Origin of the sequence: Pseudoalteromonas sp. SR41-7 (assembly GCF_014163935.1) — a bacterium.
Taxonomy (GTDB): domain Bacteria; phylum Pseudomonadota; class Gammaproteobacteria; order Enterobacterales; family Alteromonadaceae; genus Pseudoalteromonas; species Pseudoalteromonas distincta.
Map to the genome: position 1 here is coordinate 1 of NZ_JACJEF010000010.1, position 115,343 is coordinate 115,343.

The window sequence follows — 115,343 nt, forward strand, 5'->3', positions numbered from 1 at the left end:
GCCTGGTGATAACATCAAGATGACAGTAACTCTAATCGCACCAATCGCGATGGATGAAGGTCTTCGTTTTGCTATCCGTGAAGGTGGTCGTACTGTAGGTGCTGGTGTTGTAGCAACTATCGTAGAGTAATAATTAACTTTTAAGTTAATTGTTAGAAAAAGGTCACTCAGGTGGCCTTTTTAATGCCTGAAGAAAAGTGTCATATGAAGGTGGTGCTCTTACCTTAGGCGTAGGTACTTTGTAGCAACAGTCAAAGAGTAATAATTAACTTTTAAGTTAATTGTTAGAAAAAGGTCACTCAGGTGGCCTTTTTTAATGCCTGAAGAAAAGTGATTTGCTCCTAGGTATAGAATTATTGCCGTAGCTTGGGTTGAGTTTTACGAAATCCGAGGGGAAAATAGTACCGAAGATAACTGTGCTGTTAAATATAAAAAAGCACGGCTAGGCCGCGCTTATATTGAGTTAGCTCTTGGTCTTTTAGCCAATTACTAATATATGATAAAAGCTTTAGTGTTTCTTCGCATACTCTTGCGCTTGTTTTAACACTCTTAATAAATTGCCACTTAAAATCTTTTTAATATCTTTGTCGCTGTAATCTCTATCCATTAAACCTTGGATAAGATTTGGGTAGCTAGATACATCTTTTAAGCCGATAGGTAATGAATCGCCAACTCCATCATAATCAGAGCCAATACCTACATAATCAATACCAATTAGCTCAACTACGTGATCAATATGGTCAAGTACTTGCTCAAGACTTGCAAATGGATACGGATTTTTAGCACGGTACGCAGCATCAAAATCTTTACTTAACTTAGTGCCTTCTTTTTTAGCTGACTCTTTTGTACTTTTTAATTGCTTGCCCCAACTACCTGCTTTAGCGGTAACAAAGCTTGATCCAAAGTTGATTTGAATAACGCCGCCATTTTCTTTAAGTGCTAATAACATATCGTCATTCATATTACGCTCAAAGCCAGGCGTGTATTTACGAAGTGATGAATGAGAGGCAATTACTGGCGTTTTAGAGAGCTCCATAACCTGATAAAACGCATCATCAGAAATATGCGATACGTCAATTAGCATGCCTATATTATTCATTTCAGTGACAAGCTTTTTACCAAATGGGCTTAAGCCTTTCCATTTACGGCGTATATCGTAAGACGAATCCGAAATATGGTTGCTTTGCGAGTGTGCTAGCGTGATGTAACGAATGCCACGGTCGTAAAAGTGCTGAAGGTTTTTCATATCACCTTCGATTGGAGAGCCATTTTCCATCCCCATGGCTATAGACAGCTTACCTTGTTTAAATTGCTCTTCAATATCAGAGCTTGAGCTCGCAATAGCAAACTTATCGGGTGCGCGCTGGACTATGGCTTCCATACTATCAATCATTTGATTGGCTAGCTGGTAGCTTTTTCCTTTACCCTCAAACTCTAAATGCGCAGGAATATAAATCGACATAAATGGGGCGTTTAAACCGCCTTTTACAGCGCGAGGATAGTCAAAATCGCCATCACTAGTTGCTTTGGTTACATCAACCCAGCTTTCGTGAATTCGATAAGGTACGTCAATATGGGTATCAATTAAAATGGTATCTTTAGCGAGTTTAATTGCCTTATCAGATGCTGTTATTGTTTGTTCTGCTTGGGCTTGGCTAGTTAAAGCTAGTGATATGGCTACCACTAGAGTGCTGAGTTTTATCATGTTTTGGCTCTTTGGGTAAAAAGCCATTGTGTACGTTCAATTCAAAAGTTACAAGTACTACGCCCTAATCAAACGACTGTGCTTGATGCTCTTCACTTTGCAGCGCTTTAAACTCACCTTTTGAAATTATAGTTACAGACTCGTGTAATTCTGAGAAAAACACCATCGCTTCGCCATTTTTAAGCTGCAGCTTTACTTGGCTTACTTTAGATTCGATGCTTGCTTCTACTTCACCATAATCGGTACCTTCGCGTAATACGTAGCTTTCGATTAAGTTATAAAGAGTGTCTTGATCGAGTTGTTCAAAAGGGATAATCATTACTACTTGTTACTCGCTTTATTTGATACGTGCTGGCTAAAATAATGAGGGACGGCTTTTTCTAACCAAAATATAGGTTTAAAGGGATTTTTACCGCTAATAAAACCAACATGCCCGCCCTTGTCAGAGATGCGCAGCGTAACATGCTCACTTACGTCTTGCCTACTCGGTACGGCTTTAATTGAGAGCATAGGGTCGTCTTTGGAATGAATAATAAGTGTGGGCACAGCGATATCTTTCAAGTACGGCATAGCACTGGCTTTACGGTAGTAATCGTGTGCGTTTTCAAAACCGTGTAGAGGGGCTGTTAACTGATTATCAAACTCTAATAAATCGTCAATTTTCATTAACTGTTTTGGGGTTAATGAAATTTGCTGCTTAATTTGTGGCAGCTTTCGCTGCATTGATTTTTTCATCCGATCGAGCAGATATTTTTGGTAAATTTTACCTAAGCTTTTACGAATAACATCGCTCGATGACGACAAATCATAAGGAGCAGATACCACCGCTGCTGCACTTAATGGGCATTTTTCGCGTTCTTCACCTAAGTATTTGGCAAGTACATTACCGCCCAATGAAAAACCAACAGCGACCATAGTGCGCTTAGGAAATTGCAGCTTTAAGTGATTTATAAAAAAAGCTAAATCGGCGGTGTCACCGCTGTGATAAGCACGTGGTAGGCGATTTACTTCGGTTGAGCAATTTCTAAAGTGCATAAGCACAACTGCATAACCTTGTTTTTTTAATGCCTTCATCATGCCTTTGGCATAAAAGCTATTTATATTGCCCTCAAGGCCATGTAAAACAACAGCAAGTGGTGCGGTTTCATTATGTGGAAGTGACCATGCAAGCTCAATAAAGTCACCATCAGGTGTATCAAGTTGCTCAAGTTCGTAGGACGTATTGTGAAATGGGCGGAAAAAACGCGGCATTATGGTCTGAACGTGACGATTGGTCATCCACCATGCTGGTTTGAACTGAGAGATCATGTTTGTACTACGCACTTTGTATTAAACGAAAAGCTAGTGTATCAAATTTTTCGCTTCAGAAAATAAAAAGCGCCTAACTAGTAAACTAATAAGGCGCTTTAGTGCGTCGTGCTTAATTTTGTTCGGGAATTTCTGCATCATGTATTTTTTTCAAAAAGAAAAAAGCAAAAAAGATACACAAAGAAACAACGATGGTTAAAAACCCAAAAGACATAAATAAAACTGGATCTGTAAAAAAGTCTCTAAAGAATACGTTCATGAGTTGCTCCCCTCGTTGTTGATGGGTTAATCATAAGCGGTGTTTGCAGGTCGCAACGTGATCGAGATCAAGTTATTTTTCTAAGCAGGTGTAGGAGTGAAGCTAAGTTGATTTAGATCATGTTTTAAGGGTTGGTAAGTTATTACCACTGAGAGCTAAGAGAGTTTTCTCTTAAAATAGTAAGCTGATCGTAACTCATTTTTTTTCACTTTATCTAAAAGCGTAGCGCTTTAAACTTTTTTGAGTAAGCCACTTAAAGATTTTTTGCACAAAGAGAAAAGAATGAGAAGTAAATGCGGGGAGATCAATGAACTACTTGAGCTGTACTAGCTCAGACTTGATCTGACAGTTACCCATTTTCACCTGGGTAATTTAGTTTGTTTTCCTCTAAAAGCGAAGCGCCTCTTAACCTCTTTGTGAATAAATCACTTAAAGGTTTTTTGCACAAAGAAAAGAGAATGAGCAGTGGAAGAGGGCACAAAAAGTAGCAGCCTAAGTGGCTTTCACATATAGCTCAATATTGTTTGGCTCTGTATGTTTGACTAATTCAAACTCATTTATTGCTGAAATCAACATATGTTGCTGTTGTTTTTCAAGCTTCAGCTCTGCGTTTAGCAACTCTTCGCGTATTGTGGCGTAATCACTTATTGTATTCTGATTAGCTTTTAAATAGCTGCGTGCGGCGCGCAGAGGCTGTAATGCGTGAGTATCAAAATCACTAGTTACATTTATTAACTCATTTAGCTGTTGGGTATTAATACTTAAATTTAATGAGTCTAAATAAAGCAGTAATAAGCATAAATTAACGTTTTTTCCTTGCTGGTTTTGTAGTGCCAGCAAGGTTGTTTGTTGATCAGGCTTTGCGTACAAAGTGCACGCAAATTGCCAAAAATGGTCGCTATTGAGCAAGTTCATCGGCGAATGCCTGCTCTTTTTCTTCCATTTCTTCAAGTGCCATAAGTAACTCTTCTTCAACGTCGTTAAGTTTAGGCGTAAGGGTTGCTTGCTTGGCTAATAACTCTTTAAGCTTGGCTTTGTTGTCGTCGTTGTAGAGTTCGTTATCACCTAAGGTCACTTCAACTTCACTTAACTCGGCGGTGAATTTATCGAGTTGCTTTTCAAGCTTTTCAATTTGCTTTTTAAGTGGTTGAGTGGCCTTTCTAAACTCAGCCTCTAGGCGTTTTTGCTCTTTACGGTTAACACCTGGATTTGCTTTAGGCTCGTCGCTTTGCTGCGCTTTAACCGCTTCTTTATTGGCATTGAGTAACCACTGGTAATACGCATCTAAGTCGTAACCAAACTGGGTTACTTTGCCGTCATCTACTAAGTAAAACTCATCGGCGGTATTTTTAAGCATGTGGCGGTCGTGTGATACGGTAACCATAGCGCCTTCAAAGCCTTGCAGTGCCATAACAAGTGCATGGCGCATTTCTAAATCAAGGTGGTTAGTTGGCTCATCGAGTAGTAATAAGTTTGGCTTTTGATATACCAACATGGCAAGTACTAAACGTGCTTTTTCGCCGCCCGAAAAAGGGGCTACAGGCTCAAGTGCTTTATCGCCAATAAAGGCGAAACCACCTAAAAAGTCACGTAGTGATTGCTCAGTGGCTTTTGGGTCGAGGCGTTGTAAGTGCATTATTGCACTGGCTTTTAAATCAAGAGATTCAAGTTGATGCTGCGCAAAGTAACCAATATTTAATCCGTGATGCTGAACAACTTCGCCCGCTTGCGGCTCTAAATCACCAGAAAGCAGTTTAATTAACGTTGATTTACCTGCGCCATTTCGACCAAGTAAAGCAATTCGGCTACCTGGTACAAGGTTTAGCTCTATATTATTTAAAATGGTGACGTCACCATAACCCGCTTTGGCTTTATCTATTGTCATTAGTGGGTTTGGTAATGCTTTTGGCTCTGCAAACTCAAAGTTAAATGGCGAGTCGGCATGTGCCGGCGCTAGTTTTTCCATGCGTTCAAGTGCTTTCACACGGCTTTGTGCTTGTTTAGCTTTACTGGCTTTTGCTTTAAAGCGCGTTATAAACTGCTCAAGGTGGGCAATTTGATCTTGTTGCTTATCAAACATTGCTTGTTGTTGTAGTAAGCGCTCTGCTTTTTGGCGCTCAAACTGCGAGTAGTTACCTTTGTACACGTTGATAAGTTGCTTATCTACATGCCAAATTTGATCAACCACCGCATCTAAAAACTCACGGTCATGCGATATAAGTACAAGGGTGCCGGTATAAGCACGCAAAAAGCGTTCAAGCCAATAAACGGCATCTAAATCAAGGTGGTTTGTTGGCTCATCGAGAAGTAGTAAATCGGCGTTGCGTATTAATGCTTGGGCAAGGTTTAAACGCATACGCCAACCACCCGAAAACGAGCTTACAGGATTTTCTATAAGGTTATTAGCAAAGCCTAAGCCGTGTAATAGCTCACCTGCGGTTGATTCAATGCTATAGCCTTTAATGTTTTCAAGCTGAATATGTACTTTAGCTTGTGTGTCGCCATCGTTGTTTTTCTCGGCCTCACGCAGTGCTATACGCATTGCGTAGTATTCTGGGTGGCCTTGAAGTACATAATCAATCGCGCTTATTTCAAGGGCAGGTGTCTCTTGCTTAACAGAGGCGATAGACCAATCTTTTGGAATGCTGCAGTTACCGGCATCTAGTTGTAGTTCTGATTTTAGTAAACCAAATAACGTTGATTTTCCACAGCCATTAGCGCCAACAAGGCCTACTTTGTGTTCTGGGAATAACGTAGCTGATGCGTTTTTTAATAAGGCTTTACCGCCACGAAGTAGTTCTATTTCTGAGATTTGGATCATGAATGCGTTACTTTGCTGTGCCCTTGTTAAGTTGGCGCTATCATAACATAGAACTTAATGCTCTTATCAAGCGTATCAACAAGTGAAGTTATACGATAAAATGACAACAGTTCAAACCACAGGAAAAATGTTGTGAGACAAAAGAAGCGATTTATTGCTGGAGCATCGTGCCCTGACTGCAAAGCCATGGATACTATGATGCTATACAGAGAACATGATGTTGAAAAAGTAGAGTGTGTTGAGTGTGGTCATAAAATGGCGCAACCTGATAACGCTGTTCAGGCGTCTACTCGCCAATTTGAACAAGTAATTGGTGTATTTAAACCGGGCGACTAACCCGGTTTTTTATTGCCTAATGTTTACCGGTTTTAGTAATGCGGTGGGGGCGGCTCAGGTACTTCAGACATCATAGACGATGATGACTGCGACTCTTTAATTTTCTCTGCTAGCAGCTCGGTTTGGCGTTTCATTTTTGCTAACAGCTGTTGGTGCACTTTTATTTCATCATTTAAGACTTCAATCGTTTCGTCTTGAAAAGCCACTTTGGCTTCAAGTTCCATTAAGCGATGTTCAATTGTGTTCATTATTCTCTCGTATAATAAATCGCTCTGCGATCCCGCTGGAGCTTTCGGTTAACAACGACTTACCGTTATCTGTAAATGTCACATCTAGCACCACCGCCGATTTAGGCTTACTGCCTTCGCGCGGGGTAACCTGCCAAGTTTGAATTTTTTCACCGCTTGGTATTTGCCACAAATCTACGCGCTTATTTGGCGAGCCGGTTGCAAGCAAAGTGCCTTGTTCGTTAAAACGCACAGCAGTAAAAATTTTCTGACGCGCAATATACTTCAGTTTACTCACAAGATCACCTGTAGTCAGCTTCCATACATTTGCTTGTGCCATACTATCGGCCGTAAACGCATAGCGACCTTGTGGATCGAGCGTCACTTGGGTAACACGCGTTGGGTGATTAAAACGATGAATTACTTGTCCGGTACGTGTATCCCAAAAGTAAGCAACATAATCGTTAGAACCACTTAAGGCAAAGCGTCCGTTAGGTGACAGGTCAACGGTGTTAACTTTATCTTGATGACCTAAAAACTCAATACGACGCCCAGTTTCTAGGTTTACAAATACGACAACGCCGTCGCTACGGCCGTATAAAACACTACGGCCTTGATTGCTAATAGCAATATCGCGAATACTGGCTTTTTGTATTTTGTAATAACCTTTATTTTTGCCTGTGGTTATATCCCACACAGCAAATGTGGTTTTTTCGGCGGTAACTGCCACGCTGTTATCAAAAGCAATGGCAACAGCGTACACTAGGCTGTCTTGTGACTGCTGCTGAAACCATTGGTATTTTAGCACTTGCTGTTGATTATCCCACAGGGCGACCCCATGGTTGATAGAGGAGATCAAACTGTATTTACCATCGTTTGAAACTGTTGATGAAAACGCACCTTGTGCAGCATGTTCGTAACTTGCAACAGCGTGTTGTTTTTTATCGGTACAGGCGATGGCTAAAAAACAGCTAAATACGATTAAAAAAGTACGAAATATCGACATATTACAGGTATTTCCCCTTAACTCTTAGTGACTGAGAGGTTAGACTAGGACGCGTTAAATGCCTAGGTTGTTTGTCTAATCACTGGATATGTTTTTAGTTTAGCTAACAATATGGAATTTAGTCATTAAACAAGCAGCCTATCATGTGGGCCGTTAATCTTTCACTAGTAATAATACATTAAAATGACAACTGCAAAGTGTGTCGGAGATTTAAAATGAAAAAGACGATTAGATTGTCATTGATTGCAGCGTCAGTTTTAGCGCTTACAGCTTGTAATCAAGAAGCAAAAAAAGAACAAGCTGAAGTTAAATTAGACACTGTAGAACAGCAACAAGCATATGGTATTGGTGCATCTGTAGGTAACTTTTTAAATAAAGACTTAGCAGACAAAACAGAAATTGGTATTGAACTAGACCAAGCACTTTTAATTCGTGGTTTTGAAGATGCGCTTGCTGGCAATGCAAAAATTGACGAAGAAAAAATTCGCGAAGTATTAACTGCACTAGATACATCAGTACGTACTAAGCAAGAAGAAAAAGCTAAAGTAGAGTCTGAAAAAAGTAAAGAAGCAGGCGCTAAATACCTAGCTGACAACGCTAAAAAAGAAGGCGTTACAGTAACTGAGTCGGGTCTACAGTACGAAGTACTTAGCGAAGGCGATGGCGAAAAGCCAGTGGCAACTGATGTAGTTAAAGTACACTACAAAGGGACTTTATTAGACGGTACTGAGTTTGATAGCTCATATGCGCGTAACGAACCGACAACTTTCCCTCTTAACCGCGTAATTGCGGGTTGGACTGAAGGTTTACAACTTATGTCAGTGGGTTCTAAGTACAAGTTCACTATTCCTTCAGAACTTGCTTACGGTGACCGTGACTTAGGTAAGATTCCAGCTAATTCAACACTTGTATTTGAAGTTGAATTACTTGAAATTCAAAATGAAGAAGCACCAGCACAATAATAAGCTTATTGTGTAAATGCAAAAAGGGACCTTAGGTCCCTTTTTTAATATGCGTAAATAACATATTAGTTTGCGTGATTAGAAAACAAGTTATCAATAAGCTCATCTTCAAGTGCAAAACGAGCTTCTAATGCCTCACCAATAACAGATAAGTCATTATCAAAATCTTTCAATAAGTCTTCTTTATCTACTTCTGCGTACTTATCATTAAAATCTAACGCCACATCGGTTGTGCTAGAAATACGCGGGTAAATAGAGTTTGCAAGCTCTTGGCTTTGTAAGCCCTTTTTTTCGCATGCTTTTGCTATATCGTCATATACTTCAAAATGGCCTGCAGATAGGTAATCCATTAAAAGCTGGCAAAATGATTCAATTAGTTTTGGCTCTGGCAATGCTTGATCTTGCTTTTCGTATGGCGTAAAGCCTGCAATTTTGCAGTAAAGTACAATAAGTTCTTGGCGTTCGTTTAGCCATTTATCAATTACTGTGTGGCTACCACCCCATTTCTGTTGAGCTTTTTCTACACGCGTCAGCATAACTGTTCTCCTAGCTGGGTTGGTTTTTAATTTAAAATATAATAAGTTTATGTACATCAAGATATATTTAATTTGCGCGTATATCAACAAGTAAAGTTGAGCTACTTTGAGGGTTGTACCTTTTTATATAAACCGAGGCGAGGGATTTTATTTTAGGCAAGAAAAAACCACCAGTTACGGTGGTCTAATTTCTTTCAGTGACTTGTTATAACAAGCTTTCTTATTTTTATGAGATGATTTTTATTGTTATTATTTTAAAACATTTATTTTTATTGTTTTAAGATTTTTATTATTGTTTTTGTTAACGCGGGACAAACAATAACAAGGTTTTTGTAATGTTGCAAACATATTAATAAAAAGTTTTAAATGTTATTTATTTTTGTTTATTTTATAGTCAAAATGGATTAAAAAACTCTATTCTATTGATCTACCTCTAGGTAAAGCTGTTTTCGTCCCTAAGCAATAGAGGGTCGGAGAATATGGTGGTACAATCTTGCACAATTTATACAAGTCTTAGGATCATTTACGCCATGAGCGAATTAAAAAACGACCGTTATTTACGTGCACTTGCAAAACAACCTGTTGATGTAACTCCGGTATGGATGATGCGCCAAGCAGGACGCTATTTACCAGAGTATCGCGCTACACGTGCACAAGCGGGCGATTTTATGAGCCTGTGCCGTAATGCTGAGCTTGCATGTGAAGTAACACTGCAGCCACTACGTCGCTACCCGTTAGATGCCGCTATATTATTTAGTGATATTTTAACGATTCCAGATGCGATGGGTTTAGGTCTTTACTTTGAAACTGGCGAAGGCCCTAAGTTCGAACGTCCTATTTCATCTCTTGCTGATGTTAAAAAAATTCCAAAGTTAGACCCTACAGACGAGCTTGGCTACGTAATGAACGCAGTAAGCACTATTCGTCGTGAACTTAAAGGTGAAGTACCACTTATTGGTTTTTCTGGTTCACCTTGGACACTAGCAACTTATATGGTTGAAGGCGGTAGCAGCAAAGTATTTGGTAAAATCAAAAAAATGGCGTTTGCAGAGCCCCAAACACTTCATTTATTACTAGATAAGCTAGCTGATTCAGTTATTGATTACTTAAATGCTCAAATTAAAGCAGGCGCGCAATCGCTAATGGTATTTGACTCATGGGGTGGTGTATTAAGCCCGCGCGATTACAATGAGTTTTCATTACAATACATGCATAAAATTGTAGATGGCTTAATTCGTGAGTACGACGGTCGTAAAGTACCGGTTACTTTGTTCACTAAAAATGGTGGTCAATGGATTGAAGCTATTGCAGCAACAGGCTGTGATGCAATCGGTCTTGATTGGACTATTAATATCAGCGACGCTAAGCGCCGCGTGGGTGATAAAGTTGCTCTACAAGGTAATATGGACCCATCTATGTTACACGGTACACCAGAGCGTATTCGCCAAGAAGTCGGCACTATTTTAGAAGACTTTGGTACAGGCAATGGCCACGTGTTTAACTTAGGCCACGGCATTACACCAGATGTAGACCCTGAAAATGCTGGCGTATTTATTAATGCAGTACATGAGCTAAGTGCTAAGTACCATAAGTAATAGTCACTTAAACGAGCTTTAAAACTGTTTAAAAGTAAAAAACCCGCTAAGTTGCGGGTTTTTTGTTACCTATTTATAAAGGCTTTTAAAACTACTTATTTAAATAAGCGATTTAAGCCATTTAATGCCGCAACACGGTAGGCTTCAGCCATGGTCGGGTAGTTAAATGTGGTATTTACAAAGTAGTCGATATTATTGCCACCATTTTTTTGTTCCATAATAGCTTGGCCAATGTGAACAATTTCAGAGGCACGTTCGCCAAAACAATGTACGCCAAGTACTTCTTTGGTTTCGGTGTGGAATAATATTTTTAAACTACCTACTTCAGTACCAGCAATTTGCGCGCGAGCCAAATGCTTAAACTGAGCACGGCCAACTTCATACGGTACTTTAGCGGCTGTAAGCTCTTGCTCGGTTTTACCTACTGAGCTCATTTCTGGAATGGTATAAATACCAGCCGGAATATCAACAATCAGCCTGTCATCGCAGTTACCACATGCAATTGCATCAGCAGCTATACGACCTTGGTCAAACGCAGCACTTGCAAGGCTTGGATAGCCAATTACATCACCTACAGCGTAAACGTTATCAATTTCTGTTTGGTATGTTTCGTTAACTTTTAATTGACCACGGCTATCGGCTTTTAAGCCAATGGCTTCAAGATTTAGTGTGTCAGTGTTACCAGTACGACCATTAGCAAATAAAATACAGTCAGCTTTTACGCGTTTACCTGATTTTAAATGCATTATAACGCAGTCGTCACGCGTCTCAATTCGGTCAAACTCTTCGTTATGGCGAATAACAATACCGCTATTCCAAAAGTGATAGCTAAGTGCGTCAGATATTTCTGCATCCATAAAAGCAAGTAGTCGATCGCGTGTATTAACCAAATCAACTTTAGCGCCTAAACCTTTAAATATTGACGCGTACTCACAACCAATTACACCTGCACCATAAATCAGTACACGATGAGGGTCATGCTCAAGGCCAAGTATTGTGTCACTTTCGTAAATACGAGAATGCGTAAAATCTACCTCTGGTGGGCGATAAGGGCGTGAACCCGTTGCAATAACAATCGTTTTAGCAGTCAGTCGCTCAGTTGAACCATCATTTCGTTTTACTTCAATTGTGTGCTTATCTACAAAGCTCGCATCACCTTGAAACATATGAATGCGGTTACGATCGTAAAAGCTACTACGTAAATTAGATTGCTTAGAAATAACAGAACTTGCGTGACGTAAAATATCAGGAAATGTTAAGCGGCTAGGGCGCTCACCAACATTAAATAACGGATTTGCTTTGTATTCAATATAGCGGCTAACAGAGTGGCGAAGCGCTTTTGAAGGAATTGTTCCCCAATGTACACAACCGCCACCAACTGATTCTTGGCGTTCAATAACAGCTACTTTTTTATCGTTTTTTGAAAGGTTCATGGCGGTACCTTCACCGCCAGGACCCGTGCCAATAATTATTGCATCATATTGGTATGTCACGGGTACTTTTTTTTGTTCTGGTTGTTTGGCCACAGCCACTCCTAAATTAATTAAAAGAGGCTTTTAATAACCTCGCATTAAGTGCTAGCCATGCCTGTTTTTGATTTTCCCAGGCGGCTTCCAACTCATGGTATTGTGCCATTAATGCTGAGCGTTCACACTGCTTTGCCATGTTATTTTTTTTAACTTCTAACACTTGTTTTTGTAGTGAACAATAATTTTGCAGTTTTTTCAGCAGTAAATCGTACTCTTGTTGTAATAATGTAATCTTATCTTGTGCTAAAGGCAATTTTGCAAGGCGCGTTTGCGTTTTGCTCATGAGCGTTTCGGCCTTCGCTTTTTCGATACGTTCAACAGGAGTACGCTTTAATTTATTGGCTAAACCTACAGCTGCTAAAGAGCGGATCATCCATTTTGTTGGGTCGTAATGAAACCATTTAATACCGTTACGGTAGTCGCTTGCAAAAATATGGTGGAAGTTATGGTACCCCTCACCGTATGTAAATAACGCTAAAAAGCCGTTATCACGTGCCGTATTTTTTTCGGTGTATGGGCGAGAGCCCCAAATATGTGCAACTGAGTTTATAAAAAAGGTAAAGTGTTGACTCAGTACTAAGCGTAGTAAACCTGCAAGAATTAACATCCCCCACACATCACCAACCAATAAACCAATTGCTAGAGGCAAGCCTACGTTCATAGCAATCACAAGCTTTAAGTAATGTTTGTGTTGCCACATAACTATTTTATTGCGCTGTAAATCACGACAATTACTATAATCACCGTAGCTATCGCCTTGGTAGTCACGTAACATCCATCCGATATGGCTATACCAAAAACCATTGGTCGCCGCGTAAGGGTCTTTTATTGGGTCGTCAACTTGACCGTGATGTATACGGTGATCGCTACTCCAATGCAATGCACTGTTTTGCAGCGCAAAAGCACCGCCAAGCGCAAAAATAAATTCAACTGCAGGGTGTGCGTTATAGGTTTTATGTGCCCATAATCGATGGTAGCCGGCAGTAATTGATAAGCCCGCATAAAACATGCAGGCTACAAAAGCAATCCAATGCGCGCTGGTAAATCCGTAGCTAATGGCGTACCAAGGTACAAGTGTGGCAGCCGCCAAAAAGGTTAGGCTAAAAAATAGGACGTTTGTCCAAATAATCGGTGGTTTATTCATAATTCTCAATCTCAGCGTACAACTGTAAGCTAAAATAGTATTTCAAACTCTCGTCGTCAAGTATTAGACTGTACAATTGAGCTAATATCACTAAATATTCATATAAAATAATTCAGGGAGCTGTTGATGTCGGGTGTTAGAGCACAACAGAAACAAAAAACACGACAGGCGTTAATTCAAGCGGCATTTAATCAGCTGAGTGCTGATCATAGTTTTTCGAATTTAAGTTTACGCGAAGTAGCACGAGAAGCTGGTATTGCCCCAACTTCTTTTTATCGTCATTTTAAAGACATGGATGAGCTAGGTTTAACCATGGTAGACGAAGCCGGTTTAACCCTTCGCCAACTAATGCGTCAAGCTCGTAGACGAATAGCGAACGATGGCGGCAGTGTTATAAATACCTCAGTGGTTACTTTTATGGAGTTTATTGATAACTCAAGTAACCAATTTAGATTATTACTACGAGAACGCTCCGGGACTTCTAAAGCATTTAGAGCCGCTGTAGCCCGCGAGGTAAAGCATTTTATTTTAGAGCTGGCTCATTATTTAGAAAGTGAAACTAAATGTAATGCTATGCATGCCTATATTCAGGCGGAATCTATGGTAACACTCGTATTTAATGCGGGTGCAGAAGCGCTCGATATAGAAGGATTGCAACGCGACGAATTGATTGAGCGCGTTATTTGGCAGCTGCGTTATATTACTCGTGGAGCCGGGCATTACGTAAGAGAAACGAGTAAAGAAGCATAGCTTAAAAAAATTGTAAAAAGTTAATATAAGCACGGTATATTGCAGTGCTTATTAATTTAAGCGTCACTAGTCATGTATTTGTTATTTTAATTCTTAATAGGTGCCTTGGTTGAATTAAAAAACCCAATTGAATCGTTTTTAAATCTGTTTTGTGGAATTTTTATGCTTGCTTCCGTCGCTTTGTAATGTTAAAAATAGGCTTCACTGAACACACACACAAGAAAACAAGATGCATATTATTCGTTTAATTACACTAAAACTTAACCTCTTACTGCTATGGTCAGTGAGCGGGGATTAGTGTGTTTGCATCGAGTTGAACACTAAAAACCCCGCAATTGCGGGGTTTTTTTTATCTCGCGGCTGGGATTAATTGAAATTTGGGTAACATAGGAATGAGGGGCAGTTATGCAAGAGCAAGATAAAGTATGGATTTTTGATACCACCTTACGTGATGGCGAACAGGCGCTTAAAGCAAGCCTTACTGAAGATGATAAAATTCAATTAGCGCATACAATTAGCCGCTTGAATGTGGATGTGATGGAAGTGGGTTTTCCAGTTTCGAGCCCTGCTGATTTTCGCTCGGTGCAACGTATTGCAACCGAAGTAAAAGGCCCGATTATTTGTGGTTTAGCACGCTCAGTTGCTAAAGACATTGAGGCCTGTGGCGAAGCACTTCGCACAGCACAACAAAGCCGTATTCATACTTTTATTGCTACAAGCCCTTTGCACCTTGAACATAAATTACGTATGAGCCTAGATGATGCAACGGCAATGGCTGTTAAATCAATTAAATTGGCGCGTAACTATACTGATGATGTTGAATTTTCGTGTGAAGATGCTGGTCGTACGCCGCATTGGGATTTATGTAAAATTGTTGAGCAGGCAATTAACGCCGGTGCCTCTACTATTAACTTGCCAGATACCGTTGGTTTTGTAACGCCAGATGAGTACGCCGCGATGATCCGCCATTTAATGAATAATGTGCCAAATATTGATAAAGCGCGCTTAAGTGTGCATTGCCACAACGATTTAGGTTTAGCAGTAGCAAACTCGGTGGCTGCAGTGCAAGCCGGCGCACGCCAAATTGAGTGTACTATTAATGGCATTGGTGAGCGGGCTGGTAACTGCTCGCTTGAAGAAGTGGCAATGATCATGAAAATGCGCAAAGACCACTTAAAAGTATACACAGATATTAAAAGTGAAGAAATTTACCGCGCATCTCGCCAAGTGGCTAAAATTTGTAATATGCCAGTACAACCAAATAAAGCGATTGTTGGCGAAAACGCCTTTGCGCATAGTTCTGGCATTCACCAAGACGGTGTATTAAAAGCGCAAAATACTTATGAGATTATGTCGCCAGAAAGCGTGGGTGTGCCAAGTAACCAATTAAATATGACTTCGCGTTCGGGTCGTCATGTTATTGAGCATCGCCTAGAAGAGTTAGGCTATCAAAAATCTGATTACGATATGGATGGCTTATATAAAAGCTTTATTGAGTTGGCTGACCAAAAAGGCACAGTATACGATTACGACCTTGAGGCGATGATTTACTTTAATCAAATTAACGACAAAGACGAAAAATACCAATTAGAATTTGTTAACTCAGCTTCTAACTCACAATCGGTAGCAAGCTCTACGATTGGAATGCGAATTGATGGCGAAGCTAAACAAGAAGCCGCGACAGGTAATGGCCCAGTTGAAGCTTCGTTTGCAGCCATTGAGCGCTTAACCGGTATGAGCGTTGAAATGATTGAATATAACTTAGAAGCGACAGGTCAAGGTGCAAGCTCATTAGGCCAAGTAAATATTATAGCTAAATACGATGGCCGACCTTACCACGGTGCGGGCATTGCAGCGGATGTGGTTGAAGCGTCGGTACGCGCCATGATCCGTGTTTATAACTTAATTTATCGTGCACAAAAAGTGTCTGATTTAAAACAACAAAGGAAAGCAGGATGAGTAAAACAAACTACAGCGTTGCCGTATTAGCTGGCGACGGTATTGGTCCAGAAGTGATGGCAGCAGCAGAACAAGTACTTGATGCTGTGAGCAATAAGTTTGGTTTTACCCTGAACCGTGAGCATTATGCAATTGGTGGCGCAGCAATTGATGAATTTGGTAAAGCATTACCAGAGAGCACACTTGCAGCGTGTGAAAACGCTGACGCTATTTTATTTGGTTCGGTAGGCGGTCCTAAATGGGAAAACCTACCACCAAACGAGCAGCCTGAGCGCGCATCGTTATTGCCGCTTCGTAAGCACTTTGGTTTGTTTTGTAACCTGCGCCCTGCACAGTTATTACCTGCATTAAGTGCAGCGTCACCACTTCGCGCTGATATTAGCGAAAAAGGTTTTGATATTTTATGTGTGCGCGAGCTAACCGGCGGCATTTATTTTGGCGAAAAAGGCCGTAGCGGCGAAGGCGCTGAAGAAGCTGCTTTTGATACGCAAACATACTCGCGTAAAGAAATTGAACGTATTGCTCGTTTTGCTTTTGAAGCTGCAAAACTACGTAGTAACCATGTTACCTCTGTTGATAAAGCAAACGTACTTGCATCAAGCGTATTATGGCGCGAAGTAGTCACCGAAGTAAGCAAAGACTACCCAGAAGTAAGCCTAGATTACATTTACGTAGATAACGCCGCTATGCAGTTAGTTAAACAGCCTAGCCAATTTGACGTACTACTTTGCGATAACTTATTTGGCGATATTTTGTCAGATGAGTGCGCGATGATCACAGGCTCAATGGGCTTATTACCTTCGGCAAGCTTGAATCAATCGGGTTTTGGATTGTACGAGCCAGCAGGCGGTTCAGCACCAGATATTGCAGGTAAAGGCGTTGCAAACCCAATAGCACAAATTTTAAGTGCCGCATTAATGCTACGTTACTCTCTAGGGCAAGACGAAGCTGCTCGCACGATTGAAAAAGCAGTAGCAGAAGCCGTAGAAGCAGGCGTTGGCACACCAGATATATATCCAAATGCAGGTTACAGCACAAGCGATGTGGCAGCCGCTATCGTTTCACGCATTTAATAACATATTAAAGTTGCAGCACCGTTATGCTGCAACTCAAACAGATTAGGGAATTAGCAAGTGGCCCAAACGTTATACGACAAAATTTGGCAAGCACATACCGTTGCCAGCATAAATGAGCAAACCGACTTACTTTATATTGACCGCCATTTAGTGCATGAAGTTACTTCTCCGCAGGCTTTTGCAGGTCTACGTGAAAAAAACCGTACTGTACGTTGCCCAGAAAAAACCTTTGCAACGATGGATCATAACGTATCGACTAAGAGCCGATCACTTGATGCCGCAAGCGAAGTATCTAAAAATCAATTAATGGCGCTTGATAAAAACTGTAAAGAGTTTGGTATTGTACTTTACGATTTAAACTCAATTAACCAAGGCATTGTGCACGTAATGGGCCCAGAGCAAGGTATTACTTTGCCAGGCACAACCATTGTATGTGGCGATAGCCATACTTCTACGCATGGTGCGTTTGGCGCATTAGCGCATGGTATTGGTACGTCTGAGGTTGAGCACGTATTAGCAACGCAAACGCTACAGCAAAAAAAGGCGAAATCGTTAAAAATTCAAATTAACGGTGTATTGCGCCCAACAGTTACGGCTAAAGATTTAATTATGGCGGTAATTGGCAAGTTAGGTACTGCTGGTGGCACAGGCTATGTAGCAGAGTTTTGTGGTGCAGGCATTGAAGCGCTTTCAATGGAAGCCCGTATGACGCTATGTAATATGAGCATAGAAATGGGTGCAAAAGCGGGTTTAATTGCATCTGACCAAATTACTTATGATTATTTAAAAGGTCGTCCGTTTGCACCTAAAGGCGCAGATTTTGATGCAGCCGTTGAATATTGGGAAACCTTAAAAACAGACGAAGGCGCACACTTTGATTTAGTTGTTGAGCTAAATGCTGACGACATTCAGCCACAAATTACCTGGGGCACAAGCCCAGAGCAAGTAATTGGTGTTGATGAGTGCATACCCGATCCAGATAAAGAGCCAGATTTAATTAAAGCCGATGCCATTCGCAGCGCACTTAAATACATGGGCTTAAAAGCGGGCGATAAATTATCAAGCGCAAAAGTAGACACGGTATTTATTGGCTCATGTACTAATAGCCGTATTGAAGACTTACGCGCAGCTGCAAAAATTGTTGAAGGCAAGCAAGTTGTAGCCGGCATAGAGGCGTTAATTGTACCGGGCTCTGGCTTAGTTAAAAAACAAGCTGAAGACGAAGGCTTAGCCGATATTTTTAAAGCCGCAGGCTTTGAATGGCGCGAACCAGGTTGTTCTATGTGTTTAGCGATGAACGATGACCGCCTAGAAGCAGGCAAGCGTTGTGCATCTACTTCTAATCGTAATTTTGAAGGTCGCCAAGGTCGTGGCGGGCGTACCCATTTAGTTAGTCCTGCAATGGCGGCAGCCGCTGCAATACATGGTCACTTTGTTGATATTAGAGGAGAAGCATAATGAGCGTATTTTTTAGTGGCTTAATGGCTCCACTTGATAAAAACAATGTAGATACTGACCAAATTATTCCTAAGCAGTTTTTAACATCAACTAGCCGCGAAGGTTTTGATGCTGCCTTGTTTTATGATTGGCGTTACCTAGATAACGGTGAGCCAAACCCTGACTTTATTTTAAATCGCCCATGCTACCAAGGCGCGCAAATATTATTAACGCGCGACAACTTTGGTTGTGGCTCATCTCGTGAGCATGCTCCTTGGGCGCTTAAACAATATGGTTTTGAAGTTATTTTAGCTGAAAGCTTTGCAGATATTTTCTTTAATAACTGTGGTAATAACCAAATGTTAGCCATTGCGTTACCTGCCGACACGCTTGAGCAATTGTTTGTACTTAGCGAGCAGCACGACGATATTAACATTGAAATCGACCTTGAAAATCAAACATTAACAAGCAGTAAGTTTGCGCCAATTAGTTTTGATATTCGTAAAGACGTAAAAGAGCGCCTATTAAGTGGCTTAGATTTTATTGGTGTAACCGAAACACTAAACCCACAGATTGATGCGTTTGAAAAACAACTAGCAGCTAAGCGCCCTTGGCAGTAATTGTTTAATCTGTATATAGTAAAATCACGTATTGAAAAGCACGGCAATTGCCGTGCTTTTTTGTGGGTAAATATTAGGTTCAGTACCTAAGGCTTAATGTCTAAAGTCAGCCATTAACGCAGGTATACCAGGTAACATGCCTACAATTGCCATTACAGTGGTAAGTAGCACAAACATAATAAGTGGAATCACCCAGCGGCTCATCTTAGTTAGCTCAGCGCTACGTTCTTTACAGCCAATAAGCCCTAAGTTATCAAGTAACATAGTAAGCGACCAACCAAAAGCCGGGTTAACCAAGGTTGAGGCAAACACCACAATAGCGGCTGATTGCGTTGTTTTGCCTTCGCGCGTCATTTCCATGCCAGCTTCAAGTAGCGGAATAAACACTCCTACAATAAGCGCTACACAAAGCACAGGTTGCCAAATGGCTAAATCCATTGGGTAACCCCATAAACCAGCAATAATACAAAATACGGCTGTTAAAATGGCGCCAGCCGGAATAGGGCGTTTAGCAATAGCAGCAGGTACAATGTAGGTTCCCCACGATGAGGTAAAGTTAGCACCACCGGCAAGTGAGCCAAATGTTTGTCTAACCGATGCGCTCAGCATGGTGTCGTCGATATTCATTTGTACTTTTTCAGTACGTTGCGGATAGCTTATTTTTTGAAATACTTGATGACCTAAAAAATCAGGTGACCACATAGCAACGGCGAGCACTGCAAATGGTAGTACAACCACAAAGCTTTCAAGTGTTGGCAGGCCAAGCATCCAGCCCGTGTTTTCACCCCACCAATAAGCTGGGTTCATATTTGGTAAACCCGGAGCAGTATGAAACTCAAACGGTGCACCTAAAGCAAAGGCAACCACGCCACCAATAAGGCAGCTTAACGGCACAGCTAACCAGCGCTTTTTAAAGTGCTCTAATAGCGCATACAATAAAATGGTGGCTAAAATAACAATAAACGCAATATGCGCCATATCAATGGCCTCAGCCCAGGCAAACAGCTTTTTAACCTGCGAAATAGTACCAATAAAGCCTAAATAAATGAGTAGCCCGCCACATACACCTTTACTGGTTAGGCGCGCGAGCATACTTCCTCCTTTGGTTATGGCCAAAATAAAACCAAAGGCACCAATGAGTAAGCCAAACGCCATAGGGTGACCGCCAGCAGCAACAACAATAGGAATTAACGGAATAAGCGGGCCATGAGTACCAGCCAAGTTAGCTGTTGGTAAAATAAAGCCTGAGAATAAGATGATAAAAATAGAAACAATGAGTAATTCGTAGCGCACGTTTTCTAAAACAAAGGCATCGCTTAATCCAAGAGGCGCTGCAAATGTTGCCGCAATAGCACCCACCATAACGACTTTACCAATAGTGCCCGCCATTGCTGGAATGGTGTCTTCAAATTCAAATCGGTAATCTCTAAATGGTAAATTAGGACGCCAGCGCTTAGGCTGCATAATTTGTAATTCATGTTCGAGATACTCGTCGCGAGTATTAAACTCTGAACTCGGCTTGTGAAGCTGCTCGTAGCTTTGAGCATCCTTGTGCGTGTTTGATGGGCCATCACCGGGTGGTGTAGTTTGCATGCGTTCTCCTGCAACATTGTTGCTTAATCAAATAAATACGGCTTTTGTTAAAGCAAATGAATATTGAACATGCAGGGTAAATCAGCTCTTAGGCTGGGATGTATAGGCAAAAGGTCGTGCATGGTTGTTTTTAATACAGTTAATCTGACAATCAGCTTTATGTTAAAAATTATAAAACTACACGAAATGATTTAAAATTACTATAAATCAATGGCTTGTTTTTATTTTTAAAGAATTTGATCACTGTTTATAGCGGGAAATAGTGTTAATGGCAGGTTATTATCCTTTAGTCTTAGTGGCTGTGAAAGCCGTTTTATTTCAAGCTATTTGCTTGCAGGAGCCGTTAATATTGTTTTATTTGTGGTGGAATAATACTTCCGTTACTTTCTGATTGTTAATAACAATAAAGAATAGACATGCAACTCAACCCCCCTAAATCAATTGGTATTTTACTTGGTACGCTTTACGGCATATTTATGCGGCTGTTTATAGAGCTACTTGATACTTATAATTTAAGTAGCCTAGTCTCTATATCATTTATGTTTTTAGTGCCCGTTGCAATTGGTTATATTCGTGTTCACTTTGAATTTAAGAGCTCAAAAACATTAACTAAAAGGCAAATGGTCACGATTGCTTGGCAGCCTATTTTTGTTTTTTTATTTGTAAGTGTAATTACTTTACTTGAAGGCAGTATTTGTGTGGCTATGGCTTTGCCTGCTTTTATGTTTTTTGCCAGCATTGGTGGATTACTTGCGGGTTTTGTTAGAAAGCGTGAAATAAAAAAAGCGAATAGTTCTTTATTATCAATCGCGTTGTTACCTATATTGCTCTCACCTATTGAAGTTAATTTTTTAAATTTATCAAAAACATACGAAGTAACAAATTCAATAACTATTAACGCGCCCATCAATGTTGTGTGGCAACAGTTAGCTAATGTGAGTGATATAAAACCACAGGAAGTGCCTTTTTCACTCACTCAATTAATTGGTGTACCAAAACCATTAAAGGCAAGTATGAATGCAAGCGGTATAGGCGCTGTTCGCACAAGTACTTGGCAAAAAGGGGTTATATTTAAAGAAGTTATTACGGACTGGCAACCAAATAAACAGATGCTTTATAGATTTGACATAGACCCAGATGCTATTCCCGATGACGCACTCGATAAACACGTAAAACTTGGCGGTGAATACTTTTCTCCACTTTACGGTGGTTATCAGCTAAGTGAAGATAAAAGCGGCAATACAATTTTAACTTTAAAAACGACCGTGCAAGACAATACAAATTTTGGTATTTATTCACGAATATGGGGAGAGGTGATATTTCAAGATTTTCATCATTCACTTTTAACGTTGATGAAAAACAGAGCTGAAAAGTCACTTATCGCAACTGTTTCTTATAATTAGCTTAAAGCATTGTGTTTATAAAAATATTACACACTAAAGGTTAAAAGCCCCTGCAATTGCAAAGGCTTATGTTTTAACTGCTAACTTTTACCAAATCATTTCTACAAATTCAGGATGGTCGATATACGGGTTACGATTACCTTGAAATTCAAAGGCTGCTTGGTTACGGTCAAGTTCCATTTGGCTTACAGGATCGCTGTTATGCCAGTTAAGCAGCATGGCTACAACCCAGTTCTCGAATACTTGGTTGCTTGAACCATTAAGCACAGCATTACTTGAGGTCGTTTTGGTTTGCCAAGTGCCTATTACATTTTCGTAGCGCGTTGCCATGTAAAAATAAGCGCGAGCAAAGTCACCTTTAAATTCGTCAATTGGCTCAAACACAGTACCAGAGTAATTTAATGAACTTGCGGCAGAACCTAATTTACTTCCGTTGGTTGATGTAAATGAAGCGCTTGCTACTTCACCAAATGGGAAATTACTACGTTTTGAGTTTACATAACCGTCGGTTGCGTAAATATGATGCACATCTGAGTTCATTGGCTCAATAGTGCCGCCAAACCAGCTTTTAGGGAATGAATGCTCACGGTTGTAACAGCCGCCTTCTCCACTATAGTTACCACATTGATCGCTCACAGCAGTATAATTGTAGCTATCTGAACCGTTTGGTTTTTCGCTATACATATCTAAAATGCTGTTATCGTTTTCAAAGTATTTATCACGTGCAGATGAGTCGTAAAAATTCCAAATAGCCGAGTAACCCTGTGCATTATGATCTTTAATAATATTATAAAGCTCAGTTTTTAGTGTATAACCTGATAACCCTTGAGCAGTAACATAGTAGCCTGTGGGTGTTGGATTAGTCCCGCCGCCATCACCAGAGCCACCGCCTAAAGTAAATGCTGTGCTGTCTGTATTATTAAAACTTGCACCGCTAGCAAGTGTGGTAGAGCCTTGCTTAAGCGCATAACTGCCACTACCTGTTGAACAACACATACCATCGCCGTAACTGTCGCTAATAACAAGTGTGTAAGTACCATCAGTTAGGCATATTTGCTCATCATACTGAGTGTTTGATGCGTAACCACTGCCGTTAGCAACAGCGCTACCTTGATTATTATTAACGGCCCAGCTAGTTTCGCTACCGTAATTATCGGTGTTAAGCGTTAAAGTAAGGCTATTGTCGGTGCAACTTGTTGATGCGTTGCCATCAGTATTTGGTAAAAAGTTATCTACGTATACGGTTTCGCTGCCATCAAATCCACTTACATCATAAAACCTAAGCCCTACGCTAATTGTTTTATCACTGCTTGCTGTATAGCTATGGCTAACTGTTTGCCATTGGTTAGTTTGTGCTTGATTTGAATAGCTTTGATAACCATCTACATACAAGCGAGCTTTAATTTTACCTTCGGTGTGGTAAACATCAGCCGAAAAGTTATAGGTTTTACCCGCTTCTACAGCAACTTGTTGTAGTAAATCAGTGTTACTTTGCGATCCTGTAGTTACATTGACAGCAGCAGAGCTACTACCGCTTTTAACTGTACTAGTTGAGCGCGTTAAGCTGATTCCGCTATCAATAGTGCTCCAAGAGCTAGGTGTATTACCTGACCATTGTTCAAATCCGCCATTAGCTACATTGGCCATTACAGGTAATGAGCCAAGTAACAAAGCGGTACTAAGTAGTTTATTTTTATATTTCCCGTGTAACATAGTTGTTCCTATTTTTATTTTGAATGAAGAATATACCCTACATTAGTTAGGTTACAAAATTGTTAATTTAAAGTGCAGTAAAAAGCAATAATAAGTCTTTAATCTGTTTTTGAAGGTATTTTTATAAATTAATAACTAAATGGAATATCAAAGCAGATTCTATTCTTTTTTTATCTATGCTTAGCCCGTTATCCTGCATACTTAGAAAACCTCAACAGATACACTCTGGATGAGGTAAAACTCATTTTTAACAATACACAAAGTGTGTTGTGTTTAATTTTCAGGGTTATGGGGAATCGATTCATGTTGTTAGGTCAACTAAATGCTGCGGCAAGCCCGCTATCGCAAGATCAAGTACAAAAGCTGCAAGGTTTAGTGGCTGAGCTTAATCCAATTCAACAAGCATGGGTAAGTGGTTACTTAGCCGCAAATGCTAACTCAGCTGCATTAGGTGCTCCTACTGCTGGCGTACCGGCTGCAGGAGATGCTGCAGCGCTAACTATTTTATATGGTTCGCAAACGGGTAACGCAAAAGGCGTAGCAAGCAAAATGAAAGAGCAGGCTGAGTCGCGCGGCTTAGCGGTTAAATTGGTTAGCATGTCAGATTACAAACCAACAGCCCTGAAAAAAGAAAAGTTTTTAACCATCGTTGTATCTACTTACGGTGAAGGTGAGCCACCAGAAGACGCAGAAACACTCTATGAATTTTTAGCAACTAAAAAAGCACCAAAACTAGACGATGTAAAAATAGCCGTTATTGGTTTAGGTGATTCTAGCTATGAGTTTTTCTGCCAAACAGCAAAAGACTTTGAAGAGCGTTTAAATAAACTAGGTGCACAGACCATATATCAACGTGCTGATTTAGATGTAGATTATGAAGAAGAAGCTGCAACATGGATTGCGGGCGCAATTGACGCATTCGAACCTGATTTAAAAGCGCAACAAGAGGCCGCTGGTGGTCAAGTTGTATCAATGCCATTTGGCGCTCCAACCTCTGCAGCAAGCCAATATACAAAACAAAATCCATTTGAAGCAGAGCTATTAACTGTTCAAAAAATTACCGGTCGCGACTCAACTAAAGATGTACGCCATGTTGAAATTTCGCTTGAAGGTTCTGACATTACTTACACGCCTGGTGATTCATTAGGTGTGTACTTTTTAAATGACGATGTATTAGTTGATGAAGTACTTACACTTACTCAAATTGATGCAACAAGCATTGTAAAAGTAGGTGATGAAGAGCTAAGCGTACGCGATGCACTTATTGAAAAACTAGAGCTGACTCAGTCATACCCTGGTTTTGTAGAAAAATATGCAACTGCTACGGGCACGCCAGAGCTACTTAAACTAGTTGAAGATAAAACTGCAATGCGCGCATACATTGAGCCTCGTCAAATATATGATGTGATTCGCCAAAATCCAGCAAAAATTGATGCGCAAACATTAGTAGATTGCCTACGTAAACTACAAGCTCGTTTGTACTCAATTGCATCTAGCCAAGCTGAGGTTGAAGACGAAGTACACTTAACACTAGGTCTAGTGCAGTTTGATGCATTTGATAGCGAGCATTTAGGTGGCTGTACTGGTTACTTAACTCGTCGTGCAGAAGAAGGTTGTAAAGTTAAAGTATTTAGCGAACACAACGACAATTTCCGCCTACCAACTAACGATGATACACCGGTGATTATGGTTGGTCCTGGTACGGGTATAGCGCCGTTCCGTGCATTTTTACAAGAGCGTGATTCGCGTGAAGCACAAGGCAAAAACTGGTTGTTCTTTGGTAACCCACATTTCACTCAAGACTTTTTATACCAAGTAGAAATACAGGGTTATTTAAAATCGGGTTTACTTAACAAAGTAGATGTTGCATTTAGCCGTGACCAAGCAGAAAAAGTATACGTACAAGACAAATTACGCAGTAACAGTAAAGACGTGTTTGAGTGGTTAGAAGCCGGCGCTCACTTTTATATTTGTGGCGATGCAAATCGTATGGCAAAAGATGTACACAACGCCTTGCTTGATATCGTTAAAGAAAACACAGGTAAGAGTAACGAAGACGCAGAGCAATACTTAAAAGATTTGCGTAGCGCAAACCGCTATCAGAAAGACGTGTATTAATCACGTTTCTTATTTTATTTAACAGCTAGCAGCCGTCACTGTAACAAATTTAGGATTTAAAATGAGCGAACAAGATAAAAACGTAAAACTTTCTGATAACGAACGTTTGAAAAGAGAAAGTAACTTTTTACGTGGCACCATAGAGCAAGATTTAAAAGACGAAATTACCGGTGGTTTTACTGCCGATAATTTTCAGTTAATACGTTTTCATGGCATGTACCAACAAGATGACCGCGATATACGTGGTGAGCGTGCTAAGCAAAAGCTAGAGCCGCTACATAATGTAATGTTACGTGCACGTATGCCTGGCGGTATTATTAAGCCAGAGCAGTGGTTAGCAATTGATAAGTTTGCTGATGAAAAAACAAGCTACGGCAGCATTCGTCTAACTACGCGTCAAACGTTTCAGTTTCATGGTGTATTAAAGCCGAATATTAAAGGCATGCACCAAATGCTTAACAGCGTAGGTATAGACTCTATTGCAACTGCGGGCGATGTTAACCGTAACGTGCTTTGTACTACTAACCCTGTTGAGTCTGAGTTACACCAAGAAGCTTACGACTGGGCTGCAAAAATTTCTGAACATTTATTACCAAAAACGAAAGCGTATGCTGAAATTTGGCTAAATGGCGAAAAGGCAGAAACCACAGAAGAGCCAATTTTAGGATCTAACTACTTACCGCGTAAATTTAAAACAACGGTAACCATTCCGCCTAATAACGAAGTTGATGTGCATGCGAATGACTTAAACTTTGTGGCAATTGCTGATAACGGAAAGCTTGTTGGCTTTAACGTACTTGTTGGTGGTGGCCTTGCCATGACTCACGGTGATACGGCTACGTATCCGCGTAAGGCTGATGACTTTGGCTTTATTACGCTCGAAGATACCTTAAAAATTGCAGAGCATGTTGTATCTGTGCAGCGCGATTGGGGTAATCGTTCAAACCGTAAAAATGCAAAAACTAAATACACACTAGACCGTGTAGGTGTTGATGTATTTAAAGCAGAAGTAGAAAAACGCTCAGGCGTTACGTTTGCACCAAGCCGTCCGTTTGAGTTTACTCATCGTGGCGACCGCATTGGTTGGGTTGAAGGCATTGATGGTAAGCACCACTTAACGCTATTTATTCAAAGTGGTCGTATTTTAGACTACCCAGGCAAGCCGCTTAAAACAGGTTGTCGTAAAATCGCAGAAGTTCACCAAGGTGACATGCGTATGACGGCAAACCAAAACTTAATTATTGCTGGCGTACCTGCAGATCAAAAAGCCGTGATTGAAGAAATTGCACGTAGCCATGGCCTGATTGACGACAAAGATTCGCAGCAGCGTAAAAATTCTATGGCGTGTGTTTCACTGCCAACGTGCCCACTTGCAATGGCCGAAGCAGAGCGTTACTTACCAAGCCTAGTAGAAAAAACTGAAGCATTACTTGCTAAGCACGGTATACCAGATGACAGCATTATTATGCGCGTTGTAGGTTGCCCTAACGGTTGTGGCCGCGCAATGCTTGCAGAAGCTGGTTTAGTGGGTAAAGGGCCAGGTAAGTACAACGTTTACCTAGGTGGTAATTTAGAAGGCACACGTATTCCTAAATTGTACCTTGAGAACGTAGGCGAAGACGTTTACCTAGAAGCATTCGATAAGCTCATTGGGCAATGGGCAAAAGAGCGTAACGAAGGTGAGTGTTTTGGTGACTTTGTTATACGCAAAGGCATAGTTGCTGAAGTAAAAGTATCAGTAACCGATTTTCACGCTTAATTAAATACCAGCGCCAAAGCGCTGGTGAGGTTTGGAATTTACCATGAGTGAATTTAAAAACATTTTACAGCTAGATAAACAAAGCCAAGCGGCTATGTTAGCTGATGCTAATGGTTTGCTAGCGAATATGAGCGCAGAACAGCGTGTTGCATGGGCGCTTGATAACTTGCCTAATACGGCTTTTTTATCATCTAGCTTTGGTATTCAAGCGGCAGTAATGCTGCATTTAATGACCTCACAACGTCCAGATATTCCCGTTGTATTAACCGATACAGGCTATCTATTTCCTGAAACGTATCAGTTTATTGAACAAATGAGTGAGCGTTTATCACTAAACTTAAAGGTGTATAGAGCGCAGCTAAGCCCAGCATGGCAAGAAGCTAAGTTTGGTAAGTTGTGGGAGCAAGGCGAGGACGGCATTAAGCAATATAACCAGCTTAATAAAGTTGAGCCGATGACCCGCGCACTTAAAGAGATAGAAGCGGGCACGTGGTTTAGTGGTTTGCGTCGCGATCAATCATCTACACGTGCTGATAAACAGTTTGTAGAAATAAGCCGTGGTACCGTTAAAGTGTACCCGATTATTGAATGGTCTAACCGCGACGTGTATCAGTACCTGACTAAGCATGATTTACCTTACCACCCATTATGGGAACAAGGTTATGTGTCGATGGGGGACGTACATACAACACGTAAGTTAGAACCAGGAATGACAGAGGAAGAAACTCGCTTTTTTGGTTTAAACCGAGAATGTGGACTACACATGGATGGTGACGGCATTTAACGTCACTACGATGTAGTTAAATCGCAAATAAAAACGCAGCTTCGGCTGCGTTTTTATTTTCTTTTATTCGGGTACAAAAAATTGCCTAATTAAGTATTTTTTATTAGACTCAAGACATTAAAGGATTAATTAAAGCAGGAACGCTATGAAATACTTTACCTACTTAGCTATATCAATCATGGCTATTGCAGTCATCTCTTTGTTTTATTTAAAAAAGCCCGATGGTCAAACATGGCTTTCTGCATCATCAATTAGCAGTGAATCTGGGCAAATTAAAGAAAGAATGGTCGCGCTATCTAGCAATACTTTGGACCAAGCAGTGCTGGGTGTTAAGCAAGCTGGCGATAAAATTGCGAGCAGTATTTCTGATGAACCAATTGCTACAAATGCTACCTCAAGTGGTAAAATTTTTAAGTGGCAAGACGAAACAGGCCAATGGCACTTTTCTGATACACCTAACCCACATGCAAAAAGTATTGAAGTAAAACTCGATCCTAAAGATATTACTGTTATTGCTGCAGAAGACACGTCTATTTTAAATACCTCTTCAACTCCAAACACAATGTCGGCTGCACCAGAGGGGATCAGTATTTTGAACCCAGATTCGGTTAAAAAGCTATTTAATGACGCCGAAAATGTAAAAGACAACCTAGAAAAACGTAATAAAGAAATTAATAATTTAAGTGCACTTTAATTATTTAGAGTGAGTGCTTTTATGGTTTTTTAAATAACGTTTTTCGGCTTCCATCAATAATACTGTTAAATATATTTTAGTGGGAAGCGACAGCAGCACGCCTACAGCAATGCATGCCGCCGCTATAATTATTCCTTTAATACCATGCTTGACAGTAAAGTAGTTCGATACAAGTAACGTATGGCCAGTCACGATAAGGCACAACCCAAGCAATATTGATGTTTTAAGCAGCCTAATTATCATTGTTTGCGACATAGTTACCTCAGTAGGCACGCTTTAAATGCTTAGCATTGATTTAAGACAACAAACAGCAAATATAAAAAAGCCCAGCTTATTACTAAACTGGGCTTTTAGATGTATTAACTACTGTCTTTGTTAGTCGAGCATATTACGCAGTACATATTGTAAAATGCCGCCGTGTTTGTAGTAATCCCACTCTTTAGGGGTATCAATACGTACATCAGCACTCAAGGTTACTTTTTTACCTTCGGCATTTGTGGCAATAACGGTAACTTCATCGGTTTTATCGTACAGGCCATCAATATCGAATTGTTCTTGCCCTGTTAACCCGTGTGACTCGTAGCTTTCACCTTCTTTAAATTGCAGCGGTAATACACCCATACCAATTAAGTTAGAGCGATGAATACGTTCGTAGCTTTGTGCTACAACGGCTTTAACGCCTAATAAAAGTGAGCCTTTAGCAGCCCAGTCACGAGATGAACCCGTGCCATATTCTTTGCCCGCTAAAATAATGAGTGGAGTATTATTTTTTTGATACTCCATTGCTGCATCATAAATGCTCTCTAGCGTATCGCTGGGTTGAGTACGTGTTACTCCGCCTTCAGTACCAGGAGCTAGTAAGTTTTTAAGACGCACATTAGCGAACGTTCCACGCATCATTACTTCGTGATTACCACGGCGTGAGCCGTACGAGTTAAATTGCGCTTTATCTACACCTTTCTCTTGCAAGTATAAACCTGCTGGCGCTTCTGCTTTAATAGCACCCGCTGGAGAAATATGGTCAGTGGTTACTGAATCTCCAAGTTTAGCTAAACAACGTGCACCTTCAATAGAAGGAATGCCCGGTGGTTCTACTTTCATACCATCAAAAAAGGGTGCTTTTTTAATGTAGGTAGATGCATCATCCCAATCGTAAAGTTTGCCATCCGGTATTTTAATTTGCTGCCAACGGCTATCGCCTTCGTAAACGTTAGCGTAGCTTTTTTCAAACATTTCTTTAGTTACGGTTTCTTTAACTAAGTCACTTACTTCTTTAACGCTTGGCCAAATGTTTTTAAGGTAAATATCGTTACCGTTAGCATCTTGAGCAAGGGGTTCGTTGTATACGTCAATATCGGTTCTACCTGCAATGGCATAAGCTACGACAAGCGGAGGAGAGGCTAAAAAGTTCATTTTAACATCTTGGTGAATACGCCCTTCAAAGTTACGGTTACCCGATAAAATAGAGCTCACTACTAATTTATGTTTTTGAATCGCGTCTGATATTTCAGTTGCAAGTGGCCCTGAATTACCAATACACGTAGTACAGCCGTAGCCAACTAAGTTAAAGCCTAGGCTTTCTAGGTCATCCATCAGGCCTGCTTTTTCTAGGTAGTCGGTAACTACTTTTGAGCCTGGAGCAAGTGATGTTTTAACCCAAGGTTTTACATTAATGCCTAACTGTTTCGCTTTTTTAGCAACCAAACCAGCAGCTAAAATAACACTTGGATTAGAGGTGTTAGTACAGCTGGTAATTGCGGCAATAACACAAGCGCCATCGTTTAGCTCAAACTCTTGGCCTTTAAATTTAACCTTAGCGGCACCCATAAACTGCGCTTCGTTAACTGGCTCATCTGGATTTGTTGTCGGCCCTTCACTCTCAATACGAGCTTGTTCTTCATTGCTTTTATCACGACGAGCCATACGTTCGTCTTGGAAGCCTTTTAAATGATCGCCAATAACTTTGCCAGCTTCGTTTAAGGCAATTCTATCTTGTGGGCGTTTAGGGCCTGCAAGGCTTGGTACAACGTCATCTAATTTAAGCTCAAGTGTATCGGTATAATTAGCTTCGTCGCCATCGTTACGCCATAAGCCTTGATGCTTAGCGTAATCTTCAATTACTTTTAAGTGTTTTTCGTCGCGGTTTGTTAAGCGAAGGTAGTTAATGGTCTCATCATCAATTGGGAAAATACCACACGTAGCGCCGTATTCTGGTGCCATATTGGCTATGGTTGCTCTATCGGCAAGTGGTAGGTCGGCAAGGCCGTCACCATAAAATTCTACAAATTTACCCACTACGCCATGATTACGCAGTATTTCGGTTACTGTTAACACTAAATCGGTTGCGGTAGTACCTTCAGGTAAACGTCCGCTTAGCTTCATACCTACTACTTGTGGAATGAGTAAGCTAATTGGCTGACCAAGCATGGCTGCTTCAGCTTCAATGCCGCCTACACCCCAACCAAGCACACCTAAGCCATTAATCATGGTGGTGTGAGAGTCAGTCCCTACAAGCGTATCTGGGTAAGCGAATTTTTTGCCGTCGCGCTCTTCATTAAAAACAACGCGCGCTAAGTATTCTAGGTTTACTTGGTGAACAATACCGGTTGCTGGAGGCACTACTTTTAAATTATCAAAAGCAGTTTGTCCCCAACGTAAAAATTCGTAACGTTCTTTATTTCGGTCGTACTCAAGTTTTGCATTTAAATCAAATGCACCATCATTTCCGTAGCCATCTACTTGTACCGAATGATCAATCACAAGTTCAGCAGGCGATAACGGGTTTATTTTTGCAGGATCTCCACCTAGCTTTTCCATTGCATCACGCATCGCGGCTAAATCTACAATAGCGGGTACGCCGGTAAAATCTTGCATAACAACACGGGCGGGAGTAAAGGCAACTTCAGATGCAGGCTTTGCTTGAGGATCCCAATTAAGAAGGGCTTGAATGTCTTGTTCTTTTATATTTACGCCATCTTCGTTACGAAGAAGGTTTTCAAGTAGTACTTTTAAGGAAAAGGGCAATCGTTTCGCTTTGTCGCCAAGTCCTTTTAGAGAATGAATATGATATTGCTCACCATTTATTGTGAGCTGATGTTGGGTATCGAAACTATTATTCATTATTTGCCCCTTTATGAATTATAAAAATGTTTTGAAGAGTGACCTCTGTAGTGTTCGAGTTGCAAAGTACATACCAGTGTAAAAAATCGCGTTTAGAGAACGAATTTTATACAGTTATTATAGTAGAGATGATGCTGAAAAATTTAATTTCAAGAGATGATTTAAAAGAAGAGATAGGGTCAAAAGTTATTTCGACCCTTATTAATTACTGTAACCAGCCTTGTTGCTTACCTTTAATGCTCAAACAAAGTAAAGCGATGGCAATAATGATTACAAAAATAGGCATAAATACCGCACTTGCGCCAAGTAGCTCAATACTATTTATGACCACAAAATTATAATATTGCTGAATTAAAATAGCGCCGAGCGATAGCGCAAAAGTAGGTGTTGCCAGCGCGTTTTTAGCAAGTAAAAACAGACAACCCAAAGTACTTCCAAATACAGCTACAGCAAATGCAATGGTTGACCAAAGAGGGATGTCAGAGTAGGCAGCTTGTTGATCTAACGGAAGTTTACCTATCATTTCGGGTGTCATCATCATGTGCATAGCAAATGCAATAACGCCAAGTAAGTTCCATACGAGTGCCGCCCATACCGCGGGTTTAAACCAGGTGGCTGGTGTGTTTTGTGACATATTATTACCTTGTTTTTATTATTATTAGCTAGGTAATTAAAGAGCAAAAAGGCCAACTATACAAGGTGGCCTTTTTATATAAAAAGAGGGTTTTTTAAATGCTTAACCAAATGAAATAGGACGACGACCTGTTTTATCGTCAACTTTAGGCTTTTTAGTGCGCTTGCGCTTAGTTTTAGCTGGCTGATTTGTTGGTTGTGGTGCAGCTTGCTTTGATTCTGCTTGAGGTTGTGCCGCAGGTTTTTCTGCAGGAACTGCATCTTCACTTAACGCAAGTTGAAAAAACTCACCATCGAATTCTAGTACATCGCCACTGTATAATTTTTTCCGCTTTATTGTACAAATTTCATGGTTAACACCCACATAGCCTTCAGTGATTAGGTTTTTAGCTTGGCCGCCACCTTCAACTAAGTTTAATACTTTTAATAATTTACAAAGCTCAATCGGCTCTTCTTCTAACTCTATTTCTATATATTCTTCGTTCATATTTGCTCTCGGTGGGGTAACGCACAGGCTTTAGTATAAAGGCTTACAGCGACTTTTGCACCAAAGCAAGTAACTTTAGATAGCTGTAATACACAATTAGTTATGAAAGTTTTTAGGTATTTTATCTGTCTTTAAAAAAACTGAAGCAATTAAAAGTTAAGCTTCGTTGCAATATTTTTTACGTATGGCTCGCTAATTGCTAAAACTCTGGCGGATTAATCAATGTGTAATGAATACATATAAAACGGAGTAGAAAATGGGCGTAAGATTAGCAATGAAAAAAGAGCTAATGGGCTTAGATAATTCAGATATGTTGACCGCAGATGATGTTAGGTCACACCTTACTAATCAAGTAAAAGAGCAAAAGGAAAATGCTGAACGTGGTTTTTCTGTGATTTCAAAATTTAACGATCACCATAGTCGCTTAGTGAGTGGCGATATGAAAAAAAAATCGGTACTTGAATTTCAACGCCATCGTTTATTTAAAGAAGTTTTATACACCCGTAAAAGTGTTGATGCGTGGTTAAATAGCCAAATTAGCTGATTTGCTATTTATCGAATTTCAATTAGACTACACTTGTAATCTAATTGGGGTTGATGATGAAAAATATACTCTTAGTGTGCTTGGCCTTTTTATTAGGTGCATGTCAGCAACCCACTGTGTATGTTTATACACAAGCATTGAGCGCAAATCAAAAGCAGCAGCTAGAAGCTAAACTGGCTGCTCAAACTCTACCTTATAAATACCAAAATATTGCAGTACCAAAAGCATATAAAAATGCGACGTTAATTGTCTCTTATAACGACTTTGATAGCGGGCAGTTAGAGCACTTAACACTAATAATGCAAAGCATGGGATTTGAACCTGACATTATTTACAGCAAAGCAGAGAATCATCACTACACTAATGGAAATATAGGTTTTTATTTACGTTCAGCTTTACAAAGCACCGAGCTAAGTATGCCAAATATTATGCTTACAACGGGTTGCTTAAACGATAAATATAACAATATGCGCGTTTCATTTGACGGAAAAAAGGCGCAATTTACATTACCAAGTGGTGCTAAAGTGATGTTGGATTGGGAGCTTATTGAACCGTACTTAGTTATTTATTATCAAAATACATCGCAATCGTACACGCATACTACGCCTAAAATAAGCACACCCTTTGGTCAAAAACCGTCAGATACTTTTATTTACAATGCACATTTAAATAAACCAGCTTGGCTTAACTGCTCATTACAAATTGTTTATATGGATTGAGTGATAAAATTAACCGTGAGTTTCTATATGCTCGCTGAGCTTTGCAATACGCAAGCTCATACCTTCTATAATTCGGTCTTTAATTTTTTCACGTATTACATTAGGTAAGCGGGTGAGTGCTTCAGGGGTAATGGCAAGTACTATGGTGTCGGTTTTAGCGCGAGCACTGGTACTGCGCTCTCGGTTATTTATAAAGGCACCTTCACCTATAAATTCACCGGGCTCTATAGTGCCAAGTTCTAGTAAATGGTTATGCTTAAATACTAATAATGCGCCGCTAAGTACAATGTACAAGCGCTTGTCGTTATCGTATTGCTTAAATAAAAATTGATGCTGACTTACTAAATATAACAGGCCGAACGACTCCAATAAGACTTGGCGCTCGCTGAGCGTAAATTCTTTAAAAAAGTGCAGCCTGTTTATAATTTCCATTTGTTTGAATAATGGAATATGTTCGATTAGCTTCATCAATAACCAAATGTGTTAAAAGCGTTTAATCAGCTAATATTGCGCTCTTTTAATTTTCGGGTCAACGTGTTGCGTCCCCAACCAATTTTTATAGCAGCATCTTGTTTATGACCAGAGCAATTAGCCAGGGCTGTTTTTATTAAGCGAGTTTCTAGTTGAGCTTGAATGTCAGGCCAAATATTTTCTTTGCCTTTTTTTAGCTCTTGATTAAGCCATTGTTGAAACGCATCTAACCAATCACCTTCTTCTTGGGTCGGTGAAGCATCCAGAATCTCCGGCGGTAAGTCTTGCTCGCTTACAAGCTCACCCGGTGCCATAACTGTTAGCCAGCGACACGTGTTTTCTAATTGGCGTACATTACCTGGCCAATTAAATAAACGTAGTTGCTCAGTCGCTTTAGGGCTCAGTACTTTACTTTCTACTTGTAGCTCTTTAGCGCTTTTATGTAAAAAGTGTTGCGATAAGCTTTCTATATCTTCAGTACGCTCTCGAAGAGCGGGTAAACGTAGGCGCACAACATTAAGACGATGAAATAAATCATCCCTAAACTTGCCTTGTTTAACTAAATCTTCAAGGTTTTGGTGCGTAGCTGCAATAATGCGTACGTCCACTTTTATACTTTGATGGCCACCAACGCGATAAAACTCACCATCGGCAAGAACGCGTAATAAACGTGTTTGCACATCAAGTGGCATATCACCAATTTCATCTAAAAATAGTGTACCGCCATTGGCTTGCTCAAAGCGGCCTTTACGTACGCTATCGGCGCCCGTAAACGCGCCTTTTTCGTGGCCAAATAACTCTGACTCAACAAGCTCTTTTGGAATGGCCGCCATGTTAAGTGCAATAAATTGATTTTCTTTACGTGGGCTATGGTTGTGCAGGGCGCTGGCGACAAGTTCTTTACCTGTGCCAGATTCACCATTTATTAATACGCTCATGCTTGAGGCCGATAGTTTACCTATCGCTCTAAACACTTCTTGCATAGCGGGTGCTTCACCAATAATGTGGGCACTTTTTGGTGGAGCTTGCTTTCGCTTAGTTTTTTTAGTGGAGTTTGCTCTGCATGCGCTCTCGACTAGCGCCACTGCTTCGTTTAAATCAAACGGCTTAGCTAGGTATTCAAAAGCACCTTTTTGAAATGCATTAACTGCAGAGTCCAAATCTGAGTGGGCAGTCATTATAATAACTGGCAGCCCAGGGTTTTGCTCTGCTATAAGCTCAAGCAACGCCATGCCATCCATACCAGGCATTCGTACGTCCGAAACTAAAACAGTAGGTTGACTAAACTTTAATGCGCTTAATACATCTTGCGCATTAGCAAAGCTTTCTGCGTTAAACCCTGCACGGGTTAGTGCTTTTTCAAGTACAAATCGAATAGAAGCATCATCATCTACAAGCCAAACTGTTTTCATGCAAACTCCAAACATTAATCTGCAAAGGGCAGATAGATATTAAATTCAGTATGTCCAGGCCAGCTATCACATTCTATATAGCCATCATGTTGATCTATCAGCGTTTGCGCTATTGAGAGTCCTAACCCTGAGCCATCTTCTTTATTGGTGATCATAGGGTAGAACAGTGTTTCACGTACACTGGGATCAATACCTGGTCCGTTATCAGATATTTGGATCAACAAGGCTTTTTTAGGTGCTTTACCTGGGCGACGATGCTGATGATTAATGCGGGTTTTTATTGTTATTTCACCGCCATCTACAAGCGCCTGCTGAGCATTTCGAACAATGTTTAATACTACTTGCTGAATTTTACCTTGATCAATGTATACATCAGGAATGCTTGGGTCGTAATCCTTAACCAAGCTAATGTTAGAACAATTATCTAACGTACTTAGTCGTGCAACTGATTCAAGTGATTGATGTATATTGCCATACGATTTTTGCGGAAGCTGATTTGGCCCTAAAAGCCTATCTACTAATTCGCGTAATCGGTCAGCTTGCTCAATGATAAGTTCAGCACATTGGTCTCTTTCTTGTTGATCAACCTCATACTGCAATAACTGCGCCGCTCCGCGAATTCCACCTAAAGGATTTTTAATTTCGTGAGCTAAGCCTCTTATTAGATTTCGGGCTGCTTGGTATTGATGCATTTGATTAGATGCTTGGTCGTGCTTAATTTCGTCATCGGTTTGGCGCCACTCAAATAAAATATAAAGTGAGCCATCAAACTTAATTTGTCGTGTACTTACGGCTACTTTTGCATGGCGAGAATCGCTAAAAACCACGTCAGCTCTGTGCTGCTGGCAATCTACACCTTCAACTAATGAGTATTGTTCTATACGCTGCAAATCGATTGAATGGTAATTAAAAAGACTATCGAAAGGCTGATCTAATAGGCGCTTGTTACCAAGGCCAAGCAGTTCGCTAGTACTGGTATTGGCATAGACAACGGTGAAGTTTTTATCAAGCAACATGATAGCGGTTGTTTGATTTTGCCAAATAGCATCGAGTAGCTCAGGGCTAAAGTTTTTATTATTAATCATATTTGCACCATTTTAGTGCGTAAATATTTACAAGCAAGTTATATAGTAAAATACACTGCTGCACGTTTAGTAATGCCCCAATTTAGTTACTTAGGTTTAGCCCTTTTCGGTGCATAAAAAATATGCAGGGCTCACTTATAGCAATAACTTGGTTTTTACTATTAAAAAGCTTTAATTGTAGTGTGTGCTCACCACGTTCTACATCTCTTATTGCAAAGGTTGAACTGTCACTGGCTGGGCCATGTGCTTTGCCATCAATAAAAAGTTGTATAGTAAAACCAGTTTCAAAGCGTGGTTTTATTCGGCTAGTAACATAAACAGTGCCGGTATTTTCACGAATAGTCTGGTTATGATCAGGTGAGGAAATGGCAATACTAAAGGCCGCTTGTTGGGGCTGGGGTTGCTCGTCAAAAATGTCAGTATTTGTTGCAGGCATATTAAGATCTTGGCTGGTAAGCTTTACCTCTTTAGCACCTTTATGAGGGGTGTCAGAGAACACTAATACGCCATTTTTATCTTTCCAAGCGTATATCTTTGTTTCACCAGCGTAACCATAATTGCTTAATCCTAAAGCAATTAATAGTAATAAAATCTTGTTGTTCACTCTGCAGCCCTGCATTTTTGTCGGTAACTTAACTTTAGTGGAGATTGATTAATTTTACCATTAAAAAAGCCCGCAAAGCGGGCTTGAGAACACACATATTTTATACAGCTAAATTAACAGCTGTAGTACATTTCAAACTCAACTGGGTGAGTTGTCATGTTAAGCTTTTCAACTTCTTTAGATTTAAGTTCGATGTAAGCATCGATTAAGTCGTCAGTGAATACACCACCTTGAGTTAAGAATTCACGGTCTGCGCTAAGTGCAGATAGTGCTTCGTCAAGTGATGCTGCAACAGTTGGAATTTCTGCTGCTTCTTCAGCTGGTAAGTCGTATAAATCTTTATCCATAGCATCGCCAGGGTGGATCTTGTTTTTGATACCATCAAGGCCAGCCATAAGCATTGCTGAGAAAGCAAGGTATGGGTTAGCTGTTGGATCCGGGAAGCGTACTTCAATACGACGACCTTTTTCAGATGGAACCACTGGGATACGGATTGATGCAGAGCGGTTACGTGCAGAGTATGCAAGCATAACTGGTGCTTCAAAACCTGGTACTAAACGTTTGTACGAGTTAGTAGATGCGTTTGCAAAAGCGTTAATTGCTTTAGCATGCTTAATGATACCGCCAATGTAGTAAAGTGCATCTTCAGAAAGACCGCCGTACTTATCGCCAGCAAAAAGGTTAACACCGTCTTTAGCTAAAGACTGGTGACAATGCATACCAGAACCGTTATCACCAACAACTGGCTTAGGCATAAACGTTGCTGTTTTACCATATAAGTGAGCCATGTTATGGATAACATATTTCATTTCTTGGATTTCATCCGCTTTTAATACCATTGTATTAAAGCGAGTAGCGATTTCGTTTTGACCTGCTGTTGCTACTTCGTGGTGATGTGCTTCTACTACTTGGCCCATTTCTTCTAGAACTAGACACGTAGCTGAACGCCAATCTTGGAAGTCATCAACAGGAGCAACTGGGAAGTAACCGCCTTTAACACCTGGACGGTGACCAGTGTTGCCATCTGCATATTCTTTATCTGAGTTCCAAGCAGCTTGCTTAGAATCAATTTTATACATAGAACCAGACATATCTGATTTGTATTTAACATCGTCAAATACGAAGAACTCTGGCTCAGGGCCAAATAAAACAGTGTCTGCAATACCTGTAGAGCGCATGTAATCTTCAGCGCGCTTAGCAACAGAACGCGGGTCGCGCTCATAACCTTGTAATGTAGAAGGCTCTACTACGTCACAACGTAAAATTAATGTAGCTTCTTCAGTGAAAGGGTCTAGTTTGATTGACTCAGGAACTGGCATTAATACCATGTCTGATTCGTTTATGCCTTTCCAGCCTGCAATTGAAGAGCCGTCGAACATTTTACCGTCTTCAAAAAAGTCTTCATCAACTTGGTGATGAGGAATAGAAACATGCTGTTCTTTACCCTTAGTGTCAGTAAAGCGTAAATCAATGAACTTAACGTCATTTTCTTTAATAAAATCTAAAACCGATTGTGACATGTGTCCTCCAACTATTGGGTTTTGTTATTGCTGCATAATTGCTTTGGGATTTACTAAGCTGATTTTGTGCCATTTTTATAACTAGCTGTTTATAAATTAAAAAAATATCGTTGCATCAAAATGGAATGTACAAACGCACTATGTTGGTGCGTAAATTTTCCTTTTTGGTGCAAAATTTACAGGGCACAATTTGCTGCTAATTTAATCGCTCGGAAATAGCATAACCTAAATGCAAAAGAGTACCAAAAAGATCAGCAAAATAGCCAAAAAGGCTGTTTTTCAAAAAAAAATTGAAATTTAATTCATATAATTGTCATATATAAAACAGATACTTAGTAAAAGTATTGAGAAAGTTTTGAAATTTATATTGGATAAACTTTCATCCATGTCATTAATGAGGGATAATATGCGCCCTTTTAAATCCTATGCTGGGACATCTCGCGAAAGCGTGGATGAGTGCGTAGATCTTGCAGGATCAATGAGAATTTAATTTCTCTGAGTAAATATATGAGCATCGAACAGTTAAGAAATATAGCGATTATCGCGCACGTTGACCATGGTAAAACAACACTGGTTGACAAACTACTTGAGCAATCAGGTACATTAGAAACACGCGGCGGTAACGAAGAGCGCGTGATGGACTCAAACGACATTGAGAAAGAACGTGGTATTACCATTTTGGCTAAAAACACAGCCATTTCTTGGAATGACTACCATATCAATATCGTAGATACCCCGGGACACGCCGATTTCGGTGGTGAAGTTGAACGCGTACTTTCGATGGCTGACTCAGTATTATTACTTGTTGATGCTCAAGAAGGTCCAATGCCGCAAACGCGTTTCGTTACGCAAAAAGCATTCGCGCAAGGCTTAAAGCCAATCGTCGTTATCAATAAAATTGATAAGCCAGGCGCTCGTCCAGATTGGGTTATGGATCAAATCTTTGATTTATTCGACAACCTTGGCGCGACTGACGAACAGTTAGACTTTAAAGTAATCTACGCTTCAGCAATCAACGGTTGGGCAACACTAGATTTAGACGAACCATCAGACAACATGGAACCTATGTTCAAGATGATCGTTGAAGAAGTATCACCACCGGATGCAGATCCTGAAGGTGACTTCCAAATGCAAATTTCTCAACTAGATTACAACTCTTATGTTGGTGTAGTTGGTATTGGTCGTATTAAACGTGGTTCTGTTGCTCCTAACCAACAAGTTACTATTATCAGTGCTGATGGCACTACACGTAATGGTAAAATTGGTGCAGTACAAAGCTACCTAGGTCTTGAGCGTATCGAAACTGATAGAGCTTACGCTGGTAACATCGTAACTGTAACAGGTATTGGTGAGCTTAAGATTTCTGATACAGTTTGTTTCCCAGGAAACGTTGAAGCATTACCACCACTAAGTGTTGATGAGCCAACTGTAACAATGACATTCTCTGTAAATAACTCACCTTTCTGTGGTAAAGAAGGTAAGTTTGTAACGTCACGTAATATCCGTGAGCGTTTAGACAAAGAATTAGTACACAACGTAGCACTTCGCGTTGAAGATACTGCAAGCCCAGATAGCTTCCGTGTTTCTGGTCGTGGTGAATTACACCTAGGTATCTTAATCGAAAACATGCGTCGTGAAGGTTACGAGCTTTCAGTTTCTCGTCCAGAAGTTATCTTACGTACTGTAGATGGCGTTCTAGAAGAACCGTTTGAAACAGTGACTATTGACTGTCAAGAAGAGCATCAAGGTTCTGTTATGGAACAAGTTGGCCTACGTAAAGGTGAACTTACTAACATGACTCCAGATGGCAAAGGCCGTATGCGTTTAGACTTCATGATCCCAAGCCGTGGTTTAATTGGTTTCCAAACTGATTTCATGACGCTTACTTCGGGTTCTGGTCTTATGTACCATACGTTCGATCATTATGGTCCTCATAAAGGTGGCGCTATCGGCGTTCGTAAGAACGGCGTAATGATTGCAAACGCAACTGGTAAAGCACTTACTAACGCATTATTTAACTTACAAGAGCGCGGCCGTTTATTTATCGGTCACGGTGTTGAAGTATACGAAGGTATGGTTATCGGTATTCATAACCGTGATAACGACCTTACAGTTAACGCCCTTAAAGGTAAGCAGTTAACTAACGTACGTGCATCTGGTACTGATGAAGCGCAAACACTTTCTCCGCACCTTAACTACTCACTTGAGCAAGCGCTTGAGTTCATCGATGATGACGAGCTAGTTGAAGTTACTCCACTAAACATTCGTATCCGTAAGAAACACCTTACAGAAAACGAACGTAAACGTGCGGGTCGTGCACCTAAGTCATAATCTATTAATTTAGAATAATGATTTTAAAAGCCGCTGTATTGAAAAACACAGCGGCTTTTTTGTGAATAATAGTTAGCGAGAAAAGAGCTGTAAGCTCTCAGGTTAGAAGAACATCGCGGTTGGTTCGATACCGTTAAACAGTTTTTAATATTGAACCTAAAAAAGGTATTAAGTTATTATCAAAGCTATATTTAATATGTGCGAGTAAGCTAGTGTGAATACCGAAAATGAAATGAAGGCAAAACTAGAGATAGAACATATTGCTGAACTGCAAAAATATAAAGATGAATTTGAAACGTTAGGAAAAAATGATTGGGGCTTGAAAGATCTCATATCAATTTTTTTACCGTTTGTTTTGTTATCAATTGCTAATAGCTTCTATGATATTGAAACTGAATTATTTCAAATAATATGTTTTATTTTTCTTGCTTCAGCTATGGTGCAGGGAATGATTAGGGAGCAAACCAAAAAAACAAATCGCAGAATTGATTTGCTTCTTAAAATTATTAAACATGAGCAAAAGGGTGGCTGAAATTAGCTTTATATTAGGGCGCAGCGCTCTTTGTCTAAGCAAAAACGTGCTTGAGAATTAAATAATCGATATTGCAAAGTCTATGTTTTTGTTGGTAGGATATTTTTCGTTGGGTTTCGCTTCGCTCAACCCAACCTACTTATTGGTGTTGGGGGCTTACTTTTTAGGGAGTAGGGTTATTTTGCCAAATACGTCGGCATCTATAAAACCACGATTTCTGTCGCCATTTACCGGCTGTACTTCGTGTGAGCCCATAAAATGCTCGCGCACCTCACTGCCATCGTTATCGCAATACGCTAACATAAAGCCGATTACTTGCTTTTCGCTAAGTGTAAGTGGGGTGTTTTTAGCACCTTCTTTATAATCATTAGGGTAGATCTTTATCGCTACTTCCCAGGTGATGTTAAAAGGCGCGGTGGTATTGCGCTTCCAGTTACTAACTAGGTGGTCGGTATACAAATGGGCTTTTTTATCAGGTCCGTAATCGGCAGCTTGGTTATCAAGGCCAATATGGTACGCCAATGCGGTGTGATTAAACTGATGATTACCGCCCGATGCATCGCTATCAATAAATACTTCAAGCGCATCGTCATCCCAATATTTATAGGTTGGATCTGCGTGTGTATCTATTAGAACATCATCCACAATATCGGCTTGTAGGTATAAATAGTTTTGATCCCACAATAAACGATAACGCCCTTTAAAGTCGGCATCGTTTGATGGCAGTGTGCCATCCATTAGATAAGGCATGTCGTGCCAAGCGGCTTTATCCCATACGCTTTCTGATACGCCATCAATAGTAATTGGAGTTGATGTATGTTCAACATCAATAGCCATTGATGGCGTGCTTAATAAAAAGCTTAAGGCGAGTGCTAATTTCTTCATTAATCTCTCAATTTTATTGTCGATTCGTCTTAATGTAATAACAATCTTAAAACAGCTAAGTAAATAGTTACAGTGAAATACTTTCGCCTTCGTTTAAAATATACAGCGGTACTTTTGAATCCATTTTATTGTACATATGCAATAAGCGCAGCAGGGCTGAATGACTGCTGTGGTCGCCCATTTTCCAACTTGAGTTACCGTATCCCCACGGTATCATTACTTTGCAGTTAAGCTCTTGTGCTGCGTTGAGCGCGTCTTCTGGTGTGGTGTGAACGTAACGATAAAATTTACCACTTTCTTTACTGTAGTAAGAAGCGATTGGGATTAAGCATACATCTATATCGCCATATTTTTGCTGTATGTCTTTAAAATGTTTTGAGTAGCCTGTATCGCCTGCAAAAAATAAGGTGCTACCGTTTTGTTCAAGCAGCCAGCCATTCCATAAGTCTTTATTGTTATCTTCGTAAATAAAGGGCACTAATACGCGAGCGCTAAAATGATGAGCTGGCACGGCGTTAATAACTAAGTCGTCAATGTTGGTTGTTGAGTACCACGGCATTTCGCTAATGTTAAAACCGCCGGTAGGGAAGTTGTCGGCCATACCGAGTGGTGTTAAATAGCGAGGTTTATTGCCAATGCTTTGTATGTCGGCTTTATTAAAATGATCGTAATGAATATGCGAATACATTACCGCATCAATATTTTCGAGTTCTTGCTCACTAGGCCAAGCGCCTGCTTTACGATAAGTGCCACCGCTGAGTTTAAAGCCAAGTGCGACTGGAGAATCAAACTGATTTTTTACCGGATCAAACAGCACACTTTGACCATTTGGTGTGTTAATTACAAAACTAGCGTGGCCAAGCCAGCGCACAGTATAGCCAGTGCTAAGTTGTGGTTTAGTTTGCTGGCCTTGGTACTGGCAGTTTTCGCTGCCGGTTTTGCATAGTAAGTCTGGGTGAGCTGGGTAGCAGTTTTCAGTACAGGTAGTGGGATATGTTTTTTCACCTGTGTATAAATTTTTATAACGGCCGTTCTTATCATTAATAACAACAACTGAGTCAGAGCTGGTAATACGATTAATATTATTAGGTGCACCGCAGGCCGTTAATATACATAAGAGAATTGTTGCGATTAAAAAGCGTTTCATTGTAAATCCCTTTTAGTATTCCCTTTAACATAAAAAAGCCTGCAGCTAAGCAGGCTTTTTAAAGTAACAAATGATTAGCCAGCGCTATTCATTTGTTCAATAAATTTATTTGAATCGGCAATCGATTTGTTCATGTCGTTCATCAACAATTGAATATCGCGCTTAAGGTTAGTGAATTCACCTTTAATAGCCGATACCGCTTGTGCATTTAAGTTATGCTTTAAGTATAAAACGTTATCATGAAGCGAGGTTAATACTGGCTCCATTTTACTCTCTGCGCTGCGCATTGAGCGTAATAGCTGATCAAATTGACGCTTAGTCGCGGTTAGCTTTTTGCTGCTTTCACGCTTAAGTGACGCGCTTTTGTATTGCTCTAACTCATCGCTCCACTCATCAAACAGAGCTTCTGCCACGTCTTCTACTTTGTTGATGTTAGTTGATACTTCGTTAGCGGCATTTAAGCTCGACTCGTAATCGTCGTTTAATTGATTGTAAGTGTCTTGTAGTTCGCCACCATTAAAATCGATTAGAGTAGTTAAGCGCTCTAGTGCCGATTTAAATTCTTCTTGTGACTCTTGTTGCGAGTCTTTGGTTTCTTCTACGCGGTCAATAAGAATATCGCGTTTGTGAACACCCACTTTTTCCATCGCAGAATAATAAGCTGATTGGCAGCCAGTTAAAGTAAGTGCTACGACAAGCATTGAAACACTGAGTAATGTTTGTTTTTTCATTTGAATTCCTGTTTACGAGCGTTAGTGCTGTAAATTATGGCGCTGATTGTTATTATAATCAAAACTATATAAGCACAAGTCAATTGTATGAATGATAAGCTCTCACATTACAAACAGCAAGTTAAGTCCTTTATACGCCAGCAGCCTGGTTGGTGGATGCAGTATTTTAATCGGTGTATAGACGATCAAATAACGGTTAATGCAGGTTACCTTGCTTACGTAACCCTTCTTTCTTTAGTGCCTTTAATTGCGGTGGGTGTTGCTATATTTTCAGCTTTTCCGGGCTTTGAATCTACTCGCATGGAAATTGAGAGCTTTTTGTTTACCAACTTTGTCCCTACCTCTACCGATGTTATTAGAGAGCACATTAGCTCCTTTGCCGGTAACGCTAATCAAATGACGGCGGTAGGTATTGGCTTTTTAGCTGCAATAGCCTTGCTGTTAATACGTAATGTAGATGCCACACTAAATCGAATTTGGCGAATTAAGAAAAAACGCCCAATGATGATCTCATTTGCTGTGTACTGGATGGTTTTGAGCTTAGGGCCTGTATTACTCGGAGCGAGTATTGGTGTTACCTCTTATATTGTATCTTTGGTATCGTTTGCTGATCAGGGTATTCCTGGGTTTAGCGGGTTTTTGTTAAAGTTATTGCCGTATGGGATTTCGATGGTGGGCTTTATTATGCTCTACACCTTAGTGCCTAATACGCGTGTATCGTTCAGAGCGGCAATACCTGGCGCTTTTTTTGCGGCACTTTTATTTGAGCTGACTAAAAAAGGGTTTGCACTTTATATTAGCCATTTTCCTTCGTACGAAGTTATTTACGGCGCAGTAGCAACCATTCCTATTTTGTTTGTATGGGTGTATTTATCGTGGGTCGTTGTTTTGCTTGGCGCTGAATTTACTGCGTGTATTAGCCCAAATGATATTCCAGAAACACCAGAACTTGAACTAGAAGATGATGAACCAGCAGTAAAGGACACAGTTTAAATGCAAGGTTTAATACAGCGCGTAAAGCATGCCAAAGTAGAAATTAACAACCAAGTAGTAGGCGAAATTAGCCAAGGTATATTGTTGTTGCTGGGCGTTGAAAAGCACGACGATACGCAAACAGCCGATAAGCTTTTACACAAGGTAAGTAATTATCGTATTTTTACTGACGAAAACGACAAAATGAACTTAAGCCTTAAAGATATTAAAGGTGAGTTACTGGTGGTTTCGCAATTTACGCTAGCGGCTGATACTAAAAAGGGTATGCGCCCTAGCTTTTCATCTGCGGCAACGCCAAGCCAAGCTAATGAGCTTTACGAGTACTTTGTTGCTCAAGCTAAAGAGTTGGGGCTTACAATAGCCACAGGTGAGTTTGGTGCCGATATGCAAGTAAGCTTGTGTAACGATGGGCCCGTTACGTTTAACTTATCTGTTTAAGTTTTTCGTTACCACGACAATATGATTTACATAGCCCGTAATTTTTTGCGGGCTAACATTACAACCAAATACATCGAGTAATAGCTGCTGAAGTTGCTTTAATTGCGACTCATGCTGCGATAAAAAGTTAATAAATAGCACACCATTGTTATTTAAAGCCGAGTAAATTTTTTTATAAAATGCCTCTTCAAATAAAAATCGAGGTGCATCTATCTGGCTAAACAAATCTAAAATAATCCAATCAATATTTTGCGCACTTTTTAAAATCTGTTGCGCATCGGCGCAAAGCAGTTGCTCATTTTTATTTGACGAAAAAAATTGGGTATAGCAATCAATAATATCGGCGTTTTTTTCAACCGATGTTATTTGTGCTTTAGGGTATTTGTGTTGTAAATAATTACGAATTGCTCCGCCGCCGAGGCCGAGTTCTAACACTTTTTGTGGCGGCTTAAGAGCCTGCCAATGCTTACCTAGGCATAATAAATGTGGAAAAAGTAATAAATCCGGGTTATTTAAATCAATAACAGACTGAAGAGTGTCGTTAATCAGTAACCAGCGTAACTGCTCGTGCTCACGTACTTGAATGTGATCGCCACTGCATTTATGCCAATATATTAACTGACCAACGCTGTGGCTATTTTCAATAAATTGATCGTCCAGCAAACCCGTCAGTGAATTTATATAATTGATTTTTTCCATCATATTCTCAGCATAAACTAGCAACGTTAAAGCGCAATGGCCTTTGCCATTATTTTTTACGTTATTTTACAGCCATCACCAAAGTCGTATTTGCAGTTTTTTTAAGTTGGAGTATGGTATTTGCCATAAATAATACCAACGGACTTAATTATTTAAGCTTTTTAGTTTGGTAGATAATCAATACTATTAGTATAGCGCCGTAGCCTTTTTGACTTTTATTTACGGCTTATATAACAACAGGAGTATGTATGTTTCAGGTAAGCACCCCACAAAGTAGCGAAGATTGGCAAGCCTATTACCAGTTGCGTTGGCAGGTATTACGCGCGCCTTGGGGCGAGCCACGTGGCTCTGAACAAGACGATATGGAACAAGACTCTGAGCACCGCTTTATAAAAAATAAAGAAGGCGAAGTGCTAGGTGTAGCACGTTTGCACTTTAACAATCATGAGCAAGCACAAGTGCGCTATATGGCGGTTGCAGAGGGTAATCGTAACCAGCATATTGGTAGTCGCTTACTGCACGAGCTTGAAAAAATTGCATGGGTTCAAAACGCAGGCGAGCTTGTATTGTTTGCACGCGAACGAGCGCTTGAATTTTATAAACGCCACGGTTACGAATTAAAAGAAAAAGCGCACTTAGCGTATGGCGATGTTCAACACTTTAAAATGGTAAAGCAAAAACCGTCTGAGCCAGGTTGGTTTCGTCACCCTAATTGGACGCAAGTACTACAAAATACGTGGCGTGAGTCTATTCCAATTAGTGACGCGATGGGTATTAAGGTAGAAAGCTATACCGATTGGCAATTTACAACCAGCGCCGACCTAGACGCTAACTTAAACCTACATAACACTATGTTTGCAGGTTCTATTTATAGCTTGGCCACGCTAACAGGTTGGGGCGCTACGTACTTAGCACTTAAAGAAGCTGGGCTTGAAGGTAATATTGTATTAGCCGATGCTAACATTAAGTACTTAAAACCACTTACTACCGACCCACGTGGTTGTGTTGATATACAAACCTGTAAGGGCAAGTTAAGCGATTTAGAAACCGATGGTAAAGCATGTTACGTAGTGCCAGTAACTATTTACGATGGTGATAACGTGGTTGCAGAATTTGAAGGGCAGTTTGTAGTAAAAAAATAACTGTTTAGCTGTTCAAAACACAAAAAAGCCAAGCAATACTTGGCTTTTTTGTGCGTAAAACTTAGGGAAGTATTACAGCAAATCGGTTAATAATATACCGACACCAATACGTTCTACATCCGCATTGTAATCAATTAAGCTTTCGCCATAACCGTTAAAGTATTGTGCATAACCACGAACGCGACCCCATAACGGAAATGACCAGTCGAGCTGAATTGCACCACGATTATCTGAATTTAAATTGTTACGCGTCATAAAGCTAAATTCATGGTCATGAAAACGATACGCGCCGCTAAATTCAAAGTAACCCATGTATTTGTATATGTCTGGGTTGTCGTCGCCATTGGCTTCTAAAATATCTTCTTTTTCGTCCTCAGCTATTCGGTACCAAGGTTTAAAGCTAAAAACAAAGCCTCTATTTTCCCAAATAAAGTCTGCATAAATACGGTTCCACGAACGTGAGTTTGGTTGGCTTCGACCATTTGACTGATGCGAGATACCTAATGCGATTGCCATTTCGTCGCCCCATAATACGTTTTCTGGGTCGAGGTAATTAATCCAAAATATCTCTGGTTCGTAGTTTGTTTCACGAAATGGAGACGAAATTTCTGAGTTATAAATCTGCCAATATGATTGCAGTGTAAAGCCAAAAAATATGGCTTGGTCTTTATCCGAAAAATCATCGTAAAGAGGCACTTTTATCGATAGCTGATATTTTGCTTCTAGGTTGTCGAGCGGTTCGCCGTCGCTATCATCTGTTAGTGCATCAAAACCATCAAAAGGGCGATCGTTTGGGTGTGATATGTACGAAAGCGGTAAAATATAGTTACGCTTATGTGGCGTAATTACATTTCTATTTTTTTTACCTACTTCTTCACGGGCTTGGCGTTTATCAAGCGCGGTAAGTTGTTTATTTTCTTCAAGAGCTGAACACTTTTTACGAAGATCGTCTAATGTCTGTTTACCATCTCCGCCAATTACCTCATTTAAAATACACTGTTTTACAAGCTCAATGTCGTTATCTTGCTCGTTTGTAGCAACTTCTTCTTGTGCGAAGGTAGCGGTACTAATTAAAGCAGAAAGAGTTATCCAGTGGCGCCAGCTCATTGTAATTCCTTGTGAGTTTGGGTTGTTGTATGCGTTAATTTAATTATAACGTCTTTTTACATATGTAACGGTGAACTTTTACTGAATTTGCATTTATAACAGGGTCTATACGTATACAAAGTAAGTATAGATCAAAAGAAAAGCGGCCTAAGCCGCTTTTCTAATGCAAATTAACTATTTTAGTTAATTTATACCAATTTTATTAAAAACATGATCATTCTAGCGTATTAAATAACTCACTAACTACGTTAAAAATTATTTATGTAGAACAACTATGTACCATAATTTTAGCCTTGTTATTAAGCTATTTCCTTATCGCTATAATAGATCACTAATTTAATGCAATTGGTATTACTCTCACGCAATGAGAAGGGTGAGCTAAAGCTCAAATATGTTAGTAAAAAACTTATAAAGCTCGGTACCTTGATTAACACTCGCTGAGGCAAAGTGCAAAATAGCAATTGCATCGCAATCAAGAGTAAGTGTTTGCAATGGTTGCTCACTTAAGTAGCGCTCCATGCGTAAAATATTGGCAATAGGCTCACCAGCTTTAATGTGCCCGCCAAGTGGGGCTAAGTATTCAACCATGCCGCCAATAGGGGCGTAATAAGCAAAGTAGTCATCTAAATTACATGCATAACGAGTCATATTAACTGGCGTATGCGGTGCGTTTTGTAATACGCCTTTGTGATTTAAGTAACTTAAAATGCTGTTTGCATCGTTTAATGCTTCTTTTAAGTCTATTTTTTCTTGGCTGCCTAGCTCTACAGTAAATGCTTCTACAGCTATTGATAATTCGCGACCTTGTCCGCTAAGCGCATCACTTAAATGCCACCATGGGCAAAAGTTAGCTTCATCCATAGCGCCGTCAAAATCACTAGGAATAAGCAATACATGTTCAATATTAAAGTAACGTGCGCTGTCGGTTGCATAGGTTGGGCAGTACAGATGCTTGCTTGAAATAGGGCCTGTGTGTAAATCGAGTACTATATCAGCCTGATGAGCGAGCTTTTGTAAGTTAAGCGCAATGCGTTTACCCGTATTGAGTAAATAAGCAGGGCCGTAAAGTTTGCTATCTACTTCGTCAATAAGTGCCTGTTTGAAGTTACTTTTTAATGTAGCGTCGTCATACTGAGTATGATTTTGTGCAAACTGTGCCACTAAATTTTTATTGTAGTGATACATGCGATTCCAATTAGTGCCCGTAATCGGATCGAACCTGCCAAGGGTAAACTCGCCAGATTTTTGATTACAGCCAATCGGATTTGCATAAGGTACAAGGGTAATATCGCCATTAAGGTTAAGGTGTTTTAATTGCTCAAGCAGCTGAAAAATAACTGCGTTACCTTGCACTTCAGCGCCATGCATATTGGCCTGAATGTAAACACTTGGCCCTGTGCCATCACCTTTTAAACGATACACAGGAATTGTAAGTGGTAAGCCGTTTGCAACTTCCCCTACTACAATGTTCTCTTGGCTAATGTGTGTTGTATTACTCATACTTGTTACCTTAAATAATGGCTGGCATTTTCGGCTTGGCGAACACAGGTAAGTGTACCGTTTTGCAATGTGTACTCAGCAGCTAGCTCATGGCATAAAAAATACGGCATACTTTCGGTAAAACCGTAAGCACCGCATTGGCTAAACACTAGCCAGTCGTGCTCATTTAAATCGCTTGGTAAGTTATGTTCACCCAAGCAATCAAGCGCTGTACAAAGTGGGCCATATAAAGTGACCGCTTGAGTTTTAGCATTGGATTCACGCAGTAATGCAGCAGGAAAGTCCTGGCTGGTAACAGCAGGGCGTAATAAGTGATTTATACCGCCGCTTAAAATTACTTGTTCTTGATTGTAGTTTTGTTTGCGCTCTACTACTGGGTTTGCGTAATGACCGCATTCGCCAACGGCATAGCGACCAAGTTCCATCCATAGCTCTTCTACACCCGCATCATTTTTAATTTTAGCGAGCGCAGCAATCAAGTCATCCCAATCAAGTGTTGCTTCGTTTTGTGTATAAGGAATACCTAAACCGCCACCTAAATCTAAAATTTTAAGGCTAATATTTAAATCGCTGGCAAGTTGGCTAAGAGGTGCAATCATTTGTGACCACAAGTCGCTTAGTTTTTGCGTGCTAAGCATGTTGCCCCACTGAAAGATATGCAAGCCGTCAAATTTAAGCGCAGGGTAGTCAGCTACATTGAGTGCTTGCCATTCATTACAACCCAAACCAAACGGCGTAAGGCTGTCGCCGCCCAGTGGGTTTTTTTCACCTTCAGGCCAACGTAATTGTACACGCAGTAATACTTGTAACTGCGTGTTTTGTAGTTGCGCTTGTTGGTTTAACCAACGTACTTGATTGAGGCTTTCTGCTACGAATATACGCATGCCGCGCTCAATAAAGTGTTTTATTTGTTTAGGGCTTTTTGCAGGCCCTGTGTTGAGCACGCGCTGCGAGCTAATACCTTGTGCTAGTACTTGCTCAAGCTCACCTTTACTTGCTACGTCAAAATTAAAGCCAGCACTGTCTAAGCTTTGAATAATTTTAGACAGTGGGTTTGCTTTTACCGCGTACCACAGTTTTACATCGGTTTGCGCAACTAAACGCGCAAGATGCGTGTTTAGTTGATCTAGGTCGTAAACAAAAAAAGGTGTATCAAGTTGTTGTGTAATCGTATTTACAGCGGTTTTGATAGGCGTGCTCAAAAAGCTCATTATCGTAAAACCTCTTCAAGCAATAACGATGCATCGCTTTTCTCGTCGCGGTATTTAACTATTAACGCACACGACATGCTTAGGCCTTGCTCGCGCGCCCATTCGTTTGATGCAGGGCGAGAGCCCGGTATTACAATCGCGTACTCTGGGATTGGCTCGCCTTTATCTAGTTGGCGCTCGTTTACGCAGTCGTATACTGGAATAGTTGCTGATAAACGCACGCCAGGGGCAAGTACTGCGCCTTTTTTAATGACTACGCCTTCAACAATAATACAGCCTGCACCAATAAATGCGTCATCTTCAACCACTACTGGGCTTGCACCAATTGGCTCAAGTACACCACCAAGCTGAACTGCAGCACTTAAATGTACGTTTTTACCTACTTGTGCACAAGAACCCACCAATGCGTGGCTATCTACCATTGTGCCTTCGTCGATATATGCGCCAATGTTTACATACGCTGGTGGCATAATAATCGTGCCTTTAGCAACATAAGCACCACGGCGAACACTTGAGCCACCTGGTACCATACGGACGCCATCATCAGTACTAAATTCTTGCGGAGCTAGGTTATGTTTATCAACAAAGCCGCCTGCAAATTCAGTATTAGTGCCATTTTTAAAGGCTTCTAAAATGCCTTGCTTTACTTCTACGTTAGCTTGCCATTGGCCGCTTTCGTTTTGTGATGCAGCGCGTACTGCGCCCGATTCTAAATTATTTAATAGTTCTAACCAGCTCATTATAAAAACCTGTATTTAATGCCAAGATAAAATGGTGTTGTTTGCAGTTGTAATGCAATCGGTTTGAGTTAACTCAAGATGTGTTAAAGGTGGACGAAGTTGCGGGCTGCTTAAGCGGCCTTGCAAATGCATCAGTACCTTTACGGGAATAGGGTTTGCGACAGCAAATAGGCTATTAATAGCGCTTGACCACTGGGCAAATAAATTAGGGTGTTGACCACTTAAACTGCGCTTAACAAACTCGTGAGTTTGTTCAGGCCATGCGTTTGCAGCTACCGACACCAAACCTCTTGCGCCAGCTTGAGAAAAATAAGGCATTAGCGCATCGTCGCCACTAAAAATAGCTAAATTAGGCGCCGCTTGGCGGTAAGCTTCAAACTGAGCAATACTACCGCTCGCTTCTTTTAACGCCCATAAGTTTTTATTGTTTTGTAAGTTTTGAATTGTTGCCGCTGGGATGCTAACAGCGCTTCGACCTGGTACGTTATAAAGCATACATGGGTGAGCGCTTGCATTTAGTAGGCTTTCAAACCAATGAGTTTGACCTACAGCGCCAGGCTTTGCATAAAGCGGTGAGCCAAGTAAAAAGCTATGAATTGGGAGTGTATTACAGTAGTTAACCCACTCAATTTGTTGCTTTAAGTTACTACCGCCCACAGCTACCATGAGTGGTACTGTTGGTTTTAGCTGGCATACGTGCTCAACAATGGCTTGTTGCTCTTTTAGCGTTAGTGCTAAACCTTCGCCCGTACTGCCAAGTAGCAAAATACCGTTATGTGCCGCTTCTTGATCGCTAACCAGCTTAGTTAACGTGTTGTAGTCAACATCGCCGTGTTGATCAAATGGCGTAACGAGCGCGGTCCACAGTGAGTAGTCGTTTAAATTGAAGTTGTTGATCATCTCTCACGAACTTATAATTTGTACCAATTTTATTAAAAACGTGATCATTTTAGCGATAACTAATTTAATGTAATTGGTATTATTCGAAGAGTTAAAAAGCTTTATGGAAGGAGCCGCATTAACGTCGTTCGAACTAATAATTCGAAGAGCGAATGGGCTTAAAATAATAGGGCGCACGGCCTTAATATTTAAGACCAGAAGCTCTCCACCAAACTAACAAGCTGCTTTTTATAAACAGCTATTGGTGACAGTCGCTAGGGTTCAACCTAGTCGCCCGAAATAAACACCTCGCAAAAGTGGTTACTTCTCGGCGTTAATTCCCCTCACGTATGCTTACTGGAGTTTGCGCTCCTAACATACGCTACCTGAATAACGCACCTCTTCTAGCCCTTTGCACCTGTTTATAGAGTAAAACTTACAAACCTGTGCAATTTAAATAGGGTAATTACGGCGATTAAAGCATTTTAGCCGTCTAGGTGTCAAGCGACTAAATACAGATTAATTCATCGAAAAGAGGGGTGGTTACGTATTAGGTGCTTTTCTCGTACACTAGCAATATAAGTAGTGAGGTATTTAATTAGTATGGAAAAATTTAGCGATATTTATAAGCGAGCGGTAGAGCGAAAAGGCTCTGAAAAAATGCTTAAGTTATTACTTGCAAAACCGCTATCTAAAAAACAACTAAGCACGTTAAGTGACGACGATTGGCTTGAAGAATTTACTCGAAAAGTATTTCAAAGCGGCTTTTATTGGTCAGTCATAAATAATAAGTGGGCAGGCTTTAGAGAGGTTTTTTGGGATTTTAGCGTTGATAAGTTATTAATGATGCCACCCGATATGCTGGAGCAAAAAGCAACGGATGAGCGCATTGTTCGTAACTATAAAAAAGTAAAAACAATTACCGAAAATGCTTACATGATCCACGAAATAGCAGGGGAACATGGCAGTTTTAGTCAGTTTATCGCTAATTGGCCAACAGACGATATTATTGGTTTGTGGGCGTATTTAAAAAAACATGGTTCGCGTTTAGGCGGAAATACAGGGCCTTACGCGTTGCGAGCACTTGGTAAAGATACATTTTTACTATCACGCGATGTAGAGAATTATTTGCGTGCCCATAAAATTATAGACGGCGGCTTACAAACTAAAAAGTCACTAAATGCAGCCCAAGCTTTTTTTAACGAAATGCAAAAGCAAAGCGGCTTAAGTATGCAAGAGTTAAGCTTAATTGTTGCTTATGGCGTAGGTGACAACCGTGTTGGTATAAGTCAGCAACAATAGGAATTACCATGAAATTAGTGCCAAGATACACAGATGTTGCAGAAAACTTCGCGATAGAAGATTTCCCTGCAAGTGTCGCCTCTCCTCAGTTATTGCTGTGGAACGAGAGTTTAGCAAAAGAGTTTAATATTAACGTTGCGGCTGGTTTGCGTGCCAGCACTTTTAGCGGTAACGAAAAACAGGCGATTCCTGCAGTAGCACTTGGTTACTCTGGGCACCAATTTGGACATTTTTCACCACGCTTAGGCGATGGACGAGCGCACTTACTGGGCGCTATTAGTGATGATGAAAACCAGTTATGGGATATTCAATTAAAAGGCTCTGGTGCTACTCCTTACTCAAGAGGTGGGGATGGACGTTGTGCTCTTGGTCCTGCTATTCGTGAATACGTAATGAGCGAAGCAATGCATACACTGGGAGTTAAAACCACACGCTGCTTAGCGGTTGTTGGTAGTGGTGAAACGGTTTATCGTAATCCGCCACAAGCAGGGGCTATCGTTACGCGTGTAGCAACGAGTCATATTCGTGTTGGCTCGTTTCAATATTTAGCGACGCAAGGCGATGTTGAAGGGCTTAAAAATTTAGCCGATTTAGCTATAGAGCGGCACTACCCAGAAATAACCGATACAGGTTCGCAGCGATACTTAGCATTTTTAGGCGCTGTGATTAAAAACCAAGTTAAGCTAGTTGTGAGCTGGATGCGTGTTGGCTTTATTCACGGAGTAATGAATACAGATAATACGCTAGTTAGCGGAGAGACTATTGATTACGGCCCGTGTGCCATGATGAATAGCTTTGATTTTGATACCGTATTTAGCTCTATAGACAAACAAGGCCGCTATGCATTCGGTAATCAACCTAATATAGCTAACTGGAACTGCGCACGCTTAGCTGAGAGTTTAATACCGCTTATTAGCGATGATGACGAGCAAGCAGTTTTATTAATGACGCCATTTATTAATAGTTTTGCTGAGCAGTTTAATGCTGAGTTTACGGCTATGTGGGCACAAAAACTGGGTTTAACTGAATCTAGCGATAGTAGTGGCGAGTTAATAGCAGAGCTGTTAACGCTATTAAAAGATAATCAGCTCGACTACACCAATACCTTTGATGCGCTTACTGAATCCTTAAAAGGAGAAAAAAGCGTACCTGAGTCGCTAATTGAATGGAGAGCTAAGTGGGTAAGTTTAACTGACGATAATAGTTATGAAGTAATGAGAGCTGCAAATCCTCGTGTAATACCGCGTAATCATGTGATCGAAGAAATAATTGCACAATATAACGCTACAGGGTCTAGTGAGTTGCTACATCGCTTTATAAAAATAGCCAGCAATCCATATTCTAACAGTGAAGAGTTATCAGAGTTTTGCTCTCCACCGACGAATGATAATGACTACCAGACTTTTTGTGGTACTTAATACTTAACTTTAAATATAACCACATGATTAAAAAGAGTCATTTTTTAATCAAACATGCGCATATACCTAGGGGAATGCTAATTCTGGTGGTATTATGCGCACAATTAAAACCAAGCAATATTTCTTTGCATTTATAAGTGCATTTAATTTAATTGCTCTTACATTCCTTGCTAAGTACTAATTTACAAAAAACTACTATATTTATTTTTCAATAAAGTTTTAATTTCGCCTATAGTAAGTGGATGTGTGTTGCGACAAGGCATAGAAAAAAGTAATAAACTTTATTTTTCGTTAAGTATTGATTAACAAAGGCTCAGTTAGTCTATATAAAACTGATTGAGCTAGTATCGATTAGCTACAATTTAAAATTGTTCAAATGGGAAGAAAACAATGAAATTAAAATCACTTACAATTGCAATCGCGTTGGCTGCAACTAGCGCATCTACATTCGCTGCTGATAAAGAAGAAGGTTTCTACATTGGCGCATTTGGCGACTACTATGACGCATCTTGGAAAAACATGCGTGACCAAGCCGGTCTTGACGTAAACGAATCAACTGGCTGGGGTGTTGAAGCTGGTTACCGTTTCAGTGATTACTGGAGCGCACGTCTTGAATATGCAGACATGGATTTTAATGCTTTTGATAAAGTTGCTGGCAACCGTAACAATATTGATGGCGAGCGTTACGGTATTGATGCTCTTTACCATTTAGACGGCGGTCCTTTCTATGGTCTTTTCGGTATTAAAGAAATTGACGTAGTTGATGACAACACATTCTTAAATGCAGGTGTTGGTTACCAACATTTCATTACAGATGGCTTATTTGTAAATGCTGAAACAGCTGTATACCAAGGTCTTGACCGTGGTTACACAGATGTTGGTGCTAAAATTGGTATTAACTACTTATTTGGCCAAAACTCTGCTCCTGTAGAGCCAGTAAAACCAGCTCCAGAGCCTAAAGTAGTTGAAGTAGCTGTAGCTCCTGTAGACAGCGATAACGATAACATTCCTGATGCAGATGATAAGTGTGCTAACACACCTATGACTGATGCTGTGGATGGTACGGGTTGTACTTTATATGAAGATAAAGAAGTAACAGTAAGCTTATTAGTGACTTTCCCTAACAATGCTTCTGCAGTATCTACTCAATACTTAAATGATATTGAAAAAGTATCTGCATTCTTAAAAGAGTACCCAGATACAACAGTACTATTAGAAGGTCACACTTCTGCTGTAGGTAAAGCAACTTACAACAAATGGTTATCTAAAAAACGTGCTGATGCTGTAGCTAAGCAACTTGTTGCTGATGGTATTGCTGAAGACCGTATTACTACAGTTGGTTTAGGTGAAGAGCGTCTTAAAAATGATGCAAACACTAAAGCTGCAAACGCAGAAAACCGTCGTGTAGAAGCGCATATCAAAACTATCAAAAACGTTAAAGTTTTACGTTAATTAAGTAGTTTGTAATAAAAACCCAGCCAAGTGCTGGGTTTTTTTATGCCTGTAATAAATTAATATTAGTTAATGGTAATGATTCTTACTTAATAAGTATTCATGAAAATAGTTTTTACCACAACCACTATTCATAGTATTTATAATCGGTATAATCAGTTGCGCAACTGGATGGATTTTCATCTATCCATAAAAGCTTTATAATTACGCGTTAGAATACTATAAGTATTGGGTAACTTATTTGCGCCCAAAGCGCTACCGGATACTTTCACGTCACCAAGAGGGCAATATTGTGCTACAAGAATATCGTAAACACGTAGAAGAACGTGCCGCGTTAGGTATCGTACCAGCGCCATTAGATGCTCAGCAAACTGCTGATCTTATTGAATTAATAAAAAACCCACCTGCAGGTGAAGAAGAATTCATTTTAGATTTGTTCATTCAGCGTATACCAGCTGGTGTTGATGATGCTGCCTATATTAAAGCGGGATTTTTAGCAGCTGTAGCTAAAGGTGAAGCTAATTCTCCACTTGTTTCTAAAGAAAAAGCGGCAGAATTATTAGGTACAATGCTGGGCGGTTACAATATCGCGCCAATGATTGACCTACTTGATGACGAAACACTTGCACCAATCGTAGTTAAAGGCCTTTCAAATACATTACTTATGTTTGATGCGTTCTACGATGTTGAAGAAAAAGCAAAAGCGGGTAATACATTCGCTAAGCAAATTATTGAGTCTTGGGCAAATGCAGAATGGTTTACTAATAAGCCAGCTGTTGCTGAAAAGATCTCAGTTACTGTATTTAAAGTAACTGGCGAGACTAATACTGATGACTTATCACCAGCACCAGATGCATGGTCTCGTCCAGATATCCCACTTCATGCTTTAGCAATGCTAAAAATTGAACGTGATGGAATTACACCAGACAAGCCAGGCGAAGTAGGTCCAATCTCTCAGCTTGAAGAATTAAAAACTAAAGGCTTACCACTTGCATATGTAGGTGATGTTGTTGGTACTGGTTCTTCTCGTAAGTCTGCAACTAACTCTGTACTTTGGTTCATGGGCGATGATATCCCATTCGTACCAAACAAGCGTGTTGGCGGTGTATGTCTAGGTAATAAAATTGCTCCAATCTTCTTCAATACAATGGAAGATTCAGGCGCACTACCAATCGAATTAAATGTTGATGAGCTTAACATGGGTGAGCAAATCGATATTTACCCGTACGAAGGTGTTGTTAAGAGCCACGGTACTGACAAAGTAATCTCAACTTTTGAACTTAAATCTGATGTAATTTTAGATGAAGTTCGTGCTGGTGGTCGTATACCACTTATCATTGGTCGTGGTTTAACTGATAAAGCACGTACATCACTTGGCCTAGGTCCAACTGATGTATTTAAAGTACCAACAGTGACAGAAGTGTCTGAAAAAGGCTTCACACTAGCGCAAAAAATGGTTGGTAAAGCGTGTAACGTTCCAGGTATTCGCCCAGGCCAATACTGTGAACCTAAAATGACAACTGTTGGCTCGCAAGATACAACAGGTCCTATGACACGTGACGAACTTAAAGACTTAGCATGTTTAGGTTTTTCTGCAGATTTAACAATGCAGTCTTTCTGTCATACGTCGGCTTACCCTAAACCAATCGATGTAAACACTCACCATACGCTTCCTGATTTCATCATGAACCGTGGCGGTGTGTCACTTCGCCCAGGTGATGGTGTAATTCACTCATGGTTAAACCGTATGTTATTACCAGATACTGTAGGTACTGGTGGTGATTCACATACACGTTTCCCATTAGGTATTTCATTCCCAGCAGGTTCGGGTGCAGTAGCATTCGCAGCAGCTACAGGTGTTATGCCTCTTGATATGCCTGAGTCAATTTTGGTTCGCTTTAAAGGTGAAATGCAACCAGGTATCACTTTACGTGACCTTGTACATGCAATCCCTTACTTCGGTATTAAAGAAGGTTTATTAACAGTTGAGAAAAAAGGTAAAATTAACGAATTCTCTGGTCGTGTACTAGAAATTGAAGGCGTTGAACACCTAACTGTTGAGCAAGCGTTTGAACTATCAGATGCATCTGCAGAGCGTTCTGCAGCAGGTTGTGCGGTTAAACTTTCTAAAGAGTCTATCGCAGAATACCTAGAATCAAACATTGTTATGCTTAAATGGATGATCTCTGAAGGTTACGGCGATGTACGTACTATTGAGCGTCGTATTACTGCAATGCAAGATTGGTTAGCTAACCCAGAACTAATGGAAGCTGACGCTGATGCAGAGTACAAACATGTACTTGAAATCGATTTAGCAGATATTAAAGAGCCAATCCTTTGTGCTCCAAATGACCCAGATGATGCACGTTTATTATCTGATGTTACTGGCGAGAAAATCGACGAAGTATTCATCGGTTCTTGTATGACTAACATCGGTCACTTCCGCGCAGCAGGTAAGTTACTAGATGGCTTTAAAGGTCGTATCCCAACTCAGCTTTGGGTTGCCCCGCCAACTAAGATGGATAAAGATCAGCTTACAGACGAAGGTTACTACGGTATCTTTGGTCGTGTAGGTGCACGTATCGAAACTCCAGGTTGTTCACTATGTATGGGTAACCAAGCACGTGTTGCAGACAAAGCAACGGTTGTGTCTACCTCTACACGTAACTTCCCTAACCGTTTAGGTAATGGCGCGAACGTATTCTTAGCTTCAGCAGAACTTGCTGCAGTAGCGGCTATTTTAGGTAAACTACCTACTCCAGCTGAGTACCAAGAATACGCAGCGAAGATTAATGCAACGGCTGCAGATACTTACCGTTACTTAAACTTCCACCGTATGCCTGCTTACACTAAAAAAGCAGACAACGTGATTATTCAACAAGCTGTATAACTTTTAGAGTTTGTTTAAAAACCCGCTTCGGCGGGTTTTTTATTGGCTAAAACAAATATTAGATAGTTCATGCTTCTTTTTTTATATTATTGTATTAACTCTAGTCTTAAATTGCTTTTAAAGTAATTAATCGCGCAAAAATTCCTATCAAAATGCATTAAAATCCTTATCAATATTCTCATTATTTTAGGCGAGATTTTATGACAGCATTAAACAACCAGAATTTATTGCAACTACGTTTTGTTAACCAAGGAAATATTGATTTGGTTAAACCTTCTTTTGATAACCTTCCTGCAAACCTTTATGCAGATGGTGCCTTTCGTAAACGTCGTTATTCAGTAGTAAAAATGCAAAATGGTGAAATAAAGCTACAGCAAGCCAAAGCATTTGTTCAAGATGATTCAATTAATACTTTTCAAGGCAATGTAGAGCGTACTTACGAAAATTTAGAGCAAAGTTTACTTGAGTCAGAGGGCATGAAAAGCATTGTAAATGAGTTTCGCCAACTTACCGGTATTGATGAGCAGCGTGATATTGAAATTCATCAGTTCCGCATGCTTGCCATTGATAGCGATACACCTGCAGCGCCAGAAGGCGTGCATCAAGATGGTTTTGACCATGTATGTATATGCGGTGTTTCTCACGAGAACTTAGAAGGTGGCGAACTGCTTGTATACGAAAACAAGCAAGCTGAGCCTTGTTTTAAAATGGAAATAAAAGACGGCATGTTTGCATTAATAAACGACCGTCAAGTGTGGCATAACGCAACACCTATGAACAAAATTGATGCTAGCAAACCAGGTTACCTGGATTGTTTTGTATTAACGTCTTAAGGAAGTTAGGCATGAACATAACGCAATTACGTGAGCAGTTTCCAGCATTAATGCAGAACGTTGATGGTAAATCGCCAATATTTTTAGACGGACCAGGTGGCTCGCAGGTACCAACATCGGTGCTTACTGCGATGACAGCTTATTTAGGTCATTATAATTCGAACTTAGGTGGCGCGTTTTTTTCAAGTGATAAAACGGTTGAGTTGATGGCGAATGCGCGCCAAGCCGCCGCTGACTTACTTAATGCACCTAGCTCACAACAAATTGTGTTTGGTCCAAACATGACCAGCCTTACGTTTAGTTTTAGCCGTGCAATTTCACGCGACTGGCAGGCTGGCGATGAAATAGTTGTAACCAATGCCGATCACTTCTCGAATGTATCGTCGTGGCAACAAGCTGCAGAAGATAAAGACGTTAAAGTTAATACGGCTTTAATTAACGAAGCTGATTGCAGCTTAGATATGGCGCAATTTGAAAGCTTATTAAACAGCAACACTAAGCTTGTAGCGGTCACTTACGCTTCAAATACCACAGGTTCAATTAATAATATTAAACGTATTGTTGAGCTTGCTCACGCTGTAGGTGCACTTGTTTATGTTGATGCCGTACATTATGCACCGCACGAACTTGTTGACGTGCAAGCACTTGATTGCGACTTCTTAGCGTGCTCTGCGTATAAGTTTTTTGGTCCGCATTTAGGTATGGTTTACGGTAAAAAAGAACATTTAGACGGGTTTACGCCTTACAAGGTTGAGCCAGCTAAAGACGTAGCACCAGGTCGCTGGGAAACCGGCACGCAAAGCTTTGAAGCAATGGCTGGTTTTATCGCAGCTGTTGATTACATTGCGGCGATTAGCGAACTTGACGATAGCCATTCACGCCGCGAAAAGTTAAGCGTTGCTTTTGCTAAAACTAAGCAGCACGAAATGGCGCTTAGCGAACACTTTTTAACGCGCTTAGTTAATTATCCACGTATTAAGTTATTTGGTATTGATGATTTTGATCGCCTTAATGAGCGTACACCTACTTTTGCTTTAATTTTTGAAGGGCTTGAGCCACGCGCCGTTTCAGAATTTCTAGGTAAGCAGCATATTTGCGTGTGGGATGGTAATTTTTACGCGCAAGGGTTGTGCAAGCAATTAGATGTGCTTGATAAAGGCGGCGTAGTGCGCATTGGTTGTATGCACTACAACACCATTGAAGAGCTAGATCAGTTGTTTAATTTATTTGATGAACTGCTTGGTTAAATAATACTGATTTTGGTGCGCTAACTCTTAGGCGCACCATATATTTGTTCTGCACGGTTAAACAGTACCCACGAGGTTAAAATATACTTATCGTTTGATACTGGCTTATTGCCTCTATGAGTATGTGTAAAGTAGCCAGGTGCTATTACCATAGTGCCTTTTTGAGGGGCTATTTTACGGTTTTGATAATAAAACTCTGTTTCACCACCTTCCTCTACATCGTTTAAGTAAAACATAAATAACAACACGCGATGCAAAGCTTCATTGTGTTGTAGCTGCGGATAAACTTCACTGTGCCAGTAAGGGTAGCCACCTTTGTTTACTTCGTATTTTTGCGCTTGAATGTTACCGAGTCTAAAAATTTGCTGAACTAAAACGGGTAACTGCGGTTTACCCACTTCTTCAAAATTCTCTTGGGTTAAATCGACTACTTCACCTGTTTTTGGATGGTAAACCTTTAAGCCAAATGCCCCAATCATCATAAAAATATGCTCTTCAACATACTTAAAAACATGCTGTGCAGTCGTTTGTTGTATATGTTTTAATTGTTGTGCATATTCGGGGTGATTATTTAAGTGCAGGTCGTGGCTGTCTTTTTTCTTTAAGTCGATACCGCCCGATGTTACCCCTTGTCTTACATGCGGGCTTTGCGCGAATGTGGAAATAAATTCATCGCAAAACTCATCGCTTAATGCGTTATCAATAACGCGTATAAAGTCCGTCATGGTTTACCTTTGTATAATTATTATTGGATTTTTATGTTTATTGAAAAAGTGATGCCGCGCTTTAGCGAAACAGATGCACTCGGACACATTAACAATACCGTACTCCCTGTATGGTTTGAAGTCGCACGTGGACCTATTTTTAAGTTTTTTACACCGGACTTAAATCCACATGATTGGAAATTGATTATCGCCAAAGTTGAAGTGTCGTTTGTAGGCGAGTTATTTTATGGCCACGAAGTGACAGTAAAAACCTCTGTAGAGCATATAGGGACTAGTTCTTTTACGCTGAGGCAAGAAGCATGGCAACACGATAAATGCTGCGCAATAGGCAAAGCTGTGATGGTGAGGTACGATTTTATTGCTAAATCAAAGCAAGCGCTTAGCATTGACGAAAAAGCAGCGCTTAACGAGCATATTTACCAAGGCAGTTAACCTTACAAAGCTTATATTTTATATAAGCTCATGCTGAGCTGGATTAGTGTAAATAAATAATGGCAGCTGTAATACCTATCCTCAATAATACTTAATCAATTTGAGGGATTAAATCTGACGATAACTGCGTTAAAAATTTCTGATATAGAACAACTAAATAACGAAATTTTTGCCTTGTTATCAACACGATTTTCTTACCTCAAAATAGATCACTTAATTAAGTGAAGAGGTATAAATTTTTGTCGAGAAATTTTAACGTATTTAGATTGAGTTGCAGGCTTCAATTATATACTATTTATATTATATATTGTTGCGCCGTTATAACAGGAAATGTTAATTCGGTAATTTGATTGGAGTATGCGTGTGACATCTATTGCCAGTAACCAGCCTTTACAAGTTATTCAGCTCAGTGATGGTGAGAATTTAGCAGCTGAAATTTTGCCGTTTGGCGCAATAATAAAAAGCATTAAATTTAAAAAACAAGAAATGACGCTTAGCGTCGATGACCCTCAATACTATCTTGAAAACCCATTTTACTTAGGCGCTACAGTAGGTCGATACGCTAATCGTATTGCGAAGGGGCGTTTTAACTTATCTGGTACGCAGTATCAACTAGAGGCAAATAACGGTCCTAATAGCCTACATGGCGGTGTTAAAGGTTTTAATAAAGTACTTTGGCAAGTAACTAAACAAACTGAAAGTGAAGTTGAGCTTTATTATTGCTCGCCCGACGGCGAACAAGGTTTCCCCGGTGAGTTGCAGGTTTGGCAAACTATTAGCGCTAAAAACGGCGAGCTTACTCTGCACTTTAAAGCGATAACGAATAAAGAAACGCTCGTTAACTTTACCAACCATTGCTATTTTAATCTTGATGGCAGTGAGTCAATTAATGAGCATCTTGTTCAAATTAATACCGATCGTTACCTTCCTATTGATACAACTAGTATTCCACTTAATGAAGCCGCTTTAGTTTGCGGTACCTGCTTTGACTTTACTAAGCCAGCTCAAGTTGGTGAGGCCTTAAGCGCCGTTCATCCTCAGCTAGAAGCTGGAAATGGCTTTGATCACTGCTATATTTTTAATGATGACAGCAGTTTAAAGACGATGGCTACATTAACTTCGCCACACACGAACGTTAGTTTAACCCTTAAAAGTACGCAGCCAGGCATGCAGCTTTATACCGCAAACTTTGTTGGTTCGCCTTTTAAAGCACGGCAAGCTTTGTGTTTTGAAGCGCAAAATTGGCCAGATGCGCCAAATCGTGAAAATTTTCCAAAGGCTAATTTATTGCCAGCAGAGAAATACGAACAGGTTATTATTTACGCTTTTTCTGAGTGAATACAGTTCTTTAATGTTAATTAAAAGAAAATCAAAAGAAAATATACGGTAATTGAATGCTATCCATAATTAAGGAAAAGGTTGCACTTTTTGCCGGTTTAAAGTATTTATAATATAAATAGTATTTGAAACTATACGCACTACCACAACGACACAACGACTACACACAATCAGGAGTTTTTAAAAAATGGTAATTAACAATAAGTTATCGTTCAACAAGAAAACCGCGCTCAGTATTGCTATCACTGGTATATTGGCAAGCGGAAGCGTTGCAGCTCAAGGCGCTGAAGGCAATACGCCTACAGTAGTAAATGAAGATGTTGAAGTTATCGCAGTAACGGGTATCCGCAGCAGCTTACGTTCATCAATGTTAGATAAAAAAGCATCTAATGTTGTTACAGACGGGATTAAAGCAGAAGATCTTGGTAAATTTCCTGATTTAAACGTAGCAGAGTCTCTGCAACGTATTACAGGTGTAGCAATTGACCGTAGTGGTGGTGAAGGCCAAGCGGTAACTATTCGTGGTTTTGGTCCACAATTTAATACTGTACTTGTTAATGGTCGTCAAATTGCGACAGACAGTGCAGGTCGTGAATTTAATTTTGATGTATTAGCAGCAGATCAAATCACCGGTGCTGATATTTATAAAAGTAATACTGCAACGCTTCAAGAAGGCGGCATTGGTGGTACGGTTAACGTAACTACAGCACGCCCTTTTGATTTTGGTGGTTTACATATTTTAGGTTCAGTTAAAGGTATGTACGAAAGCCTTTCTGAAGAAGTATCTCCATCAACATCATTCTTAATAAGTAATACGTTTAACGATGACAAGCTAGGTGTGCTTTTTGCCATCACTAATCAACAACGTAAACTTCAAAATAACCAAATTTTAACGGCAGGTTGGCGCGGTGGCCAAACAATATCTAACCCAACTGATGGTGTATTGTTTGAAAATGCCTACATTCCACGTAACTGGGACCAAGTAGTTGATGAGCAAGACCGTGAACGTACAAACGCAAGTTTAGTACTTCAATATGCACCATCTGACGATGTTACGATTACGGTTGATGGAATGATTTCAAAATTTGAAGTTGATTCGTCAGTGCGTGATTTAGCATCTTGGTTCGAACCAGACCGTGTAGGCAGCGCAACAATTGATGCTGAAACGGGTACGCTTTTAACTTTCTCTCAAGAAGTTGGCTTAGGCGCGCCAAGTGGCGACCCTGCAAGTGACTTTGTATCACATACACGTAACTCACGTGATGTAACTAATAAAGCATTTGGTATTAATGTTGACTGGCAAGTAAACGAGTCACTAAAAGCAAAATTTGATGTATCTCGCTCAACAGCTGAAAACGACCGTGCAGGTAATGATCGTTTTAACGTAGTGGGTATTATTAACAGCTATACTTTTGATGGTACAGGCAGCATTCCTACCGTACAGCATGATGGCTTTGAAAATGGTTCATTGCCAGATCCAAGCCTAGCGCGTCTTCACTACAACGAAATTGGTAACCAATTTACTGATGAAGATGAAATCACTGAAGTAAAAGCCGATTTTGAATACGTGCCAGATAAAGGCCCAGTAGAGCGTATTAACTTTGGTGCTTATCGCCAAGAGCGTGAAAAATCTAGCTTCCAAATTTTTGGTAGCCAATGTCAATTTTGTGGTTACGGTACACAAGCACCGCTTGATGAAATTGATTTTGAAGCATACACAGCGAGTAATTACTTCCCTGGTTTAATCGATACATTTTATAGCTACGATGGCGATAAAATGCTTGATTACTTAGCCGATCAAGGTTTTCCAGTAGAGCCAACGCTACAAAATAACCGTTACACAATTAACGAAGACATCACTAGTTTATACATGGACTTTACGCTTGGTTTTGATTTAGCTGATATGCCGGTAACCGTTAATATGGGTGCTCGTTACTCTGAAACCGATATTGAAGTTGCTGCTATACAAAGCTTTATTAGCGATGTAGTTCCAACGTCAGATGCGACATTGTTTGCTAACGTATTTGGTCCTGCGACTAATATTGAACAAGGTACTAGCTACTCAAACTTACTACCGTCTTTCAACGTTAAGCTTGAGCTACAAGATAATATGATTTTACGTTTTGCCGCGTACGATAGTATTACTCGTCCAACTATGTCTCAGTTATCTCCTGCGACAAACTTTAACGAACCACGTCGTCAAAACTTAACGGCAAGTGGTGGCAATCCAGCACTTAAACCATTCCAATCAGAAAACTGGGATATCTCTTACGAGTGGTACTACAACGATGCTAACTTATTTAGCTTTGCAGTATTTAGTAAAGAAGTTGACGACTTTATTGTTACGTTAACGGGTGCAGAAACATACGAAATGTCTGACCGTTCAGGTCCTGATTTTGCGTGTACTACATGTACAGACCAAACAGATGACGAACTTATTGGTAGCTCAGAAGTTTACACTGTAAGCCGTCCTCAAAATGGTGAGTCTGCAACCGTAACAGGCTTCGAAGTGGGTGTTACTCACATGTTTGAAAATGGCTTTGGCTTTATTGCCAATGCGACTGTTGTGAATAGCGACATTAGTGTAGGTGATGATACAACTCAAACATTTGCACTTGAAGGTTTGGGCGATTCACAAAACTTAGTATTGTTTTATGAGCAAGACAACTGGCAAGCACGTGTTGCATTTAACAACCGTGAAGGCTTTTTACGCTTAGTTGATAACGGCTTCAATGGTGAACCAGTGAACGTAGAAACGTACGGCCAGTGGGATATTAGTGCAAGCTACGATATTAATGAAAACTTCACTATTTTTGCTGAAGGCATCAATATCACTGAAGAAGAGTTAGTACAAACAGGTCGTTTTGCTAACCAAATTTATTCAGTGGAAGATAATGGCTCACGTTACGCGTTTGGTATTCGCGGATCGTTTTAATTAATGTTTGAGGCGAACTTCTCGCCTCTTGTTTCATTGCAGCACATTAGTGCTAATACCAATTAGGTTAATTTAACAGTAATGTATATTAGTTAACCTAATTGGCTAAAATGAAGCCACATTAAATCCAAATGCCCTACCGGGCATTTGTTGTATAAAACGTTATCAAAGATACTCAAAGAGTAGTCCATTATGAATAAAACAATAAAAACAATCGCAGTAATTGGTGGCGGCACAGCAGGATGGTTGAGCGCTGCAATTATAGCTTCGTATCACCAAGGTAAAAATGGTGATGGCTTAAAAGTGATGTTGGTTGAATCGTCAGATATTCCAACAATTGGTGTAGGTGAAGGTACCTGGCCCACGATGAAAAACACACTTCAGCAAATAGGTTTGCGTGAAGTTGATGTATTTAAAGCCTGTAACGCTACCTTTAAGCAAGGTGGTAAATTTGTAAATTGGACGCACGGCAACAACGACTTTTACTACCATCCATTTACTGTACCGCTAGGCTACGGCCGCATAGATTTAGCCCCTTATTTAGATAATGTTGAAGACTTTGCACAGCAAACTAATTTTCAACATGATATTTGCGAAGCAAGCTTAGCCCCAAGAGGTATAGCGCAGGGTGAATATCAAGGTAATTGTAATTATGCTTATCACTTAGATGCCGGCGCTTTTGCAGAAATGCTTAAACAGCATTGTAAAAGTAAGCTTGATGTAGAGCATATTATTGGTACTGTTGATCAGGTAAAGCTTGATGACGATGGTGCAATAAATGAGCTTACTCTAAAAGATCAACCCCGCACTATAAACGCCGATTTATTTATAGACTGTACTGGTTTTTCATCATTGTTATTAGGCCAAGCGCTCAACGTACCGTTTAAAAAAATGGACCACGTGCTATTTAACGACAGCGCACTGGCTATGCAAGTCCCTTACGATGAAAACGATGACTCCTTAGCCAGCCATACCATAGCAACAGCGCAAAACGCTGGATGGATTTGGGATATAGGTTTAACGCACCGCCGAGGTGTAGGGCATGTTTATTCAAGCAAGTTTTTATCAGACGATGAAGCAGAGCAAAACCTAAGAAACTATTTAGGCGATGCAGCAAACGGTTTAACTGCCCGTAAAATTAGCTTTGAATCAGGATACCGTGAGAAGTTTTGGCATAAAAACTGTGTTGCAGTGGGTATGTCAGCAGGGTTTGTAGAGCCGCTTGAAGCAACCGCTATTATGCTTGTTGAAATTTCAGCACGCTTTGTAGCAGAGCATATGCCAGCAGATACACAAGTAATGCCTATTGTAGCTAAACGCTTTAACGAGCAAATGGACTACCGCTGGCAGCGTATTATCGACTTTTTAAAGCTCCATTACATGCTAACCAAGCGTCCAGAACCTTACTGGCAAGCGCATGTACAGCCCAATACTATTCCACAAACCCTGCAAGAAGATTTACTGCTTTGGGGAAGCCGTGGCCCGCTTATTCAAGATTTTCATGGCGCATTAGAGTTATTCCCTGCTGCCAGTTATCAGTATGTTTTGTACGGTATGGGCTTTAAGCCTGACTTTACTAAACAAGCATATTTGTATTCACAACATGTGCAAGCCAAACAAATAATTGAACGTAACAGCCAGCTTACACAGCAGATGTTGCAAACTTTGCCGCCTCACCGTGCTTTTATAGAGCAGTGGTTAGCAGCTAACCCAGTTTAAGGATGTGTAACTATGGCTATTAGTGAACTAGTAAACACCAAGCACCAAACATTAAAAATTAACCCCAATGCAGCCGTTGAATATGCAAAAACGCAGCATTTAGTTAATTTAAGAGCAAATGAAATAGCAAAAGCAGCCTGCGACTTACCTATTTTTTTAGCACGTAATACACAAAATGGTAGTTATACCGTATCAGCGTTAACCAGCTTTAGTGCAGGTCAAAGTTTATTGGTTAATAACAACCAATGGCAGGCACTTTACACACCGGTATGTATGCAAACCCAGCCTCTTTATTTAATGACCCGAGAAGCAAATAGTAGCGATTATTTTATCGCGATTGATGATCAAAGCTCAGCCGTAAACACGCAGCAAGGTGAGGCACTATTTGATGCTAAAGGTAACCCGAGTTTATTTTTAAGTGCACAGCAAAAACTGTTAGAAAGCGACTTAAAAAATGACTATCAAACGTATCAATTTACCCAAGAAGTTGCGCGGTTAGGACTCATTAAAAACATAGATATTGTATTGCAGTTTGAACAAGGCGAAACCCAAACTATTCAAGGTTTGAGCACCGTTGATGAAGACAAACTGCAAATATTAAATAGCGATACCGTTGCAAACTTACACAAGCAAGGTTACTTGAGTGTGCTTAACAGCATGCTTATTTCACTGTTTCAGTTAAATGCATTGGTAAAGCTGCATAACCAACGTCCCGAACTTATGCCTTTAAAGCAGATTAAGTTAGAACTAAGTCGAGATGCGCACGCGCTGTAGCGTGCACTTTTTTATTACACAGACATTGCGCATAACGCGCAGGAGACACACACATGTCAGATAACATTATACAGCTGGTGGTTTTTGTTTTTGTCACCGCTTTAATTGGTGGCCTTACTTATTGGAAATGCCGAGGCCAAAATCGCAATAACGGACAAAGCCAAACCAAAGAGTATTTTTTAGCGGGCGGTGGCCTTACTTGGATGTTTGTTGCAGGTTCAATCACATTAACTAATTTAAGTACTGATCAGCTTGTAGGTATGAATGGTAACCAAATGGCTTTACTGGTTTGGTGGGAGCTTGCAGCAATTATAGGTTTGATTATTTTAGCCAAAGTGTTCATTCCTGTTTATTACAAATACAACTGTACAACTACCACAGAGCTTTTAGAAAAGCGCTATAACAACAAACATATTCGCGCTGTTATTGGTGGTTTATTCTTCTTAGGTAATGCACTTATTTATATGCCAGCGGTTATTTATTCTGGCGCGCTATTTATGCAAACCATGTTTAAGGTTGATATTCCGCTAATGTATATTGCCACCGCATTTGCCATTATTGGTGCTATTTATGCGTTTTTTGGTGGTCTACGTGCAGTTGCAGTGTCTGATACTTACAACGGTTTACTGGTACTGGGTATGGCTGTTTTAGTGGTATTTTTAGCACTTAATGCGATTAATTATGACTTTACGGGTATTCCTGAGGAGCGCTTAACACTCATAGGCGATGCTGACTCACCTATTCCGTGGCCAACACTTTTAACCGGTATGATCTTTATTCAAATGTATTACTGGGGTACTAACCAAACAATTACGCAACGAGCCATGGCTGCTCCTAATGTTAAAGAAGCGCAAAAAGGTATATTTGCCGCAGCGGGTATTCGCTTTTTAATCGTCCCTGCAATTGTGGTATTACCGGGTATTATTTCGTTTAAACTTTATGGTGATATTGGCGACGCTGCTTATGGTCGAATTGTGGGTGATGTAATGCCAGTATGGTTAACCGGTGTGTTCGCAGCGGCAATGGCAGCAGCAGTACTCTCTACTTACAACAGCTTATTAAATTCAGCTACAGCACTATACGTGTGTGACATTCACGAAGCTTACTTTAATAAAGAGCCAAGTGTTGTAAAGCTAAGCGGTTACGTAACATTGCTACTAACAAGCTTAACACTGGTACTTGTACCAATTTACCAGCAAGCAGACAGTATTATTAACTTGCTACAGCAATTAAACGGCTTATTAAGTATGCCTATATTCTCAATTTTTGTAGTGGGCTTATTATTTAAAAATGTTGATGCACGTGCAGGTATTGCAGCAGTAATTTTAGGTGTTGTAATGTACGGCATGCTTACGTTTGCAAACTCACCACTACATACTGACATTCATTACATTCATTTAATGCCAATTACACTGATTGTATGTGTAGCTTTTGCATTGATAGTAAATAAAGTGGTATTTGGTTTGAATGCGCAGTGGGCAGGTAAAACACCGGCACTTGATGACGCAGGACAAGTACAAGTACAAAAATAGATTGTAAATAGTTTAAGCTGACAAAATCGGTCATGGGGCAACTCTGGCCGATTTTTTATATATATTAAAAGCAATAACAGAGCTTTAAAGTAAAGGTTAGTTTAATAACTTTTATTACAGTGGTACTTCCAGTGAGTTTATCTGACTATTTGCGATGTAAAGACTATCAAAACCTAATTTGTATGATATATACTATTATTATTGAGTGTCACCATCTGATAGATTGTGGCTCAAGCAAAGAGATACATTTAGTAAATAGTGTAGCTTACTAATTTTCGTTATATTTATAACTCACACAATGAACAAGAGGATAGGAAAATCATGGCCGACACTAAATCATTTTATCGATTAGACAGTGTAAACAGCACCGTTATTTTCGACTGCCAGAGCAAAACACCGGCGTTACTGTACTTTGGTAAACGCCTATCTGAGCAAACAACAGAAACAATGCTAACTCAGCTTGCTACGCGTCAAGAAGTAAAATGTGCCGTGGTTGAAGAAGCGCCTATTTCTCTATCTCCACTACTCGGTGAGGGCTTTACTGGTGCGCCAGGGCTTGAGCTAGTAAACGACTCAATCGCATGGTCAGTAGGGCCAGAGCTTCAAGAAGTGCGTCAGCCTTCAGCCGCAACACTTGAATTTGTAAGCGTAGATAAGCTTCGTGGTATTGAAGTCGTGCACAGCATTACGCTTGACAACAACAGTGACGTACTAAGCGCACATACTGTATTAACTAATTTAGGCGACTTACCGCTAAGCGTGAACTTTTGCGCAGCACCAACATTTCAGCTACCAGATAGCGTAAGCAAAATAGTGAGCTTTGAAGGTCGTTGGTCAAATGAATTTCAACGTCAATCTGTTGATTTAGTGCTTGGGAGTTTTGTACGCGAAAACCGTAAAGGCAAAACATCACACGATGTATTTCCTGGTTTATTAGTGCATAACGAAAATGCAGGCGAGCAACACGGCGAATGTTACGGCTTTCATTTAGGTTGGAGTGGTAACAATAAACTACGCGCAGAGCTTTTAGCTGAAGGTCGTCGTTATGTACAAATGGGTGAGCTATTACTTCCTGGTGAGCTTATGCTTGCTAAAGGTCAAACATATCAAAGCCCGAGCATTTATGGCTCGTTTTCGAGTGAAGGTTTTAGTGCGCTTTCTCGTAATTTTCATCGTTTTGTTAAAGCTAATTTACTTAGCCAAGCACAGCGTGAAAAAACACGTCCTGTGCATTACAACACATGGGAAGGCATATACTTTGATCACGACGTAGACACGCTTAAGCAGCTAGCCGACAAAGTAGCGCCGTTAGGTATTGAGCGTTTTGTACTTGATGATGGTTGGTTTAAAGGCCGCCGTGCCGATAACGCTGGTTTAGGTGATTGGACAGTAGATTACAAAATTTACCCCGATGGTTTATCACCCGTTATAGATCATGTGAATAGCTTAGGTATGGAGTTTGGTATTTGGTTTGAACCAGAAATGGTTAACCCAGATAGTGATTTATACCGCGCGCATCCTGATTGGGTTTTAGGCTCAGAAAATAACGAGCAGTTAAGCTTTAGAAATCAGCTAGTACTTGATTTAACGCGCTCTGAGGTTGTTGAGTACCTATACAAAGCGATTGACGATATTTTAGTTGAATACCCAACTATTAAGTACATTAAATGGGATATGAACCGCGATATTAACCATGCGGGTAATTTTGATGGCAAGCCTGCTGTGCATCAGCAAACATTGGCACTTTATCGTTTAATTGACCGTATTAAAGCGGCGCACCCTGGTCTTGAAATAGAAAGCTGTTCGTCAGGTGGTGCACGTGTAGATTACGGCGTACTTGCACACACAGATCGTGTATGGACGTCAGATTCAAACGATGCGCTAGATCGCCTTGAAATACAGCGTGGATGTTCTTTCTTTTTCCCATCGTCGGTTATGGGTGCACACGTAGGCCCACGCGATTGTCATATCACAGGGCGTAATGTAAGTATTGAAATGCGTGCTGCGGTATCAATGTTTGGCCACATGGGAATCGAAATGGACCCACGTGAACTGACCGATCACGAATACAATGCACTTAAAGCGGCAATAGCACTACACAAAGAGCATCGTGAGTTTATTCATGCTGCCGATTTATACCGCCTAGATAGCGACGATTTATCAATTAACTTTGGTTTAATTGATGCGCAAAAAACAAAAGCGTTATTTGCCTATAACAGCGTTCGCGAAACACCGCGTACAGCGCCTAATAAGCTTCGTTTTGTTGGCCTAGATGCCGATGCGCAGTACACACTTAATTTAGTGTGGCCGGTAAAATTTGAAGAGTATCGCCCATCTTCTATTGCTGCGGTAAATGGTCAAACATTTACAGGTGAAGCGCTAATGCAGTTTGGTTTACAAATGCCAATTTCATTCCCGCAAACATCGCTTATATTTGAGCTTAATAAAGCTTAAATTTAACTAAGAGCAGTAAAGGGCGAAAATCGCTTTTATGCTGCTCTATTGAGATATCAGAAGTCAGCTCTATATTGTTTAGAGCTGACTTTTTTATATCCTTAGTAAGCTAATTTAGTAAATTAACTTAGTAAACTCAAAAATATAGAAAATAGAGTGGTTACGCTTGCGCGTAATTTTGCTTATTACCCAACCAACGTTGAATTAGCGGGTCAACAACCTCTGGGTGTTGCTTAAGCATTTGTTGTGCAATCGGTCTAACTTGGTTGAGGATGTGCTTATCGCGGGTAAGATCGGCAATTTTAAACTCGGCTAACCCTGTTTGTTTTGTACCGAGTACTTCACCAGGGCCACGAATTTCTAAATCGCGCTCTGCTATCACAAAGCCATCGTTACTATCGCGTAGTACACCTAATCGCTTTTGAGCGGTATGAGACAGTGGTGCGTGGTATAAAAGCACGCAATGCGATGCAGTAGCGCCACGGCCAACTCGCCCACGTAACTGATGCAGCTGTGCTAAGCCTAAGCGCTCAGGGTTTTCTATAATGATTAAGCTCGCATTAGGGACATCTACACCAACTTCAATAACCGTCGTGGCAACTAAAACATGTATATTACCTGCCTTAAACTCGCTCATAATGGCTTGTTTTTCAGCTGATTTCATTCGCCCATGTACTAAGCCTACGTTTAGCTCTGGTAATGCTTCTTTTAACTGTAGTGCACTGTCTTCGGCGGCTTGGCATTGCAGTACTTCAGATTCATCAATAAGTGTACACACCCAATAAACTTGGCGGCCTTGCTCGTTACACGCTAATTTAACGCGGGCAATAATATCGTCTCTGCGAGTATCAGGAAGTGCCACTGTTGTGATTGGCGTACGCCCAGGTGGCAGCTCGTCAATCACAGAGGTTTCTAAGTCGGCATAGGCGGTCATGGCGAGTGTACGTGGAATGGGTGTTGCGGTCATGACTAGTTGATGAGGGTAACAATCACCAAACTTACCTTTTTCACGCAGTGATAAACGCTGGTGGACACCAAAGCGGTGTTGTTCATCAATAACGATAAGCACTAAGTTATTAAACTTAACTTCATCTTGAAATAAAGCGTGAGTACCTACAATCATTTGCGCTTCACCAGAGGCTATTTTTTCAAGTGTTGCTACGCGCTCTTTGCCTTTTGTTTTACCGCCAAGCCAAGCAACTGTTATACCTAGTTGATTAAACCACGTTGTAAAATTAACACCATGTTGCTCTGATAAAATTTCAGTAGGAGCCATTAAAGCGACTTGAAAGCCCTGCGCAATGGCTGTTAGTGCACTAAGTGCTGCTACTAGGGTTTTACCAGAGCCTACATCGCCTTGTACTAAACGCATCATGGGATACGCGTGTTGCATGTCACCTTTAATCTCAGCAACTACGCGGCTTTGCGCATTTGTGGGTGCAAAAGGAAGTTGCTCTAAAAATTGGCTTTCTAATGTGTTTACCGGATTTAATGCCACGGCTTTTACTTGTTGCCCTTGCTCTCGCACTTTTAATAAGCTGAGGTTTTGAGCAAGTAACTCCTCAAATACAAGGCGCTGTTGAGCAGGGTGAGTACCTTGCTCTAATGCAGCTACATCAACATTATTTGGTGGGCGGTGCAGTAATAATAAGGCGTCACTTAGCGGCATATTTGATGGCTGCCACTGTGAAGGCAGTAGTTCTTCTACTGAGTATTTATTTAGTAAATCAATAGCCTGTTCGCTTAAAGCTCTAATCGATAGTTGCTTTAAGCCTTCGGTTGTTGAATAAACGGGCGTTAATGTTGTCGCTACCGGCTGCTCGTTAGAGGTATCGCTGATGCTGTATTCAGGATGACTCATTTCAAAGCCAACACGGCCACGGCGCACTTCACCAAAACAACGTATTATTTTACCAGCGCTAAATGCGTTTTTTTGTGCAGCGGTAAAATTAAAAAATCGTAGTGTTAGCCTGCCAGTACCATCATTGATTTGGCAAACAAGCATGCGCCTTTTTCCAAACGTGATTTGGCTTGTTTCAATTGTTGCTTCAACACTCACGTGGCTATGTAGTGACAACTCATTAATCGCGTATAAGCGAGTGCGATCTTCATAGCGAAGTGGCAAATGAAAAAGCATATCTTGCACAGTTAAAATACCTAGCTTTAACAAACGCTCAGCCATTTTTGGGCCGACCCCTTTGAGCTCTGTAATTGGGTATTGATTTAAGCTAGGTTTAGACAAATTATATCAATCTTATTATTTGTGAATAAGTTAAGTGTACTTACAGAGCTTTAGTCCATCAAGTATGTTTTAAAGCTTGCCAAAATTGCTCGTCAGCGACTATTTCACCGTTTTCATCAAGTGCAGGATAAGGTAATTTTTTTTGTTTACACTGCCTTGCGATAATAGGGTGGCAGCCTTCAAAGTAAAGTGGATGTTTAACTTCGGCGCTCAACATATCTCTATTATATAAACCAGCCAGCTCGCGTTGGCGCTGTGCTTCAAACAATATTAGCGCAGCAGCAACTGAAACATTTAGTGATTGCACCATGCCTTGCATTGGAATAATAATATTTTGATCGGCATATTCTAGGGCTTTTTCTGATATCCCTGTTTTTTCTTGTCCAACAATAATAGCCGTTGGCTTGGTGTAATCTACTTCTCTAAAATCAACGGCATCTTCTGATAAGTGAGTCGCTAATATTTGTATTTCTGGATTGCGTTCACGCATTGCAGTAACTGCATCATCAATATTTCTATGTAAGTGCGTCTCTAGCCAGTTTTTACTGCCACCTGAGGTATTATTTGTTAGCCATTTTTGCTTTTCAGGCCATACAGCATGTACGTGATGACAACCAACCGCATCAGCACTTCGTACTATTGCAGATAAGTTATGGTGTTTGTGCACGTCTTCTAAGCACACGGTTAAGTCTGTTTGACGGCGCGAAAGTACGTCTTCGATTCTTTGATAGCGAGTTTGCTGCATGGTTATCCTCTTTTTTCGGCAATTATACGAGATTTTTGCAGTTAAGGCATTACCGTACGGCTAATTGGATTTTGTAGAGAAATCAGTGTTTCTGTTGATTGAATGGCTTCTATTGCCTGTATTTTATTAATCAGCACATCTTGTAAGTGAACAATAGATTTTGTCATTACCTTTATAAATATACTGTAGTTACCTGTTGTGTAATAAGCCTCTACCACTTCCTCCAATGCTTCTAGCTTTATAAGTGTTTGTGGGTAATCACGTGCGTTATTTAAATTAATACCTATAAAGCAACACACATCGTAGCCTAGCTGTTTAGTATTAATCGTTAATTGGGTGCCTGTAATGATCCCTGCTTGCTTCATTTTTTCAATTCTTACGTGAATTGTCCCAGCGCTTACATTAAATCTTTTTGCTAATTCGGCGTACGCAGTACGGGCATTTTCCATTAATGCATGAAGTATCTGTTTATCGAGATTATCGATTAAATAATTTTCCATTATATTTTTCTCATAAAATTATCGAATATATGATTTTTATACCACTTAATTGATGGTTTTAATATGTTAAAGCTATTTTTATTATGGGATATTGAATTAATTCATCAAATCGTTACATTAACCTCATTAAAGGCGCTCATTAGGGCGCTTTTTATCAATTAAGCAAGTAACAATAACTGGGAATGAGGCCAATTATTATGAGTTCACACTATGTGCAGCAACAGCAGCAAATAAGTAAAGTTAAGCAATTTTTTTCACAGCAACTAGAAACCCAACTTGGGCTGGTTGAGGTTCAAGCCCCTATTTTGGCTAAAGTAGGTGACGGCACGCAAGATAACTTAAGCGGCCATGAAAACGCAGTTGCTGTAAATGTAAAAGCGATTACAGATAGCCGCTACGAAGTGGTGCATTCATTGGCTAAGTGGAAACGTAAAACACTGGCAACTTATGGCTTTGGTGTTGGTGAGGGTATTTATACTCAAATGAAAGCTTTGCGCCCAGATGAAGATTCATTAAGTCCTATTCATTCTGTATATGTTGATCAATGGGATTGGGAAAAAGTAATTAACGAAACCACAGAGCGTTCGCTGGCAACACTAAAGCAAACTGTTCAATCTATTTATAAAGGGATAAAAGAGACGGAAGCTTTTGTAAGTGAATCTTATGGTTTGACGCCTTTTTTACCGGACGACATTAAGCTTGTGCACAGTGAAGAGCTACGTAAAATGTACCCTGACTTTAGCGCTAAACAGCGCGAAAAAGCCATTGCACAAGAATATGGTGCTGTATTTTTAATTGGTATTGGTGGCGCGCTTGGTGATGGCAAAATCCATGATGTAAGAGCCCCAGATTACGATGATTGGTCTACGCCAACGTGCGATCAATATATGGGTTTAAATGGTGATATTTTAGTATGGAACCCAGTACTTGAAGACGCATTTGAAATTTCATCAATGGGTATACGTGTAAGTCCTGAGGTTTTAAAAGCGCAGTTAAGTACAACTGGAGATGAAGACCGCTTAGAGCTTGATTGGCATAAAGCGCTACTACAAAGTAAATTTCCGCAAACAATTGGCGGTGGAATAGGGCAGTCGCGCTTAGCTATGCTCTTGCTACAAAAACAGCATATTGGTCAAGTACAAGTGGGTGTATGGCCGCAGCAAACACATGCTGAGGTAAGCGGTTTACTTTAAACGTGAATTAATTTGAGTGCTCAATAGAGCACTCAGTTATTAGCTTGTTTTGAACTCTATTTCAATTTTGTTATTCAAAAGTTTAACGTTGCACGGAGGGTAGTTGCGGATTGTTTTGAGTACTTTATCAAAAATATGAATCTCTACACCTGAATGCAAAACAGAATTTACCGCTAAATTAGCATCGTTAAGTAAATCGTGTAAGTCGTGATCTAAGTTTGAAAGACGTTTTTCTAATTGCTCTGCCTGCTCACAATAATGCTTTTGAGTAGCACCAATTTTAGTAATTAATAGTTTTTTCTTTTCGGCATCCTTCACTAAATCAGTTTTTTCTAATGCTGCTTGCAACGTGTCTAGCTGTGCATCTGTTTTAGCTAAGTCTTTAAAGCAATTATCAGTATCTGCTGTTATTTCGGCGCCAGAAGCCGCTAGGTTAATAATCATTTTAGCGCCTGATTCATTCCCTATTTCGCCAGCAATGAGGGTTGTTGCATCAAGTATTTCGCCACCAAATATTTTACCCTTAGGTAAGTCGGATTGACCAACTTGCAGTAAGCGTTTAGCTTTCATTACACAGTGGCTTGTTTGGCGATCAATAAAAATATTATTTGCTTCTAGGTAGCAATACTGTGAATGGGATACGTGAATATCACCTCGTGCAATAAGCTTACAAGACAGGGATTGTTCGTCGGCTTTTTGATGGCCAATAATGCCTTGTTTAACGGTGATGTTTCCGCCTGCGGTAAGCTCTCCTGATTCAACCGTGCCAAATATAGTAATATCGCCTTTGGCTGTTACTTTCATTCCAGGGTCTATATTGCGGGTAACAATAACACTGCCTTGAAAGTCAATGTGGCCGCTTTTTACGTTTACATCTGAAATGGTAAAAATATCGTCGACACGCATACCATTATTAATTTCAACCGGAACACCTGCAATAGTAGAGACTAGTTCAAGCGGATTCAGCTTTGATATTTCGGTGCCTTCGCCTGCCACTAATTGTTTATTTTCTCCGGGTTTTGCGGGCAGTATGTCACCTATTACGGTGAAGCCTTCTTTACCAGGGGTTGCAGGTTGTTGGCGAATAAGCACAGAGCCTGGCTCTACGCTTGCAAGCTTGCCAAAGTCGCGCATATCCACGCTGCCATCTTCTTTGAGCTTGGGAGTTTTTAAACGGTCTTTTAAAGTCTCTACGGTTGTTATTAGTTTAGTAGCCAAACCATCACTTGGTAGTCTGCCTTTAGCTAATACTCCCTTAACGACAGAACCCGCTGTATGTTCAAACTGTTTTTGCAGTAGCAACTCTAAAAATGCTTGCTTATAGCCACGCACAATTCCTGCTTTAACGAGTTGTTTTTTTGCATCTTCTAAACTTAATAATTTTCCGCCTTGGGCAAGGGTTAGCTCGCCAATGGCCAACATTTTATCGTCGCTAATTGTTACATTTAAAGTGGCATTGTGTTTTGTTGCTACAACCAGAGTGTGTTGTGTGTTTTCGTTTTTAAAAAAATCATTAATAGCGTCATGATCTATTTTGCAGTCGCAAAAAGCTGACTTTTCGAGAGCCTCTAAAATAAATGCAGCGCTGGGAGGAATATGTTCTTTTACATCAAGTAAAACATTTCCATTGTTGGCAAGCTTAAACACGAGTTAATCCTTTTTTACTACTTAAGTTAAGTTTGTTTTTTAAAACACAACTACAGATTGCTAGAAATTTACATTTGAGTCAAGAAGTCACAGAGAACGAAGTGCTAAGAGGGAAAAAAAGGCTATAGAGAGGCTCTATAGCCTGTAATACTTAATTGGTAGAAGGAAGTTCCATTATTCCATCTATTTCAACTTGTGCACCTTTTGGAAGTGCACGAACACCTAATGCAGCTCTCGCTGGGTAAGGTTGCTTAAAGTATTGGCTCATCACTTCATTTACAGTAGCGAAGTTAGATAAATCAGTTAGATAAATATTTATTTTCACTAAATCTTGAATTTGCCCGCCAGCTTCTTCACATACCGCAGTGATATTTTTAAATACCTGATGCGTTTGCTCACTAAAGTCTTCTGAAATCATTTCCATCGTTTCTGGCACTAATGGAATTTGACCAGATAAATAAACAGCGGTGCCTACTTTAACTGCTTGGCTGTAAGTGCCAATGGCAGCAGGTGCTTTGTCGGTAGAGATAAATGCTTTATTCATGTGTTTCCTATTTTACTTTTTACGATAGACTTTTTGTACATCAGGCATAACGCGAATGCGGCGCATAATGTTAGCCACGTGGATACGGTTTTTAACGGTAACCCCTAAATCTATCACGTATAAATTACTTTCTTTTTCATCGGTGGTTATTTCTACAATATTGGCTTGGGTTGTAGTAACAACATTGGTTAATTTAGCCAGAGCCCCCTGATGATTAATAATTTCAACTCTCAGAGCTGCAATATATTCTTTCTCTGGGTTATCGTCCCATTTTACAACTAAGTATTTAGAGCGCTCATTTTCCCAGCCACGGATGTTTTTACATTCTTGGCGGTGAACGGTCAGGCCCTTACCTTGGCTTACATGAGCTGTAATAGCATCGCCAGGTACAGGTCGGCAACACTTGGAGTAATTAACTAGCATGCCCTCAGTACCAATAATGGTCGCTTTGGCTTGGCTGGTAATATCAGTTAAGTCGTCACTGTCATTTTGTAATAGGCGTTTGGCAATTAACATGCTCATTAGGTTACCAGAGCCAATTTCTACAAGTAATTCAAGAAGCGTTGTTAGTTCGTGCTCCTCAAGTACTCTCGCTATATTTTCATCAGCAATGCTATCTAGTTTGTTTTCACCTAATGCTGAATCAAGTAAGCGGCGCCCTAAAAGCATAGCTTCTTCATGATGCTGGCTTCTAAGGTAATTACGAACGCCCAAACGCGCTTTACCAGTAACAATAAAGTTTAGCCATGTTGCATTAGGGTGAGCGCCTGAGCTTGTTATTATTTCTATAGTTTGCCCTGTATCTAAGGGCCTACTTAAAGGGTGCGGCTTGCGATTAACGCGAGCGCCTACGCAGGTGTTGCCTACATCTGTATGCACGGCATAAGCAAAATCGACTGCGGTAGCACCCATTGGTAGCTCAACAATACGCCCATCTGGTGTAAATACGTAAATTTCTTCTGGGAATAGCTCAGTTTTTACATTTTCAATAAATTCAAATGATGAACCCGCACTTTGCTGAAGCTCTAATAAGCTCTGCATCCACTGGCGAGCACGTTGCTGCGAAGTATTACCTGCGCCATCACCTGCTTTTTTATACATCCAATGCGCCGCTACACCTTTGTCGGCCATATGATCCATATCATGAGTACGAATTTGAATTTCAACAGGTATACCGTGAGGACCAACTAATGAAGTATGAAGCGATTGGTAACCATTTGTTTTTGGTACTGCAATATAATCTTTAAAGCGTGTTTCAATAGGTTTATAAAGACTATGAGCTACACCTAATACACGATAACACGTATCCATAGAGTCAACTGCAATTCTAAACGCGTAAATATCCATAACTTCGTTAAATAGCAGTTCTTTATTAAGCATTTTTTTATAAATACTATATAAATGTTTTTCACGGCCTGACACAGTTGCTTTAATGCCTGATTCTTCAAGACGTGCTTCTATTTCATGCTGGATATTAGTAATAACTTCTTTGCGATTACCGCGTGCTTTAGCAACTTCCGATTTAAGTGCGCGATGACGCATAGGATATAAAGCTTGAAAACCTAAGTCTTCAAGTTCATTTTTAATATCGTGAATACCTAAGCGGTTTGCAATTGGTGCGTAAATTTCTAGTGTTTCACGCGCTATTCTGCGGCGCTTATCTGGGCGCAATGCGCCTAAAGTACGCATATTGTGTGTTCTATCAGCAAGCTTGATTAAAATGACTCGAATATCCTGAGTCATTGCCATAATCATTTTGCGGTAGTTTTCAGCTTGGAATTCTTTTTTATCTTTAAAGCTAAGCTTATCGAGCTTACTCACACCTTCAACTAGCTCTGCAACAGTTTCGCCAAATATCTCGGCTAAATCTTGTTGACTAAAATCAGTATCTTCAATTACATCATGCATTAGCGCGGCCATGAGCGTTTCATGGTCAAGATGCATGCCTGCAAGAATTTGGGTTACTTCTACTGGGTGCGTTATGTAAGGTTCGCCACTCGAGCGAGTTTGTCCTTCATGGGCCTCTCGGGCTACCACGTAAGATTTTTGAACCAGCTCTACATCAGCAGCGGGCAAGTATTCTGAGATTTTCTTTTTAAGACCTTCAAAAAGATACATTCACACTCCAATGTTCTAGGGCCTGTTGACCTTTCAGGATTAAAATTTGTTCAATCTAGGGGCGATTTAATTGTGGCGCGAGGTTTTTAGCCTAGCGGGCTAAGTAAAAATCGAGCAACAAAGAGTAAAGTGCCCCTAGGCAGAACCCTTTAGGCAGCGCATGTTTTGCATTTATGCTGCGTTATCGCCTATTTATGGGGAATAACCACACTACATAGGCTCTGCCTTGCCTAAATACCAAACATACTACTGCAAATTTAACCTCGAAAGATAAACAGCCCTAGTGAAGCAAATTAGGTAAGCTACGAATATACGATGAAAAGAGAGGATTGCCAACGGCTATAGTAGAAATACTGCGCCGTTGGCTAAATCAGACCGGGAGGTCGATTATTGGTTGCCACCAACAATAGCGGCAACAGCAGCTAATTCAGCTGCTTCTTGGTGTTGTTGTTCTTCACGGTCAATTAAGTCCATTGAAGAGCTATCAACTAAACCTAGTTCAATTTCACGTAAAGCAACTACCGTTGGCTTATCGTTTTCAGGGTCTACTAGTGGAGTTTTACCACCAACAGCAATTTGGCGGGCACGACGAGCCGCAACTAAAATTAAGTCAAAACGATTACCAACTGCATCTACTGCATCTTCAACTGTTACGCGGGCCATCACAGCACTCCAAAAATAATTTAAATCAAAGACGTAGTTTACTGCAAGCAGCCACTTTCGCCAATAGCCAGTGTTCAATTTTTATCAGTTTTACTTGTCTAAGCCTGATTTAAATAGACTTAAATTATTTAAGCAGGCTATTTAGTAAAACTTGATGGCGTTCTTCTTGCGCTTTTAGGGTTAAGCGCTGAGCCATTACAATCATTTCTATGTCGCCAAGCGCGCTCTCAAAGTCATCATTAACAATTACATAGTCGTATTCGTTATAATGTGATGTCTCAGATTGTGCTTTTGCCATACGAGAGGCAATAACCTCAGCCGAATCTTGGCCACGATTATTTAAGCGTTGCTCTAACTCTTCTTTTGAAGGAGGTAGTATAAAAATAGTTTTCACGCTTGGCATTATTTCGCGCACTTGTTGCGCGCCTTGCCAATCAATATCTAAAAACACATCAATACCCGCATCAAGTTGCGACTCAATAGCTTGCTTTGATGTGCCGTAGTAATTATCGAATACTTGAGCCCATTCAAAAAAGTCATCTTTGGCAATAAGCGCTTTAAATTCGTCTGTAGATACAAAGTGATAATGCACGCCATTTTCTTCACCTGGGCGAGGGGCGCGAGTTGTATGTGATACAGATACTTTCATGTCAGCGTGTTTTTTTAATAACGCATTGATTAAGCTTGATTTACCAGCACCTGAAGGGGCTGATAAAATAAATAAGTTACCGCGAGTTTGTGCCATGCTTTTCTCTACCTAAAAATAAACAGGCTTGGATTACAAGTAAACCAAGCCTTTAATTAACTGCATTGTACTTTAATTAGCTCACCTTGCTCAAGTTAGACGTGCTCAAGTGATCCATGCTCAAATTGAAGTGGGAGTGTTAGACTTTAAATAAAATTGCAATTTAAAATTGCCAACAGAACTAGCCGCTAGATATAAGTATTTGATAAGGTGAAGTATCACCTATTCAAGGAGCCTTTATGCTTAATAAAACCTTATTTACCGCACAACAAGTAAGAGATAATGAAGCTTTAGCGGCTAAAAATAGTCATTGCGATTTATTTACCCTAATGCAGCGAGCAGGCGAGGCTGTATATAAGCAATGGCAGTTATTTGATGCGCAGCATACATTAGTCATTGTTGGCCATGGTAACAACGCTGGAGACGGTTACGTTGTAGCTAGGCTTATTATGCAATCAGGTAAAAAGGTAACAGTATGCGCTGCTGAACCCGAAAAAGCATTAAAAGGTGATGCTGCAAAAGCTCAGCAGCTATGGATAGTAGCGGGTGGGGTGGTTTCTCATTTTACAAAAGATGCTCTTAATGAGTGCGATATCGTTATTGATGCGCTCCTTGGTACTGGGCTTAAAAGCGCAGTGCGTGATCATTTTGCGAATATAATTAACGCTGTAAATAACAGTGGTAAGCCCGTAATAAGCATTGATATTCCATCAGGCATTGAAGCAAATACAGGACAGCCTTTAGGATGCGCAGTACAAGCAACTTCAACCGTTACTTTTGTGGGTATTAAGCAAGGGCTCACAACGACAGCAGGTAAACAATATAGCGGTAAGTTAGTATTTGATGATTTAGCAATTGGCGATGCATTTACTTGTATAGCGCAATCATCAGGAACCTTGATAAATATTAATAGCTTTAAAGGAATTGCCACGCGGGCAATTAATAGTCACAAAGGAAGCCATGGCAAGCTTTTATGTGTTGGTGGCAATCAAGGTACTGCAGGTGCAATTAGGTTAAGTAGTGAAGCAGCTCTTAGAACGGGTGCTGGCATGGTAAGGGTGTATACACACGAAAGCTCAATAACGCCTATTAGTATTGGCAGACCAGAGCTTATGGTAAGCAGTAATAACTTACATCAAGCGCTAGAGTGGGCAAGCTGCGTTGTTATTGGCCCAGGGCTTGGGCAAGACGAGTGGGCACAACAAACATTCGATGAAGTAATGCAATATTGCCAAAACAATAAAATGCCATTGGTTATAGATGCAGACGCCCTTAATTTACTCGCTAAGCAAGCCTCATCGTATGTGTTAGAGCAATGCGTACTTACGCCACATCCAGGCGAAGCTTCGCGACTGCTAAGTGTTAGTACCAGCGATATAGAATCAGACCGCTTTAATTATGTCCGCCTTTGCGCCAAGCGCTATAACGCGACTTGTGTATTAAAAGGCGCTGGAACATTAATAGATAATGCCCAGCACACGTGGGTGTGTGAAGATGGCAACCCAGCACTGGCAGTTGGCGGCAGTGGCGACGTACTCACTGGTATTATTGGGGCATTACTTGCTCAAGGTTTAACTATTGATGAAGCAGCACGCTATGGTGTAACACTGCACGCTAAAGCCGGTGATATCGCAAGTGAGCGAGATGGACAAAGGGGAATGCTACCCAGTGATTTATTCCCAGTTGTAAGAGAGTTAGTTAATAAAGTGACGTGAGTTTAAGCGTCACTTTATCTCACTGATTATTAAGCTGTAATAAATCCCATTTTGTACCATATAGGTCTTCAAAAACCACTACGGTGCCATAGGGTTCTACTCGAGGTTCTTCGTTAAATGTAACGCCTTTAGAAAGCATTAAATTATAATCTCGCCAGAAATCATTAGTATGCAAAAATAAAAACACGCGACCACCCGTTTGATTACCAATAGCGCTAATTTGTTCGGGCGTTGTGGCTTTAGCAAGCAGTAGATTAGTTCTGCTCGAATTAGCTCCGTTTGAATTTGGAGGTGAAATTAATACCCAACGTTTACTATCACCTAAATCAGTATCCTCTACTAACTCAAAGTTGAGCTTTTGAGTATAAAACTCAATGGCATCGTCGTAGTCCTTAACAACTAATGCAATGCTGCCTATATGCTGTTGAACGTTAGTCATGTTTGGCTTACTCCGTACTATTAAATAAATGTGCTTTTTATCATATTAGTAAACGATTACGCAGGTATTTGCCTGTAGAGTGTAACTTTAACTAACTTGTAAGTTCGTCCTCATCATCATCGAGTGGATCGCCTGAGTCTCCTTTACGTTTACGCAGTTCTTGTTTTGCTTTTTGTACATTTTCGTATGTAGGTGGTGGGATAGGAATAATAGAAATAAGCGGAAAGAATGCTAAAAATAAATAAGCCCCCTTAGACATACTTTTACCCCACGTGACCATTTTGAGCATAGCCCAAACTACGAATGAAAATAACCCAGTCACAAGAGCAACAAAAACAAAGAAGATGAATATTTCGTTATTATTTAATAAATCCATTTAATATAAATCTTAGTTATACGCAACTTAGGTATGGGTATAAATTAAACAATATCAATGATTTTTATTCTAAAAAGCAAAAAACCAGCCGAAGCTGGTTTTTTATATAAGCGAGGTGCTTAAACGGTGATGTTTATCACATCATTCCGCCCATACCACCCATTCCGCCCATGCCACCCATATCAGGTGCACCAGCAGATTCGTCTTTAGGGATTTCAGCTACCATTGCTTCAGTAGTGATCATTAGACCCGCAATAGACCCTGCAAACTGTAGCGCAGAGCGTGTTACTTTAGTTGGATCTAGGATACCCATTTCAATCATGTCGTTGTATTCGCCAGTTGCTGCGTTGTAACCGTAGTTACCATCGCCGCCTTTAACTGCGTTAATTACAACTGATGCTTCGTCGCCTGCGTTAGTTACGATTTGACGAAGTGGTGCTTCCATCGCACGAAGTGCAACTTTAATACCGTGGTTTTGATCTTCGTTGTCGCCAACTAAATCAACTAGCTTGCTAGCAGCACGTACAAGTGCAACACCGCCGCCAGGTACTACGCCTTCTTCAACCGCTGCACGAGTTGCATTTAATGCATCTTCAACGCGGTCTTTTTTCTCTTTCATTTCGATTTCAGTAGCAGCACCTACTTTGATTACTGCAACACCGCCAGCTAATTTAGCCATGCGCTCTTGTAGTTTCTCTTTATCGTAGTCAGATGTAGCTTCTTCAATTTGTGCTTTAATTTGAGAAACACGACCAGTGATACCCGCTTCTTCGCCAGCACCATCAATGATAGTTGTATCATCTTTAGTGATAATTACGCGTTTAGCTGTACCTAGGTCTTCAACTGTTGCTTTTTCAAGCTCTAAGCCGATTTCTTCAGAAATAACAGTACCGCCAGTTAATACAGCAATATCTTGTAGCATTGCTTTACGACGATCGCCAAAGCCAGGTGCTTTAACAGCTGATACTTTAACAATACCGCGCATGTTATTAACTACTAATGTAGCTAGTGCTTCGCCTTCAAGGTCTTCTGCAATGATTAGTAGTGGTTTACTTGCTTTAGCAACCGCTTCTAATGTTGGTAATAATTCACGGATGTTAGATATTTTTTTATCTACAAGTAGAATAAATGGGTTATCTAGTTCAACAGTGCCTTTTTCTGGGCTGTTGATAAAGTAAGGAGATAAGTAACCACGGTCAAACTGCATGCCTTCAACAACATCTAGTTCGTTTTCAAGTGATTGACCTTCTTCTACAGTAATAACACCACTGTTGCGGCCTACTTTTTCCATTGCTTGAGCAATGATATTACCAATCTCTTGATCAGAGTTAGCTGAAATAGTACCTACTTGTGCAATTGCTTTAGTATCAGAACAAGGAACAGATAACGCTTTAAGCTCTGCAACAGCAGCAATAACTGCTTTGTCGATGCCGCGCTTAAGATCCATTGGATTCATGCCTGCTGCAACAGCTTTAAGGCCTTCATTAACAATAGACTGTGCAAGTACTGTAGCGGTAGTTGTACCATCGCCGGCTGCATCATTTGCTTTAGATGCAACTTCTTTAACCATTTGTGCGCCCATGTTTTCAAACTTGTCTTCAAGTTCGATTTCTTTTGCTACAGATACACCATCTTTAGTGATAACTGGAGAGCCAAATGATTTGTCTAGTACAACGTTACGGCCTTTAGGACCTAATGTAACTTTTACTGCGTTTGCCAGGATGTTTACGCCAGTTAGCATTTTAGCGCGTGCGTCACCTGCAAAAAGTACTTCTTTTGCTGCCATGTTTTAAATTCCTCTAAATTCTTAAATGTTTATAAACGAAAAGTAGGTTTAGCCTACAATGCCTAAAATATTATCTTCACGCATGATCAGGTACTCTTGACCTTCGATCTTTTCAACTTTTTCAACATATGAGCCAAATAACACAGTGTCACCGGCTTTAACTTCTAACGCTCTCACGTCACCGTTATCTAAAACGCGACCATTACCTACGGCTACAACTTCTCCGCGAGTTGATTTTTCAGCTGCAGAGCCAGTTAATACAATACCGCCAGCAGATTTTGTTTCTTCTTCTAGACGTTTAACGATTACGCGATCTTGTAAAGGACGAATGTTCATGTTTTTTAGTTCTCCTAACAGTTTCTGAACAGTACAGAAAAAAGCTTTTCTAATTTGCATTCATTAATGGGGGTAGAGTGTAAAATTCCAAGAGAAAAAATGATAAATTTTTAATCTTTTCGCTCATATTCGCCATCAATAGTCGTTGGTCGTTCCATTTGCCCTTGCTCTCGTTCAGCATGTTGCTGCCCAGCAAACGGCGATGGCCCTTGTTGCCTACCTGCGCTCATTCTAACAGTTGCTTGGCTAGCAAGGCCTGCGGCCAGTTTGTTACGAATTGCAGGCGTTAATAATAGTAACCCAAACACGTCGGTCATAATGCCAGGAGTAAGTAATAATACCCCTGCAATTACAACGCATATTCCGGTAAATAATTCTTTGGCTGGCATTTGCCCTTGCGCCATTTGCGCTTGTACGTTTTGCAGCGCACCCATACCTTGTGTTTTAACCATTTTGGCACCTAAAATCGCGGTAATAACAACAAGTGCAATTGTTGCAAATCCGCCAATCACATCGCTTACTTGAATCAGCAAAGCGATTTCGATAATAGGGATGATGATAAACAACACAAATAAAAATCTAAACATAGCGCTCTCTAAATAATGACACTCAAAAGAGTTGATGAAATATAAATGAGGGTGACTAGGTCTCTTTTCAAGGTTAGGGCATAGGTATAGTCATTTTACTGATATTTAAGCGTCTACACATTGTATCGGCTATCAGATACTATGAAGCTAGACACTGTCCAATAAGAATAGGTTCACAATGACTACGCATTTTAAAATGATTTTTACGACTTGCAAAGACGAAGCAGAAGCACGCAGCCTAGCAAGGGCGTTGGTAGAAAAAAAGCTAGCAGCTTGTGTAAATATTTTACCTAACATGGGCTCTATTTATATGTGGGAGGGCGAAGTAGCAGAAGCAACTGAAGCCAAGCTACTTATAAAAACAAAAGCAGATAAAATGAACGATGTGTTTTTAACAATAAAAGAGCTACATAGCTACGAAGTGCCGGAGATTCAGGTTGTAGAAGTTTCAACCGGTAATTTGGCGTATTTTAATTGGATGGACGAGGTACTGAATTAATGCGTTTTTTCTTTTTATTGTTGGTTACATTATTAACTGTACCCGTAAAGGCTGCGACTAATAATGTGCTTGGTGATCTACTTGGGCCTCCGCAACAGACTTTTTTACCTGTAGACCAAGCGTTTGTTTTTGATTTTGACCAGCAAGGCAGTACCTTGTTTGTAGGTTGGGATATAGCGCCAGACTATTATTTATATAAAAAGAAAATAGAAATTATCGCCAAAGGTGCAAACATTCAAGTAGGCGATTCTGGCCGTGGCGAAATTATTGAAGATGAATTTTTTGGTAAAACAGAGGTTTTTTTTAATTCCGCGAGTGTTATTAGTAAGCTAAGTAATGTAACCGAAGGCGCTGTGGTTAAAGTTCGTTACCAAGGCTGTGCAAAAGCAGGGCTTTGCTATCCACCAGAAGTAATCAGCATCCCACTTAGTGTTATTAGTGGTGCACAGGTTAAAAATGTAGACCAAAATAACACTACAGATGAAGCAGCAACTGCGCAAAGCACATTTGCAGCACTCAACGAGCCAGCTACTGAACCTACAACAAATTCGGATGATACCGAAAAAGAACTTACTTTTACTGAACAGTTAGCAAGTCAGGGCTTAATAACTAATTTACTTATATTTTTTGTTGTTGGTGTAGGCCTTGCTTTTACGCCTTGCGTATTTCCAATGTTTCCTATTTTGTCGAGCTTAATTGCGGGTCAGCAAAACCTTTCAACTAAAAAAGCGTTTGCGTTGTCGTTTGTATATATACAAGGCATGGCAGTTACCTATGCAGCGCTTGGTTTAGTTGTTGCGGCGCTTGGTGGGCAAGTGCAGGGGTATTTACAGCATCCATTTGTATTAGTTAGCTTTAGTTTACTATTTGTATTATTGGCTATGTCGATGTTTGGTTGGTACGAAATAAAACTGCCAAGCAGTATGATGAGCAAGCTAACTCAGGTAAGTAACAATCAAAAAGGCGGCAACTACGTTGGCGTATTTTTAATGGGCGTACTGTCGGGGCTAATTGCATCACCATGTACTACAGCGCCACTGTCGGCGGCACTCTTATTTGTTGCGCAAAGTGGTGATTACTTAGTAGGTGGTTTAACACTATACGTGCTTAGTTTAGGTATGGGGTTACCACTTTTATTACTTGGTACATCTGGCGGTAAATTGCTGCCTAAAGCAGGTGGTTGGATGGAGCAAGTTAAAACCTTGTTTGGTTTTGTGATGCTCGTTGTGCCGCTTATATTACTTGAACGCCTAATCAGCGCCGACATTATATTATTAATGGCAGGTGTGCTTGCATTAGCAACGGCACTTTACCTACATCACTGGCAAAGTAGCCAAACACAAAGCAAGTTAAAAACTGCATTATGGTTTGCTGCAACGCTATTAGTTATGACAGGGTTTACGTTAACTAAAAACTACTTTTGGCCAGTACAAGCTGTGCAAGTAAGCACACAAAGTAATGAGTTTAAAAAGGTGGCGGATTTAGCTGAGCTAAAAGAGGCCGTAGCGCAAGCGAGTAATGAAGGTCGAATGGTTATGGTCGACTTATATGCTGACTGGTGTGTGGCGTGTAAAGAGTTTGAGCATTACACGTTTCCAGATGCCAAAGTGCAAAGTGAATTTAGCCATTATCAGCTAATTCAAGTTGATTTAACTAACAGTGACAATAAAACAATTGAGTTAATGGAAGAGTACACCGTGTTTGGTTTACCTAGTATTTTGTTTTTTAACACCCAAGGTAAAGAGCTAACTACACAACGTGTAACCGGCTTTTTAAACGCAGAAGATTTTGCTAAACACCTTGCTACAGTGCGCGCCAGCGCACAATAATAGTGCAATAGAGCCACTTGGATATACCAAGTGGCTTACGACTCCCTCCTAGTTATTCGTTCCCAAAATAGAGATTGGACCAGTATTTTGCTGCTATTTACATCGAAATCACTATAATAGTTGGTTAACGTGAGAATTTGTTGCTACATTACTTTTTTCTGCTTACTTAAAAGCGAAAAACTACTTAGCAACCGCTTAACTCATTACTTATAGGATATATCGCGTATTATGGCTGCAAAATTTAACCTTTTAGTTATAAATGGTCCAAATTTGAACATGCTTGGCAAACGTGAACCGGATAAATACGGTTTTCAAACGCTAAGTGAAATTATGAGCGAACTAACCAGTGCCGCTGATAGTCTAGATGTTGAGTTAGCACATTTTCAAAGTAATAGTGAGCAAGCCCTCATTGAGCGAATACACAGTGCTTGGCAAGCGGTTGATTACATAATAATTAACCCTGCTGCATTTACGCATACAAGCGTTGCATTACGTGATGCATTGCTAAGTGTTGATATTCCGTTTTTTGAAGTGCACTTAAGTAATGTGCACGCACGTGAAGCCTTTCGTCATCATTCGTATTTTTCTGATGTGGCACAAGGCGTGATATGTGGATTAGGTGCAATGGGTTACCACGCAGCATTAAATGCCGCTGTGAGCCGGTTGAAAAACTCGATTTAATTTTAAATTAACACACAAACAAACAGGCGGGTCGTGTAATGGATATTCGCAAGATAAAGAAGCTTATCGAATTAGTAGAAGAATCAGGTATTGCTGAGCTAGAAATCACTGAAGGTGAAGAATCAGTACGTATTAACCGTAACAACATGAGCGCAGGCCCTGGTTACCCGCAATTTGCTCCACAGCAATATGCACCGGCGCCAGCAGCCCCTGCTCCAGTTGCAGCAGCTCCTGTAGCAGTTGAAGCAGCAGCTCCAGCAGAACCTACTGGCCATCAAGTTAAATCACCAATGGTTGGATCTTTCTATGCAGCAGCGTCTCCTGAAGCTCCAGCGTATGTAGAAGTTGGTCAGCAAGTTAAAGTTGGCGATACGCTTTGTATTATCGAAGCTATGAAAATGATGAACCAAATTGAGTCAGATAAAGCCGGTACAGTAAGAGCTATCTTAGCTGAAAATGGCGAGCCAATAGAATTTGATCAACCTCTATTCATCATTGAATAATAGCGTAACCTAAAAGGCCAACTCTAATGTTAGATAAAGTAGTCATTGCAAACCGAGGTGAAATTGCACTTCGTATATTGCGCGCCTGCAAAGAGCTTGGGATCAAAACGGTTGCTGTGCATTCAACGGCGGATCGCGATCTTAAGCATGTATTGCTTGCAGATGAAACCATCTGTATTGGTAGACCATCAGCAACTGAAAGTTATTTAGATATCCCGCGCATTATTGCTGCGGCTGAAATAACTGACGCTGTAGCGATTCATCCAGGTTACGGTTTCCTTGCAGAAAACGCTGATTTTGCCGACCAAGTTGAGCAAAGTGGTTTTGTATTTATTGGTCCAAAAGGTGACACTATTCGCCTTATGGGTGATAAAGTTTCTGCTATTTCAGCAATGCGTAAAGCAGGCGTTCCATGTGTACCAGGGTCTGATGGTCCGGTATCAGATGATAAAGAACGTAACATGCAAATCGCTAAACGAATCGGTTACCCGGTAATCATCAAAGCCGCTGGTGGCGGTGGTGGTCGTGGTATGCGTGTTGTTCGTAGCGAATCTGAACTTATTGATTCAATTGCATTAACACAGCAAGAAGCTAAGCAGTTCTTTGGTAATAGCATGGTTTACATGGAGAAATTCCTTGAAAACCCACGCCATATCGAAGTTCAAGTATTAGCAGATGGCCAAGGTAATGCAGTACATTTAGGTGAACGTGATTGTTCTATGCAACGTCGTCACCAAAAAGTAGTTGAAGAAGCACCAGCGCCAGGTATTACTGCAGAAACACGTAAATTTATTGGTGAACGCTGTACACGTGCATGTATCGAAATCGGTTACCGCGGTGCAGGTACGTTTGAGTTTTTATACGAAAACGGCGAGTTTTACTTCATCGAAATGAATACACGTATTCAGGTTGAACACCCTGTAACTGAAATGGTTACTGGTATTGATTTAATCAAAGAGCAGTTAAAAATTGCTGCGGGTCAACCATTATCATTCACGCAAGACGACGTTGTTATTCGTGGTCATGCTATTGAGTGTCGTATTAATGCTGAAGACCCTGAAACGTTTATCCCTTCACCGGGTAAAATTACACGTTTCCATCCTGCTGGTGGCTTAGGTATTCGTTGGGACAGCCATATTTACGCTGACTATACGGTTCCACCACATTACGATTCAATGATTGGTAAGTTAATCACTTACGGTGAAAACCGTGACGTAGCTATTGCCCGCGCGCGCAATGCACTTAACGAGCTAGTAATTGACGGAATTAAAACTAATACTCCTTTGCATAAGAGAATTCTTGCAGATGAAAACTTCCAAAATGGTGGTACTAACATCCACTATCTTGAGAAGAAATTAGGATTGTAATTCTAGCCTGTAAAAAGGCGTTTTATCTTAGTTAATAACCCGAGTTATTAAGCTGATTTAAATAATTGAAAATCCGATATCAGGAGACTGATATCGGATTTTTTAATGCCTGTAATTTAAGTTTTATAGGCAATAAAAAAGTCCATAAAATATACTGCAAAGAGTAAATTCGATGGACTCAATATTTATATAATATGCTGAACTAACATTACACTAATTTAGATTCAATTAACTGTAGTGCTTCTTCTAAAATTGTTTCTACTGCTTTTTTAGCGCGCTCAGGATCGCGTGACTTTATAGTCTCTAAAATATCAGCGTGCTTAGCAACATCTGCGCCCGGTACACCTTTAATGTGGTTTGTATAACGAATACTTACTCTAAGAGCTGTACTAATAAACTCAGTTAACTGCACAAAAAAGCGATTGTTACTGGCCACTAATATGCTGGTATGAAAAGCAATGTCGGCTTCTAATGGGTCGTCTAAGCCTTCGTCTGCTTCAGCCATACGGGCTAAGGCACTATCTATATCAGCGAGTTGTTCAGCAGTTGCATTTAGTGCTGCAAGAGCGGCCGCTTGTGGTTCAAGGGCTACGCGTACTTGAGTAAACTCTTTTAATAACGACAGTGATGGCTTACTGCTTAAAATCCAACGTAGTACGTCGGTATCAAACATGTTCCAGCTACTTTCAGGTAATACACGAATACCTTGCTTAGGACGCGATGAAATTAACCCTTTAGCAGAGAGCATTTTTACCGCTTCGCGGGTAGCGCTGCGACTTACATCATACTTTATACATAAATCGGCTTCAGAAGGCAGGCCTTCGCTTACAGGGTAAACACCACGCACAATAGCAAAACCCAAATCGTGGGTTAATTGTTGTGTTAAATTTTGACGGGGTTGGCTTTTCATTGCGCAGGATTCCGAGTTGATATATTGCTTTATTATATATCATATATCATATTAATGTACTTAAGGATATGATATAAACTTTTAATTAGTTAAATATTTTAGCACAGCAATAACAACTTAGTTTGGCTCTTTATACTGTAAATGTAAGTTTATAAAGGGTTTAATTAAAATTGAAAATGCGCTGTATGGAGAGTTGAATTTGAACACCCTAGCTCAATATCATAGTCTTTCTGGTAAAGTTATTTTTATTACAGGCGGTGCATCAGGCATTGGTAGAGCAATGGTTAAATCTTTTGTAAATCAAAATGCAAAAGTAGCATTTATAGATATTGATGATAAGGCAGCGCAATCGCTTATTCGTGATTTACCCAATGCAAAACTATGGTATAGGCAAGTTGATGTAACTGACTCTCGTGCACTTCAGCAATCACTTGTGGATGCATGCGCCGCTTTTGGTGCCATTAATGTACTAGTTAATAATGTAGCGAACGATCGCCGTCAAGCAAGCGAAGACGTTACAGTGCAAGACTGGGATCAGTGCTTACAAATAAACTTAAACCCTGCATTTTTTGCCTCTCAAGTTGCTATGTCTTTTATGAAGGGCGATGGAGCGGGCAGTATCATTAACTTTAGTTCTATTAACGCTATTATGGGGCAACCTCAAATGGCAGGCTATGTAACCGCAAAAGCAGGCCTAATTGGTATGACTAAGGCACTGGCTCGCGATTACGGCGAGTTTGGTATTCGCGTTAACGCTATTTTACCAGGGTGGGTGGCTACCGACCGTCAACTAGCAAGCTGGTTTACCGAAGAAGAGCAAGTTAAGTGGATGGAAGCCATGGCGCTTAAAAAATTAGTAACTCCTGAAGATGTTGCTAATTTGGCACTCTTTTTAGCCGCCGATGAAAGCAGTATGATCACCGGGCAAAGTATTAAAATTGACGGTGGGAGGCTTTAAAGCTTGGCTACTTCATCTCTTTTTATTGCTGTTGACTGGGGCACGAGCCATTTACGCGCTTATTTGTGCGAAGTACGAGCGCAATCAACACTTAAATTATTAGCACAACGTGATGGCCCAGGTGTTGTTAAAGCAAATCAAAATTTTGAGCAAACCCTAATCGACACCATTGAGGTGTGGAAGCAAGAATATGGCAGCTTACCTATATATATTGCAGGACAAATCACCTCAAGCATCGGCTGGCACGAAACACCTTATTTAGAATGCCCAATTAATCCCGAAGGGTTACTTAATGCTGCTGTTAGCTTTGATTGCGATGGACATATTATTAAAGCGTTACCTGGCACAAAGTGTACGCTGCAAAATGGCTTGTTTGATGTAATGCGCGGTGAAGAGCTGCAAATTTTAGGGTTTTTAAAGCAAAACCCAGAATATCAACAAGGTAAAATATTACTCTGTTTGCCTGGCACACATACCAAATGGGTGCTTATAAACAATGGCGAAATCATTTGCTTTAAAACAGCCATGACCGGTGAGTTATATGATTTGTTATGTCATCAAAGTGTTTTAATTCCTAACGACTGTGCAGAAGGTGAGTTTGACTTTAAAGCATTTGAGCAAGGCTGTGAGCTAACTTTAGGTAGTGATAGCGGTAACTTGGCACATGGTATTTTTAGTGTGCGTACCCGCCAGCTTTCAAAGGAGTTAACGCCAGTACAAGCTAAAGCCTATTTGTCGGGTGTATTAATTGGCAGCGATGTACGAGCAGCTCGCCACGCTAGTGAATGGCAATTATTAAGTGATACACAAGTTGTGGTGATTGGCACAAAGCAGCTGAATAAGTGTTTTACTACGGCGCTTAACCAAATAGGTGTGAAGTGTGTTGAGTTTGATATTAAAACAGCGACGCTTAGTGGCTTTAATTATTTATTTAATTTAGAGTCAAAAAAATAAACCCCTTTATAACGGTTAAATTATAAAGGGGTTAACAGGAAGCTATTATAACTGAATAATTAAGCGTTTTTAGCTGCTTGGTTATGCTCAATATAATCATTAAGCGCAGCAACTTGCGCCTCATTAAAACGTAGTCCTAATTTACTGCGGCGCCATAAAATATTGTATGCGTTTTCTGCCCACTCTTCATTTAGCAAGTAATCTACTTCTGCTGCAAATAAACCATGGCCAAAATCTTGGCCTAAATCACTCAGCCCAGTTGCACTACCTAAAATATGTTTAGCACGAGTACCATAAGTGCGTACAAAGCGTTTAAGTGTTATTTCAGGTAGCCATTCGTATTTTGCTTTTAGCTCTGATTTAAGTGCTTCTACAGAGCTAAAATCACCACCAGGGAGCGGACTATGTTTGGTCCACGCATTGCTCATTTGCGGATAAAAATCTTCAAGCTTATTAACCGCAGCTTCGGCAAGTTTGCGATAAGTTGTAATTTTTCCGCCAAACACACTCAGTAGAGGTGTTTGCTTAGCATCACTCGAAAGCTCTAATTTATAATCGCGAGTAACGGCTTGTGCATTAACTGATTCGTCATCAAGTAATGGGCGTACACCAGAAAAGGTATGTACTATGTCTTCGCGTTTAATCGGTTGTTTAAAGTAGGTATTAGTAATATCAATTAAGTAATCAATTTCTTCATCACTAATTTTAACGTCTTGTGCTTCACCTTTGTGTTCTACATCGGTTGTGCCAATAAGTGAGAAGTCATCTTCAAACGGAATAACAAACACAATACGCTGATCTTTATTTTGTAAAATATAAGCTTGTTTTTCATCGTGAATGCGAGGCACTACAATGTGGCTACCTTTTACAAGGCGAATATTTTGTGGTGATTTTTCTGTTAGTGCTTCGTCAAATAATTTAGCTACCCAAGGACCCGCAGCATTAACAATGCCTTTGGCAGAAATGGTGTATTTAGCTTTGCTCTTTTGCTGCTCAAGGGTTACCTGCCATTTACCTTGCTCACGTTTAGCATGTACACACTTAGTTTGCGTGGTAATAACAGCACCTTTTTGCTGCGCTGCTAGGGCGTTTAAAACGACTAGGCGAGAGTCATCAACCCAGCCATCTGAGTATTCAAAACCTTTAGTAATAGAGGGTTCTAAAACGCTATTTTCACCAAATTTAATGCTTCGAGAACCCGCTAGTGTTTCGCGTTTTGCTAGGTTGTCATACATAAACAAGCCAATACGAATCATCCACGCAGGGCGCAGGTGTTTTTGATGCGGCAATCTAAAGGTTAGCGGCCACATAATATGAGGTGCGTTTTTAAGTAGCACTTCACGCTCTGCTAGCGCTTCTTTTACTAATCTAAATTCGTAATGCTCAAGGTAGCGCAGACCGCCGTGGATCAGCTTAGAACTGTTTGAAGATGTTGCACAGGCAAGGTCTGATTGTTCGCACAATAGAACTTTTAACCCTCTGCCAGCTGCATCAGCTGCTATTCCAGTGCCGTTTACACCGCCACCGATGACTAGTAAGTCATATTCGTTATCTGCTAATTCCACCGAGCTAACCTTTTTATTTGTAATATAAATAAGACATAATCATCATAAAGCTGCTGTTTTCATTTGACAATAGAAAACCCAGATTTTTATTCGTTAATTTTGACGCCAATCCATTTTCAATTTAGAGCAGTAAAGCATGCCTTTTAAATCTAGCATTTAGCTAAGTTAAAAAGCAAAGTGGCTAAAGTACTGGCCTTAGCCACTTAGTATTTACTGCGGGCAGTTTTTATTCGTTAAGCAGACTTGAGCTACGCAGTGCTGCCATTTTGCGTATAGATCGTTACGCTCGTCGGCACTCATGGTGGGCTCAAAGCGACGGTCGCATGTCCACATTTTAGATAACTGTTCAGTTGACTCGTACACACCTGCTTGCAAGCCTGCTAAATAAGCGACCCCTAAAGAGGTGGTTTCGGTCACTGTTGGTCGCTCAACTGTTGCACCTAAAATATTTGATAAAAAGGTCATAACCCAATTATTTTTTACCATACCGCCATCTACACGAAGCACACTTGGGCGAAGGCCATCACGCTCCATCGCTTTTTGTAAATCTTTGGTCTGGTAACCAACTGATTGCAAAGCAGCCGCAACAATAGTGCTAATACCAGAGTCGCGTGTTAGCCCTAAAATAGCGCCACGCGCATTAGGGTCCCAGTAAGGAGCGCCTAAACCAGTAAACGAAGGCACTAAAAAAACACCATGATCGAGCGGTACATCTTTAACCATCGACTCACTTTCGCCAGCATGGCTAAGTAGCTTTAAGCCTTCAACAATCCACTGCATAGTTGCGCCAGCCATAAATATACTGCCTTCAATGGCGTAAGTTGGCTTGCCGTTTAATCTGTAGGCAACAGTGGTCAATAAGCGGTTTTCTGAGGTCAGTGCTTTTTCGCCAGTGTTAAGCATTAAAAAACAGCCAGTACCGTAAGTACTTTTAGCCATGCCTTGTTCAAAACATGCATGTCCTACAAGCGCAGCTTGTTGATCGCCTGCAATACCACATACGCGAATTGGCGCGCCAAAAATATCAGCGCTGGTTGAACCAAACTCGTCAGCAGAATCCATTACTTCTGGCAGCATAGATTCTGGAATATCGAATAACTCTAAAAGCTCTTGATCCCACTGCTGGGTGTGAATATTAAATAACATGGTGCGCGATGCATTGGTTGCATCGGTGCGGTGCTCTTTACCGCCAGTTAGCTGCCAAAGTAGGTAAGTGTCAACCGTACCGAAGGCGAGCTCACCTGCAAGGGCTTGTTCGCGTGCGCCTTCAACGTTATCTAAAATCCAACGAACTTTAGTGGCCGAAAAATAAGGGTCGAGCAGTAAGCCTGTTTTATCGCTTATTGTTTGGCAAAGCTCATCAGTTGTTAGGCTTTCGCAATAGTCACTGGTGCGACGGTCTTGCCATACAATAGCGTTATAAATTGTTTTGCCTGTTTTTTTGTTCCATACCAAAGTGGTTTCGCGCTGATTGGTGATACCAATGGCAATAATTTCTTCAGGCTTTACATCGTTTTTAGTTAACACTTCGCGACTAGTGCTAAGCACTGTTTGCCAAATATCGTTAGGGTCGTGTTCTACCCAACCATTTTGTGGAAAATGCTGCGAAAATTCTTGTTGTGCTGTACCAAAAACGTCTGCATCTTTTGTAAACAAGATGGCCCGAGAGCTTGTGGTTCCTTGATCAATTGAGAGTATGTATTTGGACATGATATTTGTGTTATTTATCTTATCTTATATATGACTAGATTGCCTTTAACCGAAGTTAATGGCAATGGTTTTTTCTTAAAATAGCAGATTAAAAAATAAACACGCTAATATTTGCTGGTAACTCTTTTATATAAAAGGCGTTTTATTTTTGCATTATTTTAAGGGCGTATGCGGCTATTGATTAAAACAACCGCTTAAAGCTTATTATTACTTGGTGTGAGGTTTAGCTTGTTGCCAATTCATACCGGTAGAAAAGCGATTATCAAACCCGCGCCACTGTGGCAGCGGCTTACCATCAACAACAGCTTGGTCGCCGTTTTGTGGTAAATCTAAGTATTTACACTCGCTGGCTATGCCTTTTACGTGGCAATCCATCATGGCAAGTACAAAGTGTTTGTTGGTCTCGTTTAGTGTGCGCATAGACCACGAAGGCTCGTAGTAATGGCCTATATCTAGCTCACTGCTGCTTTGTGCAATAGCAGGGGCTGGGTGTGGTGCAATATTATGGCGTGCATTTTTGTAAGTAAGCATGTACTTATCTTTGCTGCCTGTTTGTTCATAAAGACTTTTAATGCCTTCATAGCCTGAAATGTCATCTAAGTTACCGGCTACATAAAGCGAAGGTACTTTAATATTTTTCATTGCTTTGGCATCAAATATAGCGTGCTGTCCGCCCCACGGTGCAAAGGCCACCATGGCTTTTATACGAGGGTCTACTTTTGGGTTCTGGTATTGTCCACCAGCGCAGCTGTTTAGTAATTGCTGTACTTGTTTAATTTGAGCTAGGTCTTTCATACCCGTAAACATAGCCGTAGTTTGCTCATTAAAAGCGTAACAACCACCTATCGTATTTACCGCGCCATAGCCACCCATTGAGTAACCAATTACACCTGCGCTTTTGTTATCTACCTGCTTGCTGGCAAAGTTGTTTTGCTCATTAAAGTAATTAATTACAAACTGCTGATCGCGTGAGCGATTTATAAGCGTGCTAAAAAAGCCAGAGAACGGCGCATTTTTAAAATCAACATCGGCATTGGTTGAGTCAGTATGGTCAATAGCTACCACAATGTAACCGTGCGACGCTAAATGCTCGCCGAGGTAGTACATAATTGTACGGTAACCGGTATAACCGTGCGAAAGCACTATCACAGGGTAGTGCTCTTTATTATTAATGGCGACATCACGCATTGCATCGGCTTGCAAAGTAAACTCTTTACCTGAGCGAGTTTCATCTGTGTAGCTGCTAAGTGGCGCTTTTGCTGTATTTGCAGCCGGATACCACACCTCTACTTTTAAAGGACGATCTTTTTGACCTTGTGTAGCGGGGTCAAATTGCGCAGGGTTAACTAAATCAAGTGTTTGCACACCTACATTGTAGCTACCTTTAGCTGCAAGCTCTGGCAGTACTTCGCTAGTGATTGGCGGGTATAGCTGCTCTGGTTTATTAGATTCAGCAACAGCTACACTGGCAGATAAACTGCACGTTGCAAGTAATATGGCTTTTGAAAGCGCCTTGAGTGTGTGTGTCATTGTGTGTCCTTGTTGTGTATTTTTATTTTTTAATTAGTCAGTTCAGCCGACTCGACGGCATTGCTGTATTGCAGCTGCCACTGTGCTCGCAAGGTATCCATTATGTTCATAACTCGTAAGCTAGTACTGAGGGGCAACACGCTGCTTTGAGTTTGTTTTTGTAATATACACTGCGTGACATGTGCAATTTCAAACTTAAAGTTTTCATCGTCACTAAAGTTGTATTCAAAGTACTGAGGGTCTTGGTCTTTTATGTGTAGCTCTAGCGTTTGTGCACCTACAAACTGAGGTATTCGAATATAGCCAAGCTCACCATTAATACATGCTTCTGTTGGGCCATTTTGCTGCAGTGCGCTGGCAAGAGATGCAAATTGCCCGTTACCGTAATCAACTATAGCAGTGCTTCGCTCATCAACGCCGGTTGTGCTTTTATGTACAAAGGAGTTGATGTGTTCAGGGGCTTTATTAAATACCACATCAGCAATCGAAATAGGATAAATACCTAAATCGAGCAGGGCGCCACCCGCTGTTACAGGGTTCATTAATCGGTGAGTGTCGGCAAAGCTGCCAGGTAAACTAAAGTTGGCATTAACACTGTGCACATTACCAATAATACCTTCACTTAGGAGCTGTTGTAATTTTACTATGGCTGGTAAAAACCGCATCCAAACGCCTTCCATTAAAAAGCAGTTTTGTTGCTTGGCAAGCTCAGTGAGACTTTGCAACTGCTTAGCATTAACGGTGATTGGTTTTTCGCTTAGCACGTGCTTATTGTGTTTTAAGCATTGGGCTATCGTTTTAAAGTGTTGATCGTGGGTATTGGCAATATAAATAGCATCTATATTTGGGCATTGCATAAGAGCTTGATAGCTTTCATAGCCTTGAATATTGTACGGTGTGGCAAATTCTTTAGTGCGCTGTATACTCGTTGATGCCGCGCCAATAAGCTGTGCATCACTGCAATGCGCAATGCTTGTAGCAAAGGTGTGAGCTATATTGCCACACCCAATAATTCCCCAATTAACCTTTGCCATGCTTATTCCTTAAGTTTATTTAAAAAGACGTAATTTGTAATCCTGAACCCGCTGAACATACATAAATATCAGCATTTAAATTAAAGCGTTCAAAGTAATGCATTTCTACCGCTGCTTTAATTAGTGGTACTTCCGCATCGCGACATAAACATACAATTGCGCCACCAAAACCACCCCCTGTCATACGTACTGCGCCACGCTCGCCCATCGCTTCTTTACAAATTTCTACTAAGCCATCGGTTGCAAGTACGGTTACTTCAAAGTCGTGTTTAAGTGATTGATGCGATGCTGCCATTAGCGTGCGAAGTGCATCCATATCGTTATTTTGTAGTGCAGTAGTTGCTGCAATTACACGGTCGTTTTCGCTAATTACGTGGTGTGCACGTTTATATTCGTTTTCGCTTAATGTCGCTTTTACTGCTTGCAGGCCAGCCATGGTGGCTTGGCGAAGTGTTTCTACACCCATTTTTACAGCAGCTTGTTCGCAGTCAATACGGCGCTGGTTGTATTCGCTATCAACTAACTTACGCGGGTAGTTTGAATTAACAATAACAATATTTAAATCATCAGGAACTTTAACTGATTTGGTTGCGAGGTTTTCACAGTCGATTAATAGTGCATGACCGTTCTCGCCTTTAGCTGAAATAAGCTGATCCATAATGCCGCATTGGCAATGCATAAAGTCGTTTTCGGCTTCTTGACCAAATAGCGCAATTTGCTCTGGCGGTAAACCAAGCTGTGCAATATGGTTAAACATACCGCCTACAGCAACTTCTAGTGCGGCCGATGACGACAAGCCACTACCTTGCGGTAAGTTACTGTCAATTAGTAGGTCGGCGCCACGCAGTGTGTAGCCCGCTCTTTTAAGAACATAAGTAACAGCACGAATGTAGTTACCCCATTGCGACTGGCCTTCAGTAATTTCTTCATCAACGCTAAAGCTGTCTTTTTCGCCAGGGTAATTTAAAGAATGCACAGTAATAATATTGTCGTCGCGCTCTTTAAACATTACTTGGGTACGAAACTCTAACGAACACGGTAAAACAAAACCGTCGTTGTAGTCGGTAAATTCGCCAATGAGGTTTACACGCCCCGGTGCTGCTGCAATACCTTGAGCAGGCGCGCCATACAGTGACAAAAATTGTTGTTGGAATTCGTTAAGCTTCATCTGTGTGTCCTGCTGTATCTTTATAGTGTGTTGTACTGGCTGCTTTTAAAATAGAAGCAGCGGTTTCTGCGCTTAAATCGCGTTGGCTTTCGCCTAGCATTTCGTAGCCTACCATGTGTTTTTTAACAGTAGCAGAGCGAAGTAGCGGCGGATAAAAATGGGCATGCAAACGCCAATGTTGCTCATCAGAGCCTCTGTTAGCCGGTGCATTGTGCCATCCCATTGAGTATGGGAAGCTGCAATTAAATACGTTGTCGTACTTAGTGGTTAATACTTTAAGTGCCTGAGCCAAAGAGTCGGTTTGCGCATCGTTTAGCTGGCTAAAGTTTTGAATGTTATCTTTAGTTACTAGCATTGTTTCAAACGGCCACGCTGCCCAAAATGGCACAACAACAAGCCAATGTTCGTTTTCAAATACAACACGTGTTTGATCTGCTTGCTCTTTTTGCGCGTAATCGGCAAGCATGGCTGTGCCATGCTTTTTATAATAGTTAAGCTGCTGGTTATCTTCGGCTTCTATTTCGGTTGATAAATGCGAGTGAGCCCAAACTTGGCCGTGAGGATGAGGTTGCGAACAACCCATGATCTCGCCTTTATTTTCAAAAACTTGTACACATTCGTACTGCTGTGCAAGCTCTGTGTAATTTTCTTTCCAGATTTTTACTACTTCGTGCAATGCATCGTGCTCAAGCTCTGGAAGTGTTTTATTATGCTCTGGAGAAAAACAAATTACGCGGCATTCGCCACTGGCTTCGTCTGCAATAAATAAATCGCTGTCTGACTCTAAGCTTTGTAATTGCTCGCTGGCATTAGGTGTTAATGCGCCAAAGTCATTTCTAAATACGTGTGTGTATTTATAATCAGGGTTACTGTCGCCATTTGCACGGGTATTACTTGGGCAAAGTGGGCAGTTTTCATCGTGTTTTGGTAATACGTTTTCGTTAACGGCTTCTGTTGCGCCTAACCATGGACGGTTATTACGATGTGGTGACACTAATACCCAACGACCCGTTAGCGGATTTTTACGTCTGTGAGTACTTTCTAATAAAGCCATGTTAACTCTCCAACCCACTTGGGTAATTAGTTTGCCAGCGCCATGTGTCGTTTGTCATGTCGCTAAGTGTTAGTTCTGCGTGCCAGTTAAGTGTGTTTTGCGCTTTTGTGGCATCGGCGTAGTTACAGGCAATATCACCTGCTCGGCGCGGTGCAATCTTATACGGAATATCTCTATTGGCTGATGCGCTAAATGCGTTGATCATATCAAGCACAGAATAACCTTGCCCTGTGCCTAAGTTGTAAGCATGAAATGCGGTATCTGTTTTATGCTGCATAAATGCCGCAACATGACCTTTAGCTAAATCTAAAACATGAATATAGTCGCGCACACCTGTGCCATCTTCGGTGTCGTAGTCGTCACCAAAAATATTAACCACGTCACGTTTACCTACTGCAGTTTGGGCAATAAATGGCATTAAGTTATTAGGAATACCATTAGGGCTTTCACCTAATAAACCACTAGGGTGTGCACCTACTGGGTTAAAGTAACGAAGCGCAATACCCATAAATTGACTGTTGGCATTACATACGTCTTGCATGGCTTGTTCAACCATGACTTTAGTCCAACCATAAGGGTTCGTTGCGCGTATAGGGTGCTTTTCGTCAATAGGGAGGTAGTCTGGCTCGCCGTATACTGTAGCCGATGAGCTAAATATAATATGGTTAACGCCTTCATCTTGCATGTTTTGTAGCATGCTTAATGTGCCCGACACGTTATTTTGATAATAACGCAGCGGTTGCTCGGTAGATTCGCCAACGGCTTTTAAAGCTGCAAAGTGAAAAACAGCTTCGGCTTTAGTGTGTTTTAGAGCGAGCTTAAACTGTTGCTCGTCTTGAATGTCGCCCAAAATAAACTCAAACCGAGTACCCGTAATCTTTTCGAGTTGGTCAAGTACCCGCGCACTTGCATTAGACAAGTTATCATAAATAACAGGCGTAATACCTGCTTCATGCAATGCAATACATGTGTGGCTACCTATGTAACCCATGCCGCCAGTAACTAAAACTTTCATGTTATTTCTCGAAAAGTGTATTTATATGATAAATACTACTATTAAGGTGGTTTAAAAACAATAGTTATGATTGCTGAGTAATTCAAATAAAAGCATAAAAAATATTCAGCTTAAACACTCATCTGCCTTTTAAAGGAATGCTTTTATATTAACTAACATAGGCTTAGCTTTATCAATTAATTCTATAAACTGATTCAACTATTGGCCTAATTATCAGCAGTAAGTCGGGGTGCTAATATAGCGAAAATAAAGTAAGGAGAGATCAACATGAACAAAACAATTTTACTTACCGGCGCAACCGATGGCATTGGGCTAGAAACTGCAAAGATGTTATTAGCACAAGGTCATACCGTATTATTACATGGCCGCAGCCAAGCAAAGCTCAATGCGCTACAAGTAGCTTTAACCGAGCAATACCCAAATGCAAGTACACATACTTATATTGCTGATTTAAGCGATATGAGCCAAGTTCAAACTTTGGCAAAAAATGTATTAGCCGATATGGCCGAAAATAATAACCAGCTCGACGTACTTATTAATAATGCAGGCGTTTATCAATTAGTTGATGCTACAACAATTGACGGCCTTGATGCTCGCTTTGTTGTAAACACGATTGCGCCATATCTTCTTACAAAACTATTATTACCTGTCCTTGGTCATGATTCGCGAGTGGTTAATGTGTCATCAGCTGCGCAATCAAGCGTTAACTTAAATGCACTTATGGGTAACACTGAACTTTCTGATAGTGCGGCTTATGCACAAAGTAAATTGGCTATTACTATGTGGTCACGTCATTTAGGGCTTGAGCTTAAAGATACTGGGCCATTAGTTGTATCGGTAAACCCTAAATCTTTACTGGGAAGCAAAATGGTAAAAGACGCTTACGGTATAGATGGTGGGGATTTAAAAATTGGCGCAGATATTTTTTGTCGCGCAGCGCTTAGTGATGAATTTAAAGATGCCGCAGGCCTGTATTTTGATAACGATACAGGACGCTTCGCGCCTCCTCATGTTGATGCACTTGATAATGCTAAAAATCAACAACTAGTAGATACGTTAGACAGTATTTTAGCACAGCTTAAATTAGGTAAAGCATAGTGAAAAATCATGTTACCTGGACAGTACAAGGCCAAATTAAAGAAGGTAAATACGATGAGTTTTTACTGGTAATGGCACAATTAGTTACTTTGACTAAAAGTGAAGCGGGCACTTTAATGTATGAGTGGACAGTAAGTGAAGACAAGCGCAATGTACATATTTACGAGCGTTACCAAGATGAAGATGCTGCTAAAGCGCATCTTGCTGGTTGGGGCGAAAGTGGCCCACTATTTTTAAGCGTAGTTGATATGGATAAAGTAATGGTATTTAGTCAATTATCAGAAGAGTTTGCACAAGCCTTTGCAGGCCCAAGCAGTGTATTTATGAAACCTGTGGGTGGCTTTGTAAAGTTTTAGAGAAAATACCCATTGTTGATCTAAAGAGCTCACCTCATCAGTGAGCTCTTTTTTTAGTGGCATTACTGCTCTTGCTGCAAGCGCTCGTATAACCAATCTTTTAATTCTGTACGTTCGTGTTTTAATAGATGCATTTGTTCATCGCTTATGGGCGCATCTTTGAGCTCTAACACTCTAATCTCTTTATCTAGCTTGTCGTACTTATCTGCTTTTTTTGCAAATTCAGTATCGCTTTCATTTAACTCGGCAATGGTCTTTAAGTATTCTGGAAAGTCATTTGTTAATGAGTGGTCTTCGCCTAACATATTCGCTCCTTAGTCGGATATAAATGAGCTCACAAGTAAGTGAGTTGTATAAGTGAATTACTGCCTTTCATATAATACACTGGGGCTTACATAGATATAATTCAACCATCGAGCCGCTAATTTGATGTAGCACAAACAATCTGTTTATTTTGCTCAGTAAGGCATTTCACCAAAGTATTTAATAGTGCGATCAATAAATGCACGTACTTTAGAGGTCAATAATTTATTGTTGGGGTATACAGCCTACGTAGGTGTATTAACTAATCGTAAAAAGCTTAGGGTTCGATATTATTGCTCAAGGTGCAAGGAATCTCTGGCTAGAGAAAATAAATTTAAATATCATCATGATTCAATACGTTAGTAAATCTCTTAACCAGAGTTAAAGTTAAGTAAACCAATGCCCGCTAAAGGCTTTTAAGCATTTTAGCTAAAAGAGTTAATTTTTAACGCTTTTTGCTAATTTATGTTGGTTAATTAATAGTGTTAGAATGCAGCGCTTAGTACCACTTGTGTAAAGTAGTGGTCAATAATTTATAAGGTCTGTTGTGTAATGCTGTTGATGATCGACAACTACGATTCGTTTACTTACAACTTAGTGCAATATTTTCAGCGTTTAGATCAAGACGTTTTAGTAAAACGTAATGATGAGCTAAGTATTGCACAAATAAAACAGTTAAACCCGCAGCACATCGTGTTATCGCCAGGGCCATGCACCCCTAACGAAGCGGGTATTTCACTAAATGTTGTTGAGCAACTAAAAGGGCAATATCCTATTTTAGGGATTTGCTTGGGGCATCAAACTATCGCACAAGCTTTAGGTGGAGATGTAATACGTGCTAAAAAAGTAATGCACGGTAAAACATCACCCATAGTTCATACTAATAAAGGGGTGTTTAAAGGCTTAGCTAATCCGTTAACGGTATGTCGTTATCATTCTTTAGTGGTTAAAGCGCAAACTCTGCCTAAAGAGCTTGAAGTAACCGCATGGACTCAAACTGAGCAAGGCGAGTTTGACGAAATTATGGGGTTGTTACACAATGAACTTGCTATCGAAGGTGTGCAGTTTCATCCCGAAGCTATTTTAACTGCTCAAGGCTTAGAACTGCTTGATAACTTTTTAACTCGCTTCTAATGTTATAATACACATAGCATTTTATACTTTATTAATGGATGTCATGACTGAACTTGTAGCCCAGCAGCGTACTGCCAAAATACTAAGCCAACGAGCTCATGACTTATTGCTTGGGCATAGCTTTGCGCATCAGCAAATTGGTTTCATTCATACATTAGATATAGATTACGGCGAACCCATGAAGCAGCGTACCTTGCTTCAGGTTGAAGTGGCCGCACAGAATAAACGCCAGCAAAGCAGTACTGCACATCATAAGTACCGCGCTCAAGCCAGTGAGCAACTGCACAAAACAATTGAAACAGCTATATATAAGCAGCTCGAAGATATAGATGGCGTAATTCATAGCACCATAGGTATTGAAGATGGCATTGCCAATATACTCGATATATTAGCGGTAAAGTCAGCGTCGGTAGGGCGTTTAGAGCCATTGGTTAATGATATAAGCTGGTTGGGTAGGGAGTTAGTAACGCTCGTTAATTTACCTTACTATCGTAATCAACGTAGTAAAAACACGTCTGTAAAAGTAGATAAGCCATCGCTCGCCCTTCGTTATATTGGCCTTGATAACTTACAGCTAGTTATTCCTACATTTGCTGCCCGCCATTGGATGCCACATAGCACCGAACCATTTTCGTTATTAAAACGCCGGCTACGCGACAGCGCGATGGCAAACGCGATTGCAGCGCAAAAAATTGCACAAATTAATAATGTAAATGACGTTCATGCATTTACCCTTGGTATGCTTTTAGATGTAGGGCGAATTGCATTAGTGCGCTTGTACTTAAAAACGTTTGAGCAAATATGGCAACGTAAAGTACAGCTAGCCCGAAATGAAAACCAAAAAGATTTACACACCGCATTATTAGAGCTTCAGCCCGACCCGCTATTTTTAACTACTCTACTTAGCAATAAATCGATAGAAGTAAGCGCTAAGGTAATAGACAAAATGGCTTTTAAATATTTACCGTTTAAAGGGGTAATGCAGCAGCTAGTAAATGGGGTAGATAAGGGCGATACATTACTGCCATTAACAGAAGTAATGCTAAAGGCACGGTGCTATTCTCAATATCTTAATTTAAAAGAACATCAACTTATTGAACCTGATGAAGCTCTAAGCTGGTTTTCGCACTTTAAGTTCACTAAAACGGAACTAAAAACCCTCCAATCGAGTAATTTTACCAATTTAGCTATTCAAATTGACTAAAAATCTGAATTTTTTGTTAATTTTTTTGCGACTAACCATTCATTCTCATCTTATTGTTATATTACATATTTGCCGATTAAAGCGTGTGCGCCTCTGTACTCATGCGGTTAGTTGCCTAAAAATAAGCATAAATAGCTATGCAAATAGTTATTCACTATCTATGAAATAATATCTTTAGCCCTTTATTTTCAAGGGATACATGAAAGTTTTTAACGAGACAGATATAAGTAATTCTGAAATAATGTGCGTCTGAAAATTGAACCACAAAGCAATTTTGCGCAATTATCAGGTTACTGATCTTGCCTATAAAGTTGGTTACAAATATTAACCAAACACCTATTTTGATGTTTTGTGTTGCTCACAATTAAGAGGAAATAAAATGACAGTCAATCGCGAATTATTTGATCACGTAATGGTTCCTAACTACGCACCTTCAAGCGTAATTCCTGTTCGAGGCGAAGGCTCTCGCGTATGGGATCAACAAGGTCGAGAGTTTATCGACTTTGCTGGTGGTATTGCAGTTAACTGTCTTGGCCATTGCCACCCTGCATTAGTAGGCGCATTAAAAGAGCAAGGCGAAAAAATCTGGCATCTATCTAACGTAATGACCAATGAGCCGGCACTTCGCCTAGCTAAAAAAATGGTTGATGCGACATTTGCTGAAAAAGTTTACTTTGCCAACTCTGGCGCAGAAGCAAACGAAGCCGCGCTTAAATTAGCGCGTCGTTTTGCACTTGATAAGTTTGGCGCAGAAAAATCACAAATCATCGCGTTCAACAAAGGTTTCCACGGTCGTACATTCTTTACCGTAACTGTTGGCGGCCAAGCTGCATATTCAGATGGTTTTGGCCCTAAGCCTGGCGACATTATACATTGCGATTACAACGACCTAGCTGCTTTTGAAGCGCTTATCAGCGACAAAACATGTGCCGTAATGATGGAACCTCTACAAGGTGAAGGCGGTATTGTTTCACCAACTGATGAGTTTGCTCAAGGCGTTCGCGATTTATGTACTAAACATAACGCACTGCTTATTTTTGATGAAGTTCAAACAGGTGTTGGTCGTACTGGCGATTTATATGCATACCAAGGCTTAAACGTAGTACCTGATATTTTAACTTCGGCTAAAGCACTTGGCGGCGGTTTTCCTATTGGCGCTATGATCACAACAACTGAAATTGCACAGCACCTTAAAGTAGGCACACATGGTTCTACTTATGGCGGTAACCCGCTTGCCTGTGCTGTTGCAGAAGCGGCATTTGATACAGTAAATACCCCAGACGTACTGGCTGGCGTAAAAGAAAAAGCAGCATTATTTAATGAACTACTTAGCGCGGTTAACGAAAAATACAACGTATTTAGCGAAATCCGTGGCCAAGGTTTATTAATTGGTGCAGTAGTGAACGAGCAATACAAAGGTCGTGCAAAAGAGTTTTTAGTGGCAGGTACTGAGCAAGGCCTTATGTCACTAGTTGCCGGTGCAGACGTAGTACGTTTCACTCCATCTTTAGTAATTCCTGAAGCGGACATTCGCGAAGGTATGGCACGCTTTGAAAAAGCAGTAGCAAGCGTAGTAAACGCATAAGCGACTTAAGCCAACCAATTAAGGGCAAGCACCGCTTGCCCTGCAATTCCTATTTACCGTTATTTATAAGGGAGCAAGCGGACTCATGATGATCCTTCGCCCAATCCAGCAAAATGATTACTCAGCATTACTGAAAATTGCCCACGAATCTGGGCATGGTTTTACGTCTTTGCCATTAAACGAAGAACTATTGCAAAAGAAAATAGACCATTCTGTAAGTTCATTTGCTAAGCAAACGTCACAACCCGGTGACGAAGGCTACCTGTTTGTTCTTGAAGATAGCGAAACCGGTGATGTTGTAGGTACGTCTGCAATTGAAGCTGCGGTAGGGCTTGATGATGCATTTTATCATTATCACTTAAGTAAAGTGATTCACTCTTCGCGCACATTAGACGTATACAAAGCGGTTGATATTTTAACGCTATGTAACGACTACACAGGGGCTACAGAGCTTTGCACATTGTTTTTAAAAGATGGCTATCGTAAAAATTGTAACGGTAAGCTACTTTCAAAAGCGCGCTTTATGTTTATAAAGCAGCATCAAGAGCGTTTTGCACAAACAGTGATTGCAGAAATGCGCGGTGTGTCTGACGAAAACGGCAGTAGCCCTTTTTGGCAGTGGCTAGAAGAGCACTTTTTCTCAATGGATTTTCCAACAGCTGACTACCTAACAGGTATTGGCCAAAAGGTTTTCATTGCTGAATTAATGCCTAAATACCCAATTTATGTAAATTTGCTAAGTAAAGATGCGCAAGCCGTAATAGGTAAAGTACACGACAACACACGCCCAGCAATCGAGTTATTAAAAAGCGAAGGCTTTACGTTTAATGGCTACGTAGACATTTTTGACGGCGGCCCAACGGTTGAAGCAAAAGTAGATAACATTGCGACGATTCGTAATGCAAATAACTTTAACGTTGAAATTGGCGAAATGACTGGCGACACCATGGTTTTACTAGCTAACGAAAAGCTTGAAGATTTTAGAGCAACCGTTGCACCAATGACATTTGACGAGCGCGCAAAAAGCCTTATTTTATCGCAAGAAGTAGCAGATGCATTGCATTTGCAAACTGGCGATATTGTTAGTGCAACCACGATTTAATTTAGGAGAAAGTATATGACTCATCCTGCACAATTTATTAATGGTCAATGGTCACAAGGCCAAGGCACAGAATTTAATTCAGTAAATCCTGCAAATAACGACGTTATTTGGCAGGCATCATCAGCAACTGCGGCGCAAGTAGACACCGCAGTAAATGCAGCGCGCGAAGCGTTTTATGCATGGGCTGATAAAAGCTTTACTGAGCGTTTAGAAATAATTAAAGCATTCGCAGCGCAATTAAAAGAAAACAGCGAAGAGCTCGCTATTACTATCGCACAAGAAACAGGTAAGCCACTGTGGGAAACGCGCACAGAAGCGGGTGCTATGGTTGGTAAAATTGCCATTTCTGAAAAAGCATTTTTAGAGCGCACTGGCGACGTAGAAAACGCAATGCCACTTGGCCGCGCGATGATTCGTCATAAGCCACATGGGGTTGTAGCCGTATTTGGTCCGTATAACTTTCCGGGTCACTTACCTAATGGCCACATTGTGCCAGCGCTTTTAGCAGGTAACACGGTTGTATTTAAACCGTCTGAACTGACTCCTAAAGTTGCCGAGCTTACGCTTAAACTGTGGGAAAAAGCAGGCTTACCAGCCGGTGTAATCAACCTCGTTCAAGGTGAAGTAGAAACGGGTAAAGCCCTTGCTGCTCACAAAGGGATTGATGGCTTGTTCTTTACGGGTTCTTCGCGTACTGGTCATATTTTACATGAACAGTTTGCGGGTCAACCGGGTAAAATTTTAGCGCTAGAAATGGGTGGTAATAATCCACTTATTATTACTGACGTTGAAGACACTAAAGCGGTTGTTCACGATATTATTCAATCAGCGTT

Annotated in this window: 102 protein-coding genes, 1 pseudogene and 1 riboswitch (1 of these 104 running past the window's edge); of the genes and pseudogenes, 50 read left to right on the forward strand and 53 right to left on the reverse strand. The window is 40.5% G+C overall.

Features of this window, described 5'->3' with window-relative positions; genetic code table 11:
- Positions 1 to 130 (forward strand): annotated as a pseudogene (locus H5092_RS13895) (elongation factor Tu); the annotation flags it as partial.
- Between the two features lie 378 nt (positions 131 to 508).
- On the opposite strand, the gene H5092_RS13900 reads toward H5092_RS13895, so the two are convergent.
- The 5 genes from H5092_RS13900 to H5092_RS13920 all read right to left on the reverse strand — a co-directional run bounded on the left by H5092_RS13900 (position 509) and on the right by H5092_RS13920 (position 6,093).
- A complete protein-coding gene (locus H5092_RS13900) occupies positions 509 to 1,705 on the reverse strand; it encodes a dipeptidase (RefSeq protein WP_182733744.1) in 1,197 nt (398 codons plus the stop codon).
- 64 nt (positions 1,706 to 1,769) lie between these two features.
- Entirely contained in the window at positions 1,770 to 2,024 is a 255-nt protein-coding gene (locus H5092_RS13905) for a YheU family protein (protein WP_004335925.1), read from the reverse strand.
- Between the two features lie 2 nt (positions 2,025 to 2,026).
- The gene (locus H5092_RS13910; protein WP_024606596.1) at positions 2,027 to 3,013 is read right to left on the reverse strand and encodes a hydrolase; all 987 of its coding nucleotides are present in this window, start codon (positions 3,011 to 3,013) and stop codon (positions 2,027 to 2,029) included.
- 751 nt (positions 3,014 to 3,764) lie between these two features.
- Complete coding sequence (locus H5092_RS13915; RefSeq protein ID WP_182733745.1) at positions 3,765 to 4,187, reverse strand: TIGR02444 family protein; 423 nt, start codon at positions 4,185 to 4,187, stop codon at positions 3,765 to 3,767.
- The gene (locus tag H5092_RS13920; protein ID WP_182733746.1) at positions 4,171 to 6,093 is read right to left on the reverse strand and encodes an ATP-binding cassette domain-containing protein; all 1,923 of its coding nucleotides are present in this window, start codon (positions 6,091 to 6,093) and stop codon (positions 4,171 to 4,173) included. Before H5092_RS13920 ends, H5092_RS13915 begins: the two co-directional genes overlap by 17 nt.
- A 132-nt stretch (positions 6,094 to 6,225) precedes the next feature.
- On the opposite strand from H5092_RS13920, the gene H5092_RS13925 reads away from it, so the two are divergent.
- Entirely contained in the window at positions 6,226 to 6,429 is a 204-nt protein-coding gene (locus H5092_RS13925; RefSeq protein WP_007378899.1) for a YheV family putative zinc ribbon protein, read from the forward strand.
- A gap of 32 nt (positions 6,430 to 6,461) precedes the next feature.
- On the opposite strand, the gene H5092_RS13930 is transcribed toward H5092_RS13925, so the two are convergent.
- On the reverse strand, positions 6,462 to 6,677 hold the full coding sequence (locus H5092_RS13930) for a SlyX family protein (RefSeq protein WP_004335946.1): 216 nt from the start codon (positions 6,675 to 6,677) through the stop codon (positions 6,462 to 6,464).
- Complete coding sequence (locus tag H5092_RS13935) at positions 6,664 to 7,662, reverse strand: WD40 repeat domain-containing protein (RefSeq protein WP_138489926.1); 999 nt, start codon at positions 7,660 to 7,662, stop codon at positions 6,664 to 6,666. The genes H5092_RS13930 and H5092_RS13935 overlap by 14 nt, the downstream gene beginning before the upstream one ends.
- 215 nt (positions 7,663 to 7,877) lie before the next feature.
- Between H5092_RS13935 and fkpA the strand changes: the two genes are divergently transcribed.
- On the forward strand, positions 7,878 to 8,624 hold the full coding sequence (gene fkpA, locus H5092_RS13940; protein WP_004335950.1) for an FKBP-type peptidyl-prolyl cis-trans isomerase: 747 nt from the start codon (positions 7,878 to 7,880) through the stop codon (positions 8,622 to 8,624).
- Positions 8,625 to 8,689: 65 nt separating this feature from the next.
- Here the strand turns inward: fkpA and H5092_RS13945 are convergent, their stop codons facing one another.
- Positions 8,690 to 9,160, reverse strand: a complete 471-nt coding sequence (locus H5092_RS13945; protein ID WP_002961083.1) for an Rsd/AlgQ family anti-sigma factor — start codon at positions 9,158 to 9,160, stop codon at positions 8,690 to 8,692.
- 530 nt (positions 9,161 to 9,690) lie between these two features.
- Here H5092_RS13945 and hemE point away from each other — a divergent pair.
- Entirely contained in the window at positions 9,691 to 10,755 is a 1,065-nt protein-coding gene (gene hemE / locus H5092_RS13950) for a uroporphyrinogen decarboxylase (protein WP_002961084.1), read from the forward strand.
- A gap of 95 nt (positions 10,756 to 10,850) precedes the next feature.
- Here the strand turns inward: hemE and sthA are convergent, their stop codons facing one another.
- The gene (sthA, locus tag H5092_RS13955; protein WP_007378904.1) at positions 10,851 to 12,281 is read right to left on the reverse strand and encodes a Si-specific NAD(P)(+) transhydrogenase; all 1,431 of its coding nucleotides are present in this window, start codon (positions 12,279 to 12,281) and stop codon (positions 10,851 to 10,853) included.
- Between the two features lie 13 nt (positions 12,282 to 12,294).
- Entirely contained in the window at positions 12,295 to 13,428 is a 1,134-nt protein-coding gene (locus tag H5092_RS13960) for a fatty acid desaturase (RefSeq protein WP_182696265.1), read from the reverse strand.
- A 126-nt stretch (positions 13,429 to 13,554) separates the two neighbouring features.
- Here H5092_RS13960 and fabR point away from each other — a divergent pair, with 126 nt between their 5' ends.
- From fabR to leuD, 5 genes are all read left to right on the forward strand, one after another.
- Positions 13,555 to 14,178, forward strand: coding sequence for an HTH-type transcriptional repressor FabR (fabR, locus tag H5092_RS13965; protein WP_002961087.1), 624 nt, complete (start codon positions 13,555 to 13,557; stop codon positions 14,176 to 14,178).
- 405 nt (positions 14,179 to 14,583) lie between these two features.
- The gene (gene leuA, locus H5092_RS13970) at positions 14,584 to 16,137 is read left to right on the forward strand and encodes a 2-isopropylmalate synthase (RefSeq protein WP_002961090.1); all 1,554 of its coding nucleotides are present in this window, start codon (positions 14,584 to 14,586) and stop codon (positions 16,135 to 16,137) included.
- Positions 16,134 to 17,210, forward strand: coding sequence for a 3-isopropylmalate dehydrogenase (leuB, locus tag H5092_RS13975; protein WP_002961092.1), 1,077 nt, complete (start codon positions 16,134 to 16,136; stop codon positions 17,208 to 17,210). The genes leuA and leuB overlap by 4 nt, the downstream gene beginning before the upstream one ends.
- Positions 17,211 to 17,270: 60 nt before the next feature.
- Positions 17,271 to 18,671 (forward strand): 3-isopropylmalate dehydratase large subunit, encoded by a 1,401-nt coding sequence (gene leuC / locus H5092_RS13980; protein ID WP_182682468.1) that lies wholly within the window; start codon positions 17,271 to 17,273, stop codon positions 18,669 to 18,671.
- Positions 18,671 to 19,270 carry a 3-isopropylmalate dehydratase small subunit gene (leuD, locus tag H5092_RS13985; protein WP_182733747.1) on the forward strand — a complete coding sequence of 200 codons (600 nt, stop codon included), beginning with the start codon at positions 18,671 to 18,673 and terminating at the stop codon, positions 19,268 to 19,270. The genes leuC and leuD overlap by 1 nt, the downstream gene beginning before the upstream one ends.
- A gap of 93 nt (positions 19,271 to 19,363) precedes the next feature.
- Here leuD and H5092_RS13990 read toward each other — a convergent pair whose 3' ends face one another.
- Positions 19,364 to 20,863 carry a DUF3360 family protein gene (locus tag H5092_RS13990; RefSeq protein ID WP_182733748.1) on the reverse strand — a complete coding sequence of 500 codons (1,500 nt, stop codon included), beginning with the start codon at positions 20,861 to 20,863 and terminating at the stop codon, positions 19,364 to 19,366.
- Between the two features lie 416 nt (positions 20,864 to 21,279).
- Here H5092_RS13990 and H5092_RS13995 point away from each other — a divergent pair, with 416 nt between their 5' ends.
- Entirely contained in the window at positions 21,280 to 22,266 is a 987-nt protein-coding gene (locus tag H5092_RS13995; RefSeq protein WP_182733749.1) for a hypothetical protein, read from the forward strand.
- 87 nt (positions 22,267 to 22,353) lie between these two features.
- Here the strand turns inward: H5092_RS13995 and H5092_RS14000 are convergent, their stop codons facing one another.
- On the reverse strand, positions 22,354 to 23,979 hold the full coding sequence (locus H5092_RS14000) for an endonuclease (protein ID WP_182724780.1): 1,626 nt from the start codon (positions 23,977 to 23,979) through the stop codon (positions 22,354 to 22,356).
- A gap of 303 nt (positions 23,980 to 24,282) precedes the next feature.
- Between H5092_RS14000 and H5092_RS14005 the strand changes: the two genes are divergently transcribed.
- The 4 genes from H5092_RS14005 to H5092_RS14020 all read left to right on the forward strand — a co-directional run bounded on the left by H5092_RS14005 (position 24,283) and on the right by H5092_RS14020 (position 29,334).
- Complete coding sequence (locus H5092_RS14005) at positions 24,283 to 26,097, forward strand: assimilatory sulfite reductase (NADPH) flavoprotein subunit (protein WP_076926057.1); 1,815 nt, start codon at positions 24,283 to 24,285, stop codon at positions 26,095 to 26,097.
- A 61-nt stretch (positions 26,098 to 26,158) separates the two neighbouring features.
- On the forward strand, positions 26,159 to 27,856 hold the full coding sequence (gene cysI / locus H5092_RS14010) for an assimilatory sulfite reductase (NADPH) hemoprotein subunit (RefSeq protein ID WP_182716060.1): 1,698 nt from the start codon (positions 26,159 to 26,161) through the stop codon (positions 27,854 to 27,856).
- 43 nt (positions 27,857 to 27,899) lie between these two features.
- The gene (locus tag H5092_RS14015; protein ID WP_002961106.1) at positions 27,900 to 28,640 is read left to right on the forward strand and encodes a phosphoadenylyl-sulfate reductase; all 741 of its coding nucleotides are present in this window, start codon (positions 27,900 to 27,902) and stop codon (positions 28,638 to 28,640) included.
- Between the two features lie 145 nt (positions 28,641 to 28,785).
- Positions 28,786 to 29,334 carry a DUF4124 domain-containing protein gene (locus H5092_RS14020; protein WP_182733750.1) on the forward strand — a complete coding sequence of 183 codons (549 nt, stop codon included), beginning with the start codon at positions 28,786 to 28,788 and terminating at the stop codon, positions 29,332 to 29,334.
- Here H5092_RS14020 and H5092_RS20740 read toward each other — a convergent pair whose 3' ends face one another.
- The 4 genes from H5092_RS20740 to H5092_RS14035 form a co-directional block, all read right to left on the reverse strand.
- Entirely contained in the window at positions 29,335 to 29,589 is a 255-nt protein-coding gene (locus H5092_RS20740; protein ID WP_259398392.1) for a hypothetical protein, read from the reverse strand.
- 120 nt (positions 29,590 to 29,709) lie between these two features.
- A complete protein-coding gene (gene acnA / locus H5092_RS14025) occupies positions 29,710 to 32,454 on the reverse strand; it encodes an aconitate hydratase AcnA (RefSeq protein WP_182733751.1) in 2,745 nt (914 codons plus the stop codon).
- A gap of 205 nt (positions 32,455 to 32,659) precedes the next feature.
- Entirely contained in the window at positions 32,660 to 33,088 is a 429-nt protein-coding gene (locus H5092_RS14030; RefSeq protein WP_182733752.1) for a hypothetical protein, read from the reverse strand.
- Positions 33,089 to 33,190: 102 nt separating this feature from the next.
- Positions 33,191 to 33,574, reverse strand: coding sequence for an RNA-binding S4 domain-containing protein (locus tag H5092_RS14035; protein WP_182733753.1), 384 nt, complete (start codon positions 33,572 to 33,574; stop codon positions 33,191 to 33,193).
- Between the two features lie 256 nt (positions 33,575 to 33,830).
- Here H5092_RS14035 and H5092_RS14040 point away from each other — a divergent pair, with 256 nt between their 5' ends.
- Together H5092_RS14040 and H5092_RS14045 are read left to right on the forward strand one after the other, a co-directional pair.
- Complete coding sequence (locus H5092_RS14040; RefSeq protein ID WP_165728334.1) at positions 33,831 to 34,118, forward strand: hypothetical protein; 288 nt, start codon at positions 33,831 to 33,833, stop codon at positions 34,116 to 34,118.
- Positions 34,119 to 34,174: 56 nt separating this feature from the next.
- The gene (locus tag H5092_RS14045) at positions 34,175 to 34,837 is read left to right on the forward strand and encodes a hypothetical protein (protein WP_182733754.1); all 663 of its coding nucleotides are present in this window, start codon (positions 34,175 to 34,177) and stop codon (positions 34,835 to 34,837) included.
- A gap of 9 nt (positions 34,838 to 34,846) precedes the next feature.
- On the opposite strand, the gene H5092_RS14050 is transcribed toward H5092_RS14045, so the two are convergent.
- The 5 genes from H5092_RS14050 to glnA all read right to left on the reverse strand — a co-directional run bounded on the left by H5092_RS14050 (position 34,847) and on the right by glnA (position 39,929).
- Entirely contained in the window at positions 34,847 to 35,305 is a 459-nt protein-coding gene (locus tag H5092_RS14050) for a cyclic nucleotide-binding domain-containing protein (protein ID WP_002961116.1), read from the reverse strand.
- A 29-nt stretch (positions 35,306 to 35,334) separates the two neighbouring features.
- Complete coding sequence (ntrC, locus tag H5092_RS14055) at positions 35,335 to 36,720, reverse strand: nitrogen regulation protein NR(I) (RefSeq protein WP_002961117.1); 1,386 nt, start codon at positions 36,718 to 36,720, stop codon at positions 35,335 to 35,337.
- 14 nt (positions 36,721 to 36,734) lie between these two features.
- Positions 36,735 to 37,805, reverse strand: coding sequence for a nitrogen regulation protein NR(II) (gene glnL, locus H5092_RS14060; RefSeq protein WP_002961118.1), 1,071 nt, complete (start codon positions 37,803 to 37,805; stop codon positions 36,735 to 36,737).
- Between the two features lie 82 nt (positions 37,806 to 37,887).
- Complete coding sequence (locus H5092_RS14065; RefSeq protein ID WP_182671859.1) at positions 37,888 to 38,409, reverse strand: DUF4124 domain-containing protein; 522 nt, start codon at positions 38,407 to 38,409, stop codon at positions 37,888 to 37,890.
- 113 nt (positions 38,410 to 38,522) lie between these two features.
- Positions 38,523 to 39,929 carry a glutamate--ammonia ligase gene (gene glnA / locus H5092_RS14070; RefSeq protein WP_010554792.1) on the reverse strand — a complete coding sequence of 469 codons (1,407 nt, stop codon included), beginning with the start codon at positions 39,927 to 39,929 and terminating at the stop codon, positions 38,523 to 38,525.
- Positions 39,930 to 40,436: 507 nt separating this feature from the next.
- Between glnA and typA the strand changes: the two genes are divergently transcribed.
- Together typA and H5092_RS14080 are read left to right on the forward strand one after the other, a co-directional pair.
- On the forward strand, positions 40,437 to 42,260 hold the full coding sequence (typA, locus tag H5092_RS14075; RefSeq protein ID WP_002961123.1) for a translational GTPase TypA: 1,824 nt from the start codon (positions 40,437 to 40,439) through the stop codon (positions 42,258 to 42,260).
- 214 nt (positions 42,261 to 42,474) lie between these two features.
- A complete protein-coding gene (locus H5092_RS14080) occupies positions 42,475 to 42,792 on the forward strand; it encodes a hypothetical protein (RefSeq protein WP_182716056.1) in 318 nt (105 codons plus the stop codon).
- Positions 42,793 to 42,948: 156 nt separating this feature from the next.
- On the opposite strand, the gene H5092_RS14085 is transcribed toward H5092_RS14080, so the two are convergent.
- The 3 genes from H5092_RS14085 to H5092_RS14095 form a co-directional block, all read right to left on the reverse strand.
- A complete protein-coding gene (locus H5092_RS14085) occupies positions 42,949 to 43,677 on the reverse strand; it encodes a CBM9 family sugar-binding protein (protein WP_182733755.1) in 729 nt (242 codons plus the stop codon).
- A gap of 67 nt (positions 43,678 to 43,744) precedes the next feature.
- Positions 43,745 to 44,824 (reverse strand): MBL fold metallo-hydrolase, encoded by a 1,080-nt coding sequence (locus tag H5092_RS14090; protein WP_182733756.1) that lies wholly within the window; start codon positions 44,822 to 44,824, stop codon positions 43,745 to 43,747.
- A gap of 74 nt (positions 44,825 to 44,898) precedes the next feature.
- Entirely contained in the window at positions 44,899 to 45,555 is a 657-nt protein-coding gene (locus tag H5092_RS14095; protein ID WP_182716053.1) for a DUF2959 domain-containing protein, read from the reverse strand.
- A gap of 87 nt (positions 45,556 to 45,642) precedes the next feature.
- On the opposite strand from H5092_RS14095, the gene H5092_RS14100 reads away from it, so the two are divergent.
- Both H5092_RS14100 and dtd read left to right on the forward strand, forming a co-directional pair.
- Positions 45,643 to 46,548: a virulence factor BrkB family protein gene (locus H5092_RS14100; protein WP_002961130.1), complete on the forward strand. Its 906-nt coding sequence runs from the start codon at positions 45,643 to 45,645 to the stop codon at positions 46,546 to 46,548.
- Entirely contained in the window at positions 46,549 to 46,986 is a 438-nt protein-coding gene (gene dtd / locus H5092_RS14105; protein WP_024597209.1) for a D-aminoacyl-tRNA deacylase, read from the forward strand.
- Here the strand turns inward: dtd and H5092_RS14110 are convergent.
- A complete protein-coding gene (locus H5092_RS14110; RefSeq protein WP_182733757.1) occupies positions 46,975 to 47,688 on the reverse strand; it encodes a spermidine synthase in 714 nt (237 codons plus the stop codon). The two genes, dtd and H5092_RS14110, sit on opposite strands and share 12 nt — an antisense overlap.
- Before the next feature lie 245 nt (positions 47,689 to 47,933).
- Here H5092_RS14110 and H5092_RS14115 point away from each other — a divergent pair, with 245 nt between their 5' ends.
- On the forward strand, positions 47,934 to 48,827 hold the full coding sequence (locus tag H5092_RS14115; protein WP_182724791.1) for a bifunctional GNAT family N-acetyltransferase/hotdog fold thioesterase: 894 nt from the start codon (positions 47,934 to 47,936) through the stop codon (positions 48,825 to 48,827).
- A gap of 72 nt (positions 48,828 to 48,899) precedes the next feature.
- Here the strand turns inward: H5092_RS14115 and H5092_RS14120 are convergent, their stop codons facing one another.
- The 5 genes from H5092_RS14120 to dapA form a co-directional block, all read right to left on the reverse strand.
- The gene (locus H5092_RS14120) at positions 48,900 to 49,934 is read right to left on the reverse strand and encodes a phospholipase A (RefSeq protein ID WP_182733758.1); all 1,035 of its coding nucleotides are present in this window, start codon (positions 49,932 to 49,934) and stop codon (positions 48,900 to 48,902) included.
- 378 nt (positions 49,935 to 50,312) lie between these two features.
- Positions 50,313 to 51,434 carry a succinylglutamate desuccinylase/aspartoacylase family protein gene (locus H5092_RS14125; protein WP_182733759.1) on the reverse strand — a complete coding sequence of 374 codons (1,122 nt, stop codon included), beginning with the start codon at positions 51,432 to 51,434 and terminating at the stop codon, positions 50,313 to 50,315.
- A 5-nt stretch (positions 51,435 to 51,439) separates the two neighbouring features.
- Complete coding sequence (locus tag H5092_RS14130; RefSeq protein WP_182733760.1) at positions 51,440 to 52,645, reverse strand: PLP-dependent decarboxylase; 1,206 nt, start codon at positions 52,643 to 52,645, stop codon at positions 51,440 to 51,442.
- Positions 52,645 to 53,385, reverse strand: coding sequence for a 2,3,4,5-tetrahydropyridine-2,6-dicarboxylate N-succinyltransferase (locus H5092_RS14135; RefSeq protein ID WP_002958799.1), 741 nt, complete (start codon positions 53,383 to 53,385; stop codon positions 52,645 to 52,647). The genes H5092_RS14130 and H5092_RS14135 overlap by 1 nt, the downstream gene beginning before the upstream one ends.
- A gap of 15 nt (positions 53,386 to 53,400) precedes the next feature.
- A complete protein-coding gene (dapA, locus tag H5092_RS14140; protein ID WP_182733761.1) occupies positions 53,401 to 54,285 on the reverse strand; it encodes a 4-hydroxy-tetrahydrodipicolinate synthase in 885 nt (294 codons plus the stop codon).
- Between the two features lie 190 nt (positions 54,286 to 54,475).
- A riboswitch (Lysine riboswitch) is annotated at positions 54,476 to 54,676 on the reverse strand.
- A gap of 191 nt (positions 54,677 to 54,867) precedes the next feature.
- Between dapA and H5092_RS14145 the strand changes: the two genes are divergently transcribed.
- From H5092_RS14145 to H5092_RS14170, 6 genes are all read left to right on the forward strand, one after another.
- The gene (locus H5092_RS14145) at positions 54,868 to 55,566 is read left to right on the forward strand and encodes a DNA-3-methyladenine glycosylase I (protein WP_138489945.1); all 699 of its coding nucleotides are present in this window, start codon (positions 54,868 to 54,870) and stop codon (positions 55,564 to 55,566) included.
- A gap of 8 nt (positions 55,567 to 55,574) precedes the next feature.
- Positions 55,575 to 56,984: a YdiU family protein gene (locus tag H5092_RS14150; RefSeq protein WP_182733762.1), complete on the forward strand. Its 1,410-nt coding sequence runs from the start codon at positions 55,575 to 55,577 to the stop codon at positions 56,982 to 56,984.
- A gap of 390 nt (positions 56,985 to 57,374) precedes the next feature.
- Entirely contained in the window at positions 57,375 to 58,436 is a 1,062-nt protein-coding gene (locus H5092_RS14155) for an OmpA family protein (RefSeq protein ID WP_154903746.1), read from the forward strand.
- A 292-nt stretch (positions 58,437 to 58,728) separates the two neighbouring features.
- Entirely contained in the window at positions 58,729 to 61,326 is a 2,598-nt protein-coding gene (gene acnB, locus H5092_RS14160) for a bifunctional aconitate hydratase 2/2-methylisocitrate dehydratase (protein WP_039488618.1), read from the forward strand.
- 200 nt (positions 61,327 to 61,526) lie between these two features.
- Positions 61,527 to 62,159 (forward strand): 2OG-Fe dioxygenase family protein, encoded by a 633-nt coding sequence (locus H5092_RS14165; RefSeq protein ID WP_182733763.1) that lies wholly within the window; start codon positions 61,527 to 61,529, stop codon positions 62,157 to 62,159.
- Between the two features lie 11 nt (positions 62,160 to 62,170).
- Positions 62,171 to 63,406 carry a cysteine desulfurase-like protein gene (locus H5092_RS14170; protein ID WP_154903747.1) on the forward strand — a complete coding sequence of 412 codons (1,236 nt, stop codon included), beginning with the start codon at positions 62,171 to 62,173 and terminating at the stop codon, positions 63,404 to 63,406.
- A 20-nt stretch (positions 63,407 to 63,426) separates the two neighbouring features.
- Here H5092_RS14170 and H5092_RS14175 read toward each other — a convergent pair whose 3' ends face one another.
- On the reverse strand, positions 63,427 to 64,131 hold the full coding sequence (locus H5092_RS14175; protein WP_182733764.1) for a 2OG-Fe(II) oxygenase: 705 nt from the start codon (positions 64,129 to 64,131) through the stop codon (positions 63,427 to 63,429).
- A gap of 33 nt (positions 64,132 to 64,164) precedes the next feature.
- Between H5092_RS14175 and H5092_RS14180 the strand changes: the two genes are divergently transcribed.
- From H5092_RS14180 to H5092_RS14210, 7 genes are all read left to right on the forward strand, one after another.
- A complete protein-coding gene (locus H5092_RS14180; RefSeq protein ID WP_002958811.1) occupies positions 64,165 to 64,563 on the forward strand; it encodes a thioesterase family protein in 399 nt (132 codons plus the stop codon).
- A gap of 363 nt (positions 64,564 to 64,926) precedes the next feature.
- The gene (locus H5092_RS14185) at positions 64,927 to 65,901 is read left to right on the forward strand and encodes an aldose epimerase family protein (protein WP_182733765.1); all 975 of its coding nucleotides are present in this window, start codon (positions 64,927 to 64,929) and stop codon (positions 65,899 to 65,901) included.
- 187 nt (positions 65,902 to 66,088) lie between these two features.
- Complete coding sequence (locus H5092_RS14190; protein WP_182692448.1) at positions 66,089 to 68,836, forward strand: TonB-dependent receptor; 2,748 nt, start codon at positions 66,089 to 66,091, stop codon at positions 68,834 to 68,836.
- Positions 68,837 to 69,028: 192 nt separating this feature from the next.
- Positions 69,029 to 70,555, forward strand: a complete 1,527-nt coding sequence (locus H5092_RS14195) for a tryptophan halogenase family protein (RefSeq protein ID WP_182733766.1) — start codon at positions 69,029 to 69,031, stop codon at positions 70,553 to 70,555.
- Positions 70,556 to 70,567: 12 nt separating this feature from the next.
- The gene (locus H5092_RS14200) at positions 70,568 to 71,329 is read left to right on the forward strand and encodes a SapC family protein (protein WP_182733767.1); all 762 of its coding nucleotides are present in this window, start codon (positions 70,568 to 70,570) and stop codon (positions 71,327 to 71,329) included.
- A 53-nt stretch (positions 71,330 to 71,382) separates the two neighbouring features.
- Positions 71,383 to 72,861: an SLC5 family protein gene (locus H5092_RS14205; RefSeq protein WP_182733768.1), complete on the forward strand. Its 1,479-nt coding sequence runs from the start codon at positions 71,383 to 71,385 to the stop codon at positions 72,859 to 72,861.
- Between the two features lie 321 nt (positions 72,862 to 73,182).
- Positions 73,183 to 75,315 (forward strand): alpha-galactosidase, encoded by a 2,133-nt coding sequence (locus H5092_RS14210; RefSeq protein ID WP_182733769.1) that lies wholly within the window; start codon positions 73,183 to 73,185, stop codon positions 75,313 to 75,315.
- A 160-nt stretch (positions 75,316 to 75,475) separates the two neighbouring features.
- On the opposite strand, the gene recG is transcribed toward H5092_RS14210, so the two are convergent.
- Genes recG through asnC form a run of 3 tightly spaced genes read right to left on the reverse strand, consistent with a single transcriptional unit; the run spans position 75,476 to position 78,802 of the window.
- Positions 75,476 to 77,557, reverse strand: coding sequence for an ATP-dependent DNA helicase RecG (recG, locus tag H5092_RS14215; protein ID WP_182712474.1), 2,082 nt, complete (start codon positions 77,555 to 77,557; stop codon positions 75,476 to 75,478).
- Between the two features lie 58 nt (positions 77,558 to 77,615).
- Entirely contained in the window at positions 77,616 to 78,302 is a 687-nt protein-coding gene (gene trmH, locus H5092_RS14220) for a tRNA (guanosine(18)-2'-O)-methyltransferase TrmH (protein WP_007580009.1), read from the reverse strand.
- A gap of 41 nt (positions 78,303 to 78,343) precedes the next feature.
- Entirely contained in the window at positions 78,344 to 78,802 is a 459-nt protein-coding gene (asnC, locus tag H5092_RS14225; RefSeq protein WP_182733770.1) for a transcriptional regulator AsnC, read from the reverse strand.
- Positions 78,803 to 78,999: 197 nt separating this feature from the next.
- Here asnC and asnA point away from each other — a divergent pair, with 197 nt between their 5' ends.
- Positions 79,000 to 79,995, forward strand: a complete 996-nt coding sequence (gene asnA, locus H5092_RS14230) for an aspartate--ammonia ligase (protein ID WP_182733771.1) — start codon at positions 79,000 to 79,002, stop codon at positions 79,993 to 79,995.
- A 39-nt stretch (positions 79,996 to 80,034) separates the two neighbouring features.
- Here asnA and H5092_RS14235 read toward each other — a convergent pair whose 3' ends face one another.
- The 5 genes from H5092_RS14235 to gmk form a co-directional block, all read right to left on the reverse strand.
- Positions 80,035 to 81,642: a DUF342 domain-containing protein gene (locus H5092_RS14235; protein WP_182692454.1), complete on the reverse strand. Its 1,608-nt coding sequence runs from the start codon at positions 81,640 to 81,642 to the stop codon at positions 80,035 to 80,037.
- Between the two features lie 151 nt (positions 81,643 to 81,793).
- On the reverse strand, positions 81,794 to 82,186 hold the full coding sequence (locus H5092_RS14240; RefSeq protein WP_002958826.1) for a RidA family protein: 393 nt from the start codon (positions 82,184 to 82,186) through the stop codon (positions 81,794 to 81,796).
- Positions 82,187 to 82,198: 12 nt separating this feature from the next.
- On the reverse strand, positions 82,199 to 84,304 hold the full coding sequence (spoT, locus tag H5092_RS14245) for a bifunctional GTP diphosphokinase/guanosine-3',5'-bis pyrophosphate 3'-pyrophosphohydrolase (RefSeq protein ID WP_002958827.1): 2,106 nt from the start codon (positions 84,302 to 84,304) through the stop codon (positions 82,199 to 82,201).
- 387 nt (positions 84,305 to 84,691) lie between these two features.
- Entirely contained in the window at positions 84,692 to 84,967 is a 276-nt protein-coding gene (gene rpoZ, locus H5092_RS14250) for a DNA-directed RNA polymerase subunit omega (protein WP_002958829.1), read from the reverse strand.
- Between the two features lie 124 nt (positions 84,968 to 85,091).
- The gene (gmk, locus tag H5092_RS14255) at positions 85,092 to 85,712 is read right to left on the reverse strand and encodes a guanylate kinase (RefSeq protein WP_182693853.1); all 621 of its coding nucleotides are present in this window, start codon (positions 85,710 to 85,712) and stop codon (positions 85,092 to 85,094) included.
- Positions 85,713 to 85,951: 239 nt separating this feature from the next.
- On the opposite strand from gmk, the gene H5092_RS14260 reads away from it, so the two are divergent.
- Positions 85,952 to 87,427: an NAD(P)H-hydrate dehydratase gene (locus H5092_RS14260; RefSeq protein WP_182733772.1), complete on the forward strand. Its 1,476-nt coding sequence runs from the start codon at positions 85,952 to 85,954 to the stop codon at positions 87,425 to 87,427.
- Positions 87,428 to 87,446: 19 nt separating this feature from the next.
- On the opposite strand, the gene H5092_RS14265 is transcribed toward H5092_RS14260, so the two are convergent.
- The 5 genes from H5092_RS14265 to H5092_RS14285 form a co-directional block, all read right to left on the reverse strand.
- On the reverse strand, positions 87,447 to 87,866 hold the full coding sequence (locus tag H5092_RS14265) for a VOC family protein (RefSeq protein ID WP_182733773.1): 420 nt from the start codon (positions 87,864 to 87,866) through the stop codon (positions 87,447 to 87,449).
- A gap of 91 nt (positions 87,867 to 87,957) precedes the next feature.
- Positions 87,958 to 88,242 carry a hypothetical protein gene (locus tag H5092_RS14270; protein WP_182733793.1) on the reverse strand — a complete coding sequence of 95 codons (285 nt, stop codon included), beginning with the start codon at positions 88,240 to 88,242 and terminating at the stop codon, positions 87,958 to 87,960.
- Positions 88,243 to 88,378: 136 nt separating this feature from the next.
- Positions 88,379 to 90,028: a chaperonin GroEL gene (gene groL / locus H5092_RS14275; protein ID WP_002958835.1), complete on the reverse strand. Its 1,650-nt coding sequence runs from the start codon at positions 90,026 to 90,028 to the stop codon at positions 88,379 to 88,381.
- A 48-nt stretch (positions 90,029 to 90,076) separates the two neighbouring features.
- The gene (locus tag H5092_RS14280; RefSeq protein WP_002958836.1) at positions 90,077 to 90,364 is read right to left on the reverse strand and encodes a co-chaperone GroES; all 288 of its coding nucleotides are present in this window, start codon (positions 90,362 to 90,364) and stop codon (positions 90,077 to 90,079) included.
- Between the two features lie 110 nt (positions 90,365 to 90,474).
- On the reverse strand, positions 90,475 to 90,951 hold the full coding sequence (locus tag H5092_RS14285; RefSeq protein ID WP_002958838.1) for an FxsA family protein: 477 nt from the start codon (positions 90,949 to 90,951) through the stop codon (positions 90,475 to 90,477).
- Positions 90,952 to 91,129: 178 nt separating this feature from the next.
- Here H5092_RS14285 and cutA point away from each other — a divergent pair, with 178 nt between their 5' ends.
- The 5 genes from cutA (at position 91,130) to accC (ending at position 95,830) form a co-directional block, all read left to right on the forward strand.
- On the forward strand, positions 91,130 to 91,450 hold the full coding sequence (gene cutA, locus H5092_RS14290) for a divalent-cation tolerance protein CutA (RefSeq protein ID WP_002958839.1): 321 nt from the start codon (positions 91,130 to 91,132) through the stop codon (positions 91,448 to 91,450).
- Positions 91,450 to 93,279, forward strand: a complete 1,830-nt coding sequence (locus tag H5092_RS14295) for a protein-disulfide reductase DsbD (protein ID WP_182733774.1) — start codon at positions 91,450 to 91,452, stop codon at positions 93,277 to 93,279. Before cutA ends, H5092_RS14295 begins: the two co-directional genes overlap by 1 nt.
- 228 nt (positions 93,280 to 93,507) lie before the next feature.
- On the forward strand, positions 93,508 to 93,960 hold the full coding sequence (gene aroQ / locus H5092_RS14300) for a type II 3-dehydroquinate dehydratase (RefSeq protein ID WP_002958841.1): 453 nt from the start codon (positions 93,508 to 93,510) through the stop codon (positions 93,958 to 93,960).
- A 38-nt stretch (positions 93,961 to 93,998) separates the two neighbouring features.
- Positions 93,999 to 94,463 carry an acetyl-CoA carboxylase biotin carboxyl carrier protein gene (accB, locus tag H5092_RS14305; RefSeq protein WP_002958842.1) on the forward strand — a complete coding sequence of 155 codons (465 nt, stop codon included), beginning with the start codon at positions 93,999 to 94,001 and terminating at the stop codon, positions 94,461 to 94,463.
- Between the two features lie 26 nt (positions 94,464 to 94,489).
- Positions 94,490 to 95,830 carry an acetyl-CoA carboxylase biotin carboxylase subunit gene (accC, locus tag H5092_RS14310; RefSeq protein ID WP_002958843.1) on the forward strand — a complete coding sequence of 447 codons (1,341 nt, stop codon included), beginning with the start codon at positions 94,490 to 94,492 and terminating at the stop codon, positions 95,828 to 95,830.
- Positions 95,831 to 96,038: 208 nt separating this feature from the next.
- Here accC and H5092_RS14315 read toward each other — a convergent pair whose 3' ends face one another.
- Complete coding sequence (locus tag H5092_RS14315) at positions 96,039 to 96,740, reverse strand: FadR/GntR family transcriptional regulator (RefSeq protein ID WP_024596672.1); 702 nt, start codon at positions 96,738 to 96,740, stop codon at positions 96,039 to 96,041.
- A 199-nt stretch (positions 96,741 to 96,939) separates the two neighbouring features.
- Between H5092_RS14315 and H5092_RS14320 the strand changes: the two genes are divergently transcribed.
- On the forward strand, positions 96,940 to 97,698 hold the full coding sequence (locus tag H5092_RS14320) for an SDR family NAD(P)-dependent oxidoreductase (protein WP_182733775.1): 759 nt from the start codon (positions 96,940 to 96,942) through the stop codon (positions 97,696 to 97,698).
- Positions 97,699 to 97,701: 3 nt separating this feature from the next.
- On the forward strand, positions 97,702 to 98,652 hold the full coding sequence (locus H5092_RS14325) for a 2-dehydro-3-deoxygalactonokinase (protein WP_182692713.1): 951 nt from the start codon (positions 97,702 to 97,704) through the stop codon (positions 98,650 to 98,652).
- 59 nt (positions 98,653 to 98,711) lie between these two features.
- Here H5092_RS14325 and glpD read toward each other — a convergent pair whose 3' ends face one another.
- From glpD to galE, 7 genes are all read right to left on the reverse strand, one after another.
- On the reverse strand, positions 98,712 to 100,217 hold the full coding sequence (gene glpD, locus H5092_RS14330; protein WP_182733776.1) for a glycerol-3-phosphate dehydrogenase: 1,506 nt from the start codon (positions 100,215 to 100,217) through the stop codon (positions 98,712 to 98,714).
- A 210-nt stretch (positions 100,218 to 100,427) separates the two neighbouring features.
- Complete coding sequence (gene glpK / locus H5092_RS14335) at positions 100,428 to 101,927, reverse strand: glycerol kinase GlpK (protein ID WP_033013631.1); 1,500 nt, start codon at positions 101,925 to 101,927, stop codon at positions 100,428 to 100,430.
- A 207-nt stretch (positions 101,928 to 102,134) separates the two neighbouring features.
- A complete protein-coding gene (locus H5092_RS14340) occupies positions 102,135 to 103,457 on the reverse strand; it encodes a dienelactone hydrolase family protein (protein WP_182733777.1) in 1,323 nt (440 codons plus the stop codon).
- Between the two features lie 29 nt (positions 103,458 to 103,486).
- Entirely contained in the window at positions 103,487 to 104,491 is a 1,005-nt protein-coding gene (locus H5092_RS14345; protein ID WP_182733778.1) for a Gfo/Idh/MocA family protein, read from the reverse strand.
- Between the two features lie 19 nt (positions 104,492 to 104,510).
- The gene (gene galK / locus H5092_RS14350) at positions 104,511 to 105,659 is read right to left on the reverse strand and encodes a galactokinase (protein ID WP_182733779.1); all 1,149 of its coding nucleotides are present in this window, start codon (positions 105,657 to 105,659) and stop codon (positions 104,511 to 104,513) included.
- Positions 105,649 to 106,713, reverse strand: coding sequence for a UDP-glucose--hexose-1-phosphate uridylyltransferase (locus H5092_RS14355; protein ID WP_182733780.1), 1,065 nt, complete (start codon positions 106,711 to 106,713; stop codon positions 105,649 to 105,651). Before H5092_RS14355 ends, galK begins: the two co-directional genes overlap by 11 nt.
- Before the next feature lies 1 nt (position 106,714).
- Positions 106,715 to 107,728: a UDP-glucose 4-epimerase GalE gene (gene galE / locus H5092_RS14360; RefSeq protein WP_182733781.1), complete on the reverse strand. Its 1,014-nt coding sequence runs from the start codon at positions 107,726 to 107,728 to the stop codon at positions 106,715 to 106,717.
- Between the two features lie 267 nt (positions 107,729 to 107,995).
- On the opposite strand from galE, the gene H5092_RS14365 reads away from it, so the two are divergent.
- Both H5092_RS14365 and H5092_RS14370 read left to right on the forward strand, forming a co-directional pair.
- Positions 107,996 to 108,826, forward strand: a complete 831-nt coding sequence (locus H5092_RS14365; RefSeq protein WP_182733782.1) for an SDR family NAD(P)-dependent oxidoreductase — start codon at positions 107,996 to 107,998, stop codon at positions 108,824 to 108,826.
- Positions 108,826 to 109,182, forward strand: a complete 357-nt coding sequence (locus tag H5092_RS14370; protein ID WP_182733783.1) for a putative quinol monooxygenase — start codon at positions 108,826 to 108,828, stop codon at positions 109,180 to 109,182. The genes H5092_RS14365 and H5092_RS14370 overlap by 1 nt, the downstream gene beginning before the upstream one ends.
- A gap of 62 nt (positions 109,183 to 109,244) precedes the next feature.
- On the opposite strand, the gene H5092_RS14375 is transcribed toward H5092_RS14370, so the two are convergent.
- A complete protein-coding gene (locus H5092_RS14375; RefSeq protein ID WP_002958856.1) occupies positions 109,245 to 109,487 on the reverse strand; it encodes a YdcH family protein in 243 nt (80 codons plus the stop codon).
- 550 nt (positions 109,488 to 110,037) lie between these two features.
- Here H5092_RS14375 and H5092_RS14380 point away from each other — a divergent pair.
- The 5 genes from H5092_RS14380 to astD all read left to right on the forward strand — a co-directional run.
- The gene (locus tag H5092_RS14380) at positions 110,038 to 110,619 is read left to right on the forward strand and encodes an aminodeoxychorismate/anthranilate synthase component II (protein WP_024596662.1); all 582 of its coding nucleotides are present in this window, start codon (positions 110,038 to 110,040) and stop codon (positions 110,617 to 110,619) included.
- 43 nt (positions 110,620 to 110,662) lie between these two features.
- Complete coding sequence (locus H5092_RS14385; protein WP_002958858.1) at positions 110,663 to 111,823, forward strand: HDOD domain-containing protein; 1,161 nt, start codon at positions 110,663 to 110,665, stop codon at positions 111,821 to 111,823.
- A 379-nt stretch (positions 111,824 to 112,202) separates the two neighbouring features.
- Complete coding sequence (locus H5092_RS14390) at positions 112,203 to 113,408, forward strand: aspartate aminotransferase family protein (protein ID WP_182733784.1); 1,206 nt, start codon at positions 112,203 to 112,205, stop codon at positions 113,406 to 113,408.
- Positions 113,409 to 113,493: 85 nt separating this feature from the next.
- Positions 113,494 to 114,510, forward strand: a complete 1,017-nt coding sequence (astA, locus tag H5092_RS14395; RefSeq protein ID WP_002958860.1) for an arginine N-succinyltransferase — start codon at positions 113,494 to 113,496, stop codon at positions 114,508 to 114,510.
- Positions 114,511 to 114,525: 15 nt separating this feature from the next.
- On the forward strand, positions 114,526 to 115,343 hold the 5' portion of the coding sequence (astD, locus tag H5092_RS14400) for a succinylglutamate-semialdehyde dehydrogenase (protein WP_182693187.1). 652 nt of this gene lie beyond the right edge of the window; the window shows 818 of its 1,470 coding nt (coding positions 1-818); its start codon is at positions 114,526 to 114,528; its stop codon lies beyond the right edge, outside the window.

Excerpts from the sequence above, each read along its gene's own strand:
- H5092_RS13900 (WP_182733744.1), bottom strand. The coding sequence starts at position 1,705 with ATGATAAAACTCAGCACTCTAGTGGTAGCCATATCACTAGCTTTAACT.
- H5092_RS13905 (WP_004335925.1), bottom strand. The coding sequence starts at position 2,024 with ATGATTATCCCTTTTGAACAACTCGATCAAGACACTCTTTATAACTTA.
- H5092_RS13910 (WP_024606596.1), bottom strand. The coding sequence starts at position 3,013 with ATGATCTCTCAGTTCAAACCAGCATGGTGGATGACCAATCGTCACGTT.
- H5092_RS13915 (WP_182733745.1), bottom strand. The coding sequence starts at position 4,187 with ATGAACTTGCTCAATAGCGACCATTTTTGGCAATTTGCGTGCACTTTG.
- H5092_RS13920 (WP_182733746.1), bottom strand. The coding sequence starts at position 6,093 with ATGATCCAAATCTCAGAAATAGAACTACTTCGTGGCGGTAAAGCCTTA.
- H5092_RS13930 (WP_004335946.1), bottom strand. The coding sequence starts at position 6,677 with ATGAACACAATTGAACATCGCTTAATGGAACTTGAAGCCAAAGTGGCT.
- H5092_RS13935 (WP_138489926.1), bottom strand. The coding sequence starts at position 7,662 with ATGTCGATATTTCGTACTTTTTTAATCGTATTTAGCTGTTTTTTAGCC.
- fkpA (WP_004335950.1), top strand. The coding sequence starts at position 7,878 with ATGAAAAAGACGATTAGATTGTCATTGATTGCAGCGTCAGTTTTAGCG.
- H5092_RS13945 (WP_002961083.1), bottom strand. The coding sequence starts at position 9,160 with ATGCTGACGCGTGTAGAAAAAGCTCAACAGAAATGGGGTGGTAGCCAC.
- hemE (WP_002961084.1), top strand. The coding sequence starts at position 9,691 with ATGAGCGAATTAAAAAACGACCGTTATTTACGTGCACTTGCAAAACAA.
- H5092_RS13960 (WP_182696265.1), bottom strand. The coding sequence starts at position 13,428 with ATGAATAAACCACCGATTATTTGGACAAACGTCCTATTTTTTAGCCTA.
- fabR (WP_002961087.1), top strand. The coding sequence starts at position 13,555 with ATGTCGGGTGTTAGAGCACAACAGAAACAAAAAACACGACAGGCGTTA.
- leuA (WP_002961090.1), top strand. The coding sequence starts at position 14,584 with ATGCAAGAGCAAGATAAAGTATGGATTTTTGATACCACCTTACGTGAT.
- leuB (WP_002961092.1), top strand. The coding sequence starts at position 16,134 with ATGAGTAAAACAAACTACAGCGTTGCCGTATTAGCTGGCGACGGTATT.
- leuD (WP_182733747.1), top strand. The coding sequence starts at position 18,671 with ATGAGCGTATTTTTTAGTGGCTTAATGGCTCCACTTGATAAAAACAAT.
- H5092_RS13990 (WP_182733748.1), bottom strand. The coding sequence starts at position 20,863 with ATGCAAACTACACCACCCGGTGATGGCCCATCAAACACGCACAAGGAT.
- H5092_RS13995 (WP_182733749.1), top strand. The coding sequence starts at position 21,280 with ATGCAACTCAACCCCCCTAAATCAATTGGTATTTTACTTGGTACGCTT.
- H5092_RS14000 (WP_182724780.1), bottom strand. The coding sequence starts at position 23,979 with ATGTTACACGGGAAATATAAAAATAAACTACTTAGTACCGCTTTGTTA.
- H5092_RS14005 (WP_076926057.1), top strand. The coding sequence starts at position 24,283 with ATGTTGTTAGGTCAACTAAATGCTGCGGCAAGCCCGCTATCGCAAGAT.
- cysI (WP_182716060.1), top strand. The coding sequence starts at position 26,159 with ATGAGCGAACAAGATAAAAACGTAAAACTTTCTGATAACGAACGTTTG.
- H5092_RS14015 (WP_002961106.1), top strand. The coding sequence starts at position 27,900 with ATGAGTGAATTTAAAAACATTTTACAGCTAGATAAACAAAGCCAAGCG.
- H5092_RS14020 (WP_182733750.1), top strand. The coding sequence starts at position 28,786 with ATGAAATACTTTACCTACTTAGCTATATCAATCATGGCTATTGCAGTC.
- H5092_RS20740 (WP_259398392.1), bottom strand. The coding sequence starts at position 29,589 with ATGTCGCAAACAATGATAATTAGGCTGCTTAAAACATCAATATTGCTT.
- acnA (WP_182733751.1), bottom strand. The coding sequence starts at position 32,454 with ATGAATAATAGTTTCGATACCCAACATCAGCTCACAATAAATGGTGAG.
- H5092_RS14030 (WP_182733752.1), bottom strand. The coding sequence starts at position 33,088 with ATGTCACAAAACACACCAGCCACCTGGTTTAAACCCGCGGTATGGGCG.
- H5092_RS14035 (WP_182733753.1), bottom strand. The coding sequence starts at position 33,574 with ATGAACGAAGAATATATAGAAATAGAGTTAGAAGAAGAGCCGATTGAG.
- H5092_RS14040 (WP_165728334.1), top strand. The coding sequence starts at position 33,831 with ATGGGCGTAAGATTAGCAATGAAAAAAGAGCTAATGGGCTTAGATAAT.
- H5092_RS14045 (WP_182733754.1), top strand. The coding sequence starts at position 34,175 with ATGAAAAATATACTCTTAGTGTGCTTGGCCTTTTTATTAGGTGCATGT.
- H5092_RS14050 (WP_002961116.1), bottom strand. The coding sequence starts at position 35,305 with ATGAAGCTAATCGAACATATTCCATTATTCAAACAAATGGAAATTATA.
- ntrC (WP_002961117.1), bottom strand. The coding sequence starts at position 36,720 with ATGAAAACAGTTTGGCTTGTAGATGATGATGCTTCTATTCGATTTGTA.
- glnL (WP_002961118.1), bottom strand. The coding sequence starts at position 37,805 with ATGATTAATAATAAAAACTTTAGCCCTGAGCTACTCGATGCTATTTGG.
- glnA (WP_010554792.1), bottom strand. The coding sequence starts at position 39,929 with ATGTCACAATCGGTTTTAGATTTTATTAAAGAAAATGACGTTAAGTTC.
- typA (WP_002961123.1), top strand. The coding sequence starts at position 40,437 with ATGAGCATCGAACAGTTAAGAAATATAGCGATTATCGCGCACGTTGAC.
- H5092_RS14085 (WP_182733755.1), bottom strand. The coding sequence starts at position 43,677 with ATGAAGAAATTAGCACTCGCCTTAAGCTTTTTATTAAGCACGCCATCA.
- H5092_RS14090 (WP_182733756.1), bottom strand. The coding sequence starts at position 44,824 with ATGAAACGCTTTTTAATCGCAACAATTCTCTTATGTATATTAACGGCC.
- H5092_RS14095 (WP_182716053.1), bottom strand. The coding sequence starts at position 45,555 with ATGAAAAAACAAACATTACTCAGTGTTTCAATGCTTGTCGTAGCACTT.
- H5092_RS14100 (WP_002961130.1), top strand. The coding sequence starts at position 45,643 with ATGAATGATAAGCTCTCACATTACAAACAGCAAGTTAAGTCCTTTATA.
- dtd (WP_024597209.1), top strand. The coding sequence starts at position 46,549 with ATGCAAGGTTTAATACAGCGCGTAAAGCATGCCAAAGTAGAAATTAAC.
- H5092_RS14110 (WP_182733757.1), bottom strand. The coding sequence starts at position 47,688 with ATGATGGAAAAAATCAATTATATAAATTCACTGACGGGTTTGCTGGAC.
- H5092_RS14115 (WP_182724791.1), top strand. The coding sequence starts at position 47,934 with ATGTTTCAGGTAAGCACCCCACAAAGTAGCGAAGATTGGCAAGCCTAT.
- H5092_RS14120 (WP_182733758.1), bottom strand. The coding sequence starts at position 49,934 with ATGAGCTGGCGCCACTGGATAACTCTTTCTGCTTTAATTAGTACCGCT.
- H5092_RS14125 (WP_182733759.1), bottom strand. The coding sequence starts at position 51,434 with ATGAGTAATACAACACACATTAGCCAAGAGAACATTGTAGTAGGGGAA.
- H5092_RS14130 (WP_182733760.1), bottom strand. The coding sequence starts at position 52,645 with ATGAGCTTTTTGAGCACGCCTATCAAAACCGCTGTAAATACGATTACA.
- H5092_RS14135 (WP_002958799.1), bottom strand. The coding sequence starts at position 53,385 with ATGAGCTGGTTAGAACTATTAAATAATTTAGAATCGGGCGCAGTACGC.
- dapA (WP_182733761.1), bottom strand. The coding sequence starts at position 54,285 with ATGATCAACAACTTCAATTTAAACGACTACTCACTGTGGACCGCGCTC.
- H5092_RS14145 (WP_138489945.1), top strand. The coding sequence starts at position 54,868 with ATGGAAAAATTTAGCGATATTTATAAGCGAGCGGTAGAGCGAAAAGGC.
- H5092_RS14150 (WP_182733762.1), top strand. The coding sequence starts at position 55,575 with ATGAAATTAGTGCCAAGATACACAGATGTTGCAGAAAACTTCGCGATA.
- H5092_RS14155 (WP_154903746.1), top strand. The coding sequence starts at position 57,375 with ATGAAATTAAAATCACTTACAATTGCAATCGCGTTGGCTGCAACTAGC.
- H5092_RS14165 (WP_182733763.1), top strand. The coding sequence starts at position 61,527 with ATGACAGCATTAAACAACCAGAATTTATTGCAACTACGTTTTGTTAAC.
- H5092_RS14170 (WP_154903747.1), top strand. The coding sequence starts at position 62,171 with ATGAACATAACGCAATTACGTGAGCAGTTTCCAGCATTAATGCAGAAC.
- H5092_RS14175 (WP_182733764.1), bottom strand. The coding sequence starts at position 64,131 with ATGACGGACTTTATACGCGTTATTGATAACGCATTAAGCGATGAGTTT.
- H5092_RS14180 (WP_002958811.1), top strand. The coding sequence starts at position 64,165 with ATGTTTATTGAAAAAGTGATGCCGCGCTTTAGCGAAACAGATGCACTC.
- H5092_RS14190 (WP_182692448.1), top strand. The coding sequence starts at position 66,089 with ATGGTAATTAACAATAAGTTATCGTTCAACAAGAAAACCGCGCTCAGT.
- H5092_RS14195 (WP_182733766.1), top strand. The coding sequence starts at position 69,029 with ATGAATAAAACAATAAAAACAATCGCAGTAATTGGTGGCGGCACAGCA.
- H5092_RS14200 (WP_182733767.1), top strand. The coding sequence starts at position 70,568 with ATGGCTATTAGTGAACTAGTAAACACCAAGCACCAAACATTAAAAATT.
- H5092_RS14205 (WP_182733768.1), top strand. The coding sequence starts at position 71,383 with ATGTCAGATAACATTATACAGCTGGTGGTTTTTGTTTTTGTCACCGCT.
- H5092_RS14210 (WP_182733769.1), top strand. The coding sequence starts at position 73,183 with ATGGCCGACACTAAATCATTTTATCGATTAGACAGTGTAAACAGCACC.
- trmH (WP_007580009.1), bottom strand. The coding sequence starts at position 78,302 with ATGCAGCAAACTCGCTATCAAAGAATCGAAGACGTACTTTCGCGCCGT.
- asnC (WP_182733770.1), bottom strand. The coding sequence starts at position 78,802 with ATGGAAAATTATTTAATCGATAATCTCGATAAACAGATACTTCATGCA.
- asnA (WP_182733771.1), top strand. The coding sequence starts at position 79,000 with ATGAGTTCACACTATGTGCAGCAACAGCAGCAAATAAGTAAAGTTAAG.
- H5092_RS14240 (WP_002958826.1), bottom strand. The coding sequence starts at position 82,186 with ATGAATAAAGCATTTATCTCTACCGACAAAGCACCTGCTGCCATTGGC.
- spoT (WP_002958827.1), bottom strand. The coding sequence starts at position 84,304 with ATGTATCTTTTTGAAGGTCTTAAAAAGAAAATCTCAGAATACTTGCCC.
- rpoZ (WP_002958829.1), bottom strand. The coding sequence starts at position 84,967 with ATGGCCCGCGTAACAGTTGAAGATGCAGTAGATGCAGTTGGTAATCGT.
- gmk (WP_182693853.1), bottom strand. The coding sequence starts at position 85,712 with ATGGCACAAACTCGCGGTAACTTATTTATTTTATCAGCCCCTTCAGGT.
- H5092_RS14260 (WP_182733772.1), top strand. The coding sequence starts at position 85,952 with ATGCTTAATAAAACCTTATTTACCGCACAACAAGTAAGAGATAATGAA.
- H5092_RS14265 (WP_182733773.1), bottom strand. The coding sequence starts at position 87,866 with ATGACTAACGTTCAACAGCATATAGGCAGCATTGCATTAGTTGTTAAG.
- H5092_RS14270 (WP_182733793.1), bottom strand. The coding sequence starts at position 88,242 with ATGGATTTATTAAATAATAACGAAATATTCATCTTCTTTGTTTTTGTT.
- groL (WP_002958835.1), bottom strand. The coding sequence starts at position 90,028 with ATGGCAGCAAAAGAAGTACTTTTTGCAGGTGACGCACGCGCTAAAATG.
- H5092_RS14280 (WP_002958836.1), bottom strand. The coding sequence starts at position 90,364 with ATGAACATTCGTCCTTTACAAGATCGCGTAATCGTTAAACGTCTAGAA.
- H5092_RS14285 (WP_002958838.1), bottom strand. The coding sequence starts at position 90,951 with ATGTTTAGATTTTTATTTGTGTTGTTTATCATCATCCCTATTATCGAA.
- cutA (WP_002958839.1), top strand. The coding sequence starts at position 91,130 with ATGACTACGCATTTTAAAATGATTTTTACGACTTGCAAAGACGAAGCA.
- H5092_RS14295 (WP_182733774.1), top strand. The coding sequence starts at position 91,450 with ATGCGTTTTTTCTTTTTATTGTTGGTTACATTATTAACTGTACCCGTA.
- aroQ (WP_002958841.1), top strand. The coding sequence starts at position 93,508 with ATGGCTGCAAAATTTAACCTTTTAGTTATAAATGGTCCAAATTTGAAC.
- accB (WP_002958842.1), top strand. The coding sequence starts at position 93,999 with ATGGATATTCGCAAGATAAAGAAGCTTATCGAATTAGTAGAAGAATCA.
- accC (WP_002958843.1), top strand. The coding sequence starts at position 94,490 with ATGTTAGATAAAGTAGTCATTGCAAACCGAGGTGAAATTGCACTTCGT.
- H5092_RS14315 (WP_024596672.1), bottom strand. The coding sequence starts at position 96,740 with ATGAAAAGCCAACCCCGTCAAAATTTAACACAACAATTAACCCACGAT.
- glpK (WP_033013631.1), bottom strand. The coding sequence starts at position 101,927 with ATGTCCAAATACATACTCTCAATTGATCAAGGAACCACAAGCTCTCGG.
- H5092_RS14340 (WP_182733777.1), bottom strand. The coding sequence starts at position 103,457 with ATGACACACACACTCAAGGCGCTTTCAAAAGCCATATTACTTGCAACG.
- H5092_RS14345 (WP_182733778.1), bottom strand. The coding sequence starts at position 104,491 with ATGGCAAAGGTTAATTGGGGAATTATTGGGTGTGGCAATATAGCTCAC.
- galK (WP_182733779.1), bottom strand. The coding sequence starts at position 105,659 with ATGAAGCTTAACGAATTCCAACAACAATTTTTGTCACTGTATGGCGCG.
- H5092_RS14355 (WP_182733780.1), bottom strand. The coding sequence starts at position 106,713 with ATGGCTTTATTAGAAAGTACTCACAGACGTAAAAATCCGCTAACGGGT.
- galE (WP_182733781.1), bottom strand. The coding sequence starts at position 107,728 with ATGAAAGTTTTAGTTACTGGCGGCATGGGTTACATAGGTAGCCACACA.
- H5092_RS14365 (WP_182733782.1), top strand. The coding sequence starts at position 107,996 with ATGAACAAAACAATTTTACTTACCGGCGCAACCGATGGCATTGGGCTA.
- H5092_RS14375 (WP_002958856.1), bottom strand. The coding sequence starts at position 109,487 with ATGTTAGGCGAAGACCACTCATTAACAAATGACTTTCCAGAATACTTA.
- H5092_RS14380 (WP_024596662.1), top strand. The coding sequence starts at position 110,038 with ATGCTGTTGATGATCGACAACTACGATTCGTTTACTTACAACTTAGTG.
- H5092_RS14385 (WP_002958858.1), top strand. The coding sequence starts at position 110,663 with ATGACTGAACTTGTAGCCCAGCAGCGTACTGCCAAAATACTAAGCCAA.
- H5092_RS14390 (WP_182733784.1), top strand. The coding sequence starts at position 112,203 with ATGACAGTCAATCGCGAATTATTTGATCACGTAATGGTTCCTAACTAC.
- astA (WP_002958860.1), top strand. The coding sequence starts at position 113,494 with ATGATGATCCTTCGCCCAATCCAGCAAAATGATTACTCAGCATTACTG.